This is a genomic window from Allobosea sp. GW821-FHT10B12, from assembly GCF_059415545.1.
In genome coordinates, this window is the sequence record NZ_JBWKNL010000008.1 from 108915 (window position 1) to 221835 (window position 112921).

The 112921-nt window shown below is 67.2% G+C and carries 101 protein-coding genes (2 of these 101 only partly in view); 53 read left to right on the forward strand and 48 right to left on the reverse strand.

Features of this window, described 5'->3' with window-relative positions; genetic code table 11:
- The 3 genes from AC07O0_RS24280 to AC07O0_RS24290 form a co-directional block, all read left to right on the forward strand.
- Positions 1-110, forward strand: the end of a protein-coding gene (locus AC07O0_RS24280; RefSeq protein ID WP_494626481.1) for a UxaA family hydrolase. Its footprint begins 1090 nt before the window's first position; 110 of the gene's 1200 nt are visible here — the last part of the coding sequence; the start codon falls outside the window, past its left edge; it ends in the stop codon at positions 108-110.
- Between the two features lie 83 nt (positions 111-193).
- The gene (locus AC07O0_RS24285) at positions 194-556 is read left to right on the forward strand and encodes a peptidoglycan-binding domain-containing protein (protein WP_494626482.1); all 363 of its coding nucleotides are present in this window, start codon (positions 194-196) and stop codon (positions 554-556) included.
- Between the two features lie 53 nt (positions 557-609).
- Positions 610-1536 carry a hypothetical protein gene (locus tag AC07O0_RS24290; protein ID WP_494626484.1) on the forward strand — a complete coding sequence of 309 codons (927 nt, stop codon included), beginning with the start codon at positions 610-612 and terminating at the stop codon, positions 1534-1536.
- A gap of 25 nt (positions 1537-1561) precedes the next feature.
- Here AC07O0_RS24290 and AC07O0_RS24295 read toward each other — a convergent pair whose 3' ends face one another.
- Positions 1562-3169, reverse strand: a complete 1608-nt coding sequence (locus AC07O0_RS24295) for an OpgD/OpgG family glucan biosynthesis protein (protein ID WP_494626486.1) — start codon at positions 3167-3169, stop codon at positions 1562-1564.
- A 371-nt stretch (positions 3170-3540) separates the two neighbouring features.
- On the opposite strand from AC07O0_RS24295, the gene AC07O0_RS24300 reads away from it, so the two are divergent.
- Both AC07O0_RS24300 and AC07O0_RS24305 read left to right on the forward strand, forming a co-directional pair.
- Entirely contained in the window at positions 3541-4527 is a 987-nt protein-coding gene (locus AC07O0_RS24300; protein ID WP_494626488.1) for a DUF2336 domain-containing protein, read from the forward strand.
- 89 nt (positions 4528-4616) lie between these two features.
- A complete protein-coding gene (locus AC07O0_RS24305) occupies positions 4617-5222 on the forward strand; it encodes an outer membrane protein (RefSeq protein WP_494626489.1) in 606 nt (201 codons plus the stop codon).
- A 108-nt stretch (positions 5223-5330) separates the two neighbouring features.
- Here the strand turns inward: AC07O0_RS24305 and AC07O0_RS24310 are convergent, their stop codons facing one another.
- Entirely contained in the window at positions 5331-5615 is a 285-nt protein-coding gene (locus AC07O0_RS24310; RefSeq protein WP_494626491.1) for a winged helix-turn-helix transcriptional regulator, read from the reverse strand.
- Positions 5616-5847: 232 nt separating this feature from the next.
- On the opposite strand from AC07O0_RS24310, the gene AC07O0_RS24315 reads away from it, so the two are divergent.
- Positions 5848-6249 carry a DoxX family protein gene (locus AC07O0_RS24315; protein WP_494626493.1) on the forward strand — a complete coding sequence of 134 codons (402 nt, stop codon included), beginning with the start codon at positions 5848-5850 and terminating at the stop codon, positions 6247-6249.
- A gap of 187 nt (positions 6250-6436) precedes the next feature.
- On the opposite strand, the gene parC is transcribed toward AC07O0_RS24315, so the two are convergent.
- The 3 genes from parC to AC07O0_RS24330 all read right to left on the reverse strand — a co-directional run bounded on the left by parC (position 6437) and on the right by AC07O0_RS24330 (position 10190).
- Positions 6437-8683, reverse strand: coding sequence for a DNA topoisomerase IV subunit A (parC, locus tag AC07O0_RS24320; protein WP_494626494.1), 2247 nt, complete (start codon positions 8681-8683; stop codon positions 6437-6439).
- 158 nt (positions 8684-8841) lie between these two features.
- On the reverse strand, positions 8842-9570 hold the full coding sequence (gene recO / locus AC07O0_RS24325; RefSeq protein WP_494626496.1) for a DNA repair protein RecO: 729 nt from the start codon (positions 9568-9570) through the stop codon (positions 8842-8844).
- A gap of 236 nt (positions 9571-9806) precedes the next feature.
- The gene (locus tag AC07O0_RS24330; protein ID WP_494626498.1) at positions 9807-10190 is read right to left on the reverse strand and encodes a tautomerase family protein; all 384 of its coding nucleotides are present in this window, start codon (positions 10188-10190) and stop codon (positions 9807-9809) included.
- Between the two features lie 118 nt (positions 10191-10308).
- On the opposite strand from AC07O0_RS24330, the gene AC07O0_RS24335 reads away from it, so the two are divergent.
- A complete protein-coding gene (locus tag AC07O0_RS24335; protein WP_494626500.1) occupies positions 10309-11151 on the forward strand; it encodes a LysR substrate-binding domain-containing protein in 843 nt (280 codons plus the stop codon).
- A gap of 116 nt (positions 11152-11267) precedes the next feature.
- Here the strand turns inward: AC07O0_RS24335 and AC07O0_RS24340 are convergent, their stop codons facing one another.
- The 3 genes from AC07O0_RS24340 to AC07O0_RS24350 all read right to left on the reverse strand — a co-directional run bounded on the left by AC07O0_RS24340 (position 11268) and on the right by AC07O0_RS24350 (position 15003).
- Positions 11268-13475, reverse strand: coding sequence for a RelA/SpoT family protein (locus AC07O0_RS24340; protein WP_454029670.1), 2208 nt, complete (start codon positions 13473-13475; stop codon positions 11268-11270).
- Between the two features lie 165 nt (positions 13476-13640).
- Positions 13641-14030, reverse strand: a complete 390-nt coding sequence (gene rpoZ / locus AC07O0_RS24345; protein WP_057192190.1) for a DNA-directed RNA polymerase subunit omega — start codon at positions 14028-14030, stop codon at positions 13641-13643.
- A gap of 112 nt (positions 14031-14142) precedes the next feature.
- Positions 14143-15003 carry a LysR substrate-binding domain-containing protein gene (locus tag AC07O0_RS24350; protein ID WP_494626502.1) on the reverse strand — a complete coding sequence of 287 codons (861 nt, stop codon included), beginning with the start codon at positions 15001-15003 and terminating at the stop codon, positions 14143-14145.
- Positions 15004-15148: 145 nt separating this feature from the next.
- Between AC07O0_RS24350 and AC07O0_RS24355 the strand changes: the two genes are divergently transcribed.
- Positions 15149-15856, forward strand: a complete 708-nt coding sequence (locus AC07O0_RS24355; RefSeq protein ID WP_494626504.1) for an FMN-dependent NADH-azoreductase — start codon at positions 15149-15151, stop codon at positions 15854-15856.
- Positions 15857-15910: 54 nt separating this feature from the next.
- Here AC07O0_RS24355 and AC07O0_RS24360 read toward each other — a convergent pair whose 3' ends face one another.
- A complete protein-coding gene (locus AC07O0_RS24360; RefSeq protein WP_494626506.1) occupies positions 15911-17614 on the reverse strand; it encodes an ATP-binding protein in 1704 nt (567 codons plus the stop codon).
- A gap of 206 nt (positions 17615-17820) precedes the next feature.
- Here AC07O0_RS24360 and AC07O0_RS24365 point away from each other — a divergent pair, with 206 nt between their 5' ends.
- Positions 17821-18573, forward strand: coding sequence for a pyridoxine 5'-phosphate synthase (locus tag AC07O0_RS24365; RefSeq protein ID WP_494626508.1), 753 nt, complete (start codon positions 17821-17823; stop codon positions 18571-18573).
- Between the two features lie 27 nt (positions 18574-18600).
- Here AC07O0_RS24365 and AC07O0_RS24370 read toward each other — a convergent pair whose 3' ends face one another.
- Positions 18601-19005: a GFA family protein gene (locus AC07O0_RS24370; RefSeq protein WP_494626510.1), complete on the reverse strand. Its 405-nt coding sequence runs from the start codon at positions 19003-19005 to the stop codon at positions 18601-18603.
- A 99-nt stretch (positions 19006-19104) separates the two neighbouring features.
- Here AC07O0_RS24370 and acpS point away from each other — a divergent pair, with 99 nt between their 5' ends.
- Complete coding sequence (gene acpS, locus AC07O0_RS24375) at positions 19105-19509, forward strand: holo-ACP synthase (RefSeq protein ID WP_494626512.1); 405 nt, start codon at positions 19105-19107, stop codon at positions 19507-19509.
- Between the two features lie 18 nt (positions 19510-19527).
- On the opposite strand, the gene aqpZ is transcribed toward acpS, so the two are convergent.
- Positions 19528-20259, reverse strand: coding sequence for an aquaporin Z (aqpZ, locus tag AC07O0_RS24380; protein ID WP_454029552.1), 732 nt, complete (start codon positions 20257-20259; stop codon positions 19528-19530).
- A gap of 362 nt (positions 20260-20621) precedes the next feature.
- Between aqpZ and lepB the strand changes: the two genes are divergently transcribed.
- The 6 genes from lepB (at position 20622) to AC07O0_RS24410 (ending at position 25100) form a co-directional block, all read left to right on the forward strand.
- Positions 20622-21386 carry a signal peptidase I gene (lepB, locus tag AC07O0_RS24385; protein ID WP_454029551.1) on the forward strand — a complete coding sequence of 255 codons (765 nt, stop codon included), beginning with the start codon at positions 20622-20624 and terminating at the stop codon, positions 21384-21386.
- Positions 21383-22114: a ribonuclease III gene (rnc, locus tag AC07O0_RS24390; RefSeq protein ID WP_494626514.1), complete on the forward strand. Its 732-nt coding sequence runs from the start codon at positions 21383-21385 to the stop codon at positions 22112-22114. The genes lepB and rnc overlap by 4 nt, the downstream gene beginning before the upstream one ends.
- Positions 22107-23018 (forward strand): GTPase Era, encoded by a 912-nt coding sequence (gene era, locus AC07O0_RS24395; protein WP_494626516.1) that lies wholly within the window; start codon positions 22107-22109, stop codon positions 23016-23018. Before rnc ends, era begins: the two co-directional genes overlap by 8 nt.
- Positions 23019-23195: 177 nt before the next feature.
- Entirely contained in the window at positions 23196-23810 is a 615-nt protein-coding gene (locus AC07O0_RS24400; protein ID WP_494626518.1) for a LabA-like NYN domain-containing protein, read from the forward strand.
- A gap of 119 nt (positions 23811-23929) precedes the next feature.
- Entirely contained in the window at positions 23930-24652 is a 723-nt protein-coding gene (locus tag AC07O0_RS24405) for a superoxide dismutase (RefSeq protein WP_494626520.1), read from the forward strand.
- Positions 24653-24713: 61 nt separating this feature from the next.
- Entirely contained in the window at positions 24714-25100 is a 387-nt protein-coding gene (locus tag AC07O0_RS24410) for a nuclear transport factor 2 family protein (protein ID WP_494626522.1), read from the forward strand.
- A gap of 17 nt (positions 25101-25117) precedes the next feature.
- Here the strand turns inward: AC07O0_RS24410 and smpB are convergent, their stop codons facing one another.
- On the reverse strand, positions 25118-25591 hold the full coding sequence (gene smpB, locus AC07O0_RS24415; protein ID WP_092158771.1) for an SsrA-binding protein SmpB: 474 nt from the start codon (positions 25589-25591) through the stop codon (positions 25118-25120).
- Positions 25592-25643: 52 nt separating this feature from the next.
- Positions 25644-26537, reverse strand: coding sequence for a 4-hydroxy-tetrahydrodipicolinate synthase (gene dapA / locus AC07O0_RS24420; RefSeq protein WP_494626524.1), 894 nt, complete (start codon positions 26535-26537; stop codon positions 25644-25646).
- A gap of 278 nt (positions 26538-26815) precedes the next feature.
- Between dapA and AC07O0_RS24425 the strand changes: the two genes are divergently transcribed.
- The 5 genes from AC07O0_RS24425 to AC07O0_RS24445 all read left to right on the forward strand — a co-directional run bounded on the left by AC07O0_RS24425 (position 26816) and on the right by AC07O0_RS24445 (position 32937).
- Positions 26816-28855 (forward strand): lytic transglycosylase domain-containing protein, encoded by a 2040-nt coding sequence (locus AC07O0_RS24425; RefSeq protein ID WP_494626525.1) that lies wholly within the window; start codon positions 26816-26818, stop codon positions 28853-28855.
- Between the two features lie 164 nt (positions 28856-29019).
- Positions 29020-30180 carry an amidohydrolase gene (locus AC07O0_RS24430; RefSeq protein ID WP_494626526.1) on the forward strand — a complete coding sequence of 387 codons (1161 nt, stop codon included), beginning with the start codon at positions 29020-29022 and terminating at the stop codon, positions 30178-30180.
- Positions 30177-31472: an MFS transporter gene (locus AC07O0_RS24435; protein WP_494626528.1), complete on the forward strand. Its 1296-nt coding sequence runs from the start codon at positions 30177-30179 to the stop codon at positions 31470-31472. Before AC07O0_RS24430 ends, AC07O0_RS24435 begins: the two co-directional genes overlap by 4 nt.
- 105 nt (positions 31473-31577) lie before the next feature.
- A complete protein-coding gene (locus AC07O0_RS24440; RefSeq protein ID WP_494626530.1) occupies positions 31578-31952 on the forward strand; it encodes a MarR family winged helix-turn-helix transcriptional regulator in 375 nt (124 codons plus the stop codon).
- 97 nt (positions 31953-32049) lie between these two features.
- Positions 32050-32937 carry an alpha/beta fold hydrolase gene (locus tag AC07O0_RS24445; protein WP_494626532.1) on the forward strand — a complete coding sequence of 296 codons (888 nt, stop codon included), beginning with the start codon at positions 32050-32052 and terminating at the stop codon, positions 32935-32937.
- Between the two features lie 25 nt (positions 32938-32962).
- Here the strand turns inward: AC07O0_RS24445 and AC07O0_RS24450 are convergent, their stop codons facing one another.
- From AC07O0_RS24450 to AC07O0_RS24480, 7 genes are all read right to left on the reverse strand, one after another.
- The gene (locus AC07O0_RS24450) at positions 32963-33688 is read right to left on the reverse strand and encodes a helix-hairpin-helix domain-containing protein (protein ID WP_494626533.1); all 726 of its coding nucleotides are present in this window, start codon (positions 33686-33688) and stop codon (positions 32963-32965) included.
- Between the two features lie 9 nt (positions 33689-33697).
- Positions 33698-35653, reverse strand: coding sequence for an OmpA family protein (locus AC07O0_RS24455; protein ID WP_494626535.1), 1956 nt, complete (start codon positions 35651-35653; stop codon positions 33698-33700).
- A gap of 207 nt (positions 35654-35860) precedes the next feature.
- Positions 35861-37234 carry a porin gene (locus AC07O0_RS24460; protein ID WP_494626537.1) on the reverse strand — a complete coding sequence of 458 codons (1374 nt, stop codon included), beginning with the start codon at positions 37232-37234 and terminating at the stop codon, positions 35861-35863.
- Between the two features lie 389 nt (positions 37235-37623).
- Positions 37624-41946 (reverse strand): translocation/assembly module TamB domain-containing protein, encoded by a 4323-nt coding sequence (locus tag AC07O0_RS24465; RefSeq protein WP_494626539.1) that lies wholly within the window; start codon positions 41944-41946, stop codon positions 37624-37626.
- Positions 41946-43916: an autotransporter assembly complex protein TamA gene (locus tag AC07O0_RS24470; RefSeq protein WP_494626541.1), complete on the reverse strand. Its 1971-nt coding sequence runs from the start codon at positions 43914-43916 to the stop codon at positions 41946-41948. Before AC07O0_RS24470 ends, AC07O0_RS24465 begins: the two co-directional genes overlap by 1 nt.
- 218 nt (positions 43917-44134) lie before the next feature.
- Positions 44135-44902 carry a fumarylacetoacetate hydrolase family protein gene (locus AC07O0_RS24475; RefSeq protein ID WP_494626543.1) on the reverse strand — a complete coding sequence of 256 codons (768 nt, stop codon included), beginning with the start codon at positions 44900-44902 and terminating at the stop codon, positions 44135-44137.
- Between the two features lie 122 nt (positions 44903-45024).
- Complete coding sequence (locus AC07O0_RS24480; protein WP_494626545.1) at positions 45025-45909, reverse strand: DMT family transporter; 885 nt, start codon at positions 45907-45909, stop codon at positions 45025-45027.
- 372 nt (positions 45910-46281) lie between these two features.
- Here AC07O0_RS24480 and AC07O0_RS24485 point away from each other — a divergent pair, with 372 nt between their 5' ends.
- Positions 46282-47139, forward strand: a complete 858-nt coding sequence (locus AC07O0_RS24485; RefSeq protein ID WP_494626546.1) for a YihY/virulence factor BrkB family protein — start codon at positions 46282-46284, stop codon at positions 47137-47139.
- Positions 47140-47293: 154 nt separating this feature from the next.
- Complete coding sequence (locus AC07O0_RS24490) at positions 47294-47560, forward strand: hypothetical protein (RefSeq protein WP_494626548.1); 267 nt, start codon at positions 47294-47296, stop codon at positions 47558-47560.
- Between the two features lie 58 nt (positions 47561-47618).
- Here AC07O0_RS24490 and AC07O0_RS24495 read toward each other — a convergent pair whose 3' ends face one another.
- Positions 47619-48515 carry a LytTR family DNA-binding domain-containing protein gene (locus AC07O0_RS24495; protein WP_494626550.1) on the reverse strand — a complete coding sequence of 299 codons (897 nt, stop codon included), beginning with the start codon at positions 48513-48515 and terminating at the stop codon, positions 47619-47621.
- 76 nt (positions 48516-48591) lie between these two features.
- Between AC07O0_RS24495 and AC07O0_RS24500 the strand changes: the two genes are divergently transcribed.
- On the forward strand, positions 48592-49827 hold the full coding sequence (locus AC07O0_RS24500) for an acyltransferase family protein (protein ID WP_494626552.1): 1236 nt from the start codon (positions 48592-48594) through the stop codon (positions 49825-49827).
- On the opposite strand, the gene ccrA is transcribed toward AC07O0_RS24500, so the two are convergent.
- Together ccrA and ubiG are read right to left on the reverse strand one after the other, a co-directional pair.
- On the reverse strand, positions 49794-51068 hold the full coding sequence (gene ccrA, locus AC07O0_RS24505; RefSeq protein ID WP_427361534.1) for a crotonyl-CoA carboxylase/reductase: 1275 nt from the start codon (positions 51066-51068) through the stop codon (positions 49794-49796). The two genes, AC07O0_RS24500 and ccrA, sit on opposite strands and share 34 nt — an antisense overlap.
- A gap of 144 nt (positions 51069-51212) precedes the next feature.
- A complete protein-coding gene (ubiG, locus tag AC07O0_RS24510) occupies positions 51213-51965 on the reverse strand; it encodes a bifunctional 2-polyprenyl-6-hydroxyphenol methylase/3-demethylubiquinol 3-O-methyltransferase UbiG (RefSeq protein ID WP_494626554.1) in 753 nt (250 codons plus the stop codon).
- 149 nt (positions 51966-52114) lie between these two features.
- Between ubiG and AC07O0_RS24515 the strand changes: the two genes are divergently transcribed.
- Together AC07O0_RS24515 and AC07O0_RS24520 are read left to right on the forward strand one after the other, a co-directional pair.
- A complete protein-coding gene (locus AC07O0_RS24515; RefSeq protein WP_126112725.1) occupies positions 52115-53353 on the forward strand; it encodes an aspartate kinase in 1239 nt (412 codons plus the stop codon).
- 134 nt (positions 53354-53487) lie between these two features.
- Positions 53488-53862 carry a hypothetical protein gene (locus AC07O0_RS24520; RefSeq protein ID WP_494626556.1) on the forward strand — a complete coding sequence of 125 codons (375 nt, stop codon included), beginning with the start codon at positions 53488-53490 and terminating at the stop codon, positions 53860-53862.
- Positions 53863-53941: 79 nt separating this feature from the next.
- Here the strand turns inward: AC07O0_RS24520 and AC07O0_RS24525 are convergent, their stop codons facing one another.
- On the reverse strand, positions 53942-55528 hold the full coding sequence (locus AC07O0_RS24525; protein WP_494626698.1) for a CYTH and CHAD domain-containing protein: 1587 nt from the start codon (positions 55526-55528) through the stop codon (positions 53942-53944).
- A 117-nt stretch (positions 55529-55645) separates the two neighbouring features.
- The gene (locus tag AC07O0_RS24530) at positions 55646-56440 is read right to left on the reverse strand and encodes a phytanoyl-CoA dioxygenase family protein (protein WP_494626558.1); all 795 of its coding nucleotides are present in this window, start codon (positions 56438-56440) and stop codon (positions 55646-55648) included.
- Between the two features lie 309 nt (positions 56441-56749).
- Here AC07O0_RS24530 and AC07O0_RS24535 point away from each other — a divergent pair, with 309 nt between their 5' ends.
- Genes AC07O0_RS24535 through AC07O0_RS24550 form a run of 4 tightly spaced genes read left to right on the forward strand, consistent with a single transcriptional unit; the run spans position 56750 to position 61274 of the window.
- Positions 56750-57490: a metallophosphoesterase family protein gene (locus AC07O0_RS24535; protein WP_494626560.1), complete on the forward strand. Its 741-nt coding sequence runs from the start codon at positions 56750-56752 to the stop codon at positions 57488-57490.
- Positions 57491-57499: 9 nt separating this feature from the next.
- Positions 57500-58900, forward strand: coding sequence for a protein kinase domain-containing protein (locus AC07O0_RS24540; RefSeq protein WP_494626562.1), 1401 nt, complete (start codon positions 57500-57502; stop codon positions 58898-58900).
- Between the two features lie 47 nt (positions 58901-58947).
- Positions 58948-59991, forward strand: a complete 1044-nt coding sequence (locus AC07O0_RS24545) for a phosphotransferase family protein (protein ID WP_494626564.1) — start codon at positions 58948-58950, stop codon at positions 59989-59991.
- An 11-nt stretch (positions 59992-60002) separates the two neighbouring features.
- Positions 60003-61274: an acyl-CoA dehydrogenase family protein gene (locus tag AC07O0_RS24550; protein ID WP_494626566.1), complete on the forward strand. Its 1272-nt coding sequence runs from the start codon at positions 60003-60005 to the stop codon at positions 61272-61274.
- A 3-nt stretch (positions 61275-61277) separates the two neighbouring features.
- Here AC07O0_RS24550 and AC07O0_RS24555 read toward each other — a convergent pair whose 3' ends face one another.
- On the reverse strand, positions 61278-62183 hold the full coding sequence (locus tag AC07O0_RS24555) for a DUF3108 domain-containing protein (RefSeq protein ID WP_494626568.1): 906 nt from the start codon (positions 62181-62183) through the stop codon (positions 61278-61280).
- A 278-nt stretch (positions 62184-62461) separates the two neighbouring features.
- On the opposite strand from AC07O0_RS24555, the gene AC07O0_RS24560 reads away from it, so the two are divergent.
- Both AC07O0_RS24560 and tcmP read left to right on the forward strand, forming a co-directional pair.
- Positions 62462-63208, forward strand: coding sequence for a DUF5131 family protein (locus tag AC07O0_RS24560; protein ID WP_494626570.1), 747 nt, complete (start codon positions 62462-62464; stop codon positions 63206-63208).
- Positions 63209-63211: 3 nt separating this feature from the next.
- Entirely contained in the window at positions 63212-64369 is a 1158-nt protein-coding gene (gene tcmP / locus AC07O0_RS24565) for a three-Cys-motif partner protein TcmP (RefSeq protein WP_494626572.1), read from the forward strand.
- 142 nt (positions 64370-64511) lie between these two features.
- On the opposite strand, the gene AC07O0_RS24570 is transcribed toward tcmP, so the two are convergent.
- From AC07O0_RS24570 to AC07O0_RS24580, 3 genes are all read right to left on the reverse strand, one after another.
- Complete coding sequence (locus AC07O0_RS24570; RefSeq protein WP_494626574.1) at positions 64512-67694, reverse strand: efflux RND transporter permease subunit; 3183 nt, start codon at positions 67692-67694, stop codon at positions 64512-64514.
- Between the two features lie 233 nt (positions 67695-67927).
- Positions 67928-69145 carry an efflux RND transporter periplasmic adaptor subunit gene (locus tag AC07O0_RS24575; RefSeq protein WP_494626576.1) on the reverse strand — a complete coding sequence of 406 codons (1218 nt, stop codon included), beginning with the start codon at positions 69143-69145 and terminating at the stop codon, positions 67928-67930.
- 50 nt (positions 69146-69195) lie between these two features.
- On the reverse strand, positions 69196-70032 hold the full coding sequence (locus AC07O0_RS24580) for an alpha/beta hydrolase fold domain-containing protein (RefSeq protein WP_494626578.1): 837 nt from the start codon (positions 70030-70032) through the stop codon (positions 69196-69198).
- 131 nt (positions 70033-70163) lie between these two features.
- Between AC07O0_RS24580 and AC07O0_RS24585 the strand changes: the two genes are divergently transcribed.
- The 4 genes from AC07O0_RS24585 (at position 70164) to AC07O0_RS24600 (ending at position 74372) form a co-directional block, all read left to right on the forward strand.
- Positions 70164-71150, forward strand: a complete 987-nt coding sequence (locus AC07O0_RS24585; RefSeq protein ID WP_494626580.1) for a LysR family transcriptional regulator — start codon at positions 70164-70166, stop codon at positions 71148-71150.
- A gap of 108 nt (positions 71151-71258) precedes the next feature.
- Complete coding sequence (locus AC07O0_RS24590; RefSeq protein ID WP_494626581.1) at positions 71259-72545, forward strand: amidase; 1287 nt, start codon at positions 71259-71261, stop codon at positions 72543-72545.
- A gap of 408 nt (positions 72546-72953) precedes the next feature.
- Positions 72954-73823 (forward strand): PAAR domain-containing protein, encoded by an 870-nt coding sequence (locus tag AC07O0_RS24595; RefSeq protein WP_494626700.1) that lies wholly within the window; start codon positions 72954-72956, stop codon positions 73821-73823.
- A gap of 15 nt (positions 73824-73838) precedes the next feature.
- A complete protein-coding gene (locus tag AC07O0_RS24600) occupies positions 73839-74372 on the forward strand; it encodes a hypothetical protein (RefSeq protein ID WP_494626583.1) in 534 nt (177 codons plus the stop codon).
- 25 nt (positions 74373-74397) lie between these two features.
- On the opposite strand, the gene pyrC is transcribed toward AC07O0_RS24600, so the two are convergent.
- On the reverse strand, positions 74398-75495 hold the full coding sequence (gene pyrC / locus AC07O0_RS24605) for a dihydroorotase (protein ID WP_494626584.1): 1098 nt from the start codon (positions 75493-75495) through the stop codon (positions 74398-74400).
- Between the two features lie 238 nt (positions 75496-75733).
- Here pyrC and AC07O0_RS24610 point away from each other — a divergent pair, with 238 nt between their 5' ends.
- A complete protein-coding gene (locus AC07O0_RS24610) occupies positions 75734-76444 on the forward strand; it encodes an orotate phosphoribosyltransferase (protein WP_494626586.1) in 711 nt (236 codons plus the stop codon).
- Positions 76445-76488: 44 nt separating this feature from the next.
- On the opposite strand, the gene AC07O0_RS24615 is transcribed toward AC07O0_RS24610, so the two are convergent.
- The 10 genes from AC07O0_RS24615 to AC07O0_RS24660 all read right to left on the reverse strand — a co-directional run bounded on the left by AC07O0_RS24615 (position 76489) and on the right by AC07O0_RS24660 (position 87908).
- The gene (locus tag AC07O0_RS24615) at positions 76489-77565 is read right to left on the reverse strand and encodes an ABC transporter substrate-binding protein (protein ID WP_494626588.1); all 1077 of its coding nucleotides are present in this window, start codon (positions 77563-77565) and stop codon (positions 76489-76491) included.
- Positions 77566-77658: 93 nt separating this feature from the next.
- Positions 77659-78447 carry an enoyl-CoA hydratase/isomerase family protein gene (locus tag AC07O0_RS24620; RefSeq protein WP_494626589.1) on the reverse strand — a complete coding sequence of 263 codons (789 nt, stop codon included), beginning with the start codon at positions 78445-78447 and terminating at the stop codon, positions 77659-77661.
- A gap of 34 nt (positions 78448-78481) precedes the next feature.
- A complete protein-coding gene (locus AC07O0_RS24625; protein ID WP_494626590.1) occupies positions 78482-79714 on the reverse strand; it encodes a phenylacetate--CoA ligase family protein in 1233 nt (410 codons plus the stop codon).
- A 9-nt stretch (positions 79715-79723) separates the two neighbouring features.
- Complete coding sequence (locus AC07O0_RS24630; protein ID WP_494626592.1) at positions 79724-80515, reverse strand: ABC transporter ATP-binding protein; 792 nt, start codon at positions 80513-80515, stop codon at positions 79724-79726.
- A 52-nt stretch (positions 80516-80567) separates the two neighbouring features.
- A complete protein-coding gene (locus tag AC07O0_RS24635) occupies positions 80568-81830 on the reverse strand; it encodes an ABC transporter substrate-binding protein (RefSeq protein WP_494626593.1) in 1263 nt (420 codons plus the stop codon).
- Between the two features lie 37 nt (positions 81831-81867).
- Positions 81868-82941 carry a branched-chain amino acid ABC transporter permease gene (locus AC07O0_RS24640; protein WP_494626595.1) on the reverse strand — a complete coding sequence of 358 codons (1074 nt, stop codon included), beginning with the start codon at positions 82939-82941 and terminating at the stop codon, positions 81868-81870.
- Between the two features lie 4 nt (positions 82942-82945).
- Positions 82946-83833 carry a branched-chain amino acid ABC transporter permease gene (locus tag AC07O0_RS24645; protein ID WP_494626597.1) on the reverse strand — a complete coding sequence of 296 codons (888 nt, stop codon included), beginning with the start codon at positions 83831-83833 and terminating at the stop codon, positions 82946-82948.
- Complete coding sequence (locus AC07O0_RS24650) at positions 83833-85785, reverse strand: AMP-dependent synthetase/ligase (protein ID WP_494626599.1); 1953 nt, start codon at positions 85783-85785, stop codon at positions 83833-83835. Before AC07O0_RS24650 ends, AC07O0_RS24645 begins: the two co-directional genes overlap by 1 nt.
- On the reverse strand, positions 85782-86621 hold the full coding sequence (locus AC07O0_RS24655) for an ABC transporter ATP-binding protein (RefSeq protein WP_494626601.1): 840 nt from the start codon (positions 86619-86621) through the stop codon (positions 85782-85784). Before AC07O0_RS24655 ends, AC07O0_RS24650 begins: the two co-directional genes overlap by 4 nt.
- A 324-nt stretch (positions 86622-86945) precedes the next feature.
- Positions 86946-87908, reverse strand: coding sequence for an NAD(P)H-dependent flavin oxidoreductase (locus tag AC07O0_RS24660; protein ID WP_494626602.1), 963 nt, complete (start codon positions 87906-87908; stop codon positions 86946-86948).
- 160 nt (positions 87909-88068) lie between these two features.
- Between AC07O0_RS24660 and AC07O0_RS24665 the strand changes: the two genes are divergently transcribed.
- The gene (locus AC07O0_RS24665; RefSeq protein ID WP_494626604.1) at positions 88069-88803 is read left to right on the forward strand and encodes a TetR/AcrR family transcriptional regulator; all 735 of its coding nucleotides are present in this window, start codon (positions 88069-88071) and stop codon (positions 88801-88803) included.
- Positions 88804-88812: 9 nt separating this feature from the next.
- Here the strand turns inward: AC07O0_RS24665 and AC07O0_RS24670 are convergent, their stop codons facing one another.
- Complete coding sequence (locus AC07O0_RS24670) at positions 88813-89694, reverse strand: SDR family oxidoreductase (protein WP_494626606.1); 882 nt, start codon at positions 89692-89694, stop codon at positions 88813-88815.
- Positions 89687-90898 carry an acyl-CoA dehydrogenase family protein gene (locus tag AC07O0_RS24675; protein ID WP_494626608.1) on the reverse strand — a complete coding sequence of 404 codons (1212 nt, stop codon included), beginning with the start codon at positions 90896-90898 and terminating at the stop codon, positions 89687-89689. Before AC07O0_RS24675 ends, AC07O0_RS24670 begins: the two co-directional genes overlap by 8 nt.
- Positions 90899-91148: 250 nt before the next feature.
- On the opposite strand from AC07O0_RS24675, the gene AC07O0_RS24680 reads away from it, so the two are divergent.
- From AC07O0_RS24680 to AC07O0_RS24735, 12 genes are all read left to right on the forward strand, one after another.
- Positions 91149-91931, forward strand: coding sequence for an enoyl-CoA hydratase-related protein (locus AC07O0_RS24680; protein ID WP_494626610.1), 783 nt, complete (start codon positions 91149-91151; stop codon positions 91929-91931).
- A gap of 5 nt (positions 91932-91936) precedes the next feature.
- The gene (locus AC07O0_RS24685; RefSeq protein ID WP_494626612.1) at positions 91937-93766 is read left to right on the forward strand and encodes an acyclic terpene utilization AtuA family protein; all 1830 of its coding nucleotides are present in this window, start codon (positions 91937-91939) and stop codon (positions 93764-93766) included.
- Positions 93763-95259 carry an acetyl-CoA carboxylase biotin carboxylase subunit gene (locus AC07O0_RS24690; RefSeq protein ID WP_494626613.1) on the forward strand — a complete coding sequence of 499 codons (1497 nt, stop codon included), beginning with the start codon at positions 93763-93765 and terminating at the stop codon, positions 95257-95259. Before AC07O0_RS24685 ends, AC07O0_RS24690 begins: the two co-directional genes overlap by 4 nt.
- A 2-nt stretch (positions 95260-95261) precedes the next feature.
- Positions 95262-95759 (forward strand): biotin/lipoyl-containing protein, encoded by a 498-nt coding sequence (locus AC07O0_RS24695; protein ID WP_494626614.1) that lies wholly within the window; start codon positions 95262-95264, stop codon positions 95757-95759.
- 4 nt (positions 95760-95763) lie between these two features.
- On the forward strand, positions 95764-97371 hold the full coding sequence (locus AC07O0_RS24700) for an acyl-CoA carboxylase subunit beta (protein ID WP_494626616.1): 1608 nt from the start codon (positions 95764-95766) through the stop codon (positions 97369-97371).
- A 5-nt stretch (positions 97372-97376) separates the two neighbouring features.
- Positions 97377-97985, forward strand: coding sequence for a 2-hydroxychromene-2-carboxylate isomerase (locus AC07O0_RS24705; protein ID WP_494626618.1), 609 nt, complete (start codon positions 97377-97379; stop codon positions 97983-97985).
- 12 nt (positions 97986-97997) lie between these two features.
- Complete coding sequence (locus AC07O0_RS24710) at positions 97998-98681, forward strand: transglutaminase-like domain-containing protein (RefSeq protein WP_494626619.1); 684 nt, start codon at positions 97998-98000, stop codon at positions 98679-98681.
- Between the two features lie 417 nt (positions 98682-99098).
- Positions 99099-100817 (forward strand): Na/Pi cotransporter family protein, encoded by a 1719-nt coding sequence (locus AC07O0_RS24715; RefSeq protein ID WP_494626621.1) that lies wholly within the window; start codon positions 99099-99101, stop codon positions 100815-100817.
- A 78-nt stretch (positions 100818-100895) separates the two neighbouring features.
- Entirely contained in the window at positions 100896-101831 is a 936-nt protein-coding gene (locus tag AC07O0_RS24720) for a LysR family transcriptional regulator (protein WP_494626623.1), read from the forward strand.
- Positions 101832-101980: 149 nt separating this feature from the next.
- Positions 101981-102691: an SDR family NAD(P)-dependent oxidoreductase gene (locus tag AC07O0_RS24725; protein ID WP_494626625.1), complete on the forward strand. Its 711-nt coding sequence runs from the start codon at positions 101981-101983 to the stop codon at positions 102689-102691.
- A 29-nt stretch (positions 102692-102720) separates the two neighbouring features.
- Complete coding sequence (locus AC07O0_RS24730) at positions 102721-102951, forward strand: tautomerase family protein (RefSeq protein WP_494626627.1); 231 nt, start codon at positions 102721-102723, stop codon at positions 102949-102951.
- Positions 102952-103054: 103 nt separating this feature from the next.
- Entirely contained in the window at positions 103055-104110 is a 1056-nt protein-coding gene (locus AC07O0_RS24735) for an NAD(P)H-dependent flavin oxidoreductase (protein WP_494626629.1), read from the forward strand.
- Between the two features lie 36 nt (positions 104111-104146).
- On the opposite strand, the gene AC07O0_RS24740 is transcribed toward AC07O0_RS24735, so the two are convergent.
- The 6 genes from AC07O0_RS24740 to AC07O0_RS24765 form a co-directional block, all read right to left on the reverse strand.
- Positions 104147-105586 carry a TRAP transporter large permease gene (locus tag AC07O0_RS24740; RefSeq protein WP_494626631.1) on the reverse strand — a complete coding sequence of 480 codons (1440 nt, stop codon included), beginning with the start codon at positions 105584-105586 and terminating at the stop codon, positions 104147-104149.
- The gene (locus AC07O0_RS24745) at positions 105583-106155 is read right to left on the reverse strand and encodes a TRAP transporter small permease subunit (RefSeq protein WP_494626702.1); all 573 of its coding nucleotides are present in this window, start codon (positions 106153-106155) and stop codon (positions 105583-105585) included. Before AC07O0_RS24745 ends, AC07O0_RS24740 begins: the two co-directional genes overlap by 4 nt.
- Positions 106156-106213: 58 nt before the next feature.
- On the reverse strand, positions 106214-106765 hold the full coding sequence (locus tag AC07O0_RS24750) for a hypothetical protein (RefSeq protein WP_494626633.1): 552 nt from the start codon (positions 106763-106765) through the stop codon (positions 106214-106216).
- 86 nt (positions 106766-106851) lie between these two features.
- Positions 106852-107595 carry a response regulator gene (locus AC07O0_RS24755; protein WP_494626634.1) on the reverse strand — a complete coding sequence of 248 codons (744 nt, stop codon included), beginning with the start codon at positions 107593-107595 and terminating at the stop codon, positions 106852-106854.
- On the reverse strand, positions 107588-109147 hold the full coding sequence (locus AC07O0_RS24760; RefSeq protein WP_494626636.1) for an ATP-binding protein: 1560 nt from the start codon (positions 109145-109147) through the stop codon (positions 107588-107590). Before AC07O0_RS24760 ends, AC07O0_RS24755 begins: the two co-directional genes overlap by 8 nt.
- Before the next feature lie 82 nt (positions 109148-109229).
- Positions 109230-109985 carry an IclR family transcriptional regulator gene (locus AC07O0_RS24765; protein ID WP_494626637.1) on the reverse strand — a complete coding sequence of 252 codons (756 nt, stop codon included), beginning with the start codon at positions 109983-109985 and terminating at the stop codon, positions 109230-109232.
- A 105-nt stretch (positions 109986-110090) separates the two neighbouring features.
- Between AC07O0_RS24765 and AC07O0_RS24770 the strand changes: the two genes are divergently transcribed.
- The 3 genes from AC07O0_RS24770 to AC07O0_RS24780 all read left to right on the forward strand — a co-directional run.
- The gene (locus AC07O0_RS24770) at positions 110091-111791 is read left to right on the forward strand and encodes a thiamine pyrophosphate-binding protein (protein ID WP_494626639.1); all 1701 of its coding nucleotides are present in this window, start codon (positions 110091-110093) and stop codon (positions 111789-111791) included.
- A 59-nt stretch (positions 111792-111850) separates the two neighbouring features.
- Complete coding sequence (locus AC07O0_RS24775; RefSeq protein ID WP_494626641.1) at positions 111851-112663, forward strand: transporter substrate-binding domain-containing protein; 813 nt, start codon at positions 111851-111853, stop codon at positions 112661-112663.
- Between the two features lie 66 nt (positions 112664-112729).
- Positions 112730-112921 carry the beginning of an amino acid ABC transporter permease gene (locus AC07O0_RS24780; RefSeq protein WP_454029477.1) on the forward strand. Its footprint extends 477 nt past the window's final position, so 192 of the gene's 669 nt are visible here — the first part of the coding sequence; the start codon lies at positions 112730-112732; its stop codon lies beyond the right edge, outside the window.

The window sequence follows — 112921 nt, forward strand, 5'->3', positions numbered from 1 at the left end:
CGCTGGCCCAGGGCGGGCGGACGAAGTCGGAAGAGCTCGGCCATCAGGAGTTCATCCTGACCTATAAGAGCTTCGAGCCGCTCGGCCCGGCCTGCCTGCCGGCGGCTTAGGCCTGACGATCTCGCGCGATCCTTGACCCCTACCCGGAGCCCGAACTAACCTTGGGTCATCGGGGACGGGCAGGATCAAGACCATGCCGCTCAGCTCGCCGCGCTTTTCGAACAGTGACCGGCTCAGGAAGGCTGCCGAGAACGCGCCGCCGCTGAAGCAGGGCGAGCGCGGCCAGGCCGTCGCCATCATCCAGCTCGCCCTGATCGATCTCGGCCTGGCGATGCCGAACTCGACCGGCCAGGGTCGCACCCTGCCCGACGGCATCTTCGGCCCGGAAACGGCGAGCCGGGTGCGCAGCTTCCAGACCACCAACGGACTCGTCGCCGACGCGATCGTCGGGCCGCTGACCATGGCGGCGCTGGAGCGCGCCATCATCGCGGTGAACGCCCTCAATCGCCGCGCCGAAGCCGCCAAGGCGCGCACGCACAGCGCAGCGGTTCGCTAAGATCGACGCCCCACCCGAAAACATCAGACAGTCGGATAACCGCAGGAGAAGCCATGGTTGTCGCGATCTCTCCCGGCACCGCCACAATCACCGCCAACAAGGGTGGCTCGCGTACCGACATCCATGTCGGCACCGAGCACGCTTTGCTGCACTGCACGACCAACGCCCGCCGCGCAGCCGCTGACGATCCGGCTGGGCATCCCGGCCATACAGGCCCGATGATCACCTGCACCGGCAGCGTGCTGATGTCGGGCGATCCGGCCAACCGGCAGGACAAGATCGACCTGACGACCAATTGGGAGTTCGGGATGATCCTGGTCGCCGACATCGTGGTCTACGAGGCGCATTATGCCGGGCGGATGGCCAATGAAGGCAGCATCGTCGTCAACCTCAAATCGGCCTTCGGCACCAATCCATCGCTGGACGGCGACGGCGACCTGCCGACCGTCGACGAGATGATCTTCGACCCGAGCAATCAGGTCATCACCGACCAGACCACCGGCACCAAGGGCTTCCTGGTGACCTACAAGCTCGGCGACCACCCCAACAACCCGTTTCCCCTGCGCCAGACCAACAGCAAGGTGCCTGCGCCGAACTTCCTGCACACCGCCCGGCGCGACGAAGGCTTCATCGCCTATTTCGTCGCGAGGGAGCGCGGCTCGACGGTTCACCATCTGGCGCGGATCGGCTGGCACATCATCTGGCATGGCACGCTGGGCTGGACCTCCCCCACCGCCAAGCCGACCGTCGCGATGGTGACCTCACGCATCGACATCGGCCAGCCGACCACCGACGCGGTCGACAACACCGCCTTCCCGAAATCAGCCGCCATCGCCAAGAACCCGCAGCGGCCGACCTGCAACGAGCAGGACGGCACCGCCTTCGACCGGGGCTACGGGTCGGGGGCGCGTGAGCCGGTGCGGGTCGAGTCGACCGCGCGTCCCAGCAACCTGCCGAGCAACTTCTTCCCGGCGCCGTAGCCCGCCGGCGCGGTCGATCCGTCGCTCAGCGTCCCGAGGCCGGAGCGGCAGCATCCACCACAGGAGCGGCGGGCACAGCCGGCGCGCTCCAGGAGCTCGTCCAGGTCTCGCTCAGCGTCTGCTTCGCCGTACGCAGGAACATGCGCAGATCGGTGCTCTCGCCCGGCCGGAGTGTGACGTCGACAATGGCGCGGAAGCCCTTCGCCGCGAAGTTCGGATCGATGGTCGCACGGGCGACGGTGCCGGCCGAGACCGTCGCGACCACTACGACACGCTTGGGATCGGACAGATAGTATTCGAGATCGCCGGCGTTGAAGTCGACGATGAAACGTCGCTTTGCCAATCCTGCCGCCGCGTCGAGCTCCTCGCGGGCGGCGATGCTGCTCTGGACCTGCGCCATCTTATGCAGCGTCTCGGTCGTCGACACCGTGGTGATGCGGTAGTTCAGCTCGGTCGGCTGGCCGCTCGGCAATGGCGTCTTGGGTGTCCAGCAACAGACGATGTTGTCGAATTCCTCGCCTTGGGTCGGGATTTCGATCAGGTCGACCCGGCCCTCGCCCCATTCGCCCGACGGTTCGACCCAGTAGCCGGGACGGGCATGATAATGCGCCTCCAGGTCCTGGTAGTGGCCGAATTCACGATCGCGCTGGATCAGGCCGAAGCCGCGCGGATTGCGATCATGGAAGGAGGAGATCGTCAGCGCCTGCGGATTGCGGATCGGCCGCCAGATCCATTCGCCGGCGCCGGTCTTCAGCATCAGCCCATCGGAATCGTGGACCTCGGGACGGAAATCGGTACGCTGCTCGCGGTCGCCCTCGCCGGCGAGAAACATCGAGGTCAGCGGAGCGATGCCGATGCGCTCGATCGTCCGGCGCGGCACGATCGTGGCCGTGACGGCGACGCTGGTCTGCTGGCCGGGCGTGACGACATAACGGAAAGCACCGCTGACCGAGGGTGAATCAAGCAGGGCGTAGATGACGAGATCGACGCTGTCGGGCTTCGGCTTCTCCAGCCAGAGCGCGCGAAAGAACGGAAACTCCTCGGCCTGCTCGCCGCCGACATCGAGGGCGAGCGCGCGCGCCGAGAGACCGTAGCGATGACCGCGCCCGAGGAAGCGGAAATAGCTGGCGCCGAGGAACGAAATCACCTCGTCCTGCACCTTCAGATCGTTCAGTGTCGTGGTGACGGCGAAGCCGGCGAAACCAAGCGAGAGTGGCAGCTTCTGCGGAATCTGGGCCTTGCCGTACTCGAACAGCGCCATGTTGAACGGCAGCGGGATCGCGATGCCCTCGCTGATCACATGGATCGGCACCGGCTTGTCGTGCAGGAAGCCGAGATGGAACAAGTGCAGGCGGTAGTCGGAACCGCCGTCCTGCCAGAGCGCCTTGTCCCTACGGAATCTGATCTCGCGATAGCTGTCATAGCTCAACGATTTCAGTGCTTCCGGGATGGCGGGTGCGCTCGTGTCGAACGGGCGGGCTGCGAGCTCGCGGGCCTGACGGACGACATCCTCGTAGCCGAAATTGCCGCGCCCTGGCTCAGCGGACGTGGTGTTCGGGGCAGCAGCCGGCGGACGGCCGTCCTGGGCGTGGGCGGATGGGACGAGCCCGATCGCAGCCAGGGCGACCAGCATCGCGCGGCGCGACGGTTCGGCCGCGGCTTGTCGCGAATAGTCTCCAAAGGGGGAGCTCTGCGTTCCCGACCGGCTTGTCATCACACTCCGCATTGTCGCTGGCTCGATAGGCCGCGCATGGGCGGCGATCTGCCAACGTCAGGCGGACGGCGTTGTTCCATCGGCAAGATACCCGATACGCCATTCAGGTTGCGTGGAAATCATCAACACAACCAATGATATGCACAATTGTACTGAAAGTAATGCCAATTCTTCGGTCGGCTTAAGACTAAATCAAATGGAGCGCCGTAACGTCCGGCCATTGCCGCAAACGTGATACTTCGTCGGAATCCGCGCCAATGCTCCAGAACCTCACCCGGATGCCGGCGGAGATGTCCTCCGAATCCCGACGCAAGCTCCTCAACGCCGTCACTGACCTGTTCCTGCTCGACACCGACCCGAGCGAGGAATCGAAGGAGCATTACGGCGACATCGCGCTGCGCTCGTTGCCGCATCTTGATACGCAGGGGCGCCGTGATTACGCCGATTCCGTCGCCGAGACGGAAACCTTGCCGCGCCAGGTCGCGGTATCGCTGGCGAACGATACCGACAGCGAAGTCGCGCGGCTCGTCCTCAAGCTCTCGCCGGTTCTGACCGACACCGATCTCGCCGCCATCGCCATCAGCCAGACGCAGGAGCATCTCGCGGCGATCGCCGAGCGCGCCCGCCTGTCGGAAGGCGTCACCGATATCCTGGTCGAGCGCGGCGACCAGACCGTGCTCCGCACCGTCTCCGGCAATGAAGGAGCGCAGTTCTCCGATCATGGCTTCGACCGGTTGCTGCTGCGCGGCGGCGACGATGCAGTGGTTGGCGAAGCGCTGGCGCGCCGCTCCGACCTGTCCCCCCAACGCGCCGAGCGCGTGCTGCGTATCGTCGAGCAGATGTCCGATCCCGCCGCCGAAACGAGTTCGCGCCAGACCGCAATGATGGCGCGCCAGGCGCGGCAGCAACGGCGCGAAGTCCGGCTGCTGATCGCTGACCTGCAAGCAGGAGAACGCAGCCTCGACGAGGTCGTGACCATGCTGGCGGAGGAGGATCGCGCCTTCCATCTCGCGCAGGTGATCGCGATCCGCGCCGACGTCACCAACGAGCAGGCCCTGCGCGTGCTGATGCAGCGCGATGTCAGCGGCATCGCCGTGCTGGCGCGCACGCTCGAACTCCGCAAGGACACCTTCCATGCAGTCCTGCAACTGCGCGGGCGCCGGCTCTATTTCAAGGCCAAGGACATCGAGGACGACCTCAACGACTACGCCCAACTCGACCTCGCCACCGCCGAGCGGACGATGCGCTTCCTGCGCCTGAAGACCAAGGTGGCCTGAGTCGACAGAGCATTGCGCCACAAAAGCGCGACAATCCCGCCCTCACCTGCTAAGCCATGAGCATGATCCTGGCCGCGGGCACAGCACGCATGAAGCTTCTTTCGGCCGGCGCCGCCCTGGCCGCGCTGATCGCGATCGGCACCCCGGCGCGAGCGCAGGCCTTCCTGCCGCTCTCGGGCTTCGGCATCCTGCCTTCCTTCGCCTGGTCGCAGCCGACCCTGTCGCCCGGCGGCGTCAAATGGGAAGGCTCCTATGCCCGCATCTCCAGCGGCTTCCAGGTCACCAGCTCGAAGCATTTCGGGACATCGGCCGGACCGGTGATCGGGCTCGAAGCCGGCAAGATGTGGCGCGACGGCGATTTCATCTACGGCATCTCCGGCGCGCTTGAATTCTCGCCGTCCTTCGGCGGCTATGCCAATCCGGGCTTCAACCAGGCGAGCTATACCCGCGACATCGCCGGCATCTTCCAGCTCAAGGCCGGTGTGTTCGCGACGCCCGACGTGCTGCTCTACACCACGGTCGGCCTGGCCGCGGCCAACGAGACCTTCCGCTATGGCGCAACCTCGTTCTCGGCGCCGTTCTCGCGCTCCGACATCGCCGTCAGGCCGGAGGCACGCGCCGGCATCGAATGGGCCGTGACCAACAACATCACGCTCGGACTCGAAGTCGGCGTGGTCGGATCCGCGATCCGCTGAGGAAGCGATTCAAGGCGCTGCGGGCTTGATTCAAGTTGCTGGCGGATCGATTCAGCAGATTTGCATAAGTCCTTGATCAGACGCTGGATCGCGCCGCGACCCGCGCTTTCAAGCTGTCAGATTGAGCGAGGCTGCGTGCCTGTCGGACCAGGCCCTGATCTCGCGAAAGACCGTGCCAAGATCGCGCGCTGACGGCGTCAGCTCATATTCGACGCGCGGGGGCACCTCCGGATAGATCGTGCGCTTGACGAGACCGTGCGCCTCCAGGTCGCGCAGCTGGGTCGTCAGCATGTGCTGGGTGATGCCGGGGATCGAGCGGCGCAGCTCGCCGAAGCGCAGCGTCCCTTGCCCGAGCCGCCAGAGGATTTCACCCTTCCACTTGCCGGTCAGCATGCGCATCGCCGCATGAAATTGCCCGACCGCGGCGGAACTCGGGCAAGCATCTGATTCCGCGAGGATTTCCGTATCGCCACCTGGATGGGATGGCTCAATAGTCTTGTTTTTCATACTATACCACAAATTTCATCCTACTTGTGTTTTCGATCTTACTCTCGATTTTCTCACGACGAAAGCAGTGGGCCGCCCCGCTGCAGCCCTCGGGCATTCCTCGGAGACATCGATGTCAATGACTGAAGTTCCAGAGGCGCCGCGTTGGCGCCGGTTCGGGCTATGGGGCGTCAAGGCGCTGCTCGCCGCCGTCTTCGCCACTGCAGGTGGAGCCAAGCTCGCCGGCGTGCAGCCGATGATCGATGTCTTCGACGCGATCGGTGTCGGGCAATGGTTCCGCTATCTGACCGGTGCGATCGAGTTCGCTGGCGCTGCCGCGCTGCTCCTGCCCGCGCTCGCCGGTTTTGCCGCCCTGCTGCTGGCGGCCACCATGGTCGGCGCCACCCTGGCGCATCTCACGATCCTGCCCGGCTCACCGCTCCCCGCCATGATCCTGCTCGGGCTGTGCCTGCTGGTCGCCAGCGCACATCGGAGCACGATCAAGGCCGCGGTCAGGTCCGCGCTTCTTGGGCAAGACTGAGCCCGCCTGGCTCGCACTATCCCCGCACGATCACCCGGAGCAATTCATGTCGCGCCTGATCACCATCGCACTGCTGGCATTTGCCCTGTCGGCCTGCCATACGACCGATCTCGGCCGCTCCGTCGGCTGGCCCACGCCGCAGCGCACCGTCAGATAGCGTGTCGCAACTGGTCGCCTTTCGCCCGGCTCACCCCCCGAACTTGTTGTTCTTCGGGAAGCCCTTGGGCGGCAGGCGGCCGGCCTCGGCGCGGTGGCCGAGCCATTCGATCAGCTCGGCCTGCGCCACCGTCCAGGTCCGGCCGGAGGTGTCGAGCCAGGTCAACCCGTCCTCCAGCTTGAACACCTTGGCGTCCGAGAGACCGCCATCCTTGTAGCGCTGCAGCTTGACGCCCTTGCCGCGGCTCATCTCCGCCACTTCCGAGATCGGGAAGCAGAGCAGCTTGCGGTTCTGGCCGATGATCGCGACATGGTCGCCCTCGGCCGGCACGACCAGCATCGCCTCGACCGGTGCGTCGACATTGAGCACCTGCTTGCCCTTGCGGGTATTGGCGATGACGTCGTCGGTGCCGACGACGAAGCCACGCCCCTCGGTTGTAGCGGCAAGGAGCTTCAGGCCGGCCCTGTAGGGGAAGGCCGCGACGATCTCGGCGCTCTCCTCCAGCTCGATCATCAGCCGGATCGGATCGCCGAAGCCGCGCCCGCCCGGCAGCTTCGAGGCCTCCAGTGTGAAGACCTTGCCGTTGGTCGCCACAACGAGGATCTTCGCGGTGGTCTCGCTGAAGAAGGCGGTGCGCAGGCCGTCATCGCCCTTGAAGGACAGGGTCGAGAGGTCCTGGACATGGCCCTTCAGCGCCCGGATCCAACCCTTCTTCGAGATCACCACCGTCACCGGCTCGCGCTCGACCATGGCCTGGGTCAGGTCGATATCGGCGGTGTCTGGCATGTCGGCGAAGCTGGTGCGGCGCTTGCCGATCGCCGTCTCCGGGCCGAACAGCTTCTTCACCTCACGGATGTCCCAGGAGATGGTCTTCCACTGCTGCGCCTCGGAGGCGAGGAGGCCCTCGATCTGGCCCTTCTCCTGGGTCAGTTCGTCGAATTCGGTCTTGAGCTGCATCTCCTCCAGCTTGCGCAAGGCGCGCAGGCGGGTGTCGAGGATGGCATTGGCCTGGACCTCGTTGAGCGCGAAGACCTTCATCAGCTCGAGCTTGGGCTCGTCCTCCTCGCGGATGATTTTGATCACCCGGTCGAGGTCGAGATAGACGATCAACAGGCCGGCGAGGATTTCGAGGCGCTTCTCGATCTGGCCGAGGCGGAAGCGCGAGCGCCGCTGCAAGACTTCGCGGCGATGGTCGAGCCAGGCCCGCAGCGCTTCAGCCAGGCTGAGCACGCGCGGCACCACGCCGCCGGTCAGCACGTTCATGTTCATCGGAATGCGCGCTTCCAGCTCGGAGAGCTTGAACAGCGATTCCATCATCAGGTTGGCGTCGACATTGCGAGCGCGCGGCTCGATGACGACGCGGATGTCTTCCGCGGATTCGTCGCGCAGGTCGGCGACCAATGGCAGCTTCCGCTCGTTGAGCAGCTCGGCGATCTTCTCGATCAGCCGACCCTTCGAAACCCCGTAAGGAATCTCGGTGACGACGACGAACCAGGTGCCGCGGCCCTGGTCCTCGACATGCCAGCGCGCCCTTGTGCGGAAGGCGCCGCGGCCGGTCCGGTAGGTCTCGACCATCGAGGAGCGCGACTCGACGATGATGCCGCCGGTCGGGAAGTCGGGTCCCGGCACGAAGGTCATCAACTGCTCTGACGTCGTCTCCGGGTGCTGGATCAGATAGAGCGCCGCGTCGCAGAGCTCGGCAGCGTTGTGCGGCGGGATCGAGGTCGCCATGCCGACGGCGATGCCCTGCGAGCCGTTGGCGAGCAGGTTCGGGAAGGCGGCCGGGAGCACCATCGGCTCCTCGTCCTCGCCATTATAGGTTTCGCGGAAATCGACCGCATCCTCCTCGATCCCGTCGAGCAGGAGGCGCGCGACCTCGGTCATGCGCGCTTCGGTGTAGCGGTAGGCGGCGGCGTTATCGCCATCGATATTGCCGAAATTGCCCTGGCCGTCGACGAGCGGATAGCGCTGGGCGAAGTCCTGCGCGAGACGCACCAGCGCATCATAGACCGACTGGTCGCCATGCGGGTGGAACTTACCGATGACGTCGCCGACGATGCGGGCGCATTTCTTGTGGACCTGGCCGGGATCGAGCCGGAGCAGGCGCATGGCGTGCAGGATGCGGCGATGGACGGGCTTCAAACCGTCGCGCGCATCCGGCAGGGCGCGATGCATGATCGTCGAGAGCGCATAGGCGAGATAGCGCTCCTCGAGAGCGCTCTTCAGATCGACGCGTTCGGCTTCCTCCTCCGGAGGCGGCTCGACGGGCTTGCCCATGCTTCTCTACCAACCTAGTTCGACACGCGGCCCATGCTTTAGGCCGACACGGGTCCAGACCTCACGAGACGAGGGAATAAGGGCCCGAATCACTTGATGCAACGATGCAACCGCGATGCAAGCGACGCAAAGCGCCAGCGCCGGAAAATCCGCGGAAATCAGTGGATTCTCGCTGCCAGTTCCAGCAGGCGCGCCCGCTCGGGCGGCTCCAGCAGGCCGCGCGGCTCGTAGAGGTCGCGGCGCAGGAAGAAGCCGGTGAGCGCAAAGCCCGCGGCGATCTCCGCCGGAGCCGGCTGGCGCGCGCCCTGCCCCTCGCTGAGGAAGGGCGGCAGGTTGAGGAGCCGGTCGAGATAGGGCTCGGCGGCCTTGCGGCTCACCGCCTTGCCCGATTTCGGCGAGACATGGGTGAGGTCTTCGCGCAAGCCCGAGACGGCGCAGCGTTCGAGCGAGAGCCCGTAGCCGAGTTCGGAGAGCATGGCGAGCTCGAAGCGCACCATCAGCGCCGGGGCGATCGCGATCTCGTCGAGATGGGCGAGCAGCACCGAAAGGCCTTCATAGAGGCCGGGATGCGGATCGCGCTCCGGCAGCAAGCGCAGCAGGCCCGCGACATTGGCGAGCCCGTAGAGCGCGACCGGCTGGGCCATCAAACGCGCCGCGTGCGAGGTCAGGAGCTCGACCTTGTACTCGCCGAGATGCTCGTCGAGGCGGGCCCGCCAGGTCAGCGCGACAAGATTGCCGGGCTGCAGCACCGGCTGCTGCTTGCTGGAGCGGCCGCCACGGACGAGGCCGAGATGGCGGCCATGGTCACGCGTCATCGCCTCCAGGATCACGGCGTTCTCGCCATGACGCCTGACGCCGATGATCGTGCCCTCGTCGCTCCATTCCATCAGGGAGAGTTATGGGCATCCGGGGTGGTGTTTCCAGTGCCTGCGCGCACAACGTTGTCAGCAGAAGCGCGGGATCCCCTCTCCTGGAAGGAGAGGGGTAGGGGTGAGGTGTTCGGGAGGGTGATCGTGAGCCTGAACCCGACCGCGCGATCAGCGCTCGCGCCACTGGTCCAATCCCCTACACCTCACCCTGCCCTCTCCTTCCAGGAGAGGGTTCCCCGCGCCCTCTCCCCGGCTCACGCCACGTATTGCGCGATCCCTCCCCCAAACGACCAGTCCTCGCGCTTGACCTCGACGAGGTTGATGAAGATGTCGTCGGGCTTCAGCCCCGGCTCCTTCTGCAGGTTCTCGGCGATGGCGGCATAGAGCGCCTTCTTCTGGCTGACGCCGCGGGTGTTGGCGACGGTAAGCTGGATGATCACCAGCGCGTCGCTGCGGTTGAAGCCGAAATAGTTGTTGTCGAAGATGAACTCCTCGGCCTCATGCTGATGCACGACGGCGAAGAGGTCGTTCTCCGGCACCTCGAAGGTGGCGCGCAGGGCACGATAGACACCGTCGACGATTGCGGCGGGATGCGAAGCCGGGCGGCCGCGACGCATCGAAATCCGGATCAGAGGCATGATGGGCTCCATGAAGCGAGGGGCGGTCTCTGCCGCCGACACCCTGAAACTAGGCTTGAAACCACAATCTGAAAACCGTATCTTTGATGATATCAATGATCTCAAATTGCGATCTCAGATGAGCAACACCCTCGATCTCGACGGCGTCAGCGCCTTCCTGCATGCGGCCGAACTCTCCAGCTTCACCCGCGCCGCCGAGGCGCTCGGCACGGCGCAGTCGCTGGTCAGCACGCGGGTCAAGAAGCTGGAAGAGGCGCTCGGCCAGCTGCTGCTGCAGCGGCATCCGCGGCTCGTCCGATTGACCGCCGAAGGCGAGCGCTTCCTGCCGGCAGCGCGCGAACTGATGGCGGCGCATGAGCGGGCGCTCACCTCCTTCCGGCAGGTCCAGGAGCGCATCACCATCGGCATCAGCGAGCAGGCGGTCGGAGCCGACGCCCCTGCTCTGCTGGCGCGGCTCGCCAGGCACGATCCCTCGCTGGTGATCGGCCTGCGGATCGAGCCCTCGGCAGCGCTCGACACGGCCTTCGAGCGCGGCGAGCTCGACGTCGCAGTGATCCGTCGGCTCGGGCCGGGGCGCACCGGCGAAGTACTGCGCCGCGACGCTTTCGGCTGGTTCGGCGCCCCCTCGCTGGCGAAGCCGGACGGGCCGGTGCCGCTGGTCAGCCTGATGCCGGAATGCCGCCTGCGCCGCCACGCCATGGATGCGCTCGACCGCGCCGGCCTGCCCTGGCGCGAGGCCTTCATCGGCGGCGGCATGGCGGCAGTGCTGGCGGCGGTCGAGGGCGGGCTCGGCGTCTCGCCGCTCGCCGCACGGATCGCGCCGCGCGGGGCGGTCGATCTCGGTCCGGACTGGGGATTGCCGGCGCTCGACACGTTCGAGGTCGTGCTGCGCAGCAATGTCGCGACGCCGCGCGCCAATGCCTTCGTCAGGGAGTTGGCAGCGGCATTCCGGGCGGGATGAAGGCCGTGTCCCGAGCCGTCATGCTCGCCCTTGTGGCGAGCATCCATGTCTTGAACATCGGCCTGCCCAAACAAAGACGTGGATGGTCGGGACAAGCCCGACCATGACGAGAGTGCTTACGCCACCACCCGCTCGACCCGGCTGATCACCCGCTTCTCGCGCAGCTCGCTGATGATCGCGCTGAGGTGCTTCAGGTCCCAGACCGTCAGGTCGATGGTGACGTCGGTGAAGTCCGGCGTCGGACGGACCATCGAGACGGCGTCGATATTGCCGTCATGCTCGGCGATGGTGGTGGTGATCTGGGCGAGCGAGCCGGGCTCGTTGATCGAGTTGAGCGCGATGCGCGCCGGGAAGCGCTGCGGGCGCTTGTCGTCGAGGTCCCAGCGCACGTCGAGCCAGCGCTCCGGCTCGTTGTCGAAGGCCGCAAGCGAGGGCGACTGGATCGGATAGATCGTCACCGCCTCCCCCGGCGTCAGGATGCCGACGATGCGGTCGCCCGGCACGGCGCCGCCGCCTGGCGCAAAGCGCACCGGCAGGTCGCCGCCGAGGCCGCGGATCGGGATCGCGTCGCTGCCCGGCGTCTCGTTCGGCAGCTTGAACTTCAGGTTCTCGCCCTGACGCAATTCGAACCAGCCCTTGCCGGGTGGCGGCGCCTTGGCCTCGCCGGTCGCACGCTTCTCCGGCTCGAGATCGGGATAGACCGCCCGGACGACATCGCCGGAGAACATCTCGCCGCGCCCGACGGCTGCGAGCACGTCGTCGACAGCCGTGCGGGCGAGCCGCTTCAGCGCTGCCTTCAGCTTGTCGTCGGTGAAGGGCCGCTCGGCCCGCATGAAGGCGCGCTCGAGGATCTGGCGGCCGAGCCCGGCATATTGCCGGCGCACGGCGACGCGGGTGGCGCGGCGGATGGCGGCCCTCGCCTTGCCGGTCACCACCAGCGACTCCCAGGCGGCCGGCGGCGCCTGCCCTTCGGCGCGGGTGATTTCGACCTCGTCGCCGTTCTGGAGCTCGGTCAATAGCGGCGCGATCCGGCCATTGATCTTGGCGCCGACCGCGGTGTTGCCGACATCGGTATGGACCGCATAGGCGAAATCGATCGGCGTCGCGCCGCGCGGCAAGGCGATCAGGCGGCCCTTGGGGGTGAAGCAGAAGACCTGGTCATGGAAGAGCTCGAGCTTGGTATGCTCGAGGAACTCCTCGGGATTGTCTCCTTCGGCCAGCAGGTCGACGGTGCGGCGCAGCCATTGATAGGCGCGGCTCTCATCGGCCGCCGCGACGACGCCGGCCGTCCGGCCGTCCTTGTAGCGGGCATGGGCGGCAATGCCGAATTCGGCGACGCGGTCCATGCCGTCAGTGCGGATCTGCAGTTCGACGCGCTGGCGGCCGGGACCGACCACAGTGGTATGCAGCGAGCGGTAGTCGTTCTGCTTCGGCGTCGAGATGTAGTCCTTGTAGCGGCCGGGAACCATCGGCCAGGTCATATGGACGATGCCGAGCACGCGGTAGCAGTCCTCCGGCTTGTCGACGATGACGCGGAAGCCGAAAATATCGGAGAGCTGCTCGAAGGAGACGGATTTACGCTCCATCTTCTTCCAGATCGAATAGGGACGCTTGCGCCGGCCATAGACCTGCGCCTCGATACCGCGCTCGGCGAGCTTGGTCTTGAGATCGCTCTCGATCTCGCCGATGACCTTGCCTTCGCGCTGGGTCACCTCTTCCAGACGCTTGGTGATGGTCTCGTGCGCCTGCGGCTTGATGTGGCGGAAGGCGAGCTCCTCCAGCTCCTCGCGCAGCTCCTGCATGCCCATGCGGCCGGCGAGCGGCGCATAGATCTCGATCGTCTCCTCGGCGACGCGCAGGCGCTTCTCGGGCGGCACATAGTGCAGCGTGCGCATGTTGTGCAGCCGGTCGGCGAGCTTGACCAGCAGCACGCGGATGTCGTCGACGATGGCGAGCAGGAGCTTGCGGAAGTTCTCGCCCTGCGCCGCCTTCTTCGAGACGAGGTCGAGCTTCTTGATCTTGGTGAGGCCATCGACGAGGCGGCGGATATCGGGCCCGAACAGGGTCTCGATCTCCTCCAGCGTCGCCTCGGTGTCCTCGACGGTGTCATGCAGGACGGCGGCGACGATGGTGGCGTCGTCGAGCTTGAGCTCGGTCAGGATCGCCGCGACTTCGAGCGGATGGGCGAAGAACGGGTCGCCGGAGGCGCGCTTCTGCGTGCCATGGGCACGCATGGCATAGACATAGGCGCGGTTGAGCAGCTCCTCGTCGGTGTTCGGGTTATAGCGCTTGACCCGGTCGACAAGCTCATATTGCCGCATCATGCCCATGCGGGCGCAACTCCCCACTCAGCTCGGTTGGATTCGCTTCAATATCGACGATGCTACCAGCGCCCGGCAAGGCGAATCCACGCGTGCCGGCCATGAAAAAAGCCCGGCGGAGCCGGGCTTTAGCAGATATCGTCAACGCTTTCCGACAGCGGAACGCATTCAGTCTTCGTCGTCGGCGCTCTCGGTCGGCGGCACGAGGCCGTCGAGGCCGCGCAGCAGGTCGTCCTCGCTCATCCGGTCGAACTGAACCTCCGAATCGGGAGTGGCGACATGCGACTGCGAGGTCAGCAGCGGCACGGTGTCGGCCTCCGGCTCGTCGACCTCGACATGCTTCTGCAGCGAGTGGATCAGGTCTTCCTTGAGATCCTCGGGGGTAAGCTTCTCGTCGGCGATCTCGCGCAGGGCGACGACCGGGTTCTTGTCGTTGTCGCGCTGGACGAGAATCGAGGAGCCCGAAGCGATCATGCGGGCGCGATGGCTCGCGAGCAGAACCAGCTCGAAGCGGTTCTCGACCTTGTCGATGCAATCCTCAACGGTGACGCGAGCCATTCGCGGCTCCTTCTGATCTTGCGCGATGCGATGGAAAGGTTGAACGGCGCTCATACAGGTTGAGCGCCGGAGATGCAAGGTTTTGAACCGGCTGCCGGTGCGCACGCACGCATCATGGCGATGCGACTGCCTTCAGCCACTGCCGGACAGCCTGGACGTCGGCGCTGGCCATGTTCTCCTCGGTGGCGACCAGGTGATACTGGTGCCCTTCGATAACCGGGCCGAACGGGTGGACGAGCACGCCGCGCGCCAGTTCGTCCTCGACGAGCAACAGGCTGGTGATGACCACGCCTTGCCCGGCAACCGCCGCCTGGATGGCATGGCTTTCGTCGGTGATGTGCAGGCCGGCATCGACATTCAGCCCGGGCACCTGCGCCAAGGCCTGCCAGCGCCGCCAATCGGGCTGCAGGTCCCGGCGCCGCCACTCCGAATGGATCAGCGTCGCCGCGGTAAGATCGGCAGGCTCGCGCAGGCCGAGCGCGGGGCTGCAGACGACGCCGAAACGGTCCTGGCACAGCACCTCGGACACCAATCCGGCGAATGGCCCTGCGCCATAGCGCACGGCGATGTCGGCGTCACCGCTCGCCAGATCGACGGCATCGTCCGAGGCATGCAGCCGCAAGGCGAGTTGCGGCCATTGCGCCTGAAACGAGCCTAGTGCCGGAATCAGGCGGCGGGCGGTGAAGAGCGTGGTCGCGCTGATCGTCACCGCGCTACGCCGCGGCTGGGGGGAAAGCTCGGCGATGGTGCGCGCGAAACTGTCCAGCCCCTCCCGGAGCACAGGATAAAGCTGCGCGCCGGCCTGCGTCAGCGAGACGCGCCGGACATGCCGCTCGAACAGCGGCAGGCGGAGCGTCGCCTCCAGCAGCCGCAATTGATGGCTGATTGCAGTGGGCGTCACCGCCAGCTCGTCAGCGGCCTTCTGGAAGCTCAGATACCGGGCCGCCGCCTCGAAGGCACGGAGCGACGCCAATGGCGGAAGCTTGCGAGGGCTCGTCACAGATGAAAATACCTCATCCATCAGCTGAGGGATTCGCTTTTGTCACCCCGGTGAATAGCGACCTATCTGATGGAAAGCGAGAGCTTCGCATGAGCTACTTGGTTTCATGGAGATCGTTATGCAGCCCCTCCACATCCTCCAGATCGACGCTAGCGCCCGTCCCGGTGTGTCCGGTGTCGATCCGCATGGTTCGCATACACGCCGCCTGACCCGTCGCTTCGTCGAGCGCTGGCAGGCGGAGCGGCCACAGGACGGCATCACCTATCGCGATGTCGGGCAGCAGCCACCCTCGCCCGTCAGCGGAAACTGGATCGCGGCGGCCTTCACTCGGCCCGAACGCCGCGACGAGGCGGCGCGAGCCCAGCTCGCCGAAAGCGATGTCCTGATCGAGGAGATCCTCCGAGCCGACCTCATCGTGATCGGCGCCCCAATGTACAATTTCGGCCTTCCGGCCCAGCTCAAGGCCTGGGTGGACAATGTCGTGCGGGTCGGCGTCACCTTCGGCTTCGACCGCAGCCGGCAGGGCGAGCCTTATTGGCCGATGCTGCCGCCCGGCAAGCGCCTCGTCATCCTCTCCTCGCGCGGCGATTACGGCTATGGCGCCGGTGGACGCCTCGAGGCCATCAATCTCGTCGAACGTGGCCTGAGCGTGCCGATGGCCTATCTCGGCCTGACCGAAACGCATTCGGTCGCCATCGAGTACGACGAGTTCGCCGATGAGCGTCTGCGGGCGTCGATCTCGGCGGCCGAAGCCGCCGTCGACGAACTGGTCGGACAACTCGCGCAGGACGTCGCCGCGGCGAGGCCGAATCTCGCCGTAGCCTGACGCGCCGGAGCCCCATCGCACCGGGGCGGGTCGCCCCGGCGGCGAACTGGATCGTCAGCCCCCGCGCATGCGGGCGACCAGCTCGTCGACCGGCGGCTCGCGGCGTTCCGTATCGGAGAGAACATAGCCGGCCATGGCCGGCAACTCCTCCGGCCGCTGCTCCAGAAAGCGCATGCGCATCGTCGTGGCCACCGCTTCTCCGAAGGCGATAGCCTCGCGATTCCCGATCGAGGAGAGGAAGGCGATGGTGCTGGCCGAGGCTCCGGCAATCGCGGCGCGGATGATCTGCTGGTCGCGTTCGTTGGCGAGGCGCATGGCGAAGACGGTCGAGCATTGCGAGAGGATCGTCGCGTCGACCTCGCTGGGCCGCTGCGTGACGACACCGAGATAGGCGCCGTATTTGCGCCCTTCCTTGGCGATGCGGGCGATCGCCTGTCGCGTCGGCGCGAAACCCAGCGCCGGGTCTTGCGGTGCGTAGCGATGCGCCTCCTCGCAGAGCAGCAGGATCTCGTAGCTGCCACGGCTCGCCATGGCGAGATCGAAGGCGACCCTCGCCAGGCCGGACGCCACGGCGTTCACGACTTCCGAGGGCAGGCCGGCGAGCTGGAACACGGTGATCGGCCGGCCCCGATGCGGCACGCGGAAGATCTGGCTGACCACCGGCGCGATCGTCTCCATGCTGTTGGCATGGGCGAACAGAAAGCCGTAGCGCGGATCATTGTGCAGGGCTTCCAGCCGCACCCGCAGCGAGCGCAGGGCCGAGCGCGGATAGCGCAGCTCGTGCAGCCCGATCAGCTCGTCGATCGCGGCGAAAAGATCGGCGATCCGGTAGGGTGTCGCCAGGCCCGTACCGCCGCCGGAATCCGGCGCCCGGCGCGTGCCGAGATCGAGCGGACGCTTCAGCACGCTGCTGCCGAGATCGCGCGCCATGTCCTGGGCCGAGACGTTGCGATAGCGGGCCCGCGCGACGGCGACGGTCTCGCGCAGGATCTCGGCCTCGTCCTCGAGCGGCGGACGACCGCGGAAGACGATGTCGGCGAACTCCTCGAAACGGAAGATCCAGAACGGCAGGTCGAGCGTGCTCGCATCGATCCGCGCCGAATTGTCGGGGAAGGCGTGGGCGTACTCGTTGTGCGGATCGAGGATCAGGACCCGCAGATTCGGCTTTGCCGCGACCGCCTTGCGCAGGATCAAGGCGACGGCACTCGACTTGCCGACACCGGTGGTGCCCAGCACTGCGAAATGGCGCGCCAGCAGACGCTCGATGTCGACGCTCGCGGCGACGGCCGCATCCTGAGTCAGGGAGCCGAGGACGACGCCCTTGCGGTGGCCGAGATCATGGACGTGTTCCAGGTCGCGCGAGCGGATGCGATGCGCCAGCGCGCCGATCGGCGGATAGGTCGTGATGCCGCTGTCGAAATGCGCCGTGCCGTTCTCGCCATCGACGACTTCGCCGAGGAGCTCGACCTCCACCGCGACTGTATTGGGTCCCGCCTCGTCCCAGTTCGGTTGCAGCGCGCGCATCTCGTAGACCAGCCCGACGACACGGCTTTTCCCGAGATTGATCGAGAGCAGACGACCGATGGCGCAACCATCATGCGTGTTTGGCGCAGCCTCGGATGCGCTGGTCGCAATGGTTGCGCGCGAACCTGAACAGGCGATCACGCGCCCGAGCGCACGGTCGCTCGGTTGATTCGTGTCGCGCCGGTCGGGCGTGGTCTCGCTTTCGAACTGCCGATGGTTCGCTGGAAGCTGCATGATAGCGCTGAAAACATCTCCGGAAGCTCGCCGAGGCTAATTTCCGAGGCTTAACAATAGGCACGCCGCATTTTTCGCGACTCTTGCTAATAATACACGCATTACGCGCGCTCATCGATCAAAAAAGCTGACCGGGTCGATCACATCCCTTGCCTTGAACCTGCGCGAGGCGGGGCGTAGAGGCGAAGGACGAGGGGACGACCATCATGCAGAACCGCTTGCGCCTGGGCGTGAACATCGATCATGTCGCGACCGTACGGAACGCGCGCGGCGGCGCCCTGCCCGATCCGGTGCGCGCCGCCCTTCTCGCGGTGGCGGCCGGCGCCGACGGCATCACCGCTCATCTGCGCGAGGACCGGCGCCATATCCGCGACGCCGACATGCAGAGGCTCGCAAGCGAGCTCAGCAAGCCGCTGAATTTCGAGATGGCCGCGACGCCGGAGATGATCGGCCTCGCCGAGAAGTTCAGGCCGCATGCCGCCTGCCTGGTGCCGGAGAAGCGCGAGGAGCGTACCACCGAGGGCGGGCTCGACGTCGTCGGCCAGGCAAATGCGCTCGCCGCTCCGATCGCCCGGCTGAAGGCCGCCGGCTGCCGCGTCTCGCTGTTCATCGAGGCGGACGAGGCGCCGATCGCGATGGCGGTGAAGCTCGGCGCTCCCGTGGTCGAGCTCCACACCGGCACCTGGTGCCACGCGGTCGCCGACGGCCATGCCGACAAGGCGGAGGCCGAATTCCAGCGCCTCACCAACGGGGCGGCCTTTGCGGCCTCGCTCGGGCTCGAAGTCCATGCCGGCCACGGGCTCGACTACGACACGGCCCGCAAGCTCGCCGGCGTTCCCGCCTTCGTCGAGTTCAACATCGGCCATTTCCTGGTCGGCGAAGCGATCTTCGTCGGCTTTGAGACTGCTATCGCCGTGATGCGGCGGGCGATGGACGAGGGACGCGCCACCGGCGGATGAGCCGGCGGCAGCAGCGCGTCACCATGCTCAATCGGACGAGTAGCCCTCCCGGTGCTGCCTGCCCAGGTCACCGATCTCATCCCATGCCGCCTTCGAGCCAACCCAGATGTGGCGGGCGACCCGCAAAGCACTACCGCCCTCGTCAATGAGGCCGGCTGGAATGAACATCCGCCGGTCGTCATTGGGACCAGGCACTGGAGAACCACAGGTTCGACAGAAGCAGGCTTGCCAATCGGCGCCGGGCTTTTTCCAGATCTTGATCTGATCCTGGCCACGCAGCCAGCGAAACACCTGGTTATCGACGACCACGACCGCGATGCCGTTGCCGCCAGTGAATCGCCGGCAGATCGAGCAGTGACACACGAAAACGTCGGATAGCGGCGCATCGACCTCGAATGCGACCGCGCCGCAATTGCACTGCCCCCGTGCCATGTTGCTACCTCCCCTTCGCTGCGCTCGACCGTGTTGCCGGTGTCACGACGAGCCCCCGGGTCAATGGACGAGGGCCGCGCCGCCGGTTAAACCCTCGCCATGATCCTCGGCATCGGCTCCGATCTCTGCGACATCCGCCGCATCGAGAATTCGCTCGCCCGCTTCGGCGAGCGCTTCACGCAGCGCATCTTCACAGCTGGCGAGCAGGCCAAGTCCGATCGACGCGCCACGCGCGCGGCATCCTATGCCCGCCGCTTCGCCGCCAAGGAGGCCTGCTCGAAGGCACTCGGCACCGGCATCAGGTCCGGCGTGTTCTGGCGCGACATGGAAGTGGTGAACCTGCCGAGCGGGCGGCCGACCATGCGGCTCACCGGCGGTGCCGCAGCGCGCCTCGCCGAAATGGTACCGCCCGGCCATGAGGCGGTCGTGCATGTCTCGCTGACCGACGATCCGCCGCTGGCACAGGCCTTCGTGGTGATCGAGGCCAGGCCCGTACGGGCCTGACCCCGGAAGCGCTTCTTCTTACTCGGCCGGAGCCGGGGTGACGCCGGTGACCTGAGCCTCGGGCTCATCGCTCAGCCAGCGATAGATCACGCCGCCGAGCGCACCGCCGATGATCGGCGCCAGCCAGAACAGCCAGAGCTGCTGGAGCGCCCAGCCACCGACGAAGAGCGCCGGCCCGGTCGAGCGCGCCGGGTTGACCGAGGTGTTGGTCACCGGGATGCTGACGAGGTGGATCAGGCAGAGCCCGAGCCCGATCGCGAGCGGAGCGAAGCCGGCCGGCGCCTTGCCGTGGGTCGCGCCCATGATGATGAACAGGAACATCATGGTCATCACGACTTCGGTCAGGAAGGCCGAGGCCAAGCCGTATTTGCCGGGCGAATGCTCACCGAAGCCGTTGGACGCAAAGCCCTTGGCGAGGTCGAAGCCCGGCGCCCCGACCGCGATGAAATAGAGCACGGTCGCGGCGATGATCGCGCCGACGACCTGCGCGACGATGTAGGGGACGACCTGCCCCGCCGGGAAACGGCCGCCCGCCGCGAGGCCGACGGTGACTGCGGGGTTGAGATGGCAGCCGGAGATGTGGCCGATCGCATAGGCCATGGTGACGACGGTCAGGCCGAACGCGAGAGAAACACCAAGCAACCCGATTCCGACTTGTGGAAAGCCCGCCGCGATGACGGCGCTGCCACAGCCGGCGAAGGTCAGCCAGAAGGTACCGATGGCCTCCGCGACATATTTCTTCGTGCTCATGTCGATTCGCCCTTTGGTTGCGGTCACAGGACTGTGATCGCGGGGCAACCCAGCGTCAATCTGGCGCAGATGCGGGGCTGATCAGCACTGGCGGAACGCGGCGAGGCCGTCTGCGCTGGCCCGTGCGAGCACGGGCTCGCCATCGGCCGGGCCACGGTCCGGCCCCGCCCCGGCATCGCCCGCAGGTTCGCCTTGCGCCGCAGGCACCGCCGGAGGCTTTTCGCCGCCGGCTCGAAGGAGTATCGGCACGACGCTTCGGCCGGTGCAACGGCCTTCCGCCCCTCCCATATCGCGATTGCGTTGTCCGGAGCCCGATAGTCGGCTAGACCGCGCACTCGAACCGTAGCCAGCAGGAGGCCCGTGTGGCCAACGACGCCGAGATCAAGAGCAAGACCAAGGACGAAGGCGGCATCCTCGAGACGATCAAGGTCGTCGTCCAGGCGCTGCTGATCGCCCTGGTGATCCGGACCCTGCTGTTCCAGCCCTTCAACATCCCGTCCGGTTCCCTGATCCCGACGCTGCTGATCGGCGACTACCTGTTCGTCTCGAAATACACCTACGGCTATTCCAAGCACTCGATGCCGTTCAGCCCGCCGCTGTTCCAGGGCCGGGTCTGGGCCGCCGAGCCGAAGCGCGGCGACATCGCCGTGTTCAAGCTGCCGAGCGACAACTCGACCGACTATATCAAGCGCGTCATCGGCCTGCCCGGCGACCGCATCCAGATGATCGACGGCGTGCTGCACATCAACAACCAGCCGGTGAAGCGCGAGCGCATCGCCGACTTCGTCACCACCGACGCCTGGGGCCGCGCCGCGAACGCGATCCAGTATCGCGAGACCCTGCCGAACGGGGTCAGCCACAACATCATCGAGCGCGAGGGCGATACCGGCACCTTCGACAACACCCCGGTCTTCCGCGTGCCCGACGGCCATTTCTTCATGATGGGCGACAATCGCGACAACTCGCTCGACTCGCGCGACCGCAGCGTCGGCTATGTGCCGTTCGAGAATTTCGTCGGCCGCGCCGAGATCATCTTCTTCTCGATCGATGAAGGCGCGTCGGCCTGGCGCATCTGGGAATGGCCCTGGACGGTGCGCTGGAACCGCATGTTCTCGACGATCAAGTGAGCAAGACCACCGATAGCGGCCGCAAGCTGCCCGAGCTCTCGCGGCTCGAGGACAGGCTCGGCCACCGCTTCCGCGACCGCAGCCTGCTGGAGACGGCGCTCACACATATGAGCGCCGATGCGCGCCGGATCGCGAGCTATCAGCGGCTCGAATTTTTGGGCGACCGCGTGCTCGGCCTCTCGGTCGCCGACATGCTGTTCACCACCTATCCGCAGGCCGAGGAAGGCGACATGTCGCGCCGCCTCGCCGACCTCGTGCGCAAGGAGACCTGCGCCGCGGTCGCGGGCGCCTGGGATGTCGGGCCGCACTTACGTCTCGGCGAGGGCGAGATCCTCTCGGGCGCACGCAAGAACAAGGCGATCCTGGCCGATGCCTGCGAGGCGATCATCGGCGCGGTCTTCATCGACGGCGGCTATGATGCCGCGCGCAAGCTGGTCGAAGCCGGCTTCGGCGAACGGCTGCTGAAGCCGGTGACGCCGCTGCGCGACGCCAAGACCGCGCTGCAGGAATGGGCGCAAGGTCAGGGTCACCCGACGCCGACCTATGCCGAGCGCGGCCGTTCCGGTCCGGATCATGCGCCGATCTTCCGCATCGCCGTGCGGATCGGCTCATTGGTGGAGGCGGAAGCCGAGGGCCGCTCGAAGCGACTGGCCGAGCAGGCGGCGGCCGAAGCCTTCCTGCGCCGGCAGGGATTGTGGAACGAAGGAGCGGAGGCGGACCATGGCTGAGAGCAACCAGCAGACCCGCTGCGGCTTCGTCGCGCTGATCGGCGCGCCCAATGCCGGCAAGTCGACGCTGCTCAACCAGCTCGTCGGCGCCAAGATCTCGATCGTCTCGCGCAAGGTGCAGACGACGCGCACCCAGGTGCGCGGCATCGCCCTGTCCGGCCCGACGCAGATCATCTTCGTCGACACGCCCGGCATCTTCGCGCCCAAGCGCCGGCTCGACCGCGCCATGGTGACGAGCGCCTGGGGCGGCGCGACCGATGCCGACCTGATCGGCGTGCTGATCGATGTCGGCCGTTTCGACCATGAGGAGAACACCGCGCTGCTGGAAAGACTCGCCCAGCTGAAGCAGCCCAAGTTCCTGATCCTCAACAAGATCGACACGATCCCGAAGGAGAAGCTGCTCGCCATCACCGCGGCGATGAACGAGCAGGCCAAGTTCGAGACGACCTTCATGGTCGCGGCGCTGACCGGCTACGGCGTCAAGGACATCCTCACCTGGCTGGAGACCCGGCTGAAGCCCGGCCCGTGGCTCTATCCCGAAGACCAGATCTCGGATGCGCCGCTGCGCTTCCTCGCCGCCGAAATCACCCGCGAGAAGATCTTCGAGCGCCTGCACGACGAACTGCCCTACCGCTCGACCGTCGAGACCGAGAGCTGGCAGCAGCGGCCGGACGGCTCGGTCCGGATCGAGCAGACGATCTATGTCGAGCGCGAAGGCCAGCGGAAGATCGTGCTCGGCGAAGGCGGGCAGACGATCAAGGCGATCGGCCAGAAGGCCCGCATCGAGATCGCCGAGGCGGCCGAGGCGAAGGTCCACCTCTTCCTGTTCGTCAAGGTCCGCGAGAACTGGAGCGACGATCCAGAGCGCTATCGCGAGATGGGGCTCGATTTTCCAAAAAGCTGAATACATGCGACATCGCACGCGGAACTGGTAAAATTCGACTGCAATCTTGCGCGGTACGCCGCATTCACCACATAAACGCCGAAGGACCGCTCGATTTGGAGCGTAAGCCTGACATTATTCAACCTTGATCCGTGCCGATTCTTATTGATCGACCGTATTTAAGCCAGGAGCCATTACATGGCAGGTGAACCGCGCATCGCGCTCTTCATCGACGGAGCTAACCTCTATGCAACGTCGAAGCAGCTCGGCTTCGACATGGATTACCGTCGTCTACTCAAGGAATTCCAGGGCCGCGGCAATCTGATCCGGGCCTTCTACTTCACGACACTCGTGGAAAGCGAAGAATACACCTCGATCCGCCCGCTGGTCGATTGGCTCGACTATAACGGCTACCGGGTCATCACCAAGGCGGCGAAAGAGTTCACCGACGCGACCGGCCGCCGGCGCGTCAAGGGCAACATGGATATCGAGCTCGCCATCGAGATGCTCGAGCTCGCGCCCCATCTCGACCACATCTACCTGTTCTCCGGCGATGGCGATTTCCGCCCGCTGGTCGAGGCGGTGCAGCGCAAGGGCGTCAAGGTCTCGGTGGTCTCGACCATCAACACCAACCCGCCCATGGTCGCCGACGATCTGCGCCGGCAATGCGACGAGTTCGTCGAGCTCTCCAGCCTGATGCAGAAGGTCGGGCGCGACCCGGCCGAGCGCGCCGCCCGCGCCCCGGCACAGGGCAACCCAGGGCTGGAGCGCCGCTACGGCATCCGCCAGGGCGACGAGCCGCCCGAGGGCTGAACCAGCCCTTCCCTCATGCGTTGTCGACGAATGGACGGGCGGCTTGGCGTCGACGGCACTTGACCGTGACCGCGGCGCGCGCAAGCTCTGTTTCCGCAACGACACCCGGAGGGCACGCCTTGGAACGCCGCAGCTTTCTCACCGGCCTCGCCGCCGGCTCCGCCTTCGTGATCGCCCGCCCGGCGCTGGTGCTGGCGCAGACCGCGCCGGCTCCGGCCGCTCCGCCAGCAGTCTTCACGCTGCCGAAGCTGCCTTACGCCTATGAGGCGCTGGAGCCGACCATCGATGCGCAGACCATGCGCATCCACCATTCGCTTCACCACCAGGCCTATGTGAACGGCGCCAATGCCGCCGCCGGCCAATGGGAGGCGTTGAAGACCACGCCGATCGAGACCGTGCTCGCCGATCTCAGCGCTGCCCCGGACGCTGTCCGCACCGCCGTGCGCAACAATGTCGGCGGCCACTGGAACCACAGCTTCTTCTGGGAGCTGATGACGCCGGGCGGCGCGCAGCAGCCAGGCGCAGAGCTGAAGAGCGCGATCGATGGCGCCTTCGGCTCGATCGACGAGCTGACGAAGCGGGTCAACCAGGCCGGTGCGACGCGCTTCGGCTCGGGCTGGGCCTGGCTCGTTGTCGGCAAGGACAAGAAGCTCGCGGTCATCTCGACGGCGAACCAAGACACGCCGCTCGAGCTCGGCGCCAAGGCCGTGCTCGGCGTCGATGTCTGGGAGCATGCCTATTACCTGAAGTACCAGAATCGCCGGCCGGAATATCTCGGTGCCTGGTGGAAGACGGTGAACTGGGACAAGGCGAACGAGAACTTCAAGAAGGCGATGGGGTAGCCGGCGGAACCTGCCCCTCCCTTTCCCGTTACGGTTGTAATGGGGATATGAGGGGCAGCTTATGCCGAACGACGCCAGCGCTATCGCGCGTGCCTGCTACCAGGCCTATGTCGACAAGGACCGGGCAGCGCTCGAAGCGCTCATCGCCGAGGATTTTCATTTCACCAGCCCGCTCGACAATCGGCTCGATCGCGCGACCTATTTCGAGCGTTGCTGGCCGAACAGCGAGCGCATCCGCGCCTGCCGGTTCAGGCACGTTCTGCCGATCGGCGAGACGGTCTTCGTCACCTATGAAGTCGACGGAATCGACGGCAAAGGGTTCCGCAATACCGAGATCCTGACGATCCGGGACGGCAAGATCGTCGAGGCGGAGGTCTATTTCGGCTGGTCTCTGCCACATCCGGCATCGGATGGGAGCTTCGTCGAGCCGCACGAGATCACCGAATAGCTGCAGCTTTCGGCGCCCTACCCACCCGTCTTCAGGATCCGCGCCTTGTCGCGGTTCCAGTCGCGGGTCTTCTCGGTCTCGCGCTTGTCGTGCAGCTTCTTGCCCTTGCCGAGGCCGAGCTCGACCTTCGCCCGGCCCTTGTCGTTGAAATAGACCTTGAGCGGGATGACTGTGTAGCCCTCGCGCTGGATCGCACCCATCAGCTTGTTGATCTGGCGGCGGTGCAGCAGCAGCTTCCGCGGCCGGCGGACATCGTGGTTGAAGCGGTTGGCTTCGAGATATTCGGGAATATGGGCGTTGAACAGGAAGAGCTCGTTGCCCATCGGGCCGGCATAGCTCTCGCCGATCGTCGCTTTGCCGCCGCGCAGGGACTTGATCTCGGTGCCCTGCAGGGCGATGCCGGCCTCAAGTGTCTCGGTGATGGCATAGCTGTAGCGCGCCTTGCGGTTGTCGGCCGCAAGCTTGTAGCGCTCTGGATCTGGCTTGCTCATCGAAACACTCCGGCAACCGGCGCTCGCAAAGTGGCGACGCCGGTCACCTCACTTAAGCATTCAGCAGGCCGGCGTGAACCATGGCGCTGCGAATGACTTCGCCGGTCGCCGGCGTCACCGGCATCAACGGCAGGCGGACCTCTTCCTCGATGCGGCCGAGGCGCTTCAGCCCATGCTTGGCGCCGGCAAGGCCCGGCTCCTTGAAGATGGCGTCGTGCAGCGGCACCAGCCGGTCCTGGATCTTCAGGGCGCCTGCATAGTCGCCCTTGAGCGCGCAGCTCATCAGGTCGGCGCAGAGCTTCGGCGCGACATTGGCGACGACCGAGATGCAGCCATGGCCGCCGGCGGCCATATAGGCCAAAGCCGTCATGTCCTCGCCCGAGAGCTGGATGAAGTCGGGGCCGAGTACATGGCGCTGCTGCGAGACGCGAGCGAGATTGGCGGTGGCGTCCTTCACCCCGGCGATGTTCTTCAGCTCATAGAGCCGCGCCATGGTCTCGACCGACATGTCGACCACCGAACGCGGCGGGATGTTGTAGATGATGATCGGGATGCCGATCGCGTCGTTCACCGCCTTGAAGTGCTGGTACATGCCTTCTTGCGTCGGCTTGTTGTAGTAGGGCGTGACCACGAGTACGGCCTGGGCGCCCGCCTTCTCGGCGTGCTTCGCCAGCGAGATCGCCTCGGTGGTGTTGTTTGAGCCAGCACCGGCGATGACCGGCACCCGGCCCTTCGCCTGATCCAGAACGATCTCGGTGACGCGGCCATGTTCCTCATGGCTGAGCGTCGGGCTCTCGCCCGTGGTGCCGACCGGAACCAGCGCGGTCGAGCCGTTCTCGATCTGCCAGTCGACGAGGGCGCGCAGCGTCGCTTCATCGATCTTGCCGCCCTTGAACGGCGTCACCAGCGCGGGCATCGAACCGGTGAGTGGCGCATGCTTGGTCATGGACGGTCCTGAAAACGACAAAGTTCAGCGTGAAACGGGCGACAGACATAGCCTTTCAGCTGCAGTCCGCAAAGCCGGCAACCCATCAAAAATCGTGGCGGCATGGTTAGGACTTCCTAAAGCTCCTTCCGGGAGCATGGTCTACTGCTACGATCCGGCTTGCTTGGGGGGACCCCTTGATGGCGCTATCGCCGGGCCGACGGTTCTTCGGAACTGGCCTGACGCTTATCCTTGTTGCTGTTGGACCCTGCTCAGCGGGCCCTGACGGCTCGCATCCGTTGCAGGAAGAGCGCCTGGCCAGCGTCAACACGAGCGTCGATACCAGCAATACGAATGTCGATGTCGGTGTCACCGCCTCGCTCGCGCCGCAGACCGAGCCGCCCGCATCCCCAGTGTCGCCAGCCGAGATCGCCCGGCCGGAAGAGCGCATCGACCTCGAACCGCTGAAGAAGGTGGTCGCAGCCTATCGCGCCGGCAAGCTCGAGGAGGGCGATGCCATCGCCCGCCGTATCGACGACAAGGCGGTGCGCGGCATGCTGGAATGGGTGGCGCTGCGCAGCCTCTCCAATGTCGTCAGCTTCGAGCGCATCGCCGAATTCCTCGACGAGTTCCCGAACTATCCCGGCACCACCCCGTTCCGCCGGCGCGCCGAGGCGGCACTGGTCAACGACCGGCGCAGCCCGGACACCGTCCGTGCCTTCTTCCATGGCCGCGAGCCGATCAGCCCGGCCGGGCGCATCGCGCTCGCCCGCGCTCTCGCAGCCGAGGGCAAGAAGGACGAGGCGCTGGCACTCGCGCGCCGGACCTGGCTGAAGGATCATCTCGGCGCCGGGCTCGAAAAGATCGTGCTCGACAATTTCGGCGACAAGCTCACCGCCGCCGACCATCGCCTGCGCACCGAACGCTATCTCTTCGCCGGAAAGAGCGAAGAGGCGCTGCGCAACGCCGCCCGCGTCTCGCAGGACTATGTCGCCCTGGCGAAAGTCCGGCTCGCCAGCGCCAAGGCCAAGGGACCGATCGCGCAGAAGCAGATCGACGCCGTGCCGGCGCCCCTCAAGAAGGATATCTCCTTCGCCTTCCTGCAGGCGCAGCAGGCGCGCCGCTCCGGCAAGCCGGCCGATGCCGCCAAGGCGATCGCCGAGGTGCCGCGCGACCCCGCTTTGCTCGGCGATGGCGATGGCTGGTGGGAAGAGCGCCGGCTGATCGCGCGCAAGCTGCTCGACGACGGCGACGCCAAGGGCGCCTATGCGGTCGCCTCCGGCCATGGCGCCGAGGACACGGCCGAGCGTATCGACGCCGAATGGCATGCCGGCTGGATCGCGCTGCGCTTCGAGAAGGACGCCGAGCGGGCGGCGAAGCATTTCGCCGAGGCCGCCAAGATCGCGGAGACGCCGATCTCGGTGGCGCGCGCCACCTATTGGCAGGGCCGCGCCGCCGACGCGCTCGGCAAGACCGACGAGGCGAAGACCTTCTACAGCCGCGCCGCCGAGCACCCGGTCGCCTATTACGGCCAGCTCGCCCGCGCCCGGCTCGGCCTCACCGAACTGCCGGTGCGGCGCACCATCGCAGCGCCGCTGGCGCATCTGCCCGGCTTCAAGGCGGCCAAGCTGCTCTATGCGATCGAGGCGCCCGATCTCGCCGGGCAATTGCTGATCGACCTGTCGCAGCGCCTGCACGACGCCGCCGCGCTCGAGGCGATCGCCGACATCGCCCGCCAGCGCGGCGACGCCAAGACGCTGCTGACCATCGGCAAGATCGCGCTGCAGCGCGGCTTTCCGCTCGACGAGGCCGCCTTCCCCACCTTCGGCGTGCCGGACTTCCCGTCGGTGGGCGACCCGATGGAGCGCGCCATCGTCCACGCCATCGCCCGGCAGGAAAGCGCCTTCGACCCGGCCGCGGTCTCGCATGCCGGTGCACTCGGCCTGATGCAGATGATGCCGGCGACGGCACGCGAGACGGCGCGGCGGGCGCAATTCCCCTTCGAGCTCGACCGGCTGACCAAGGACCCGCTCTATTCGGCGAAGATGGGCGCGGCCCATCTCAACGACCTGCTCGGCGACTGGCGCGGCTCCTATATCCTGACCTTCGCCGCCTATAATGCCGGCTCCGGCAATGTGAAGAAATGGATCGCGGCCTATGGCGACCCGCGTCTGCCCGAGGTCGACGCCGTCGACTGGGTCGAGCGCATCTCCTTCACCGAGACGCGCAACTATGTGCAGCGAGTGATGGAAAACCTGCAGGTCTATCGCCAGCGCCTCAACCAGCGCACCGCCTATATGATCGACTACGATCTGAAGCGGGGCGGCAAGCGGGATTGAGCGCCCCTCTCTCCTTCTGAAGCCTCGTCTGCCCGGCGCGTCGTGACGATCGCGGCGCAAACCTATCCACATGCCCGGTGGGGCTCTCTCGCAATGATTATTCCTGCTATTTGCAATATTTGAAACTTTCAATTACCTGACTCCCATAATCGGGAGGACAACAGATGCTGCCGGATATCGCCGCGCATGCGCCGACTTTGCAGGCCTGGCGCCGCGACCTTCACGCCCATCCCGAAACCGCCTTCGAGGAAGTCCGGACCTCAGCCTTCGTCGCTGAGACGCTGGCCTCGTTCGGCGTCACCGTGCATCGCGGCCTCGGCGGCACCGGGCTTGTCGGCGTGATCGAAGGCCCAGCGCCCGGCCCGACCATCGGCCTGCGCGCCGACATGGACGCCCTGCCGATGACCGAGGAGACCGGGGCCGACTACCGCTCGACCGTGCCCGGCCGCTTCCATGGCTGCGGCCATGACGGCCACACGGTGATGCTGCTCGGCGCGGCCCGGCACCTCGCGGCCAATCCGCCCAAGCGCGGCAAGGTCCACCTGATCTTCCAGCCGGCCGAGGAGATCGGCCTCGGCGCCAAACGCATGATCGAGGACGGGCTGTTCGAGCGCTTCCCCTGCTCGGAGGTCTACGCCCTCCACACCATCCCGCTCTATGCCGAGGGCACGGCGGCGGTTCGCACGGGCCCGACGCTCAGCGGCACCACCGTCTTCGAGATCAAGATCGACGGTGTCGGCGGCCATGGCGCGGCCCCGCACACCACGATCGATCCGCTGCAGGTCGCTGCGAGGCTCGCAACCGAGATCTCCTCGATCGTCGGCCGGCATGTCGACCCGCTCGAGCCGGCGGTGATCAGCCTCGGACGCCTCACGGCCGGCACCGCATCGAACATCATCCCGGCCTCGGCCGAGCTCAGCGGCACGATCCGCACCTATGATCCAGCGGTCGAGGCGCTGATCCTGAAGAAGCTCGACGCGATCTGTCAGGGCTTCGCGGCGATGTCGGGCTGCACCATCGCCTGCACGCTGACGGCAAGTTGCCTGCCCTGCGTCAACGATCCGCGTGCCACTGCTGCCGCGGCAGCTGCGGCTGGAGAAGTGCTCGGCGTGGGCAATGTCCGCACCGACATGAAGCCCCTGCCCTTCTCCGACGATTTCGCGCTGATGCTCGACCAGTGGCCGGGCGCCTACATCTTCCTCGGCCAGCCCGGGGCGATGTGCCACCACCCGACCTTCGATTTCGACGACCGTCTGCTGCCCATCGGCGCCAGCATCCTGTCCCGCATCGTTGCACGCCAGACCATGGAAGGGGCGAAGGCATGACCGCCGCCACGATTGAATCCGCCCAGCCGCGCTCGGCCTCGATGGTCCGCCGCGCCGTCATCTCCTCGGTGATCGGCAACGGGCTCGAATGGTACGACTTCCTGGTCTACGGCTTCTTCTCGACGATCATCGCGCAGGTCTTCTTCCCGAGCTCGGACCCGCTGGTCTCGGCGCTGCTGACCGCGGCGACCTTCGCGATCTCCTTCCTGGTCCGGCCGGTCGGCGGCGTCCTGCTCTCGACCTATGCCGACCGTTTCGGCCGCAAGCCGATCCTGACGGTGATGATCCTGATCATGGGCTTCTCGACCGTGCTGATCGGGCTGACGCCGAGCTATCAGACGGTCGGCATGCTGGCGCCGATCCTCGTCATCATCGCGCGCATCCTGCAGGGCATCTCGGTCGGCGCCGAGTTCGCCAGCGCGACGGCGATGCTGGTCGAATACGCGCCGCCGCGGAAGAAGATGCTCTATGGCAGCTTCCAGATGTGCTCGCAGGCGCTGGCGCTCGCGCTCGCGGCCTTCTCCGGCTACGCACTCTCGACGCTGATGACGCCGGAGAGCCTGCAGGACTGGGGCTGGCGCGTGCCCTTCCTGCTGGGCTCGCTGATCACGCCGCTCGGCTTCTATATCCGCCGCTTCGTCGATGAATCGCCGGAATACGAGAAGGACAGCGGCCCGAAGGTCAAGCAGACGCCGTTCCGCACCGTGCTGGCCGAGCATCGCAACGCCCTGCTGCGCAGCTGCGCCATCATGATCCCCGGTACCGCCTCGAACTATGTCTGGTTCATCTTCCTGCCGGGCTATGTCGTGCGGCAATTGAAGCTGCCCTTCACCAGCGCCATGCTGAGCTCGCTGATCGGCGGCATCCTGCTCTTCCTCTTCGTGCCGATCATGGGCCAGCTCGCCGATCGCTGGAATCCGCGCCGCGTCTGGCTCTGCGGCATGCTCGCCTTCGCGCTGCTGTCCTATCCGCTGCTGTCCTATGTCGTGACGGTGCCGAGCTTCGAGCGGCTGCTGATCGTGCAGGCGATCTGCGCCCTGCCGATCGCCGCGATCTGGGCGCCGACACCGGGGCTGCTGGCCGGGATGTTCCCGACCACGGTCCGCTCGACCGGCATGTCGATCGCCTACAACATGGTGGTGCTGCTGTTCGGCGGACTCGCGCCCTTCACCCTGACCTGGCTGGTGGCGAAGACCGGCTCCGACCTGGTGCCGTCCTATTACCTCATCGCCTGCACGGCACTGGCGCTGCTTGCGCTCTGGCAGGCCGATCGCGGCGAGGTCCGGCGTTGAGCCGAGGCCGCAAAGTCGGGTAGGACGGTTCTCGGCGCAAGAAGGAGGCTCGACCTGCCCGAACCGTTCCTGACCTTCCGGATCGATCAGGTCAACCAGGCCGCGATGGCGAAAGCCTCGCAGGTCTACAAGGCGAAGCTCGGCCTGAACATTCGCGAATTGCGCGTGATCAGGACGATCGGCGATCAGCCCGGCCTGTCGTCCAAGGCGCTGTCGGAGGCCAGCTTCATCGAGCAGACGCTGGTCTCCAAGCATCTGCGCAAGCTCATCGCCGAGGGCTATATCCGCCGCGACCTCGAACATGCCGATGCGCGGCGCGTCGCACTGCGCCTGACGACGAAGGGCGAGAGCGTCAGGCAGGAGGCCGACCGGCTCGGCGAAGTCATGGAGCGCGATTTCGTTTCTGCTCTCACGCAGGAGGAACTCGCAGTCTTCAACCGCTGCATCGCCAAGCTGAAGAGTTGGGGCACCACGTCATAGCGCCTTGCGACCGGGTCGGAGCAGAGCCCGACTTTCGCCTCCGGCACCGCCATGGTTAGGTGCGAACAGCCTGCCGAGCCCCCTGAGTCTCCCCTGCATGAATTCCGATACCGGTTTCCGCCCCCTCTTCATCACTGCCCGTGACGGGCTGAAGCTGCACGTTCGCGAATACGGGCCGCAGGCGGCGTCCGCTCTACCGATCGTCTGTCTGGCGGGGCTGGCGCGCACCTCCGCCGATTTCCACGAGCTCGCTCTGGCCCTCGCGGAGGACGGACCGCGGCGCGTCCTGGCGCTCGATTATCGCGGCCGCGGCCGTTCCGATTATGCCAAGGACTGGCACGACTACGACATCCGCGTCGAACTCGACGACCTCATGCAGGTCCTGGCGGCGACCGGTGTCGAGGAGGCCGTCTTCGTCGGCACCTCGCGCGGCGGGCTCCTGACCATGGCGCTGGCGGCGGCACGCCCTGGAGCGGTCCGGGGCGCCGTCCTGAACGATGTCGGCCCGGTGATCGACGCGCGCGGCCTGCTGCGCATCCGCGGCTATGTCGGCAAATTGCCGACGCCGCGCAGCTTCGCCGAGGGCGCCGAGATCCTGAAGCGGCTGTCGGACCAGCAATTCCCGCTCTTCGGCGAAGCCGAATGGGAGATGATGGCACGCCGGACCTGGACCGAGCGCAATGGTGCGCTGGTGCCGGACTACGACCCGCGCCTGCTCAAGACGCTGGAGGAGCTCGATCTCGAGGCGCCACTGCCCGAGCTCTGGCCCTATTTCGCGGCGCTGAATCATGTCCCGATCCTGGCGATCCGCGGCGAGAACTCCGATCTCCTGGCCGAGAAGACGCTGGAGGAGATGGGGCAGCGCCATCCGCATTGCGAGACCTTCACCGCGCCTGGACAGGGCCATGCTCCCCTGCTCGGCAGCAAGGACATGGTCCGCCGCATCGGCAAGCTGATCGCGAAAGCGGAAAAGCAGGCGGCCTGAGGCGAGGCGCGCCGGATCGCCCGGCTCAGCGCTTCTTACGGCTGCGCTTGGCCTTCACGCTGCGCGAATGAGTGGTCTCGCCACCCTTGGCCAGGATTTCGGCTTCCGTTCTCCAGCCTTCCGCCGTGCCGCTCTCCGGGAGGCCGAGATGATCTGCCACGAAACGCAATTCGTCCGGGCCGAGCGCCGCGATCTGGTCGAAATGCCAGAGGCCGAGCGCATTCAGCTTTGCGGCCGTCGCCAGGTCTATCCCCGCGATCAGGCGCAGATTGTCCGGCTTGCCGCCGCGCGCACCCGGTAGGAGATTGCCCGGTCGCTTGCCGGCGCCAGCGCGCTCATCCGCCACCTCGGGAACAACGTCCGCAGCCGGCTCCTGCGTCGCGGAAACCTCGGCCGGAGCGGACGGCGCCGGGAGGGATGGAGCAGGCTGCGGCAAGGCAAGACGTGGGGCCGGTGGCGCGAGCGCCGGAAGAGCCTCGCTGCCGCCCGCGCCGAAGACGCTGCCGACCAGGCAGCCGGCTGCGTAGGCCAGGAGGTGGAGCAAGGCCGTCTCGATCCAGAACGCCGCCTGGTCGTTGACGAGGCGGAACCAGACCAGCCCCGCCAGAGCGCCCCAGAGGACGACGAAGCCGGCGATCGGCCCGGTTGCGACCTCGCTTCGGCCGCGGCCGAGCGTCAGCCAACCGAAAGCGAGCCCGATCGCGAAGGCAGCGAGGAGGAACCAGGAAAACTGGACCGCGAGATAGAGCATCGCCGCCTCCTACTTCGCGACCGTGAACTGGACACGGCGATTCTTGATCTTCGCCTCCGGATCTGTCGGAGCAGCCAGTGGCCGATCGGTTCCATAGGCCTTGGTCTCGAGCTGGGCCGAAGGGACGCCTCGGCGGATCAACTCCTCCCGGACGCGCAGCGCCCGCCTGTTCGCCAGGTCGAGATTGTTGAAGCCGCTACGCTCGCCGTCGAGATTGGTATGGCCCTCCACCGTCACGCGCGCAGCCGGGCACTGCTTCAGGATCGAGGCGGCCTCGGTCATCGCCCGCTCGGTCACCGGATCGAGGGTCGTGACGCCGGTGCCCAGCGCGAAGATGACGTAGTAGCGCTGCGTCAGCGCATCGAGTTCGTTCTGGCAGGTGCTCGCCGGGTCGATGACGCAACCCGTCTGGCGCATGCCGATCTCGGCCTTGCCGGAAAAGCCTTGCGGCAATCCAGTGGCCAGATTGGTCTCGACCTCGTCGCGGATCAACGCCCGGCAGGTCAGCCCGCGCACATTGATCTCCCGGTCAACCACGCTCGCCGAGCCGAGGTCGAGCCGCAACAGATCCTGGACGGCCCCCCGCGCCGCAACGCCGAAACCGGTCGGCGCTGCCGGCAGGATCTCGGTCTCGTCATTGATGCGTCCACGCAATGGCGAAGCCTCGATCAGCGCGGCGATCGCCTCCTTGGCGGCAGCATCGGGCAGATAGCCCGTCAGATAGCCGCCCGATCTGTCGATCGAAGCCGCGAAGCCGTAATTCCGGGCCGCCGGCGCCGGCCGGGTGGGGAGCGTGCCGGGAGCAGCCTGCTGCGCACCACTGGGCGGTTCAGTCACGCCCGTTGCCGAACTCGGCGCGGCAGGAGCAGGATCCGTCGCGGGCGCGGCCGGCTGCGGCACCGGCGACGTCGGCACAGGATCGCTCTTCGGCGCCGGCGCCGGGCAAATGATGCTGGCGAGTGCGACCGAATCGGGGCCGTCACCTTGCGCGATGTTCAGCCGCAGGGCCTCGCAGGCTTCGCGGTTCTCCGGCCCCAGACCTGAAATCCGATAGGCATCACCCTCGATCTCGACCTTGCCGCTGCGCAGACGGGCAAGATCGGCAACGGCACGCGCCACCCTGACCGCATAGGCGGGCGGCTCGCCAAGCGCCGGAACCGTGCGGTCCGTGACAGTCGCGGGGCCCGGAAAGGCGCGCGCGAGCATGGTGGCGATCTCGCGCCGGGCCTGTTCGCCAGGGACGTAGCCCGCGACGGAGACGGCACCGGCAGCGTCCTTCTCGGCGCTCCAGCGATAAGGCGACAGCCTTGGCGGGGTGAGCATGCAATCGACGCGCGTGAACCCCGGGGAAACGGAGGATGCGGCACTGTCGCGCAAGGCGAGGAAGCCCTCCGGGGTCGCAGCCGTCCCCTCGACACAGAAGCGGGCGTCGTCGAGCGCTACCTTGCCAGCCGACAGCCGGCCGAAATCACGCATCAGCGCAGCAACGACATCGGCGAAGCCGGACGGCGCGCCAAAGGCGATTTTCTGCTGGTCGTCGATCCGTATTCCCGGACCGAGGGCCCGTGCCGCCGACAACACCGCGGTTGCACTCGCCTCATCGGGGACGAAGCCGGAAAGGGTCACGAGGTCGCCTTGCCGGGCCGCGGACCAGCTATAGGGCTTCTGCGCGATGACCTGCGTCAGCCCGCCAAGGACGCGCCTGACACCGAATTCGGATTGAAGCTGTGCCAGGGCCTTGTTGGCGCCATCGGCGGTGACGGCCTCGCCGTCGAGATAGACATCCCGCCCGCTGATCCGGACGGAGATACCGCGTGCCCCGGCGGCAGTTCCCGCAGCCGCCCCGGCTGCGAGCGCCCGAGCCTCGATGTCCCGCCGCACCGGTTCGATCTTCAGAGCATTCGCCGTGACCCAGAGCGCAGCGAGCGGAGCAAGCCCCCAGAGCCAACCGGCGTGCCGCGCCATGCCGAAATCCTCGCTCGTCGAGGGATCGCTGGCGCCGAATCCGGACGCCCGCGGCCCTTTGCAAATCACGCCCTATCCCAGCCCCGAGTCAAGCAAGGCGCCGCCCTGCCCTTGCGAGCGACAGACAGGGTTTCCAGCGGCGGCATGGACAAAACGAAAAAGGCCCCGGGTTTCCCCGGGGCCTCTCTTGAACGATCAGATGATCGATCAGAAGTCGCGCTGGATGCGCAGGCGGCCAGCCCAAGCGTCGTCCGACTTGACGCCGATCAGACCGTTGCGGGCGACGCCGAAGCCATTGACGGCAGCGCCGACCTGGTCGCGCAGCTCGACGCGGGTGTAGAGGACTTCCACACCGATATCGAGGCCCGAGACCGGCGACCAGATCAGGTTACCGGCGACGATGAGCTCCTTGGGATCAAGCGAGCGACCGACCGCACCGACGGCATAAGCGCCACCGTTGAGATAGCCGAGCTTGATTTCCGAGTACGAGCCGTAGAGCTCCGAACGCAGCTGCGGGGTCCAGAAGTGACGCAGACCAGCGACGACCGACCAGCCGGTCGAGGTCTTGGTGCGGCCAGTGACCGGATCGTAGCCGATGTCGCCGAGCAGCAGACCACCGGTGCGGCCGACGCCGTAAGCGCCCGACCAGCCGAGGTAGCCGAGAGCGCCGTCAGCATAGGCAGCCTGCAAGAACAGGTGATCGCCAGCCGCAAGCATCGGCAGGTTGATCTTCACGCCGCCCTGGATGGCCCAGCCGAACTCGTCCTGGCTCGAACCGAGCGCAGCACCAGCCAGGGAGAGACCCGAGACCTTACGCTGGGTGAGAGCACCCGACAGCTGAGCGGAGCCCCAGCCCTGATCGACGCGCAGCGAGGCGACGAGATCCGGGAAGTCCTGACCATCATACAGGACGCTGGCGCCACCGAACTGGGTGATCGCGAGGTTTTCGCGGTTACCCGTGCCCGAGGTACGGTCTTCCACCGAGATCGTGGCCGAGAAGCCCGAGCCGAAGGTGGCGGTGTAGGCCAACAGGTTCAGACGCGAGTCAGCCGTGCGAACCGTCGAGAAGCCGAAGTCGTTCGCGTAGAAGTCGAAGAACGACTGAGCGCGACCGGCGGTGATCGGACCGAACTGGATGAAGGCGAGATCGAGGACCGTCGAGGTCGCCGAAGCCGTCGAGTGGATGTTACCCGGGAACGTGATGCCCTGGTTACCAGCCGGGGTGGTGTTCTGATACATCCCCGAGTTGTTGGTGATCTCGTAACGGAAGAACGTACGCAGCGTGCCGAAGGCAGTCGCGGTGCGGGCGTCAACGTTCAGACGACCACGAGCGCGCATGCCGTAGGCGTCCTGCAGATCGCCGTAACGGGTGCCGACAGTGTACTCGGCGCGAACACGACCACCAACGCGAAGGCAGGTGTCGGTGCCCGGGATGTAGAAGAAGCCCGCGCCATAAGCGGAGCAAACGCGAACGTACTCGACCGGAGCGGCCTTCCGCGAAGGAAGGTCGGCGGCCTGAGCCCCGGCAACCGCGGCGATGCCGGCGGCGGAACCGAGGAGGAGGCTCTTGACGAGCTTCATTTGATTACCTCCAAAAGAGTTTCGAGACCCTCGGGCTTCGGCGCGTTCCTTAACCGGCAGCCCCAGGAGACCTATCCGGCGAACTCGCTTATTCCCGGTCTTTCGCCCGCGTCCCCGAACCGTTCGGAGGCGAAGACGAAAAACAGCGACCGGGAACGTCCCGCCGCACAGTCACCATTACGAATGCCCGGCCTCCGATCAACCACGATCACGCCACAGTCCCCACCCTGGACCCGCTTTGCCCCCCGGTGTTGCAGCCGAGCCACGCTTTGACCGCCGAACTTAAGAGAGCGTTAACCGCATAGGGTGGTTTGCGGGCTTCCGGAGCCGCCTGTCCGCCCTCCCGGAGCGCGAATCTGCGGCGTCACCCCGGCGATTGAGTCGGACCGTCAGTATTCCCACTCGGCTCCGACGCCGACCGCGGCACTGCCGTCGGCATTGGTCTCGGCCTGGAGCTTCAGGCGGCGGGTCACGTCGATGCCGACCGAAACGCCGCTGTCCTCCGGCTTGGCGCCGGCCTTCACCCCGAGGGTGATATTGTCCGAGATCGCGCGGGAGACACCGACCGTCGGCCCGCCCGGCCCCATCTGGATATCGAGGTTGTCGACACCGAGCGAGCGGCGGATGCGCTCGAAGACATCGTCGCCGCCGGCCCCGGAGAACTGCGCCGCGGTCTGGGCGAGCTGCAGCGCCTGGAAGGGCGAGAGCGAGCCCGAGGCGCGGGCGAAGAGCAGGCGCGACAGCACTTCGTCCGGCGGCAGCTCCGGCGAGGAGGTGAAGGTGAATTCGGGCGCCGAGGCCTCGCCGGAGACGATGATCCGCGCGGTGACGTCGGCGGCGCGGGTCTCGGCGACGAAATCGAGCGTCGGCATCACGTCGCCGGAGAAGGTGACGCGTCCACGGCTGAAATCGAGGCGCTGGCTGGCGAGGCTGAGGCGCCCGCGCCTGAGGTCGAAGCCGCCGGTCAGCGCCGGCGCCCCGGAGGTGCCGCCGACGCGCAGATCGCCGCCGAGCTCGGCATCGATGCCGCGGCCGCGGATGAAGACGCGCCCCGGCGCCGAGACGGTGATGTCGAGCACGGCATCGAAAGCAGGAGCGCGGCCGCCTTTGCGGCTCGCCACCGCGCGGGCCCTGCGCTCGGCAGCGAGGCGGGCGGCCGCCTGCCCCTTGGCGTTGACGTGGCGGATGCCGTCGATCGGCCGCGAGCTGGACGGCAGGCGGTCGGGGACCGAAACCTCGATTGTCACGACGTCGATGCGGCCGGCGATGCGCGGCCGCTGCGCCAGCGGGCCGGCAAGATCGAGATTGAGATCGGTGACCGCGCGGACCAGCCCGCTGTCGACGAGCTGGGCTCGCTTGCCCTCGATGCGAATCGTGCCGGGAAAACCGGCCTGCGGGTCGAGCTTGACGTTGCCGCGGGCCGAGAGCGTCCCGTTGCCCGGCGTCTGCGCCGCGAAGCGCTCAATGACGAGCTCGGGCCCGTTGGCCGTCACCCTCGCCTCGAGCCCGGTCAGCTTCACGCCCTGGAGCGCGTCGCTGAAGCTGCCGCCGGACAGCGTCGCGCCACCGGAGAGGCGCGGCGCCGAAAGCGTGCCGCCGGCGCGCAGGTCGAGAACGAGCTGGCCGGTCAAGCGCCGGCCGTCGGCGGCGAGCTGGGTGTTGGCGAGCGCCGCATCGGCGCGGCCCTGAACCGAGAGATCGAGCGCGCCGTCGCCGCCGAGCGGCGCCCTGCCCTTGGCGGTCAGGCTGACGAAGCGGCCGGCGTTGAGGCTGGCATCGAGGCTGGTGTGACGGCCATCGAGCGCGCCCTGCCCAGCGATCTCGATTGGCGGCAGGCCGGCGGAGCGGGTCTGTGGCGCGACGAGGCGGGCGATGCGCAAGCGCCACGGGCCCGTCGGCGCCTCGGGCGTACCCTTGATCGTCGCCTCGGCGTCGAGCGTGCCGGAGAGGTCGAGCGTCGGCGATGCCAGGCGCGCGGCCGAGAGCGGCACGTTCTGCGCGGCGAAGCGCAGGTCGAGCGCCTTGCCGGCCTCGCCGTCGAGCGTGATCCGGCCGCCGTCGAGCGCGATGGCGAGGTCGCGGATCGCGACGCCGCCATCGATCGCAGTGAAGCTTGCCGGCTTGGCCAGCGCGATCTTTCGGCCATCGCGTGTCGCGGTGAAACTGGCGAGATCGAAGCGCAGCGGCTCGGCGACCGAGAGCCGGCCCTTCGACGCCAGAGAGAAGCCGCGCGCCGCGGCGTCGAGGCTGATGTCGCTGGCGTCGGCAGCGCCGGTCGAGACCAGGCGGATCGCGCTCACCGGCTCGCCGGCGATCACCGCCCGGTCTATCTGGATAGTGCCATTGATCAGCGGCTTGCGCAGTGCATCGACGATGGCGACATCGGCATTTAGCCGATCAAGCGAAACGCCAGGCGCGACAAGCTTCTGCGCGCTGGCCTTGAGATCGAGATTCTGGCCGCCGGTCGGCCGAGCCAGCCTGACATCGGCCTCGATCCGGCCGCCGAGCTTGGCGAGCGCCAGCGCCGAGAGATCGTCGAGATTGCGCGCCGCGAGCTTGAGATTGCCCTCGGCCAGATTGGAAGCGTCGAGATCGAGCGCGCCGTTCAGCGTGACCGAACCGATGGCGATGTCGAGCTGCGGCAGCGCCCAGCCGCCGGGATCGCGCTTGGCGAATCGCAAAGCCCCGGTCGCCGGGCGGCCGTCGACCTCGCCGGAAAGCCTGGCGTCGCCGGAAAGCGCACCCTGCAGATCACGCAAGGTCGCATCGAGCGCGAGACGCGGCACCGGCCGGCCGAGCGCGGTGGCATTGGTGATGCCCGCCTTCAGCGTCGCACCCAGCTTGTCGAGCGGCCCGGTCAGCGTCGCGTCGAAAGCGCCCTGCCCCGACAGTTTCGGATCGGCCCGGCGCAGATCGGGAATCGCGATATTGGCCTTCAGGCTCGAACCCTGTGCGCCGAGTGCGCCGTCGGCCGTCGCCGCGACGTGGGTCCCGGCGATGCGCAGCCCGTTGACGACGAGGCCGCCGCTGCCGGGCACCCTGATCTCGCCGCCGAGCGAGAGCTTGCCGGCGAGCAGGCGGTCGAGCGCCTCCTGGCCGACGCCAAGCGCCTCGGCGCCGCCGTCGAGCTTGACGGCATAGAGTCGCTTCTTGGGCTCGGCATCGACATCGGCGGTGACGGCGGCAGCTCCCTTGAGCGGTCGGCCGGCGAGCGTGCTGAGCCGCGCCAGGTCCGGCAGGCGCGCCTGCACCTTGCCGAGGATGCGAGCCGGGTCGAGCCGGCCGGCATAGCCGAGCTCAGCTCCGCCGAAGCTGAGCTTCAGTGTCTCGAACTCGCCGCCCCCGCCTTCGGAGGCCGTGCCGCGCAAGGTGAAACGCAAGCGATCGCCGATGAAGCGCGCCAGACCGGGATCGGCGAGCGCGACGCCGGAGGCCTCGCCGTCGGAGACCAGCACGGTCCGCGTCGCCGGATCATTCAGTGCGCCGGTCGGCGTCGCCGTGAAGCTGAAATCGAGCTTGCCGAGCTTGCCGGCCGGAACGCTCGCCCCCTCCGCCTGCAGACTGGCGTTGATGCGCGGCCCGGCAGCCGGCCCACGGATCGTCGCGTCGAAGGCGAGCTTGGCGATCTCGGCGCCGGAGGCGACCGTCCGCCCCTCCGCATTCGGCCGCGCCGCGGCGGTGATCTTGAAATCGAGAGTCTTGTCGACGCCGTAGAGCCCGTTCACGTCGAGCCGCGCCAACGCCGAGACCAGCGCCATCTGATCGACCGAAACCGCGCCGCTATCGGCCAGTCCCACGGTGCCGTCGAGCCGGGTCGAGCCTTCGAACACCGGCGCGACCGGCGGCGGCATCAGGCCGGCGATACGGGAGTCGAGCGCGAGCAGGAGCCGCCTTCCCGCGCCCTGGCGGCTGAGATCGGCGGTGCCGTTGGCGCCGATCGTCGGGCCGGCCACGAAGGCGAGGGTCGCCCGGAAGCGGTCGAGCGGGCCGTCGCCGGAGAGGTCGAGCTTGACCGGCGGCCGGTCGGGCAGATCGGCGATGGTCGAGATCAGGCCGCCCGCCGGCTCGTCGAGCTTGAGCGCGAGCTGGAGCTGCGTCGACTGCGGCACGAAGCGCAAGGTAACGTCGAGCGTGCCGCCCATGTCGAGCCGGCGCCCGGCGAGGCGGAAATCGAGGCCCTCATTCGGCGGGCCGAGGCGGGCCGCGCCGGTCGCCGAGAGCCTGGCCGGCGCCCCGATCACGGTTGGCCCCAGCGCCAGCTCGCCGAGCTGGAAGGCCTCGATGATCACCTTGAGCGGCAGTTCGGGCAGGATCGGCGAATTGTCGGCCGGCGGCGGCGCGCCCGGGTCCGGCAACGGCTTGCGCAGAATCTCGAGCTTGCCGATCTCGAGCCGGTTGACCTCGAGCCGGCGCAGCAGCAGCGCCGAGCGCGTCCAGATCAGCCGGGCCCGGTCGAGCCGGAGCCAGGGTCCGTCGCGGTCGGAGATGACGATGTCGCGGATGGTCGCGTCGGAGGAGAGCGCGCCGTCGACGGCGCCGATCGAGACCTGGCTGCCATCGGTCGAAAGCGCCTTGGAGATCAGGTCGGCGATAACGCCGCGATCGCCGGCATTCTGTGCGAAGCCGCCGAGGCCGGTGACGAGGACCAGCGCGGCGGCGATGACCAGCGCCGCGAGGCCAGCGATCCATCGCGAGATGCGGAGCGCGCCCATCAGAAGGCCTGCCCGATGCTGATATAGAGAGCGACGGGCTTGTCGCCCTTGCGCGGGTTGAGCGGGGCGGCGACGTCGACCCGGATCGGCCCGATCGGCGTATAGTAACGCAGCCCGAGGCCGGCGGCGTACTGCATCTTCTCTTTGAAGTTGGGGAATTGCGAGGCGAAAGCCATGCCGGCGTCGAAGAAGGGCACGATGCCGATCGTGTTGGTGATCTTGATGCGTGCCTCGACCGAGGCCTCGAACAGGCTGCGCCCGCCGGTCAGGTGATTGAGCGGGCCGAGCGGCGAGAGCGTGCGATAGGCATAGCCACGCACCGAGCCGCCGCCGCCGGCATAGAAGCGCCGCGTCGCCGGCACCTCGTCGAGATCGGCGCCGGCGATCGAGCCCAGCGCGACCCGGCCGGCCAGGACATAGCGGGCATCGTCATCGAGTGCGTAATAGCCGGAAACCGAGAACTTGCTCTGGACGAAGGGCGCATCGGTGTCACCGAAGGCGGCATAGGGCGTGACCGAGGCGGCGATCCTGACGCCGCGGGTCGGGTCGAGCTGGCTATCGGTCGAATCGTAGCGCAGCGAGAGCGGCACACCGACGATCATGTAGTTGACCTGGCCGAGCACGTCGCTGGTCTGGCCGCGCTCGGCCTCGATACCAGCCTGGATCGAGAAGACGTCGCTGAAGCGATGGCGGATCGCGGCCGTGATATTGGCGTAGCGCGCGGTGTAGCCGCCATAGCGGTTGGTGCCAACGCGCTCGCGCACGCCGCTGGCGTCGATCAGCAAGTCGTTGCGGCTGCCGCCGAGCGCCGGCTTCAGGAAGCTCGCCGTGAAGCGCGCACCGAGATCGGTCGGCTCGAAATCGCCGAAGCGCTGGACCTTGGTGCCGTCGATGCGCGGCGCGAAGAAGACGGAGGCCTCGAGCCGCAGGCGCTCGGCACCGCCGAACAGGTTGCGATGCTCCCAATAGGTCTTCACCGCCGGGCCATCGATGGTCGAATAGCGGGCGGAGAAGCCGAGCAGGTGCTTTGGCCGCTCGTTGACCTCGACGAAGATCGGCAGATTGCCGGTCTGGTCGAGCCTCGTGCCTTCGCGAATGCGCACCGAGCCGACCGCGGGGATGGTCGCAATCGACTTGCGGGTATCGGCGAGCGCCTTGGGCGAATAAGGCTCGCCCGGTTCCAGATAGATGAAGGAGCGGATCACCTCCGGTGGGATGTCGCCGGTCTCGGTCACCGAGACATCGCCGAAGCCGGCGACGGGACCAGGATCGACGACGAGTGCGACATCCATGGTCTTGGCGGCATGGTCGACGACCGGACGGACCTCGACGATCCGGGCGAGCGGGCGGGACTTGCTGCGCCAGTAGTCGACCAGCGCGCTCTGCGCTGCCCTGATCGAGGAGGAGGTGGCGGGCGCACCCGGAACGAGGCCGGAAACCTTGCCGGGATCGGGAATGACCGCGGCGGCATCGCGGCGGCTGCCCGGCACGATCTCGACATTGCGCAGCGAGAACAGCGGGCCCGGATCGACCGTGACCACCACCGGCGCCGGCGCGCGGTTGCGATAACGCTCGGCCGTGCGCGCGAGCCCCGGCGGCGGCTCGCCGGCCTGCGTCACCGCGACGCCGTCGACGGCGATCGCAACCTGGGCGTTGAAATAGCCTTGGGCCCAGAGCGCATCGATCAGCGGGTTGATGTCGGCGGCGGCGCGGCGAGCAAGGGTCTCGCCGTCGGGCGGCGCATCCTCGCGCAGGCGATAGAGCAGAGAAGCATCCTGCAGGCTGCGCTTCAGCGCGCTCGCATCGGGCACATCGCCGAGCTCGAACTTCAATTCATAGGGCAGCGTCGTCTCGCTGACCGGCGGCGGCTTGTCCTTGCTGCCGAAGAGGTTGAAGACATCGAGCGATGACAGGTCGAAGGCGCGCGCCGGCGAAATCTCACCGGCAAGCATCGCTGCGAAAGCAAACAAGCCTCCGCCGGCAATGCCGATCCTGCCCCTTCGCCATGACCGCATCAAACCTCCAACGCAACCCAACTAGAACGCAGCGAATGCGTTGATTTTGTGATCGCGCCTCCAGTTGATCACAATTCGACGCTCGAAATGAGCGCACGATCAACCGAAAATCTGAACGAATCGTTGGCCGCCCGGACTGTGCCGAACGGCCACGATCAGGTCGCAGTCGTGCCTCAGTCGCCCTGGTCGGCCAGCGCGAAGGAGATCGCCGTGACCGGGTCGAGCCTTGCGATCACCGGTCCGACCGTCGGCGCGAGCACGCCGCCGCAGAGGCTGCCGGTGGTGATGATCTGGCCGGCCTTGAGCGGGCCGAGAGGCCCCTCGATCGAGCGGTTCGCCCAGCCCAGCGCCGTGACCAGCGGATCGCCATTGGCGTGCAGCGCCTGGCGCTCATAGAGCACGTCGCCGTCAAGCTCGACCGTGCAGGTCAGGGCCGGAACGTCGTCGAAGATGCTGAAGGGCACTTCGGGACCGATCAGGTAGCCGCCATGGCCCATCGCGTCGGCGAGCCAGAGCGGGAACGGCACATTGGTCCAGTCGGCGATGCGGCTCTCGACGATCTCGATGCCGACGAGGGCGGCGTCGCAATGGTCGATCAGCTCGGCGCGCGTATAGGGCTGGCCGGGCCGCAGCGGCATGTCGCGGCCGAGCCGGACGGCGAGCTCGATCTCGACGCGCAGTTCGGCGCCGTGGACACCGCGATAGGTGTCGCCCGACTTCAGATAGGGCCCGGGCATCAGCCCGGCCATCGGCCGGCCGCCCTCGCCGAGCGAGACCTTCCAGCCGGCGAGCGGATAGCCCATGGCCTTGTTGATCTCGGCCTGCGCGGCGAAACCGGCATCGACATCGGCGGGGACCGGCAGGGTCGCGATGTCGACCAGCTTGTGGCCGCGGCGAGCGCCGATGAAAGCGCCCGCAAGAGTCTCGGTCGTCACAGCCATGGTCGTCTCGTCCCTGTCGCCAGCGCGGCGATATCTCGCCGCCTCCTGCTCTCTGGCTACAGCATCGACCGGCCTGCGGGAACCCGGAGATCACGCCGGCGGCGCATATCTGCGCAGCAGATCTATTTTCTGCTGGCGAGCACGACGCCGAACACCGCGACGGCCATGCCGACGAGCTGGATCGGCGACAGCGTTTCGCCGAAGAGAATCCAGGCCTCGACCGCGACCGCCGGCGGCACGAGATAGAGGAAGGTCGCCAGGCGCGAGACCTGGCCGCGGCGGATCAGCACGAGATAGAGCCCGATGCCGCCGAGCGAGAGCGCCAGCACCGACCAGGCCAGCACCAGGCCCATGGTCAGGTTCCACTCGATCCGCATCGGCTCGAGCAAATAGGCGAAGGGCAGCGTGAACAGGAAGGCGGCGATGTACTGCACCGCCGTCACCGTGCGCAGGTCGCCCTCGACGATGCGCGCCTTCTGCCAGAACGAGCCGAAGGTGACGGCGAACATGCCGACGACGTTGACGATGATCGGCAGCGCGATGGCGGACAGCGCCTCGGGGGCGACGCCGACCAGCTTCGGCTCCAGCACCAGCGCGATGCCGACGAAACCGAAGACGATGCCAAGCCAGCGGATGGCCGAGATACGCTCGCGCACGATCAGGGGGGCGAACAGTGCGGTGAGCACCGGCTGCAGACCGGCGATCAGGCCGGAGACGCCGGCCGGCAGGCCATGGCGCACCGCCCACCAGACACCGCCGAGATAGATCGCGTGCAGCAGGATGCCGGCGATGGCGCAGTCGATGATGGCGCGGCGGCTTTTCGGCCACTGCGCTCCTAGAGCGATGGCGAGCACGGAAAGGGCAAGCCCGGCGCAGGCGAAGCGAACCGAGAGGAAGGTCAGCGCGTCGGAATAGCGGGCCGAATAGCCGGCGACGATCCAGCCGCTCGACCAGAGGAGGACGAAGAGCGCCGGCGACAGACGCAGGAAGAGCGGGGAATCGAACATTGGCGGAGCTTTCTAGGCGCCTGATAGGCCGGATAGCGGCAGTTGTCGCCGCATGCGGACGCTGTGGCGGCATGTTTGGCGTGCGTCCTTCCCCTCTCCCCACCAATCTCGGGCCTGCCCGAGTTTGGAACTTTCAAGTGCGCATGTCGGAAACATCCGACATGCGGCGGGAGAAGGTGGCAGCGCGAAGCGCTGACGGATGAGGGAAGGACGCACCCAACCTGCCTTCGTCTCACCCCGTCGTACCGCCCTCATCCGTCTGCTTCGCAGACACCTTCCCCCCAAGGGGAGAAGGGAGATACCGCGCCCTTCCCGTCTTGCCAGCCGCCCTGAACCAGCGACAATCACCGCCCTGCCCCGTCCGAGACCTGCATGTCACCGCGCTCAGTCCCCGCCCTCGCCTTCGAGCGCTTCATCGCCCATGACGGCTGGGCGATCGCCAGCCACATCGCGCTCTCGGTGCTGATGTCGCTGTTTCCGTTCCTGATCCTCGTCACCGCGCTCGGCGGCTTCTTCGGCTCGCAGGCGGCGGCCGACGAAGCCGCGCAATTGCTGCTCGAAGCCTGGCCGCGCGAGGTGGCCGAGCCGATCGCGCGCGAGGTCCGCTCGGTGCTGACCGCGGTGCGCAAGGACGCGCTGACGCTCGGCGCGATGCTGGCGCTGTACTTTTCCTCTTCCGGGGTCGAGGCCGTCAGGATCGGGCTCAATCGCGCCTATGAGGCCTACGAATGGCGCAGCTGGTGGCGCACGCGGCTGGAATCGATCGCCTATGTGGTCGGCGGCGCGGTCTTCATGCTCGCCTTCTCGCTGCTCGTCGTGCTCGGCCCGCTGATCTGGCGCGGCATCGTCGGCTTTGCGCCTGCCCTTGCGCCGCTCGGCTTCCTGCTCGCCTTTCTGCGCATTGCCGGCGCGACGGTGCTGATCGTGCTGGCGCTCGCGGTCGCGCACAAGCTGCTGCCGGCCCGCGCGCCGCATATCGGGGCGATGTGGCCGGGCATTTTGATGACGCTGGTGGTCTGGCTGATCGGCGGCATCGTTTTCGGCTGGTATCTCGATTCCTTCGCCGGCGCTTACATCACCACCTATGCCGGCCTCGCCACCGCGATGATCGCGCTGGTCTTCCTCTATTGGCTGGCGGCGATCTTCCTCTATGGCGCCGAGCTCAACGCCGCGATCGCATTGCGCCGGGCGCCGGAAAAGTCGCCCGGCGAAGTGCTGGGCGAGTTGTGAACCATCGTCTACCGCTGCGCCTGCCAAGCGGCTGGAAGCGGTGCGAGAGGCCCTGTTGTGAACTGCCGTTCAAGCCGGCCGGTTGACGGCTCCAGCCCGCGCGCAACCTATCGCGGCGCCGCCGGACGAGGCGGTCACCGATGAGGTTTTCACCATGACATTCAAGCTTTCGGCGCTGCTCCTGGCGGGCAGCGTGCTGGCCAGCGCGGCCGCCTTGGCGCAGAGCGCCGACGACAAGAAATGGGTCAACCAGTGCCTGAGCGACAACAAGGACGCGAAGGTCGCAGCCAGCGTCGTCAGCACCTACTGCACCTGCATGAACGGCAAGATGAGCGACAACGAGACCCGCTCGATCACGCAGTGGGAGAAGGCCAATCCGAACGCCCGCAAGGCCTGCGAGCAGGAAGCCGGCTGGAACTGAGCCAGCGTGAAGGCAGAGGCGGCCGCAAAACTTGCGGCCGCCATCGCAACGAAAACGATCAAGGCGCGAGCGCAGCGAGGCCCTCGCGATAGCGGCGGCTGCCGGCGAAGACCTCGCCGGTATCCATCTCGACCTCGAAATCGCCTGAGGGCCGGCCGGCGATGCGCCGGATGCGGGCGGCATTGACCAGCCTCGTGCGGTGGATGCGGGAAAAGCCGAGCGGGCGCAGGCGCTCTTCCTCGGTCTGCAGCGTGGCACGGATCAGGTGGCGCTTTCCGCTCGCCAGACAGTATTCGACATAGTTGCCGGCCGAGACCACGGCGACGATCTCGGCCGGATCGAGCCGCAGATTGATCGTGCCGTCGCGCAGCCAGAATCCCGAAATTGCAGGGACGACGGCAGCGGGAGCCTGCGGCTGCGGGCGCCGCCGCCAGAGCTCGGCCAGCCAGAACAGGGCGGCGAGCAGCAGGTAGACGAGGACGTCCTTGCGCAATTCGTAGAACAGGTTGCCGCGGGAGAAGCCGAAGCTGTACTCGCCTGCACCGGCGGCCCAGTAGCCGAGCTTGCGCAGCAGGACCATGCCGGCGACGTGCAGCGCCGAGAAGGCGAGGATCGCACCGGCATGCAGCATCGCGAGCTGCCATGGCCGGCTCGTCCATGCCAGCGAAGCGAGCACCAGCCGGCGGACCAGCGGCGCCAGCGCCAGGATGACGACGCCGCTCGACGCCTCCCAGAGCAAGGGCTGCCAGAGCGGCACGGCGCGGCCGACACGAGCGAGATCGTGCAAGGTCGAGAAGGCGTTGACGAGGCAGGTTAAGGCCGTGCCGAGCGCGACCGCCAGATAGGGCGCCAGATCCGGCAAACGACCGGCGCCGCGGCGGGGCGAAGCCCCGCCGCCATTCGTCACGGCAGCGCCCCCGCTCGTCCCGGCCCTCTGGCTTTCGTCACGCAGCATCGGCTGCTCGTCCCGCACCGTCTCGACCTCAGGCCCACCATGCCGGCCTGCTCAGGGCGAGCAAGGGATAGCCGCCATGACCGCGCAAACCAATCATTCGCCGCCACAGACCGCCGAACGCCGGCTCGATCTCGACTGGATCAGGACCGGCGCCTTCGGCCTGCTGATCCTCTACCATGTCGGCATGCTCTACGTGTCATGGGGCTTCCATGTGAAGAGCGCCCACCTTCTGCGCGAGCTCGAGCCGCTGATGCTGCTGCTCAACCCCTGGCGGATGGCGCTGCTCTTCCTGGTCTCGGGCGCCGCGACGCGCTTCATGCTGGGCAAATACGAGGTTGGAGCCTTCGCGCGGCGCCGCTCCGCGCAACTGCTCATCCCCCTCGCCTTCGGCATGCTGGTGGTGATGCCGCCGCAATCCTGGGCCGAGGTCGTCGAGAAGCTCGGCTTCTCCGGCAGCTATCTGGACTTCTGGCTACGGCACTATCTCGCCTTCGACCAAGGCTTCTGCCGGATCGAGAACGGCCGGCAGAGCTGCCTGATCCTGCCGACCTGGAACCATCTCTGGTTCGTCGTCTACCTCTTTCTCTACTCCATGGCGCTCGCCGGGCTGATCGCGCTGGCGCCCGGTTTGGGCGCACGTGGCGAGCGAATGCTCGAACGCGCCCTGCCCGGCCTGCTCCTGCTGCTCGCGCCAGCGCTGCTGCTCGGGCTCAATCGTTTCCTAGTCTTCCCGACGTTTCCGCCAAACCACATCGTTGTCGGGGATTGGTACCAGCATGTCCTCTACGGCTTCTGCTTCCTGTTCGGCTTTCTCGCTGCGCGCTCGCAGGCGCTGGCCGAGCGGGCAGAGCGGCTGCGCTGGCTCGCGCTCGTCCTCGCCGCCGCGGCCTTTTTCGCCATGATCTGGTTGCGCACCCAGCCGCCCGGCGATCTGCGCCGGCTCGCCGGCCCGTTCGTCTACGGGCTCGACCAATGGTGCTGGATCGTCGCCATCCTCGGCTTCGCCCGCCGACATCTCGCCCGCAGCGACGGGCCGGCCCGGCGCTATCTCGTCGATGCCGTGTTCTGCTGGTACATCGTCCACCAGACCGCGATCATCCTCGCCGCGCACTGGCTGAAGCCGCTCGCGCTGCCGGCCGGGCAGGAAGCGTCGCTGGTCATCGCGATCACGGCGCTGAGCTGCGCCGCGAGCTATGAGATCGCCAGGCGCGTCGGCTGGCTCCGGCCGCTGTTCGGGATCGCAGCGGACAGGCGCGGGCGCCTGCCCGCCCCTGGCCTTCAGCCCTCCAGCGCCTCGACCACGTCCTCATAGGTGCGCAGGCCGGTGCGCGGAGCGTAGACCAGCACGGCCATGTTGCCCGGCGCGTGCTCGTTCTTCCACATCTTGTGATGGGCGAGCGGGATCTTGTCCCAGGGGAAGACCTCGGACATGCAGGGGTCGACGCGGCGGTCGATGACGAACTGGTTGGCGGCGCTCGCCTGCTTGAGATGGGCGAAATGCGAGCCCTGCACGCGCTTCTGCCGCATCCAGACATAGCGGGCGTCGAAGGTGATGTTGAAGCCGGAGGTACCGGCGCAGAACACCACCATGCCACCGCGCTTGGCGACGAGGCAGGAGACCGGGAAAGTCGCCTCGCCGGGATGCTCGAAGACGATGTCGACGTCCTTTTTGCCGGTGATGTCCCAGATCGCCTTGCCGAACTTGCGGGCTTCCTTGGTCCACTCGGCATATTCGGGCGAATTGACCGTGGGCATCTGGCCCCAGCAGTTGAAGTCCTTGCGGTTGATCACGCCCTTGGCGCCGAGGCCCAGGACATAGTCACGCTTGGTCTCGTCAGAGATGACGCCGATCGCATTGGCGCCAGAGGCGGCGCAGAGCTGCACGCCGAAGACGCCGAGGCCACCCGAGGCGCCCCAGATCAGGACATTGTCGCCCGGCTTGATCGTATGCGGGGCGTGGCCGAAGAGCATGCGGTAGGCGGTCGCCAGCGTCAGCGTGTAACAGGCCGATTCCTCCCAGGAGAGGTGCTTCGGCTTCAGCATCAACTGGCGCGACTGCACCCGGCAGAACTGGGCGAAGGAACCGTCCGGCGTCTCGTAGCCCCAGATGCGCTGGGAGGAGGAGAACATCGGGTCGCCGCCATTGCACTCCTCGTCGTCGCCGTCGTCCTGGTTGCAGTGGACGATGACCTCGTCGCCGACCTTCCAGCGCTTCACCTTGGAGCCGACGGCCCAGACGATGCCGGAGGCATCGGAGCCGGCGATGTGCAGCGAGCCCTTATGCACGTCGAAGGGCGAGATCGGCTGGCCGAGGCCGGCCCAGATGCCGTTGTAGTTGACGCCGCCGGCCATCACGAGGAGCAGCACCTCCTCCTCGCCGATCGACCAGGTCGGCACGACCTCGACCTTGAAGCTGTCCTGCGGCGGGCCGTGGCGCTCGCGGCGGATCGTCCAGGCGTACATGTTGGCCGGGACATGGCCGAGCGGCGGCAATTCGCCGAGCTCGTAGAGATCCTTCAACGCGGGCTTCGCGACGGGTTGCAGCTGTGCCATCGGCTTCGTCTCCCTTGTCGCCACGCCTCTGATCCGGTGGCGTTGCCGGCATCATGCAGACCAATGCTGCGCTGCGCCATACTCCTATCGAATTATGCCGCACCGCAAAAAACAAGTGGAAATGCGGAAGGTTCCAGCGGAACCTCAGCCGGTCCTCCCCGCTGCCAGCATGTAGTTGACGTCGAGATCGCGCGAGCGCGACCAGCGATCGGCCAGCGGATTGTAGGCGACGCCCTCGCGAGCGAAGACCGAGAGCCCTCCGGTCTCGATCGCGGCCTCGAGCTCGTCCGGGGTGACGAATTTCTCCCAGTCATGCGTGCCACGCGGCAGCCAGCGCAGGATGTATTCGGCGCCGACGATCGCGAGCGCATAAGATTTGAGCGTGCGGTTGAGCGTCGCCATGACGAGCAGGCCGCCCGGCTTCACCGCCGCACAGCAGGAAGCGACGAAGGCATCGACATCGGCAACATGCTCGACCACTTCCATGGCGAGCACGATATCGAAGCGTGCCCCGGACGCGACAACGGCCTCGATCGTCTCCTCGCGATAGTCGATCGCAATACCCGCCTTCCCAGCATGCGCCCGGGCGACGGCGATATTGGTCGTGGCCGGGTCGAGCCCTGTCACCTCAGCGCCCAGCCGCGCCAGCGGCTCGGACAGCACACCGCCGCCACAGCCGATGTCGACGAGGCTCAGCCCCTTCAGCGCCTGAAGCGATTTCGGATCGCGGCCGAAGCGCTCGCAGACGAGGTCGCGGATGAAGGCGAGCCTGACGGGATTGAACTTGTGCAGCACCGCCATCGGCCCTTTCGGGTCCCACCAGCTCTTGGCCAGCGCGTCAAAGCGCGCGACCTCGGCCGGGTCGATGGTGGAGCCTTCGCGTGCCGCTGCCGTCATCGCCTTTGATATCCCGTTTATGCTCGTGCAGGACGCGGCCGCATTGACACTTTCCGCGCTGCCCGTCATCTACACCCGCCCTTCGCTAGGCGCGAGGGGACGTTTCGTCCCGGCCTGGCCGGATGCAAGTTAGAGAGCCTTTAGACGTCATGGCCCGTCTGGTGATGAAGTTCGGCGGCACATCTGTCGCCACTGTCGAGCGCATCAAGAACGCAGCCCGCCACGTCAAACGCGAATTCGACGCCGGCAATCAGGTCGCGGTCGTGGTCTCGGCCATGTCGGGCAAGACCAATGAGCTCGTCGCCTGGTGCAAGGAAGCCTCGTCCGTCTACGATCAGGCCGAATACGACACCGTCGTCGCCTCGGGCGAACAGGTCACCTCCGGCCTGATGGCGATCGTACTGCAGGAGATGGGCCTGCCCGCCCGCTCCTGGCAGGGCTGGCAGGTCCCGCTCTACGGCTCGGACGCGCATGGCTCGGCCCGGATCGAGGGCGTCGACGGCGCCGGCATCCTCGCCGGCTTCGACCGCAATCGCGAGATCGCGGTCTGCTCCGGCTTCCAGGGCATCAACCCGCGCAGCCACCGCATCGTCACGCTCGGCCGCGGCGGCTCCGACACCAGCGCGGTCGCGCTCGCCGCGGGCTTGAAGGCTGATCGCTGCGACATCTACACCGATGTCGACGGCGTCTATACGACCGACCCGCGCATCGTCCCGAAGGCGAGGCGCATGGACAAGGTCTCGTTCGAAGAGATGCTGGAGATGGCCTCTCTCGGCTCCAAGGTGCTGCAGGTGCGCTCGGTCGAGATCGCCATGGTCCAGCGCGTGCCGACCTATGTCCGTTCCTCCTTCGACGACCCCGACAACCCCAATCCAGGCACCCTCATCTGCGACGAGGACGACATCGTGGAACAGCAGATCGTCACCGGCATCGCGTTCTCGCGCGACGAAGCCCAGATCACGCTCCGGCGCGTGGCCGACAAGCCGGGCGTCGCCGCGGCGATCTTCGGACCGCTTGCCGACGCCAACATCAATGTCGACATGATCATCCAGGTCGTCTCCGACGACCAGGCGACCACCGACATCACCTTCACCGTGCCGACCGCCGATTACGAGCGCGCCAAGGGCCTGCTCGAAGCCAAGCACGACAGCATCGCCTATCAGAGCCTGCAGGGCGCGACCGACGTGGTGAAGATCTCGGCGATCGGTGTCGGCATGAGGAGCCATGCCGGCGTCGCGGCGCGCGCCTTCCGGGCGCTGGCCGAGAAGGGCATCAACATCCGCGCCATCACCACTTCCGAGATCAAGTTCTCGGTGCTGATCGACGCCGCCTATACCGAGCTTGCGGTGCGCACCCTGCACTCGCTCTACGGGCTCGACGCGGCCTGAGATCAGGGCGAGATCTTGGCGGCGCTGCCCTGCTCGCGCCGCCATATGATCACGAAATGACCTGATCGCCTCCAGCCTCTGGTCCCATCTCTGGCGTCAACTCGTCCTTCGCCCAACCGATGGAAGGACACGCCATGCGTATGATCACGATCGCCGCCGCGAGCGCCGCGACTATCCTGGCCGGCATTGCCAATGCCCAGGCGCCGTCGACGGAGCGCCCTTCGGCCAAGCCGCCCGCCTCGTCGCAGGAAGCCCCCGCAACCGCGCCGACGATCACATCGGTCAAGGTCGTCGAGATCGACGAGCTGCCCGAGGCCAGCAAGGCCCAGGTCAATCAGCTGGTGGCGACCCGCACCGCCGACGAGCTCGAAAAGCTGCGTCAGGCGATCGAGAAGGCGCCGGCCGTGAAGTCCGCCGTCGAGGCCAAGGGTTTTTCGTCGCGCGACGTCGTGCTCGCCCAGGTGAACAACGAGGGCGAGCTGACGATCGTGACCAGGAAGGCCAGCTGATCGAAGCTGGAGACCATCCGACCCGTGGTGCAGCCAGCCGAGATGCGGACTGCAGCACGGGGCTGATGCGGGCGACCATCTACGCCCAGAAGGGTGTCGCCGCCTCGAACTTGCGCCAGCGCCGCTTGAGCTTGCGGCCGGCTTCGATGGTCTGGCGTGATTGCCAGCCATGCACGGCGCCGGCGGCGAAATGCAGCTCCGGCCCGGCCTTGCCGCTGCGCAGATCGGCGAGCAGCTCATGCGTCGTCGCCGCGTCGTTGGCGAGGCCGAGCGCTTCCTGCAGGCGTGACAGCCGGGCGAGATATCGGCGTGCCGGCGCGCCGTCATGCAGCGGCAGGAAGAACTCGGCGGTGTAGCGCAGCTTCTTCAATGCCAGCCGCAATTGGTGGCGCGCCTCGGGGTGCAGGCTGCCGAAACCGCGACCGCGTTTCAGAGCCTTGCGATGGGTCCGCGCCAGCACACGGCTGCCGAAATCGGCGGCTGGCTCGGCCAGCACAGCCATGGTTTCGCTGGCGAGGCCATTGCGCCAGCCGCGCCGCTCGATCAGGGCGCCGAAGGACAGAAGGAAGCGGCTGGTTTGCGGATTCGCCAGGCGCTTCAGCACCGCGGCATAGCTTTCGGCCTGATGCGGCTCGGCCGCCGTCCGGAGCACCGATAGTCCGGAGTCGCCCAGCCCGTCGGCCTCGATGTCCGGCACGGTCTGGGTGATGAAGACGTCCCAGTTGCGGGCCGGCCCCAGAACATGGCCGAGCCGCTTCGCCTCCTGCCCGATTGGCGCGAATGCGGGCGAAGCCACCTCGCGCTTCAGCACCGACAGTGCCGAGCGCAGGCGGCGCAGCGACACCCGCATCTGGTGGACGCCCTCGGGCCCGGAGCCGGCAGCGACGGGCGCGAGGTTGCCGAGGAGCTGCCTGTAGGTGTTGCCAAGGATCGCGGCGATGGCCGCATCGGCATTGTCATGCGCGCCGATCTCGATCGGCTTGGCCTTCACTGCCCGCGGCAGGCGCGAGAAGGCGAGCCCATAGCCACGCGCCGACTTGCTCTGCGTCTCGACCTGCAGCGCTGCGATGTCGAGCAGGGCCAGCCCGAGTTCGTAGAGCGCCGCCGCCTCGCCCTCCTTCAATTCCAGCTCGACCTCGTTCACCGGCAGGCTCTTCTCGCCGGCCTCGATCGTGCCGTCGTCGAAGGCGATCTCGATCAACGCGCCGGCATAGTCGAGCCGGCGGAGGCGGCGCCTGATGCGCGTCGTGAAGACCGGCGCGAGCTGGCCGGCCGACAAGCTCGCCAGCGGTTCGCCGATCTCGGCGAGCGGCAGCAGAGCGAGATCGAGCGCGCCGTCCGGCAGCGCGACCTCCCATTCATCGCGCGACAGAGGATCACCCGAGCCGGAGCGCTTCAGCGTCTGGACATGGCGCTTGCCGCTGCGGCGCACGCGCAATGACAGGCCGTTGCGATCGAGCAGGCGGTCGGGCGTGTCGTAATAGACCGCATCGAGCCGGCGGGTGACGCCCTGGTTGCGGGCATGGCGCGCGATCAGATCGGCACCGCGCAACGTCTCCAGAGCCTCGGGCGAAGCCGCCAGCTTCAACTCGATCTCGCGCGGCGGCTGCTTTTGCGGCGCAGGGACCGCGGCCTGATCAGGCTGCACCGCCTCGTTGTTCGGCACGGCGTCCAAGGTTTCTCTCCACTGGGCGTTGCGTGACGGAATGGTGACATGGGTGTCGCCGGCGGCAACTTGGCACCACTCCGCCCGGATGTGAACCCGGGCGAAGTGGTTAGAACGTCAGAACGCCTGAAGGATGGCCGTCTCGACCGGCGAGTAGGTTCCATCCTCCCGATCAAGGCTGAGCGGCTCGCGCGGCAGCAGAGGTGGCTGCGCCATGAAGCGCGGCTTCATGCCGCGATGCGGCTGCGCCGCATGCACCAGGAAGGGATGGCAGAGATAGACCGTCCCCGCCTTCCCGGTCGCCAGCACCTCATCGCAGCCGGCGCTGCCGGCGAAGCCGTCGGCAGCCAGCTCACGCAGGGAGAGCCCGGCCTCTCCAGCCGGCGCAAGCTGGCGCGCGATGTCCTGATGCGAGCCCGCCCGGATGCGCGTCGGCGCATCGTCCTCGCTGACATCCGAGAACAGGAAGAGCATCAGCAGCGCCCGGCCCTTCGAGGCGAGGTTGACGCGCCAGTTCATGAAATCCGGATCGTCGAAGCCAAAGCTGACATCGACATGCCAGCCGGCATCGCCCGGATCCTCCAGCGAAGGGAAGCGCACCGGAAAGGTGCCCATGGCGCGGCATGGCAGCCAGCGCCCGGGGCCGACAAGCTGGTCGAAGGCGTCATGCAGGACCGGCGTGTTAGCCGCCGCAACGAAAGGTGCATCGGTGTACATGCCGAGCCGAATCACCGGCTTCGTCCAGCTTGCGGGGTCATCGGGACTGCAGCCGAGATCGCGCCAGAGGATGGCGCGGGCCTCGTCGGCCAGCGCAGCTGGAAAGGCATTGTCGAGCCGGACGAAGCCGCGCTCGACGAAACGGGCGATCTGCGCGTCGTCGAGGACGCGCGTACCGAATTCAGGGTGGGCCATGATGGATGTCTCTCGATATCGGCCAGCCGAACGGCCCGCCACGCGGGCAGGCTGGCAAGGGACCTTCGGACGCGAGGCGCCCGTTTGCAGACCGGAGCGCGCTATGCGCCTCAGGCCTGCAGGAAGGTCAGGCGAGATCGAAAACGGCGAACATCATCATGGTGCGCGCAGTATCGCAGCCGTCTTCCGCACGATCAACCCCCGAGCGATCAACCCCCGAGCGATCACTTGCGCCGAAAGGCGCGCTGGCCAAGCCGGCGACAGCACTGCCACGATGCGCGCCTCCCCGGATTCGGGCCCGGATACTGAATGCGGATCGCCATCCTCTCCGACATCCATGCGAACCGCGAAGCATTCGAGGCGGTGCTGACGGCCGTGCGTCGCCTCGCGCCGGACCGGCTGGTGCTGCTCGGCGATCTCGTCGGCTACGGCCCCGAGCCCGGCTTCTGCGTCGATGCGGCGCGCGAGCTCGTCGCGGCCGGTGCGATCGCGATCCGCGGCAACCATGACGAGGCGGCCGTGCACGGCCCCTCCGGCATGACGCCGAATGCCCACGAGGCCGCGCTATGGACGAAGGCGCAGCTCAACGCCGAGCAGAGCGCCTTCCTCGGCAACTTGCCGCTGACGGCCGAGCTCGACGGCGTGCTCCTCGTCCATGCCAGCGCTCGCGATCCCGCCGACTGGCACTATGTCCGCGACCTCCGCGGCGCCGAGGCCTGCCTGGCGGCGACAGATGCGGCGACCGTGGTCTGCGGCCACACCCATCTGCCTACGATCTTCTATGCCAGGCCCGGGCGCGAACCGGTGGCGTTCATCCCGTTGCGCAATGTGCCGGCGCCGCTTTCGGCCGTGCACCGGCATGTCGTCGTGGTCGGCGCCGTCGGCCAGCCGCGCGACGGCGATCCGGCCGCCTGCTTTGCGCTGCTCAATACGCAGGCTCGGGAAGTCACCATGGTCCGCGTGCCCTATGACACGCAGGAAACCGCGCGGAAGATCAGGGCGGCTCGCCTGCCGGACTGGCTCGGCCTGCGCCTGCAGATCGGCAGATAGGAGGACGGGATGGAGCGGCCTCAGACCGGCTCGGTCATCGACGGCTTCACGCTCGGTGAGCGCTTGAAGGCCGGCGGCATGGCGAGCCTCTGGCACGCCACGCACCCGGATCATCCCGGCCCTCTCGTCGTGAAGATCCCGGTGCTCGATCCCGGCGCCGACGTCTCGGCCATCGTCGGCTACGAGACCGAGGTGCTGATCCACAAGCGCCTGTCCGGGCCGCATGTGCCGCGCTTCGTCGCGTCCGGCGATCTTTCCCGCATCCCCTTCATCGCCATGGGCTTCGTCGCCGGGACAAGCCTGGCCGAGCGGATCAGGCAGGCGCCCCTGCCCTTCGCCGATATCCAGCGCATCGGCATCGCGATCGCGACCGCGCTGGCCGATCTGCACCGGCAGAACGTCGTCCATCTCGATCTCAAGCCCGAGAACGTGATCCTGACCGACAAGGGCGCGGTGCTGCTCGATTTCGGCCTCGCCCGCCATGCCGAGCTGCCGGATCTGCTCGGCGAGGAGAGCTCCGAGCCGATGGGGACATCTGCCTATATCGCGCCCGAGCAGGTGCTGGGCGAGCGCTCCGACCCGGCAAGCGATCTCTTTGCGCTCGGCTGCCTGCTCTACCAGCTGGCCTCGGGCGAAGAACCGTTCGGGCGCCCCAGGACCGTGCCCGGCATGAAGCGGCGGCTCTATCATGCGCCCAAACCGCTGCGGGCCGTCAATGAGCAGGCGCCGGCCTGGCTCGAGGCGATCGTCTCCCGCTGCCTCGAGGTCGATCGTGGCCGGCGCTATGTCGATGCGACCAAACTCGCCTTCGACCTGCGCCATCCCGAACAGGTCACAGTCTCGCGCAAGCGCCGCACGGCAGAGGAGCCCAGCCTCGGCAAGCGGCTGGTCGACCTCTTCCAGAAGCGCGACGAGGCCGAGGTCACCGGTGCACCGACGGTGGCGCGGCGCAAGGCCGGGCCCTCGATCGTGCTGACCGCGGTCGATCTTGCCGAGGGGCCGGACGCGCTCGCGGCAGCGATCCTGGCCGAAACCAGCCGGCTGCTCGCCGCCCGCCCGGATTCCTCCCTCGCCTGCCTGACGGTGCTGCGGACCGAGATCATCGGGGAGACGAAGACCGTCGATGCCGAAGGCCGCTCGCTCTATATCGGCCGGCTGGTGGCGCTGAAGGACTGGGCGCGGCCGTTGCACCTGCCGGAGGACCGGGTCAGCTACCATGTCATCGAGGCGGTCAGCCCCGCCGACGCGATCCTGCGCTATGCCGAGCACAACGACATCGACCATATCGTGCTCGGCGCCCGCTCCTCCTCGCCGCTGCGCCGCCATCTCGGCAGCGTCTCGACCAAGGTCGTGGCGGAGGCGCACTGCTCGGTGTCTGTGGTTCGGGTGAAAGGAGGCGCGGCGGAGTGAGCGATGTCGCGTTGACCTCCCGGCTGCCGCCTCCGAAGATGCCGGCCATGCCGGCTGCTCCCGCCTCCGCCCCACCCGAATTCGATCCCGCCCGGCTGGACGCCTTCCTGCGCTCCGCCTTGCCGGGCCGGGCTGCGGGACGCATGGCGATCGAGCGGATCAGCGGCGGCCAGTCGAACCCGACCTTCTTCGTCTCCTACGCGGATGCCGGCACCCGGCTCGTGCTGCGCAAGAAGCCGCCCGGGCCGCTTCTGCCCTCGGCCCATGCGGTCGAGCGCGAATACCGCATCCTGAAAGCGCTCGCCGGCTCGGCCGTGCCGGTGCCGCCTGTCCTGCTCCTGCAGGAGGCCGACGATGTCGTCGGCACGCCGTTCTACCTGATGCAGCGGCTGGAGGGCCGCGTCTTCCACGATACCGGCCTGCCCGGCATCTCCCCCGACGAGCGCCGCACCATGTATTTCGCCATGGCCGAGGCGCTGGCGGCGCTGCACGGCTTCGACTGGCAGGGTGCCGGGCTCAGCGATTTCGGCAAGCCCGGCAATTACTACGCCCGCCAGCTCGCCCGCTGGGGCCGGCAATGGCGCGAGACCAGGACGCGCGACATCCCGGCAATCGACCGATTGATCGACTGGCTCGGCAACAATCTCGACGAGACGCCGGACACGACCATCGTCCATGGCGATTTCCGGATGGGCAACCTGATGTTCGCTCCATCAGAGCCGCGCATTGTCGCCGTGCTCGACTGGGAGCTCTCGACGCTCGGCCATCCGCTCTCCGACGTCGCCTTCTCCTGCCTGCCCTGGCATTCGACGCCATCCATGTATGCCGGCATCGTCGGGCTCGATCGCGAGGCGCTCGGTATCCCGACGCAGGACGAATACATCGCCCGCTATTGTGCCGCCGCTAAGCGTGCTGAAGGGCCGGGCCGCTTCCACCTCGCCTTCTCGCTGTTCCGCTTCGCTGTCATCCTCGACGGCATCGCGGCGCGGGCGAAGACGGGGAATGCCGCCGCCGAGAACGCCGTCGCGGTCGGCGCGATGGCGGAGAGCTTTGCGCAGCACGCGCAGGCGCTGATCGACCAGACGAACTGACGAGGGACGCCATGGATTTCGCCTATTCGGCCAGGGTCGAGGAGCTGCGCGCCAGCTTACAGGCCTTCATGGACGCCCATATCCAGCCGGCCGATGCCGCCTGGAAGCACGAGGTCGAGGCCGGGCGCTATCCGAGCGCGCTGATCGACGATCTCAAGGCCAAGGCGAAAGCCGAAGGCCTGTGGAACCTCTTCCTGCCGGCGCTCAAGGCCGACGAGCCCGGCACGCGGCTGAGCAATCTCGAATACGCCCCGCTCGCCGAGATCATGGGCCGGATCTACTGGTCCTCGGAGGTGTTCAACTGCAACGCCCCCGACACCGGCAACATGGAAATCCTGCACATGTTCGCGACGCAAGAGCAGCGCGAACGCTGGCTGAACCCGCTGCTCGCCGGCGAGATTCGCTCCTGCGTCGGGATCACCGAGCCGGGCGTCGCCTCCTCCGACCCGACCAACCTGCAGACCACCATCATCCGCGACGGCGACCATTACGTCGTCAACGGCCGCAAATGGTGGACGACCGGGGCGCTGCACCCCAACGTCAAGTTCTGCATCGTGATGGGCCTGTCCGATCCGCGGCCCGAGGCCGATCCGCACAAGCGCCACAGCATGATCATCGTGCCGATGGATTCGCCTGGCCTCACGGTGATACGCAACCTGCCACTGCTGAATCATTATTCGATCGAGGGTCACACCGAGACCGACTTCACGAACGTCCGCGTGCCCGCGGCGAACCTGCTCGGCGAGGAAGGCGCGGGCTTCGCGCTGGCGCAGGCGCGGCTTGGCCCGGGGCGCATCCACCATTGCATGCGCACCATCGGCCAATGCGAGGTCGCGCTCGAACTGATGGTCGAGCGCGCGCTGGAGCGCAAAGCCTTCGGCCGCAACCTCGCCGACTACGCCAATGTCCAGGACTGGATCGCCGAGGGGCGCATGGAGATCGACCAGGCCCGCCTGCTCTGCCTGCGCGCCGCCTGGATGATGGACAAGCATGGCAACAAGGCCGCGCGCACCGAGGTCTCGGCGATCAAGGTCGCGGCGACGCGCCTGCAGACCAAGATCGCCGACCGGGCGATGCAGGTTTTTGGCGCCGGCGGGCTCTCGAACGATACCCCGCTGGCCTTCATCTACAGCTGGGGCCGGGCGTTGCGCTTCATCGACGGGCCGGACGAGGTCCATTTGCGCACCATCGCGCGCGCCGAGATCAGGAAGCGCAAGGAGAGCAACCGCAGCACCTTCGCTGAGCAGGGGGTGGTGCGGCCATATGTGAAGGGGGCGAACTAGCGCTCAATCGGCCGCGACAGGCGGTCCGGCGAGCTGGACCGCGACCGTGCCGAACCAGCGCGTCTCGACCTCGAAGCGGACCGGCAGCGGAAACTCGCCGCCCTCGCGCAGCGCGATCAGGACCGAGCCCTTCAGGGGCCGCATCGCCGCCTCGCGATCATCGTCATGCCGAAAGCCGGCGATCGTCCGGACGGTGAAGCCGCAGCGCAGCGCGCGGCCGTTCAACGGGCCCTGGTCGCTCACCTGCAGCTTCGCCGAGGAGGTCATGACCGCGACCGAGCGGCGGCGGCCGTCATAGATCGCCGTGCTGCCATCGCAGCCTTCAGTCTCCGCCACCTTCCTGAGCATCCCGGCGACGCCGGAGAGCGAGTCGACCGTGCCCCGGATCAGCTCGGGTGGGACGGCCTCGCGATCCTCGTTCGACGGCTCCTGCCGCCGGACGACCGGCAAGCCGCGCTGATAGTGCAATTCGCTGACATAGGCCCGGCCGCGCCATGAGCCGTTCGCCTGATAGAGCCGCGGCTCGGGACCGCCGCGGCCCCAGCGGCCTTCCACCTTGCCGGATTGCTCGGCCGCCCCGACAAGCTGGGCCGCCCGGTAGGGGCGCGTGCGGATCTCGATGCGATAGCCGGCGCGATCCAGCATCGAGGTCACCTCGATCTCGCCCAGCGAAACCCCGCCCAGCACCGTGACATCGTAACGAAGGCGCAGCTCGCGCGCCGAGACGGCCGAAGGCGCGGCGCAAGCGAACGAGCCGGCGATCAGGGCGCCTGCCGCGATGGCCCTGGCCTGTCTCGATGCGATGCTGGCTGCCCTCTCGCCGCGCCCGGGCATCATCGCCGTCGCCGGAGAGGCTGCGCGGCCTCGCAGCCGCTGCGCGTCGTCGCTGTCGCATTCGCGCCCGAGCATCCGCATCATCCCGCACAGGACCGGCCGGTCCCCTTCTCTCTGCGTGACCGCCCGGTGTCATAGGGCCGAGGCGACGCGCCGTTGTAGCGTGATCGACGAGAGCCCCGCCATGCACGAAGGCGCGACGGGTTGCGGACGTGGATCGGCGATGCGGGGGCGCTAATCCCGAAAGCGATGTCGGTCGGACGCATTAACGAAAAAATCCTGCCAGTTTCGTTATGCTGGGGTCCCATAGCGTCGAGTTGCTATCGTTCACTTTTTGTTCTAGGCTGGTCGCAATGGCAGATGCTTCGTCAATTGAATGGACCGACGCGACGTGGAATCCGGTCTCGGGTTGCACGAAGGTCACTGCCGGCTGCGACTTTTGCTATGCAGAGCGCTTCGCTGAGCGTTTTCGCGGCGTGCCCGGACATCCATTCGAAAGTGGATTCGACCTATCGCTAAAGCCTGGGCGCCTACTGCAACCCTTCCAATGGCGGCGTCCACGACGCATCTTCGTGAATTCGATGAGCGATCTCTTTCACAAGGAGATACCGACCGCTTTCATCGACGCAGTGTTCGACACCATGGAGAAGGCGAACTGGCACACCTATCAAGTGCTGACAAAACGCAGTTCGCTACTCGTTCGCTATCTGCGTTATCGCTACGGGGCCGGGAAGGCCCCACCGCATATCTGGCTTGGTGTATCGATCGAGGATGCACAGAACACAGTGCGGCTAAAGCATCTCAAGGCCGCGCAAGCTAGCATCAAATTCGTATCGTTCGAGCCCTTGCTAGCATCAGTCGGCCTAGTGGACCTCACGGGGATTGATTGGGCAATCGTTGGCGGGGAAAGCGGGCCTAAGGCACGCCCCATGGACGAAAAATGGGCGCTTGAGATCCGCGACCAATGCCTTCGAGATGGAGTTGCGTTCTTCTTTAAGCAGTGGGGTGGCGTCCACTCGAAAGCCGGTGGGCGGCTACTTAAGGGGCGCGAGTGGAGCCAATACCCGAAGGTTCCACCGGTTATGCAGATCGAGGCCTGATCGATGACGGCGCCCGCGAATCCCTATCTCGACCGGGAGCAAACACGGGCCAAACACTTCATCTTGAGGCGTTATCTGCAAGCGCTTGCCCATAAAGTGCTGCACTTCTCCGACATCGCCTATATCGACGGCTTCTCCGGACCCTGGCAGTCGGAAACCGCAGACTTCTCCGACACATCTTTCATGATCGCTATCGATGTCCTCAAGGATGCCCAACGACGCGTCGAAGAGAGTAGCGGGCAGCGTAGAACGATCCGATGCTACTTTTCGGAGACGGATCGAGCAGCGTTCGCCAAGCTTCAGGCGGCTGTTGCGCCTCATCACAATCCTTCTCAGCGCTTTGAAGTTCGAACTTTCCACGGTCCGTTCGAAGACGCGGTGAGCGACATCCATGGTTTTATTGGGTCAGCTCTACCGCTGATATTCATCGACCCCACCGGATGGACAGGCTACCCTTTCAGCAAAATTGCCCCGCTTTTCGATCGCCGAAAGTGCGAGGTGGTCATCAATTTCATGTACAGCTTCGTGAGCCGCTTCATCGAACATCCCGATGAAAGGATCATAGCCTCTCTCGACCCGATCCTTGGCGGCCCTGGTTGGAAAGAGAGACTCGACCCGAACTTGCCCAAGGGTCTCGCCGTCGAAAAGCTGTTTCGTGAGACATTGCGCAAAGTTGGGTCGTTTGCCCATGTCGTTTCGACTTGCATAGATAAGAGCACGGAGGACCGGCCGCACTTCTTTCTGGCTTATGGGACCAAGGACCCCGCAGGCTTAAAAACGTTCCGCGAGACGGAATGGCAGGCATTGCGTGAACATGCTCGTAACCGCGCCGCCGCAAAGGATCGCAAACGTGAGCTGAAGACCGGTACGGCTAGTCTGTTTGGCGATCATGATGCGGATGTGAGCGAGGCTAGTGTCGAGGATCTGGTCGAGCAGCAAAAGCTCCGCGCTAGAGAACGGCTGCTCGAACTTCTCCGTGTCAAAGGATCCCAGCGGTTCGAGCAAATCCTCGGTGTGCTTCTCGAAGAGTTCATGATCCGCGAGACAGATCTGAAGAACCTCTGCGTGGATTTGGAAAAAGTCGGCGACATTGAGCGCACATGGGGCCCAGGCAATCGCAAGCCCGACGTGGGAACTGAAATCAGACTGAAGCGAGTGTGAGCATACCCCGATCCTGATCCTACCCGAGTACACCTCGCAGCCTGTTCGAAAAACAACCGCCCCGCCATGCACTTGGCATGACGGGGCCGTTGATAAAGCAGTGACTGGCAGGTCACGGAAAGTCGCCCCCTGCCTCCGATCACTAAGCCGCCTCGGCAAGCTCCCCCTTCCCCTCCACCCCATGCTGCCTGAGCGGCTTGTTCCCCGACAGCCTCCGCATCAGCACGTAGAAGACCGGCGTCAGGAAGATGCCGAAGGCGGTGACGCCGATCATGCCGGCGAAGACCGCGATGCCCATGGCCTGGCGCATCTCGGCGCCCGCCCCGGTCGAGAGCACCAGCGGCACCACGCCCATGACGAAGGCGAGCGAGGTCATCAGGATCGGCCGCAGGCGCAGGCGGCTGGCCTCGATCGCGGCCTCGACCGGCGTGCGGCCCTCGAATTCGAGCTCGCGCGCGAATTCAACGATCAGGATGGCGTTCTTGGCGGATAACCCGACCAGGACGACGAGGCCGATCTGGGTGAAGACGTTGTTGTCGCCGCCGCTCCACCAGACGCCGGCCATCGCCGCGAGCAGGCCCATCGGGATGATCAGCAGGATCGCGACCGGCAGGGTCAGGCTCTCATACTGTGCCGCCAGCACCAGGAAGACGAGCAGGATCGCGACCGGGAAGACCAGGATGGCGGAATTGCCGGCCAGGATCTCCTGATAGGTCAGCTCGGTCCATTCGAAGGCGAAGCCCTTGGGCAGGGTCTCGTTGGCGATGCGGGTGACGGCGTCCTGCGCCTGGCCCGAGGAGAAGCCGGGAGCCGGGCCGGCATTGATGTCGGCGCTGAGGAAGCCGTTATAGCGCATCGCGCGTTCTGGGCCGGAATCGGTGCGAACGTTGAGCACGGCCGAGAGCGGCACCATCTCGCCCGAATTGGAGCGGACCTTGAGCTTGCCGATGTCCTCCTGATAGGCGCGGTAGGGCGCGTCGGCCTGGACGCGCACGGTGTAGGTGCGGCCGAACTTGTTGAAGTCGTTCACATAGGACGAGCCGAGATAGATCTGCAGCGTCTCGAAGACATCGGTGACGGGCACGCCGAGCTGGCGCGCCTTGGTGCGGTCGATGTCGGCATAGAGCTGCGGCACGTTGACCTGGAAGCTCGAGAACATGCCGGCGAGCTCGGGCGCCGTCGCGGCCTTGGCCATGAAGGCCTTGGTCGCCTCGTCGAGCGCCTTGTAGCCGAGGCCGGCGCGGTCCTCGATCTGCAGCTTGAAGCCGCCGATGGTGCCCAGCCCCTGGACGGGCGGCGGCGGGAACATCGCGATGAACGCCTCCTTGACGCCGGCGAACTCCTTGTTGAGCTGCATGGCGATGGCGTTGCCCGAGAGCGAGGGGTCCTTGCGCTGGTCGAAGGGCTTCAGGCCGACGAAGACGATGCCGGCATTGGACGAGTTGGTGAAGCCATTGATCGACAGGCCCGGGAAGGAGATCGCGTTCTCGACGCCGGGATGCTTCAGGGCGATCGCGTCCATCTTGCGGATGACGTCCTCGGTGCGGTCGAGCGTCGCCGCGTCGGGCAGCTGGGCGAAGCCGACGAGGTACTGCTTGTCCTGGCCGGGCACGAAGCCCGACGGCACCTTCTGGAACAGCATGACGGTCAGGCCGACGAGGCCGGCATAGACCACGAGCATCACGGTCTTGCGGCCGAGGATGCGGGTGACGCCGCCGCCATAGGCCTCCGACGAGCGGTTGAAGAAGCGGTTGAAGCCGCGGAAGAACCAGCCGAACAGGAAGTCCATGCCGCGGGTCAGCGCGTCCTTGGGCGCGTCATGGCCGCGCAGCAGCAATGCGGCGAGCGCCGGCGACAGGGTCAGCGAGTTGATGGCCGAGATCACCGTCGAGATCGCGATGGTGAGCGCGAACTGGCGGTAGAACTGGCCGGTCAGGCCGCTGATGAAGGCGAGCGGCACGAAGACCGCGACGAGGACGAGCGCGATCGCGATGATCGGGCCGGAGACCTCGCGCATCGCCTTGTAGGTGGCCTCGCGCGGCGAGAGACCGTTCTCGATGTTGCGCTCGACATTCTCGACCACGACGATGGCATCGTCGACGACGATGCCGATCGCCAGCACCAGGCCGAACAGCGAGAGCGCGTTGATCGAGAAGCCGAAGAGATACATCACCGCGAAGGTGCCGACGACCGAGATCGGCACGGCGACCAGCGGGATGATCGAGGCACGCCAAGTCTGCAGGAAGACGATGACGACGAGCACGACCAGCGCGATCGCCTCGAGCAGCGTGGTGATCACCGCCTTGATCGAGGCGCGGACGAACTGGGTGGTGTCGTAGACGATCGAGTAGTCGACGCCCTCAGGCATGTTCTGCTTGATCTCGCGCATCGTCTCCTGGACGCGGTCGGCGATGGCGATGGCGTTCGAATTCGGAGCCTGGAACACCGGCACGGCGACGGCCGACTTGCCGTTGAGCAGCGAGCGCAGCGCGTATTCGGCGGCGCCGAGCTCGATGCGGGAGACGTCCTTGAGGCGGACGACCGCGCCTGAAGGAGCGGTCTTGACGATGATCTCGCCGAACTCCTCCTCGCTGGCGAGGCGGCCCTGCGCATTGACCGAGAGCTGCAGGTCGAGCCCCGGCCCGCTCGGCGAGGCGCCGATGACGCCGGCCGCGGCCTGGACGTTCTGGGCGCGGATCTCGCGGACGATGTCGGAGGGCGAGAGGCCGTGCTCGGCGACCTTCTGCGGGTCGAGCCAGACGCGCATCGAATAGTCGCCCGAGCCGAAGAGCTGGACCTGGCCGACGCCGTCGATGCGCGCCAGCCGGTCCTTGACGTTGAGGACGGCGTAATTGCGCAGATAGGTCATGTCGTAGCGGCCGTTCGGCGAGGTGATGTGCACCACCATCGTCAGGTCCGGCGAGCTCTTGATGGTGGTGACGCCAAGCCGGCGCACCTCCTCGGGCAGACGGGGTTCCGCCTGGCTGACCCGGTTCTGGACCAGCTGCTGGGCCTTGTCCGGGTCGGTGCCGAGCTTGAAGGTGACGTTCAGCGTCATCACGCCGTCGGTCGTCGCCTGGCTCGACATGTAGAGCATGCCCTCGACGCCGTTGATCTGCTCCTCGATCGGCGTCGCCACGGTCTCGGCGATGACCCGCGGATTGGCGCCGGGATATTGCGCGCGCACCACCACGGTCGGCGGCACGACCTCGGGATATTCCGAGATCGGCAGCGCGCGCAGAGCCAGCAGGCCGGCGAGGAAGATCAGGACAGAGAGGACGCCGGCGAAGATCGGCCGGTCGATGAAGAACTTCGAGAGGTTCATGGGGGTGCCCCTTCAAGGCGGCGGCCCCGCCGGTCCCGAAGCGGCCGGCGGGGCGGGAAATGGATGTGAGAAACCGCGCCGTCATTCCGGGGCTTCGCGGAGCGAAGAGCCCGGAACCCAGAACCGATGCGCCTGTTCACCGAGGCGCGGGATCGGGTCATTCAACCAGGACCGGCATCGGTTCTGGGTTCCGGGCTCAGGCCTTCGGCCTGCCCCGGAATGACGGCGGTGGTTCAGCGCTGCGCGAGCTCGGTCTTGGGCTTCTTCAATTCGGAGCGCTCGGCCATCGGCACCTGCTCAGGAGCGACGGTCGCGCCCGGGCGGATGCGCTGCAGGCCGTTGACGACGATCTGCTCGCCGGCTTCCAGCCCGCTGGTGACGATGCGGAGCCCTTCAGCAGCCGTGCCGAGCGTGACCTCGCGCCACTGCGCCTTGTGGTCCTTGCCGACGACGAAGACGAACTTCTTGTTCTGGTCGGTGCCGACGGCGCGCTCGTTGATGACCAGGGCCGGCTCGGACTTGGCCTGACCCATGCGCAGGCGCACGAACTGGCCGGGCATCAGCGCGCCATCCTTGTTGTCGAAGATCGCCCGGACGCGGACCGTGCCGGTCGCAGCGTCGATGCCGTTGTCGACGAAGTTGAGATGGCCGGAGATCGGCGCGGCCTCGTTCGTCGCCGTCGTCATCTGCACCGGGATGCGCTTCAGGTCGCGGGGCTTGCCAGCTTCAGCCGGCAAGGTCGCCAGCGCCTTGAGCAGCGAGCCTTCATCGGCGTTGAAGCCGGCATAGACCGGATCGACGGAGACCAGCGTGGTCAGCAGCGGCGCATTGGCGCCGGCGGCGACGAGGTTGCCGACGGTGACCTCGAGCCGGCCGATACGGCCGCCGATCGGGGCGCGGATCTGGGTGTAGTCGAGATTCAGCCGCGCCGACTGCAAAGCGGCGCGGGTGGCGCGCTCGTTGGCCTGCGCCTCGCGCAGGGCATTCAGCCTGGCGTCGAGGTCGCGCTGCGAGACGTTCTGGGTCGACATCAGCTTCTGGCCACGCTCATGCTCGTTCTGGGCGAGCGCGACGCGGGCCTCGGCCGCGAGCAACTGCGCCTGGGCGCGCTCGAACTCGGCCTGGTACGGCGCCTGGTCGATGCTGACCAGCAGGTCGCCCTGCCTGACCAGTGCGCCTTGCGAGAAGTGCACCTGCTCGACCACGCCGGAGACGCGCGAGCGGATCTCGACGCGCTCGATCGCCTCGAGCCGGCCGGAGAATTCGGCCCAGCTGACCAGCTCGCGCTGCTCGACCAGTGCGACGGAGACGGGGGTCGGCGCCGCGGCGGCGGGGGCGGTGTCGCCCTGCGCCTTGTCGGAACCGTGGACGGCAACGGCGAGCGCCGCGAGCGAGACGCCGGCGGTGAGAGCAACGCCCAACAGGGCATGACGGATCGTTCCCAGAATCATGGGTCTAGTCCTTCGTGGAGAGAGATTGAAAGAGCGGAGCGAGCGGCCCGCTAGGACGGCGCGGTCGCGGTGAAGAACTCGCTGATGTGATGACAGGCCGCGCACAGGCAGGTGCCGTCGCAGGGGCCCTCGGCGAAGGCGTCCGGCCAGCGGCTCGGGCCGCCGACGACGCGGATGGTGGTGTCGACGCCGGCCGCCTTCAGCCGGCCGGCATAATTGATGCTCTCATCGCGCAGGAGGTCGTCCTCGGCGGTGACGATCAGGGCCGGGGCGAGCCCCGTGAGCCTGATGGCATTGACCGGCGCCGCGTAAGGATGCGCCGCCTTCTCGGGCGAGCCGAGATAGGCATGCCAGCCATCGGCCCAGCGGCAGCCGACCGGCCCGGCCTCCGCCTCGCGGAAGGAATAGGTGCCGAGGCAGGAATCGAGCATCGGCGAGAACAGGATCTGGCCGGCGAGCGGCGGCCCGTGCCGGTCGCGCGCCATCATGGCGAGCGCCGCGGCGAGGTTGCCGCCGGCCTCCTCGCCCGCCACATAGAGCGGCGCGGTCTTGCCGACCCAGCGCGCCTTGTCGCGGGCGATCCTCTCCAGAGCCGCATAGCTCGCTTCGAGCGCCTGCGGAAACGGATTGGCTGGGGCGAGCGGGTAAGGCAGCGAGATCACGATCGCGCCAGCCTCGGCCAGCGTGGTCGCGACAGCTTCGCCAGAGGCAAGCGAGCCGCTGTCGAAGGTGCCGCCATGGAGGTGAACGACGAGGCCGGCCTCGTCGGGCACCGCCGCCGGCGCATAGAGCCGGCCGGCGAGCTTGTCGCGCCCGAGCTGGACGCTCTGCTCACGCCAGAACACGGCGCGGCGATAGCGGCTTTCGGGGATGGACGGGGCGAGCATGGCGTTGACAGCCGACGAATGTTGCGGTGCATCATGATTTAGGTGATGCTCCCTGCTTAATAAACCGCCGATCTGCTCCTACATTGTTTCTGTACGGAAATAATCGCCGGATCGTTCCTGGAGCTCTCGCGATGGATCAGCTCAACGCCATGCGCGCCTTCGTGCGCGTCGTCGAGGTCGGCACCTTCACCCGCGCGGCGGAGCTGCTCGACCTGCCCAAGCCGACCGTGACCAAGCTGATCCAGCAGCTCGAAGGGCACCTGCACGCGCAGTTGCTCAACCGCACGACGCGCCGCGTCACGGTGACGATGGATGGCGCCGCCTATTACGAGCGGGCGCTGCGTGTGCTCGGCGAGATCGACGAGCTCGACCAGAGCATGACCTCCTCGCAGGCCCGGCCGAGCGGACGGCTGCGCATCGATGTCAGCGTGCCGCTGGCGACCGACATCATCCTGCCGGCGCTGCCGGGCTTCCACGCGCGCTATCCCGAGATCCAGATCGACATGGGCCTGTCCGACCGGCCGGCCGATTTGATCGGCGAGAACCTCGACCTCGCCGTCCGCGCCGGCGCGATCGACGACCAGAGCCTGATCGCCCGCCGCATCGGCGAGATGATGCTGATCACCTGCGCGACGCCGGGCTATCTCGCCAAGCACGGCACGCCGCAACACCCGCGCGATCTGGAAGACGGCCATCTCGCCATCGGCTATCGCCGGGCCGGCACCAGCCGCATCCTGCCTTTCACCTTCGCCAGCGCGAAGGAAACCATCGAGATCCAGGGCGAGTATGTCGTCTCGCTGAACGAAGGCACCGGCTATGTCGCAGCCGGGCTGGCCGGGATGGGCGTCATGCAGGTGCCGACCTTCATGGCGATGGCACACATCGCCGCCGGCCGGCTCGTGCCGGTCCTGACCGACTGGTGCACCAAGCCGAAGCCGCTGCACATCATCTACCCGCCGAACCGACACCTCTCCAACAAGGTCCGCGTCTTCGTCGACTGGCTGGCCGAATTGTTCGCGCGGAACGAACTGCTCCAGGGCAAGCCGCTGCTGCCCTGCCCCGGCGGTGTGGCAGCGGTATCGCCAGCGCTCGCGCATCATCCCGAGCAGGCAGCCTGACGGCGCAAGGCCGGGATGACAGCGCCAGCGGTTCCATCGCGCCCCGATCTGGCCTAACCAAAGGCGCCGGCCGTCCGCCGCACGTCCTCCAGCAGCCAGGTCCGTCCGATGTCCCGCAGCGTCCGCGACAAGCTCGAAGCCAATCTCGCCCGCGTCGGCGACGGCGCCCCGGTCTTCACCAAGCTCCTCACCGACACGGCCCGCGCCGAGGCCGATGCCGCCGACCGAAGGCGCGAGGCCGGGCTGCAGCTGAGTGCGATCGACGGCACGATCGTCTCGGTCAAGGACCTGCTCGACGTGAAAGGCGTGACGACCTGGGCCGGCTCGAGCGCGCTGAAGGGCGCAGCTCCCGCGGCTCAGGACGCGCCTTCGGTGGCGCGGCTGCGCCGGGCCGGCGCGGTGATCATCGGCAAGACCAACATGACCGAGTTCGCCTTCTCCGGCATCGGCCTCAACGCCACCTTCGGCACGCCGGGCAGCGCGCTCGACAAGGCGCGCATCCCCGGCGGCTCCTCCTCCGGCGCGGCGGTCTCGGTGGCGGAAGGCTCCTCGGAGCTGACGGTCGGCACCGATACCGGCGGCTCCTGCCGCATCCCCGCCGCCTTCAACGGCATCACCGGGATGAAGCCGACGCACAAGACGGTTCCCGATGAAGGCTGCTTCCCGCTGGCGCCGAGCCTCGATGCGATCGGCCCGCTGGCCAAGGACGTCGCCGGCTGTGCGCGCCTGCTCTCGGTGCTGGCCGACCGGCCCTTCGATCTTGATGACGGCATTTCCGCCGGCCGCATCCGTCTCGGCGTGGCACGTGGTGGCTTCCTGGCCGAGGCCGATCCGTCTGTCGCCAAGGCCTATGAGGCGGCGATCGAGCGCGTGACGCGGCTCGGCATCGCGGTCGAGCCGATCGATCTCGACGGGTTCTACCAGGAGATGCTGGCGGTCGCCCCCGTGCCGCTCGTCACGGTCGAGGCTGCCGCGGTGCATCGCGACCTGATGGCCGCCAAGGCCGATGCCTACGACCGACGCGTCGCAGCTCGCATCGCCATCGGCGTACCCTGCAAGGCGGCCGACTACATCATCGCCATGGAGAAGCGCCGGGCGCTGATCGTTCGGCTCGCCGCCCAGCTCGACGGACTCGACGGCTTCCTGGCGCCGACCGTGCCGATCGAGGCGCCGACGATCGCCGCGGTCGAGGCCGGCGACGAGGCCTTCTTCACCGCCAACCGCCTGATCCTGCGCAACCCGGCCTTCGGCAATTTGTTCGACCTGTGCTCGATCTCGCTACCGATGCCGCTCGGCGACAAGCTCTCCGGCGGTTTGATGCTGAGCGCGGTTGCGGGACGAGACCAGCAGCTGCTCAACATCGCCAGGCTGATCGAGCCGGCGGCGGCGGGCTGAACCCGGCGACATCGTCCGCAAGGGCCGCGACATCGAGCGGCGCGCTGGTGCGGGCCGTGCGTTCCATCAGGAAGATCGTGTCCGGCTCAACGGCAAGAAGGCGGCCGTCTTCATGGATCAAGCGTGATCGCGGCACTTGCGCAGAATGCGGGTGCAACTCCCGCTGGTGCCTTCGTAAGGTCACAATGCCAAACATGATTGGCAGCGGGAATTGCCAACGGATGGCGCGGATCAATCTTGCCGGCAACAAGAAGCATCCGAGGCTATATTTATGGGACTATCTGCGATGAACTCCTGTAGTCGGCAATCGATCCGCGCATTTCACACATTCAGCAACTGATGCTCTATTCTAGCCGCCGCGCGGAGTAACCCATTCCGATGGGGAAGCCCGCCGCACGCGTCACGGACATGCATACCTGTCCGCTTGTTTCAGGCGTCGTCCCGCATGTTGGCGGGCCGATACTGCCGCCATGTTGCCCGACGGTCTTGATCGGCGGCTTGCCAGCAGCACGCGTGACCGATCTCGCGCTCTGCGCGGGGCCTGTCGATGCAATCGTCCAGGGCTCGCCAACCGTCTTCATCGGCGGCCTGATGGCAGCCCGCATCGGCGATTTGACGTCGCATGGCGGCATCATCGTTACCGGCCAGCCCAATGTCCTCATCGGCGATTTGGGGGTCGGAGGCGCCGGTGCCGCAGCAGCAGAGCCAGGTTCCGGGCCGACGAATCAGGCCGTCGCGAAGTCAAATCCCACCGGTGGAAGCACGGTGGTGACCGTCGACAAGGCGACCAAGACTATTTCCATCAAGACGAACATGGAATTCATGGGGCCTGGAGCAACGGAAGCCTACGCCCAAGCGGCCAAGAAGCAGATCGAAGAAACCTGGAGCGGAAAAATGCGCCATGACGGCGCGGAATATAATGTGAACGTCGCGATTACCACCAAGGTATCGCCGACGGGGAACCCGACGCCCGGATATGATACGATCCATGTCGACCCGGCAAATACCCGCATGTCGCAGCATTACTATGGCGCCAGGCCAGGCTATCAGACCCCCGCTGCCGCGACCGACACGGCAAGGCCGAGACGGATCGCGCACGAATATGGCCATACACTCGGCCTGCGGGACGGCTATCACGACAGCCCGCAGGGAGCGGTGAAGAATGATCCAACCAAGCTCAACGATATCATGTCGGAGACTTGGCCGGACCAGCACGGGACGCTTCCGCATCCGCACCAGGATCACTATGAAACCATCCTGAAAAACTACGGTTTCTAGAATTGAGACATCGTCATGAGTCTGCCCAGACTATTGATGAGCCTACTGATTGCAGGAGCGATCATGAATAACAGCGCTCCGGCCGCAGCGGAAAGCGAATTGAACCAGCTGATCGCGCGCTGTGAGCCGAATTGCCCATTGACGTTCCTGTGGTGGACACGGGGCGGAGAACCGGGGCCGGGCTATACGTCGGACCACCTGACGATCACGTTCGAAGAGCGCCGGATCGCCGGGACTTATATCAGGGCGCGTTTCGACCAGACCCGAGACCCACCGTTCAAGGCGCTGCAATACGATGGGGACCTACCCCCAGCAGCCAGGGCGGAACTGATGACCTTGCTGGTGAAGGAATTACCCTTCGACCAGCACCTGCCAAGCGAAGACCGAGACGATCTGGCCGATGCGATCAAGGACACCATACAGGTCGTTCTCGCAGGTCGGCAGTTCGAGAAGACGCTGTACCAAAGCGATGCCGCCGAGCTTGCCGGCCTGAAAGCCTTTCGCTCGAGGATTGCCCGCATGCTTCATGACGCAAAGGCCGGCCCGTGAGCATCGGCCCGGGCATCGCCCGTCCCTAAGCCTTTATCTCGCCGAGCGCCCAGGGCAGTTCCTCGCCGCCGCGGAAGACGACAACGTCCTCCTCGCCGACCGCAACGGTCGGCGAGACCCGGCAGGGCCGCTTCTCCAGCGTGATCGTGCCCTCGTTCAGCGGCAGGCCATAGAAGCGCACGCCGTTCTCCGAGGCGAAGGCCTCGAAATGGGCGAGCGCGCCCTCCTCATCGAAGACCTGGACATAGGTCTGCAGCGCGGTCGCGCCGCCGAAGACGCCGGCCGAGCAGCATTCGGCCTGCTTGGCGCTGCGCAGATGCGGGGCGGTGTCGGTGCCGATGAAGAAATTGCCGTCACCGGCAGTGACCGCCTTGCGTAGGGCAAGGCGGTGGCGCTCGCGCTTGGCGACCGGCAGGCAATAGAGATGCGGGCGCAACCCGCCCTGGAAGATCGAGGTGCGGTTGATGATCAGGTGATGCGGCGTGACCGTGCCTGCCGCCCGGCCGGCATGGGCGCGCACCAGCTCGACCGTCTCGGCGGTGGTGACGTGCTCGACCACGACCTTCAGGCCCTGATGCCGCTTCAGCAGCGGCAGCATCTCGGTCTCCATGAACACGGCCTCGCGGTCGAAGATGTCGACGGCCGGGTCAGTCGCCTCGCCATGGACGAGGACCGGCATGCCGATCCTCTCCATCCGCTCCAGCACCGGGGCGAGCTTGGCGATGTTGGTGACGCCGTGATGGGCATTGGTGGTGGCGCCGGCCGGGTAGAGCTTGGCGGCGGCCCAGACGCCTTCCTTGAAGCCGCGCTCGATCTCGTCCGGACTCGTTGAATCGGTCAGATAGCAGGTCATCAGCGGGGTGAAGTCGTGGCCCTCCGGTCGCGCCGCGAGGATGCGCTCGCGATAGGCGCTGGCGGCATCGACTGATGTCACCGGCGGCACCAAGTTCGGCATGATGATGCCGCGCCTGAACTGAGCGGCGGTGAAGGGCAGCACCGCCTTCAGCATCGCTCCGTCGCGCAGATGCACGTGCCAGTCGTCCGGCCGGCGGATCGTCAGCGTCTGCGACGGAGTGGTGACTGCCTTGGCTTCGCTGCTGCCGAAGAGTTCCGTGACGCTCATGCCCTGCCCCTGTGCTGATCTGCCCGCCAAACGAATCCGCCGGCGAGCTGGCTTTCCATAGCCGCCTTGGCGAGGCGGCGCGAGCACATCGAAACAATCACGCCGGGGACAGTGCGCAGTAGGGATTGACCTTCACCGGCAACCTGTCGAGAAGGGGCCGTTTGCGAATTTGATCCGAGCCGCGCCAACGCCTGCAAACGGCGAAGGATGGCGCGCGCTGGCCCTGGAGAACGAGACCATGTCGAATCTTTACATGCCGGTCGACCGGGAGACCATCGCGCTCGAAGCGGCCAAGATGCTGCTCGAGATCAAGGCGGTCCACTTCTACAGCGACAAGCCCTTCATCTTCACCTCGGGCTGGGCGAGCCCGGTCTATATCGACTGCCGCAAGATCATCTCCTTCCCGCGGTTGCGCTCCTCGCTGATCGACTTCGCCGCAACGACGATCGTGCGCGACATCGGCTATGAATCGATCGACATCGTCGCCGGTGGCGAGACGGCCGGCATTCCCTTCGCCGCCTGGATCTCCGACCGGCTCTCGCTGCCGATGCAGTATGTCCGCAAGAAGCCCAAGGGCTTCGGCCGCAATGCCCAGATCGAGGGCGAAGTGGTCGAGGGCGCCCGCACCCTGCTGGTCGAAGACCTCGCCACCGATGGCGGCAGCAAGGTCAATTTCTGCAAGGCCCTGCGCGACGCCGGCGCCAAGGTCGATCACTGCTTCGTGCTGTTCTACTACGACATCTTCCCGCAGGGACGCGCGATGATGCAGGAGATCGGCGTCGGCCTGCACTACCTCACGACGTGGTGGGACGTGCTCAAGGTCGCCAAGGCGAGCGGGCATTTCGAGCCGAAGGTGCTGGCCGAGGTCGAGAGCTTCCTCAACGAGCCGGCCAAGTGGTCGGCCGCGCATGGCGGAATCTCGGACTTCAACCAGGCCAAGACCGGCTGAGGAGCGATAAGCCTGCCTGCAGACGCGGCCTGCTTCGCGCGGGCTCAGCCAGCGTGCAGGACGCGAAAGCGATCAGGAGCCGCGGGGTCCCGGTCGACGACCTGGATCGGCGGCCAGGCCCATTGCCAGACGCTGATCCCCGGCACGCGCGAGAAGCGAATGGGCCCGCGCGTGCCCTCGACCGACACCTCCGACCAGGCTTGCGCCAAGTGCGCCCGTTCCGTGCCGTGAGAGCGCAGCATCGCGGCGAGGACGGCGATCGTGTCATAGCCCTCGAACGCGACGAAGGACGGCGCCTGCGCCAGCCGACCACGCAAAGCCACTTCAACGCGCGTGCCGAGCGGAGTGAGCCGTTCCGGCAAATAGCGCAGGAACGGGATCGCTGCCCCGTCCTCCCCTAGCAAAGCCAACCATTCGGGCAGCTCGGGCGGCCCGGCCGGCGCGCCGATCGTGATGCCCGCAAGGCGCGGATCATTGCGGACGGCCTTGACGATCGAGACCGCCGGCTCAGGATGGCCAACCAGGAGCAGCAGGGCCGTGGCGCCCTTGCCGGCGAGTTCGTCACAGAGCGCCGCGGGTGTGAGCGAGTTCATCTCGAACTCCATGACGCTGCCACCGCGCGGCGTGATGTAATCCTGCAAGATGCGTGTTCCCGAGGCCCAGTAGACGCTCGGCACGGTGGCGACGGCGATCCGCTGATGCCCCGCGCCGAGCAGGAAGTCGGCGTAGAGCCGCCAGCCGCGCGACTGCGCCGGGGCGATGCGCGCGACCCAATCCCTCGGCTGCTCGGTGAGCGCGTCGAGGACTGCCGAGGAGCAAAGGAACGGCAGCCCCAGGGCATCGGCCCTGGCCGCGGCGGCGCGGGCGACGACACTGTGATATTCCCCGGCCAGGGCAGCAACGCCCAGATCGGCGAATTCATCGACGGCGGCGATTGCCTTCTGCGGATCAGCCGCAGTGTCGCGCGCGATCAGTTCGAGCGGCTGTCCAGCGATCCCGCCGGCAGCATTGACGTCGGACACGGCCAATTCGAGCCCGGCGAGCAGATGCTGCCCGGCCTCGACCCAGCCCGGCCGCGACAGTGGCGCCAGAGCTCCGATCCGGATGGAGAGCGTATTCATGCGTCGGCATCTCCCGGGCGATCATTCGGTCGCACTATGCCGGGATCGCGCCGGTGAACGTCAGTAGCGCGAATGCAGCGCGGTCAACCGATTTCAGAAGGCCGGCGGCCGGCGCTCGAAGAAGGCGTTGATGCCCTCGCGGAAATCGGCCGTGCCGGCATTGGCGACGAAGGCCTTTTGCTCCAGATCGAGCTGTGCGTCGAAGGAGCCATGCGTTGCGGCCTGGACCAGCGCCTTGCTCGTCCCTTGCGCGCCGACGCTGCCGCGGGCGAGCTTTTCCGCCATGGCCCGCACGGTCTCCATCAGCTCGCCATTCGGCACGATCCGGTTGACGAGGCCGAGCTGGAGAGCGGTGTCGGCATTCGCCGCCTCGTTGAGCAGCACGAACTCCAGCGCCCGGCGCGGGCCAAGCAATTGCGTCAGCGTCCAGGTCGTGCCGCCATCGGGGCTGGTGCCGAGCTTGGTGTAGGCCGAGAGGAAACTGGCATCCTGCGCCGCCACCACGAGGTCGCAGGCGAGCGCGAGCCCGACGCCGCCACCCGCGACCGGCCCCTGCACGGCGGCGATCACAGGCTGCGGCATTGCTTTGATCAGGCGCATCAGCGTGTGGAAGCGGTCGATCAGCAGCGTCGCGGTCTGCGGCGCGCCGGCAAGATCGGCCTGGAAGCGGGCGAGATCGCCGCCCGCCATGAAGGAGCGCCCTGCCCCCGCCAGGATGACGGCGCGAATCGATGCGTCCGCCGCCAGCCCCGAGAAGGCCGCGACCAGCGCATCGGCCATCGCCTCGTCGAGCACATTGAGCACCTTGGGGCGATTCATGGTCACGGTGAGGATCGGCCCATGCCGCTCCGTGATCACCACCTCGCCTGCCGTATCGCTCATCGTCTCGTCCTCATCTTGTCTCGTGCCACCGGGCTCAGCCCGGCGCCCTCGTATCGTCGATGACCTTGCCATCGTTCGGCAATGTCCCCGGCGCGACCAGCTCGACCGTACCGCTCAGCTTGAAGACGTCGCGAACCGAGGCCTTCACTGCTTCGACTAGCCCTGAGCTCGGCACGGTGGCCTCGGCCTTGAAGCACATCGCATCCGCCTCGCCGGCGCGCGATACCACCAAACGGCAGCGACCGATCTCGGGATGTCGCGTCGCGACCGCCGCGACCTGCTCGGGCCGGACGAACATGCCCTTGACCTTGGCCGACTGGTCGGCCCGGCCGAGCCAGCCGCGGATGCGCTGATTGGTGCGCCCGCAGGGCGAGCGCCCCGGCAGCACCGCAGTGAGATCGCCGACGGCGAAGCGGATCAGCGGCTTTCTGGGATCGAGGATGGTCACAGTGATCTCGCCGACCTCGCCCTCCACCACCGGTTGGCCGGTGCCGGGCCGCAGGAGCTCGACAATGATGTCCTCGTTGAGGACGAGGCCTTCGCGGGCCGGCGTCTCATAGGCGATGATGCCGCATTCGGCGGTGGCGTAGCACTGATAGGCATCGATGCCGCGCTCACGAAACTCGGCCTGCAGCGAGGGCGGAAAGGCCGCGCCAGAGACCACCGCCCGCTTGAGCGAGGAGAGGTCGCGCCCGCGCGCCGCGCCGAGATCGAGCAGGATCTTCAGGAAATCCGGCACGCCGGCATAGAGCGTCGGGCGATAGGCCTCGATCAGGTCGAGCTGGGCATCGCTGTTGCCCGGCCCGGCCGGGATCACGGCACAGCCGAGCACGCGCGCGCCGGCATCGAAGCACCAGGCACCCGGGGTCAGATGGTAGGAGAAGGTGTTGAGCACGATGTCACGCCAGCCGGCGCCGCTCGCCGCGAGCGCGCGGGCGACACGCCAGGGATCGTCGTCATGGCCCTCGGGCTCGAAGATCGGCCCCGGTGACATCATCAAACGGCGATAGTCGCTCGGGCGGCCCGGGAGCAAACCGCCGAAGGGTGGCTTGCCGCGCTGGGTCGCTGGCAGATCGGATTTGCGCAGCACGGGCAGCTTGGCGAGTGCCGACCGGCCAATGATGGCCTGGGGATCGACGCCGCGCAGATGCTTCCGCCAAGCCGGCAGCCGCTGCGCCGCTGCGATCACCTGCGGCAACCGCTTGAACAGATCGGCCTCGCGTCGCGCCGGCGCGCGGGTTTCCAGCCGGTCGTAGTGCTTGGCCATCGCGTCGCCTCAGGCGAGCCAGCGCTTGCGGCGCCGGTAATGCTTGACCGCGTGATAGTCGACCTTCTGATGGCCGCCGAGATAGGCGTCGGCGACATCGGGATTGGCGCTCAGCACCGCGGCCTCGCCGCTCATCAGGATGCGGCCGTTCTCGATCAGGTAGCCGTATTGGGCGATCTCCAGCGCCGCCGTGGCATTCTGCTCGACCAGCAGCACGGCGACGCCGTCGCGCTCGTTCACCCGCCGGACGATGTCGAAGATCTCGTCGACGAGGAAGGGCGCGAGACCAAGGCTCGGCTCGTCGAGCATCAAGAGGCGCGGCTCGGTCATCAGGGCGCGGGCGATCGCCAGCATCTGCTGCTCGCCGCCGGAGAGATAGCCGGCCTCGGCCTTGGCCCGCTGCGCGAGCCGCGGGAAGGTCTCGAACATCCGGTCGATCAGCGCCGTGACATGGCCACGCTCGCGGTGCATGGTCGCGGCGGCGATCAGGTTCTCCTTCGGCGTCAGATGGCCGAAGACGCGCCGCCCTTCCAGCACATGGACGATGCCGCGGCGGACGCGCTCGGGCGGGTCGACCGCCAGGATCGAGCGGCCCTCGAAGCTGATCTCGCCGCGGGTGACGGCGCCGCGCTCGGGCTTGAGCAGGCCGGAGATCGACTTCAGCACCGTGCTCTTGCCGGCGCCATTTGCGCCGAGCACGGCGACGAGCCCCTTCTCGGGCACCTCGATCGAGACGCCGCGCACGGCGAGGAAGACCTGATCGTAGACGATCTCGATATTGTTCAGCGCCAGCAGCGTCATCGGCCCGATCCGAAAAGGGGCGACGCGGAGGGCCCGCGCCGCCCGGACCTCGTCATTTCCCGGTCTTCTTGAACTCGTCCGAGTTCTTGCGGATCTCTTCCCAGACCACATCCTGGTTGGCGGAGAACCAGTCGGTGATTGGCACGAACTTGGCGCCGTCCCAGCGCGCGATCCGGCCCATGCCGCCACCCTGGTGGTCGTCCTTGGTGATCGTGGTCGGCGGCAGCAGGCCGTCGGCGGTGAAGTTGGTGATGGAGCGCAGGCCCTCGTTGAGCCAGGGACCGGTGACCGGGCCGTTCGGCGCCTTCTCGGCCGCCTTGCGCACGCCCTCGACCATCAGCGTCGCCATCTGGACACCGTAATTATAGTAGGCCGTGCCGACCTTGTTCTCGGGGCCGGCGCCTTTGCCCTTGCCGACGACGTCGGCGAGGATGTCCTTGATCACCTTGGGCTCGCGCCCACCGACGCAGGGCTCGACCTTCATCACGCCCTTGGCCGCCTCGCGCCCGACCACGTCCATGTCGGATTCGGAGAGCCAGACGCTGCCGGAGACCCGGTCCATCGGCAGGCCGTTGCGGATCGCCTCGGTCAGCGCCACGGTCTGGCCGACGCCGGCGCCCCAGAAGATCACGAAGTCGGGCCGCGCGCGGCGCACCTGCGGCCAGATCGCCGACTGGTCGTTGCCCGGCGGCGTATAGGGGAAGGCGGTGAGCTCATAGCCTTCCTTCTTGGCGAGCACGTTGAGGATCGGCAGCGGCTCCTTGCCGAAGGGCGTGTCGATGTGGACGAAGACGATCTTCTTGCCCTTGAGGCTGCCCTTCTCGGTCTTCTTGAACTGCTCGATGATCAGGCCGGCCTGGGTCCAGTAGTTGATCGAGAGCGGCAGCACGTAAGGGAAGGCGCTGCCGTCGGCGGCGTCGCTGCGGCCGGAATAGGCGGTGATCATGTTGATCTTGTCTTCGAGCGCGCGGGGGACGAGCGCGCGCGCCACCGGCGTCGAGAGCGGGTCGATCAGCACCGCGCCCTCGCGCTTGCCGCGCTCATAGGCCTCGATGGCGCGCGGCAGGTCGTTGGCGTGGTCGGTGATGTCGGCGACGATCTTGTAGCCGCCGACGCCGCCGCGATCATTGACCAAAGTGAAGTAGTCGCGCTGGCCCTGGTTATATTCCGAGGTGACGAAGGTGTAGATGCGGGTGAAGTCCTGCGGCAGCGAGAAGCGGACGATCTTCTCCTGGGCGAAAACGCGGGCTGGCAGGGCAAACGGCGCGGCCAGCGCAGCCGAGCCGGCGATGAACGAACGGCGATCGAGCGACATCCTGTTTCCTCCAGCCCTGTCGTTGATTGAAGCACCGTCACCGCTGGGCATGGCGGAACGGCCAGACGAGCAAATAGTTGCGGAAATTGGCGTAGATCTTGGCGAGGCCGAGCGGCTCGTAGAGCAGGAAGCCGATCACCAGCGCGCCATAGGCCATCAGCGGCAGATGGGCGCGCAGGTCGATCGGCAGCGACAGCCCGAAGGTGCCTGCGGCAGCGCCGAGCAGGTTGTTGAGCACAATCGGCGCGAACAGGATCAGCGCCGTGCCGAAAAACGGCCCGAGCACGCTGCCGAGCCCGCCGACGATGATCATCGCCAGGATCTGGATCGAGAGCTCGATATGGAACTGGTCGGGCGAAATCGCCCTCAGATAGGTCACCGCCAGCAGCGAGCCGACGACGCCGCCGATGAAGGACGAGACCCAGAAGGCCAGCAGCTTGTAGCGGAAGGTCGAGATGCCGAGGATCTGCGCGGCGTAGTCCTTCTCGCGCAGCGCGGCCAGCGCCCGGCCGAAGCTGGTGCGCCGGACGTTCAGCATGAACAGCGTGATGACGAAGCAGACGCCGAAGGCGAGGTAATAGGTCGGCAGGTCGCCCTGCAGGGGGATGCCGAGGAAGCGCACCGGCGGCACCTGCAGCGTCGCGAGCGAGCCGCCGCTTATCACCGAGGAATGCGAGATGACGAAGTCGACGACGTACTGCATGGCCAGCGTCGCCATGGCGAGATAGATGCCCTTCATGCGCAGGGCGGCGCCGCCGAACATCGTACCGATGGTGGCGCTGAGCAGGCCGCCGGCGATCATCGCGATCTCAAGCGGCACGCCGAGGCGCACCAGATGCACCGAGCCATAGGCGCCGATGCCCATCACTGCGCCATAGCCGAGATGGATCTGGCCGGACCAGCCCATCAGCAAATTGAGGCCGAGCGCCGCCGAGGTCCAGATCAACCAAGGCAGCAAATAGCCGGAGACATAGAGCCGGTCGAAGATGAACGGCGCCGCCAGCAGGATGGCGATGACCGCGATGATCAGGCCGCGGTCGAAGCCGAGCGGAAAGAGCTGGCGCTCGTCCTGATAGCGCGTGTGGCGGATGCCGGCGCGACGATAGAACACGGCGTCAGACCCTCTCGATATGGTGGCGGCCGAACAGGCCGTGCGGCTTGAGCAGGAGCGTCACCAGGATGATCACGGCGGCGACGACATCGCGCGAGCCGCCGCCGACCAGCGGATCGAGCACGCCGGTGGCGAGGCTCTCGGCAACGCCGACGATGACGCCGGCGATCAGCACGCCCGGGATCGAGTCGAGCCCACCCAAGATCGCGATGGCGAGCGCCTTGATCAGCAGCAGTGAAAGCGACCAGTCGACACCCTGCGTGCTGCCCCAGAGCACGCCAGCGGCGGTGGCGGAGACGGCGGCGAGCCCCCAGGCGACGGCGATCGCACGCTCGACCCTGATGCCGACCGACCAGGAGGCGGTCTGATCGTCGGCGACGGCGCGCATCACCACGCCGAAGCGCGAGTTGAAGAAGAACAGCGAGAGCAGGATCAGCAGCAGCGAGATCGAGCCGCCGATCATCGTGGAGCGGTTGAGCAGGAGCTCGCCGACGAAGAGCGGCTGCTGCGGCAGGCCGATGTCGAGGCGCTTGACCGCGGCACCGAAGATTCCCGGCAGCAAGCCACGCAGCATGATCTCGACGCCGAGCGTCAGCATGATCGTCATGATCACCGGCTGGCCGATCATCCGGCGCAGCGCGATGCGTTCCATCAGCAGGCCGAAGCCGAACATGACGACGAGCGCAGTGGGGATCGCCAGCCAGATCGGCAGGCCGACCAGGGTGGCAAGCGCCCAGGTGACATAGCCGCCGGTCATGGCAACCGCGCCCTGGGCAAGGTTGGCGGTGCCGGAGGTCTTGTAGATCAGCACGATCCCAAGCGAGACCAGCGCGTACATCAGGCCGACGAAGACGCCGTTGGTCGAGAGTTCCGCGAGCAGGATCCAGTCCATCAGGCGACGACCTCACTGATCTTGAGCGTCCGCCGGATCACGCCGCGCTCCCCGTTCTCATAGGCGATGGTGGCGTCGAACACGGTCTCGTCGAGCCCGCCGTAAAGGGCGTCGATCAGCGAGGCGTAGGTCGTCTCGATGACGTTACGGCGCAGCTTGCGGGTGCGGGTGATCTCGCCGTCGTCGGCATCGAAATCCTTGTGCAGATTGGAAAAGCGCCGCACGCGCAGGCCCTCCGGCTGCGTGCCGTTGACGTGCCTGACCACCTGCCCGATCAGCCCCTGCACCTCCGGCTTCTGCGAGAGCTCGGCATAGGAGGTGTAGGAGATGCCGCGCTCCTCGGCCCAGTGGCCGACCGCGTCGAAGTCGATGCAGACGATCGCGGTGAGCTCTCCGCGCCCGGCGCCGATCACCGCGACATTGCGGATATAGGGGCTGAACTTCAGCCGGTTCTCGATGAAGTTCGGGATGTAGCGCTCACCGGATGCCGTGCGTACGACCTCGCTGACGCGGCCGAGCACAACAAGCTGACCGTCCTCGTCGATGCGCCCGGCATCGCCGGTGTGCAGCCAGCCATCGACCAGCGCCTTGGCGCTGCTCTCGGGGTCGTCATAGTAGCCGTCGACCACCGAGGAGGAGCGCACCAGGATCTCGCCGCTGTCGTCGATGCGGATCTCGCTGCCTTCCATCGGCTTGCCGACCGTGTGGAGCTTGACCTGCCCCTCCGTCTGCGCCGCCGTCAGCGCGCAAGTCTCGGTCTGGCCGTAGAACTGCTTCAGCCGGATGCCGAGCGCCCGGAAGAACAGGAAGGTGTCCTCGCCCAGCGCCTCGCCGCCGGTGAAGGCGCGCTCGGCCCGGCCGAGCCCGAGATGGTCGCGCAACGGCGCATAGACCAGCACGTTGCCGACTGCATCGAGCAGCTTCTCCGCCAGCGTCAGTGAACCACCGGACAGGCGCTTGCGCTCGAAGCCGACGGCGCGCTCCATCGTGGTCTCGAACAGCCAGCGCTTGAACGGCGTCGAGTTCTTCATGCCGACCTGGACACGGGTCAGCATCTGGTCCCAGGCGCGCGGCGCAGCGAGATAGAAGGTTGGCGAGACCTCGCGCAGGTCGCGCATCACCGTCTCCTGGCGCTCGGGGATATTGATCGTCGCCGCCATCATCATGCCGGCGCCCAAAGTGAAGACGAAGTCGCCGACCCAGGCTGTCGGGAGATAGGCGTAGAGCTCCTCGTGCTTGTGGAAATAGCCGCTCGCGCCGGCATTGAGCAGGCCGCCGGTGACGTTGCGATGGCGCAGCGGGATGCCCTTGGGCAGGCCGGTCGTGCCGGAGGAATGCAGCAGCACCGAGATGTCTTCGGCCCGCGGCTCGTCGACAAAGCGCCTGACGAGATCGGGCTCGCGCGCCAGCCGCTCGCGCCCTTTCGCCACCAGCGTATCGAGCGACATCAGCCCGGGCAGGTCGTAGCCGTCGAGGCCGCGCTCGTCGTCATAGAGGATGGTGGCGACGCGCCCGGTGGCGGCCCTGAGCTCGAGCAGCTTGTCGACCTGCTCCTGGTCCTCGGCGACGCCGACAGGTGGCGCGCCATGCCGGGTCGCGACGATCAGCTCTTCCAGCGGCACATCCGGAAAAACAGGTGACGGGAAGGCCCGCAGCATATTGGCGGCCAGCATGGCGTAATAGAGCCGCGGCCGGTTGTCGCCGATCACGGTCATCGCGGCGCCGGCGACCAGCCCGGCCTCCTCAAGCCCGGCGGCCATGGCGGCGATCTCGTCGAAGACCTCGCGCCAGTTCTGCTCCTGCCAGATGCCATAGCGCCGCTCGCGGAAGGCGACGCGGTCACCGAACTCGGCGGCATTGCGGGCGAGCGCGGCGATCAGCGTCGCCGGCTCGCCATTGGCGGCGACCGGCCAATGGGCGCCCTCCCCGATCTTGCCAAGCGCCGCCGTCATGCCGCGCTCCCGGCCTGGTGGCGCTTGGCGGCACGCTCGCCGAGATAGGCGCTGACCACGCTCGGATGCGAGATCGCCGCCTGCGGCTCGCCCTCCGAGATCACCTCGCCATAGCTCAGCACGACGACGCGGTCGCAGATCGAGGTGACGACGTCCATGTGGTGCTCGATGATCAGGATGGTGACGCCACGCGCCTCCTGCGCATCGAGGATGAAGCGGGCAATGTATTCCTTCTCCTCCTGGTTCATGCCGGCCATCGGCTCGTCCAGGATCAGCAGGCGTGGCTCGGCGACGAGGGCGCGCGCCAGCTCGACGCGCTTCTGCAGGCCGAGCGGGATGACCTCGACCGGCTCGTCGCGGATATCCTGCAGCTGCATGAACTCGATGATCTCTTCGACCACCCGCCGGTGCGCCAGCTCCTCGCGCTCCGCCCACCACCAGTAGAACAGCGCCCCGAGCGCGCTCGGCTTCATGTGGGTGTGGCGGCCGATCAGGATGTTGTCGAGGACACTCATGCCCTTGAACAGGGCAAGATTCTGGAAGGTGCGGGCGACGCCGCGCGCGGCGATGCGATGCGGCTTCAGCGCCGTGATGTCCTCGCCGAACAGGCTCACCTGCCCGGCATTGGGCGGGTAGAAGCCGGTGACCACGTTGACCATGGTGGTCTTGCCGGAACCATTCGGGCCGACCAGCCCCAGAATCTCGCCCTGGCGGACATCGAGCGAGACGCCCTTCAGCGCCCGCAGGCCGCCGAAGCTGCGCTCGATCCCGGTACAGGAGAGTGCCACGGGCGCGTCCGAAACGCTCGCGGCGGGACGGTATTGAACCTCATTCATCCGAGATATCCGGAACGGCTAGCCGGAAGGCTCCCGACCGCGACATCTGCGAGCACCCGGCGCGCATGCGGCGCCGCCGCGCGAACGGCGTTGACTCCCACGGCATCCTCCCCGGCTGCGCTGGCTTGTTGTCTTGGTAGGCGTCAGCTCGATGCAGCTAATGAACAGAATTCATCTTATGCTGTCAACTCTTTTACCCCTCGGATTCAATGCCGGTGGCGGCTGCGATTTTTCGCACGACGGCATCCCGAACAAGCCGCTTCACCCTCGACGCCGCACCTCCGGCCTGGGCATTGGAAGTACCCTGAATGAACCGGGCTCAGCTCATCTGAAGGCAGCCGCCCGACACGACAACCGCGACGCACCGGCCAGGGCGACCTCGTATTCATCGGCCAGCCGCCGGCAGAGCTCGCCTGCATCAGGCAAATCGCGGATCGCGCCGACGCCCTGCCCTGCCGCCCAGATGTCGCGCCAGGCCTTGGCCTCGGCGGTGCCGAAATCATAGCTCGCGGGCTTGCTGAGATCGTCGGGATCGCGGCCCGCCGCCAGGATGCTGGGGCGCAGGAAATTGCCGTGCACACCGCTGATCGCGGGCGTGTAGACGATGTCGGCCGCCGACGCGCCCAGCAGCATGTCGCGCAGCGCCTGCGGCGCCATGCTCTCCTGCGTCGCCATGAAGCGAGTGCCGAGATAGGCCATGTCGGCCCCCGCCATCCGGGCGGCAGCAACCTGCGCACCAGCGCTCAGGGCCCCGCCGAGCACGAGCGCGCCGTCGAAGATGCGGCGGACATCGGCCAGCGCTGCGAAGGGATTGAGCGGCCCGGCATGGCCGCCGGCGCCAGCCGAGACGGCGATCAGACCGTCAACACCGGCCTCGGCCGCCTTGGCGGCGAAGGCGAGCGTCGTCACGTCATGAAAGACGAGCCCGCCATAGCCCTGCACCGCCTTGATCAGGTCGCGGTTGAGGCCGAGCGAGGTGATGACCAGCGGCACCTTGCGCTCGACGACGATAGCGAGATCGGCGTCGAGCCGTGGGTTGCTGCGATGGACAACCAGATTGACGCCGAAGGGCGCGGCATCGGCCACATCACCCAGCCGTCCCGCGATCTCGTCGAGCCAATCGGCCAAGCCCGCCGTGCTGCGCTGGTTGAGCGCCGGAAAGCTGCCGACGACACCATTGCGGCAGCAGGAGACGACGAGGTCCGGCCCCGAGATCAGGAACATCGGCGCGGCGATGACGGGAACGCGCAGGCGTCCGGCAAAAGCGGCAGGCAACGGCAACGACACCTCCTCCAAGGAACCCGCGCAATCTGGCGCAGACAGCCCGAATGCCCGTCTGGTGCGCGCCGATGATGAATGCTATTTATTAGTGACGCTCCGCCCCAGCGCGCCGCCGCTCGGCCAGAGCAAAGAGCGGCCCGCCGCTTCGTCCCGACAAGGATCATCGATGCCGCCCCGCAGCGCCGTGAAACGCCAGGTCAACCGGCTCCCGCCCGAGCGGCGCATCTCCGACATCATGGCCGCCGCCAAGCAGGTCTTCGTCGAGAAGGGCTACAATGACGCGCTGATCACCGACATCGCGCTGCGCGCCGGCGTGGTCGAGGGCAGCATCTACCGCTTCTTCGCCAACAAGCGCGAATTGCTGGTCAAGGTCGTCGAGCACTGGTTCGAGCAGATGCTTCGGGACGATGCCGAGCAGTTTGCTGCCGTGCGCGGCAGCTGGAACCAGATCCGCTTCATCGTCTACACCCACCTGACCTCGATCCATCGCGACCCGGCGCTGTCGCGCCTGATGTTCCAGGAGATCCGGCCGGCGCCCGACTATCGCGGCTCGCATCTGTTCGAACTCAACCGCGCCTACACGAATCGCCTGGTCGACGTGGTCAAATCCGGCATCGCTGCCGGCGAGCTGCGGCCCGAGAGCTCGCCAAACCTGGTGCGCGACCTCGTCTTCGGCTGCATCGAGCATCGCACCTGGGCCTTCCTGCGTGGCGAAGGCGATTTCGATCCGGCCGAAATGGCGGACGCGATCACCAATCTGGTCCATCACGGACTGGCGCTCGGCGGCGAGCCAGCCTCGCCGATGGAGAGCGTGATCGCCCGGCTGGAGACGGCGACGGCGCGGCTCGAGGCTGCGGCCGGGATCTCCCCGGCGAATCCTGCTTCCGCTCGGCCGCGCTGAGGTCATCGCCTACTCGCCGCCGCTGCTGCCCGGCCCGTCGAAGAAGGCTGGGCGCGGGATCGTCCAGGTCTCGCCCCAGAGCTGCGCGCCACCGGCGACGTTGAGCACCTCGCCAGTGACATAGGCAGCCGCCGGGCCGCAGAGATAGGCGCAGGCCTCCGCGACCTCCCAAGTCGTCGCAGTACGCATCATCGGGTTGGAGCGCGGATAGGCCTTGACCACCTGCGGATCGTAAACCCGCCAGCCCGGCGTCTCGATCGCGCCCGGCGCGATGCAGTTCACCCTGATGCCGAGCGGCGCCCATTCGACCGCCAGCGCCTGGGTCAGGCCGACCACGCCGGCGCGTGCCGCGATGGTATGGGCGACGCCATGCAGGCCCTGGCGCGTCACCACCACGATCGAGACGATGCTGCCCGGCCGCTTCGCGTCGCGCCAGCGGCGCGCGGCCTCCTGCATCATGTACCAGGTGCCGTTGAGATTGGTGTCGACGACGGCATTCCAGCCCTTCGTCGAAAAGTCGATCGCCGCCTGCGGGAACTGGCCGCCGGCGCTGTTGACGAGAATGTCGATGCCGCCGAATTCGCTGGCGATCCAGTCGTGCAGCGCCGTGATCGTGGCGGGATCGCGGACATTCACCGTCCTTGCAGCCGCCTTGAGCCCGGCGGCGCGCATCGCCCCGGCCGCAGCCTCCAGCCTGCCCTCGTCGCGCCCGGCGATGATCACCTGCGCGCCGAGCCGGCCGAGCAGCCAGGCGGTGGCGCGGCCGATGCCGCCAGCGCCACCGGAGATCAGGACGGTTTTGCCGGCGAAGGCCTCCGGCCCATAGACCGTCGGCAGCACGGCGAGATCGGCATCGTCCAGACCGAGCTCGCTGGGATCGGCCTCAGCCATGGCGCTCCATCCCCTTCAGCAATTCGTCGGCGATGATCATCTTGCGGACCTCGGTGGTGCCGGCGCCGATCTCGAGCAGCTTGGTGCTGCGGAACAGCCGGTTGATCTCGGACTCCCAGATATAACCGGCGCCGCCATGGACCTGCACGGCCTTGTCGAGGACATCGTGGCAGGCCTGCGCCGCATACATCACCGAGGCCGCGGTCAGGCGATGGATGTCGCCGCGTCCACCGCCGCCGACTTCGAGGGGAGCCGCCTCCGCCAGGGTGCGGTAGGTGAAGCTGCGCATGGTCTCGACCAGCACATACATCTCGGCCAGCATCGACTGGACCATCTGGAAGGCGCCGATCGGCTTGCCGAACTGCTTGCGCGTCCTGGCGTAGTCGATCGAGAGCTCAAGCGCCCGCTCGGCGACCCCCAAGCAGAGCGGCGAGATCATCGCCCGCTCCAGATCGAGCCCGCTCATCACGATGGCGACGCCCTGGTTCTCGGTGCCGACAAGATTGGTGGCCGGGACGCGGCAATCCTCGAACAGCAGTTCCGCCGTCTGGCTGCCGCGATAGCCCATCTTCACGAGCTTCTGCGCCACCTTGAAGCCGGGGAAATCCTTCTCGACGATGAAGGCTGAGATGCCGTGGGCGCCGCGCTCCTTGTCGGTCTTGGCATAGACCAGGAGCACATCGGCGACCGGGCCGTTGGTGATGAAGATCTTGCTGCCGTTGAGGACATAGTGGTCGCCCTCGCGGCGCGCGGTGGTGCGCATCGAGCCGAGCGCATCCGACCCCGCCCCCGGCTCGGTCAGGCCGAGCGCGCCGATGGTCTTGCCCCCGCAGAGATGAGGCAGATAGCGGCGCCGCTGCTCCTCATTGCCGTTGCGGTAGATATTGTTGGCGCAGAGATTGTCATGGGCGACGACCGAGAGCGCCATGGCGTGGTTCCAGCGGCTGAAACCCTGCAGGACCAGCCCGGCCTGGAGCAGATCGAGCCCGGCCCCGCCATATTGCTCGGGGATCGTCGCACCGAGGAAGCCATTGGCGCCGATCTGGCGGAAGGCTTCGTCCGGCCACCACTCCTCGTCGTCCATACGCTGCGACAGAGGATAGAGCTCGGCGCGGGCATAGCGGTCGGCCCCGTCGAGGATCGCGTTCTGCTCCTCGTCGAGGCCGAAGGCGTGGGCGTGGTTGCTGCCGGTCACGGCGTTCACGTCGATCTCCTCCCTCACCCCGTCACGCAGCGGTGCGGGCAGTGAGCCATTCGGCTCCTTGAATGTTATTGAGCTCATTTCATCAGTGACGCGAGCAGCTGTCAACGCAAGTGAGGCGCTGCAAAATCGAACAATCCATTTATGCGCCATTTCGCCAGCTCTGGCCACGAAACCGCTATTGACACATCAAATGAATTGAAATCATTTATTTCGCGAAGGCTCCCTCAGCGAGCCACGCAGGGATGGAATCGTGAGCGAAGAGGTCATCACCCGACGCGAAGGCGCGGCGCTGGTCGTCACGATCAATCGCGAGAGCCGTCGCAACGCCCTGAACGAGGCGGTGGCGGAGGGCATCGTCGCCGCGCTCGACGCTGCCGAGGCCGATACCGAGGTACGCGCGGTCATCCTCACCGGCGCCGGCGACAAGGCCTTCTGTGCCGGCGGCGACCTCAAGCCCAATGCCGACGGAACGCCCTTCACCATCAAGGCGGCCGACCCCCGCCACTATGTCGCCGGCCTGCTGCGCCGGATGGATGCCTGCCGGCTGCCGCTGGTGGCGCGGGTCAATGGCCACGCGCTGGCCGGCGGCTTCGGCCTGATCTGCGCCTGCGACCTCGTGGTGGCGCGCGACGACATCCTGCTCGGAGTGACCGAGGTCAAGGTCGGGCTCTTCCCGATGATGATCCTGCCCTATCTGATGCGAGTGCTGCCCTATCGCCGATTGATGGAGCTCTGCCTCACCGGCGAGACCATCAAGGCGGGCGATCGGGAAGCCGGCGCCATCGTCAACTACGCCGTGCCGGCTGGTGAGCTCGACGCGAAGACGAACTGGCTGGTCGGCCGCCTCGTCGACAAGTCGCCGACCGGCATTCGCCTGGGCAAGCAGAGCCTTGCCAAGATCAGGGAGATGTCGACCGACGCGGCGCTCGAATACGCCCAGTTCATGCTGGCCAACATGGCCCGCACCGAGGATGCGCGCGAGGGCTTCGCCGCCTTCGCCGAAAAGCGTCCACCGGCCTGGACCGGGCGGTGAACGCCATGCGCGAGAGCATCCGCATCGGCTGTGGTGCCGGCTTCTGGGGCGACAGCCCGGAAGGGCCGCGCCAGCTCGTCCGGCAGGGCGGCATCGACTATCTCGTGCTCGACTATCTGGCCGAGATCACCATGTCGATCCTCGCCCGGATGAAGGCGAAGAACCCGGCGCTCGGCTACGCGACCGACTTCGTCTCGCTGGTGATGAAGCCGCTCGCCCGCGAGATCGCGAACAAGCGCATCCGCGTCGTCACCAATGCCGGCGGGGTCAATCCGGAAGCCTGCCGCGACGCCCTGCTCGCCGCCTTCAAGGAGGTCGGTGTCGAGCTGAAGGTCGCGATCGTCACCGGCGACGACCTCTCGGGCGAGGCCGAGCGCCTGCGCGCCCAAGGCGTCAGCGAGATGTTCTCCGGCGCGCCCTTCCCCGAGCGGACCGCCAGCATCAACGCCTATCTCGGCGCCTTCCCGATCGCGGCGGCGCTCGCCGCAGGCGCCGATGTCGTGGTGACCGGGCGCTGCGTCGACTCGGCCGTGGTGCTCGGCCCGCTGATCCATGAATTCGGCTGGACGCCGGAGGATTACGACCGGCTTTCGGCCGGGAGCCTCGCCGGCCACATCCTCGAATGCGGCGCGCAGGCGACCGGCGGCATCGTCACCGACTGGCGCGCGGTCGCCGACGACTGGGCCGATATGGGCTTCCCCGTCGCCGATTGCCGCGCCGATGGCAGCTTCGAGATCGGCAAGCCCGAGGGCACCGGCGGGCGCGTCAGCCCGGCGACGATCGCCGAGCAGATCGTCTACGAGGTCGGCGACCCCGCCGCCTATATGCTGCCGGACGTCTGCTGCGACTGGTCGCAGGTGAAGCTGGAGACGACCGGTTCCGACCGCGTCCGGGTTTCCGGCGCGCGCGGACGGGCGCCCCCGGGCAGCTACAAGGTCAGCGCCACCTATGCCGATGGCTATCGCTGCACGGCGACGATGATGATCGTCGGTGACGAGGCGACCGCGCGGGCCGAAGCGGTCGCCAGGGCCATCCTCGCCCGCTGCGGCCGGCTGATCCGCGAGGCCGGCCTTCCCGATTTCGCCGAGACCTCGGTCGAGACGCTCGGCGCCGAGGCGAGCTATGGCGCGCAGAGCCGGGCGCGGGCGACGCGCGAGGTCGTGCTCAAGATCGGCGTGCGCCACCCTTCCAAGGAGGCGCTGCAGATCTTCGCCCGCGAGATCTATCCGGCGGCGACCGCAATGGCGCAGAGCCTGACCGGCTTCGCCGGCGGCCGGCCCGAGCCGCAGCCGGTGATCCGGCTGTTCTCCTTCCTGATCGACAAGGCCGAGCTGAACCCAACCGTCAGCTTCGGCGAGGCGCGCTTGCCGGTGCCGGCGCATATCCCAAGTGCAACGGTTGACGCGCCCTCGCCCGCCGCAACCAGCGCGGATACGCCGGACACACCGCCCGGCGAGATGGCCAACGCGCCGCTCGTCGCTCTCGCCTTCGGCCGCAGCGGCGACAAGGGCGACATCGCCAATATCGGCGTGATCGCGCGCGATGCCGCCTTCCTGCCCTGGCTGCGGCGGGCGCTGACGCCGGAGGCCGTCGGCCGGCACTTCGCCCACCATGTCCAGGGCAAGGTCGAGCGCTTCGACTGGCCGGGCCTTGGTGGCTTCAACCTCGTTATGCACCGGGCACTCGGCGGCGGCGGCATCGCCTCGCTACGCCACGACCCGCAGGGCAAGGCGATGGCGCAGGTGCTGATGAGCCTGCCGGTGCCGGTGCCCGTCGCCTGGCTCTTGCCCGACGGCCCCCTCCACGGCCTCAAGACCACGGACGATGCAAGATGACGGCTCCGGACGACACCCCGCCGTTCCGCAAGGTGCTGATCGCCAATCGCGGCGAGATCGCCTGCCGGGTGATCCGGACCCTGCGCGAGATGGGCATCGCCTCGGTCGCGATCCACCATCCGGTCGAGGCCCGCGCCCGGCATGTGCGCGAGGCGGATCAGGTGGTCGAGATCTCCGGCGAGACGCCAGTCGCGGCCCATCTCGACATCGCCCAGATCGTCGAGGCCGCCTGCGCGGTCGGGGCCGACGCGATCCACCCCGGCTATGGCTTCCTCTCCGAGAATGCCCGCTTTGCCCGCGCCGTCGCCGAGGCCGGGCTGATCTTCATCGGACCGGACGCCGATACCATCGCGCTGATGGGTGACAAGATCTCCGCGCGCCAATTCGCCGCCGATCATGGGGTCCCGGTCGCGCCCTCGGTGATGCCGACGCAGGATCTCGCCGAATTCACCCGCCAGGCCACCGAGATCGGCTTCCCGCTGCTGATCAAGGCGGCGGCAGGCGGCGGCGGCAAGGGCATGAGCATCGTGCGCAGCGCCGAGGAGCTGGAAGGTGCCGCCCGCCACGCCGCCAGCGAGGCGCAGCGCTATTTCGGCGACGGGCGTGTCTATGCCGAGCTCTTCGTCGAGAGGCCCCGCCATATCGAGGTGCAGGTCTTCGGCGATGGCAAGGGCGGCGCCATCCACCTGTTCGAGCGCGAATGCTCGGTGCAGCGCCGCTTCCAGAAGATCATCGAGGAGGCCCCCGCCCCCAACCTGCCGACGGACCTGCGCGACGAAATCTGCGCTTCGGCGGTCAAGCTCGCGGCGGCCTCGAACTACCGCAATGCCGGCACGGTCGAGTACATCCTCGGGGCCGATGGGCGCTTCTTCTTCCTGGAGATGAACACCCGCCTGCAGGTCGAGCATCCCGTCACAGAAATGATCACCGGGCTCGACCTCGTGCGCTTGCAGATCGAGATCGCCGCCGGGCGCGACCTGCCCTTCGCGCAGGATGAAGTCAGCACCAACGGCCACGCCATTGAATGCCGGATCTGCGCCGAGGATCCCGAGCGCGATTTTCTGCCCGAGACCGGCACGATCCTGCATCTCGACGCGCCGCAGGCCGCCTATCTGCGCTTCGAGAACGCTCTGGATCGCGGCCAGCGCGTCACCGCCGATTTCGACCCGATGCTGGCCAAGCTCGTCGCGCATGGGCCGGATCGGGCCGGTGCGACGCGACGGACCATCGCGGCGCTGCACGATCTCGCCTTGCTCGGGGTCAAGACCAATATCGACTATCTCGCCCGCGTGCTCGGCCACCCCGCCTTCGCCGCCGGCGAGTTGCACACCGGCTTCGTCGCCCAGCACAAGGCGGCACTCGCCGCCGGCGAGCCGGATGCGGCGATGCGCGACAAGGTCCTGATCGCCGCGGCGCTCGGCTTGCGCGATTTCCGCGATCTCGTCCTCGACGTGCCCGAGCCGCACGCCTCGATCGGGCGCTGGAGGAACTGAGCATGGTCCTCAAGCTCGATCTCGACGGCACCGTCCACCACGTCACCATCCTGGCGCGCCGGCCGCATCTCGTGCTCTCGATCGATGGCCGCCGGCATGTCGTCGAGAACCTCGACGAAGCCGGCGACGGCAGCCGCCGGCTGACTGTGGACGGACGGCCGGCCACCTTCGCCCGCGCCGGCAGCGCAGACGGTGTCATCGTCCGGCTGGACGGGCGCAGCTTCGCATTGCGCCGGCGCGACGCCGCGGAAGCCTCCGCGGCCGGCGGCGGCGCCAATGTCGTGCGCGCGCCGATGCCGGGCACGGTCGTCGTGGTCCACAAGCGCGTCGGTGACAAGGTCGCGCGCGGTGAGACCATCGTCACCATCGAAAGCATGAAGCTGCAGATGAAACTCGATGCGCCGCGCGACGGCGAGATCGCCGAGATCGCGGCGCGTGAGGGCGAAGGCTTCGACAAGGACGCCGTGCTCGCCCGTCTCGCGGCTCCGGCGGAAGGCTGACCCGATGTCCAGACTGCAATCGTCGATCAACACCGCCTCCGCCGACTTCCGCCGCAACGAGGCGCATAACCGGCGGCTCGTCGCCGAATTCAAGGCGAAGCAGGAGGCGGCGCGCCATGCACGGCCGCAGCGCGACCTCGACCGGCTCGCGCGCCAGCAGAAGATGCCGCAGCGCAAGCGCATCGAGATGTTGCTCGACCCCGGCACGCCCTTCCTGGAGCTGTCCTCGCTCGCCGCCAACATGGCCTATGGCGGGGAATCGCCATCGGCCAGCTCGATCGTCGGCATCGGCATGGTCTCCGGCCGCGAGGTGATGATCCGCGCCGACGACCCGACGGTGAAGGGCGGCGCCTGGTATCCCCTCACGGTCAAGAAGATCGTCCGCGCCCTCGACATCGCCATGGAGAACCGGCTGCCGGTCGTCCATCTCTGCGATTCCGCCGGCGGTTTCCTGCAACTGCAGTCGGAGCTGTTTCCGGACCGCTATATGGGCGGGCGGATCTTCCGCAATCAGTCGATGCTGTCGAAGATGGGCGTAAAGCAGCTCGCCCTCGTCTTCGGCCATTGCACCGCCGGCGGCGCCTATATCCCGGGGCTTTCCGACTACAGCGTCATCGTGCGCGGCACCGGCGCGGTCTTCCTGGGCGGCCCGCCGCTGGTGAAGGCGGCGACGGGCGAGGACGTCACGGTCGAGGAGCTCGGCGGTGCCGAGATGCACACCAGCGTATCGGGTACCTGCGACTATCCCGCCGACAGCGAGGAGCACGCCATCGAGATCGGCCGCGACATCGTCTCGCAATGGGACCGGCTGCCGCGCTGGGAGGCGCAGCGCGAGGCGCCGGAAGAGCCGTTCTACGATCCCGCCGAGATCTACGGGATCGTGCCCGACGACATCAAGAAGGCCTTCGACATGCGCGAGATCATTGCCCGCATCGTCGATGGCAGCCGCTTCCACGAATACAAGCCGAACTACGGCACGACGCTAGTCTGCGGCTTTGCCAATATCTGGGGCTTCAAGGTCGGAATCCTCGCCAACAATGGCGTGCTCTTCAACGATTCCTCGATCAAGGGCGCCCATTTCATCGAGCTCTGCAACCAGAACAACACGCCGCTGGTCTTCCTGCAGAACATCACCGGCTACATGGTCGGGCGCGAATACGAGCGGCGCGGCATCACCAAGGACGGCGCCAAGATGATCATGGCGCAGAGCTGCTCGCGGGTGCCGAAGTTCACGGTGATGTGCAACGGCTCGTTCGGCGCCGGCAATTACGGCATGTGCGGGCGCGCCTTCGACGGGCGCTTCCTGTTCTCCTGGCCGAACCACCAGATCGGCGTGATGGGCGGCGACCAGGCGGCGAACACGCTGGCCGAGGTCAAGGCCAACCAGATGAAGCGCAATGGCGGAACGGTCGACAAAAGCGAGATCGACCAGCTCTGGGACGAGACGCGAAAAGCCTATCAGGAGCAGCTCTCGGCCTATTACTCGACCTCGGAACTCTGGGACGACGGCATCATCGACCCGCTCGACACGCGCAATGCGCTCGGCGTGGCGATTTCGGCCTCGCTCAACGCGCCGCTCGGCCCGCCCGGCTACGGCGTCTTCCGGTTCTGAACGCCATGCCGGGAGCGCTGCGCCTCTATCTCGATTTCGCCTCGCCCTACTCTTATTTCGCGCTTCGTCCGCTGGCGCGAATGGCGCAGGAGCACGGCCGGGCGCTGGAGCTGCGGCCGATCCTGCTCTGGGCGGTGTTCAAGCAGCAGGGCGTCGTCAACCCGCTGGAGAAGCCGGCGCGGCGGCGCTATTTCCTCGAGGACGTGACCCGCTCGGCCGAATTCTTCGGCCTGCCGTTCCGTATCCCCGAGCCGCTGCAGATCTCGGCCCATCTCGCCGGCCGGCTCTACCATGGCTGGACCGCGACACGGCCGCAGGATGGTTTGCGCCTGGCGAGCGAGATCTTCGAGACCTTCTTCGCAAGAGGCGAAGACATTACCAACCCGATCGTGCTCGCCACCCTGCCCTGTCTGGCAGGCGAGACTCCCGAGGCGATCCGCGCCATGATCGACGATGCGGAGGGCCGCCAGCGCCTTGGCGAAGCCGTGGACGAGGCCTGCGCTGCTGGTGTCACCGGCGTGCCCTTCGTGACGCTCGACGGCGAAAGCTTCTTCGGCGCCGACCGCCTGCCGCAGATCGCCTGGCGGCTGCAGCATCCGCGCGGCGGAGCCTAGATGGAGGGTACGATGAGCGACGACAGGCTCGCCGGGGCGCTGAAGGCGACGCCCTTCATCGACTCCAATGCGCTGGCGGTCCGCACCTTCGTCGAAGACCATGCCGGCACCGGTCCCGACCGCTATCGCGCGGTGCGGCTTTACTACGCCGTCCGCGACGCGATCCCCTACGACCTCCGCTATTTCGGCATCGAGCGCGACATCTTCGTCGCCTCGCGCTGCCTGGAGGCGAAAGGCTCGTTCTGCGTGCCCAAGGCAGTGACGCTCGCCGCGGTTTGCCGCGCTGCCGGCATCCCGGCACGCGTCGGCTTCGCCGATGTGCGCAACCACCTGGCCTCGCCGCGCATCCTCGAACTGATGGGCAGTGATGTCTTCCGCTGGCACGCCTATACGCTGCTCTTCATCGAGGGCCGCTGGGTCAAGGCGACGCCGGCCTTCGACCTTGCTTTCTGCGCCCGCTTCGGCGTCGAACCGCTCGATTTCGACGGCAGCACGGATTCGATCTTCCAGCCCTTCGACGCGGAGGGGCGTCAGCACATGGACTATGTGCTCGACCGCGGCGACCATGACGACATGCCCTACGAGGCCTTCCGCGAGGCGATGCAAGACGCCTATCCTCGCCTGATCACGGCGATGGCGGCCGAACGCGCGGCGCTGGCGAGCAAGGCTCATCCGAAGCCTGCTCCGGCCGCTTAGCGCATTCGGATTCTGCTCGGAACCACGCCGTCATCCTGGACAAGCGCCGAAGGCGCGCAGCTCCGGGATCCATCGTAAGGCTCCACGGCTCTACGATGGATCCCGGGCCGAGCTTCGCTCGCCCAGGATGACGAGCGTGGTTCCGAGGAAAGTCAGCGCGCGCCAGTCATCGGCGCAGGCCGTGACCGCAATTCTTCCACACTGACCGGCTAGGAAGAAGGCTTGCCAGCGTTGTCGTGGATCGCCACGGCCGCTGGCTGTTGCGCTTTTGAGCGTGCGACGACCGTCCTCCATCTCACAGAGCAGCGAGAGAAGTAGACCATTCCCGCCGGTGATTTTATAAGACGGCTAACAAATTTGGCGGCATAATCCGCCGCCTGACCTCTCCGATTCCGCCGAAGGAGCGCCCTCCCCACGATGAACGCCGCCGAGAGCACCACCGCCATCCTGATCCATCTCGCCGGTTCGGTGGCGCTGCTGATCTGGGCGGTCAGGCTGGTACGGACGGGCGCGACGCGCGCATTCGGCGCTTCGCTGCGGCAGGGCCTGGCGCGCTTCGCCGGAAACCGGTTCTCGGCGATGGCGAGCGGGGCAGTCGTCACGCTGATCCTGCAGAGCTCGACGGCGACGACGCTGCTGCTCTCCTCCTTCGCCGGCCAGGCCCTGATCGGCCTGCCCATGGCTTTTGCCGTTCTGCTCGGAGCCAATATCGGCACGGCGCTCGCCGCCTTCCTGGTCTCGTTCGAGCTCGGCTGGATCTGGGGGGCGTGCCTCGCCGTCGGCGTGACGCTCTACCTTGCCAACGAGGCGATGAACCGGGCCCGCAATATCGGCCGCCTGATCGTCGGCATCGGGCTGATCCTGCTCTCGCTCGCCGAGCTCAAGACCGCTTCGGCGCCGCTGGCGCAGTCGCCGATCTTCCGCATGGCGTTCGAGGCTCTGGCCAGCGAACCCCTGCTCGCCGTCGCGATCACGGTCGCGGCGACCTGGCTGACCCATTCGAGCCTCGCCATCGTCCTCTTGATCGCCTCGTTCTGGGCGGGCGGGCTGTTCCCGGCCCCGACCGCGCTGATCCTGATCGTCGGCGCCAATCTCGGCAATGCGCTGGTGCCGGTGATCGACCAGCTCGGTGCGCCGGTCGCCCAACGCCGCGTCGCGCTCGCCAACCTGCTGACGCGCATCATCATCGCGCTCGTCGTCATCCCCTTCGCCAAGCCGCTGGCGGGGTGGTTCTCGCAGCTCTCGCAGAACCCCGCGCGTCTGGCGGTCGAGATCCATCTGGCGCTGAACATCGTCGGCGCCCTCGTCTTCCTGCCCTTCACCGGCCCGATCGCGGCGCTGGTCACGCGCCTGACCCCGGCCGCACCCGAAGCGGAGACGCGCACGCGGCCGCTCTATCTCGACCCCAGCCTGCTCGACAGCCCATCCGAAGCGCTCGCCAGCGCCCAGCGCGAGACGCTGCATCTCGGGGACCGCGTCGGCGCCATGCTGAAGGACCTGCTGATCCTGCTGGAGCAGGACAAGCTCGCACTCTCGCGCGAGATCGCCGCGGCCGATGATGGCGTCGACACCATCCACGAGGCGATCAAGCTCTATCTCGTCCAGCTTTCGCGCCGCCCGCTCTGCGAGGAGGACAGCCGGCGCCTGTTCGAGATCATCACCGCGACCACCAATCTCGAGCATATCGGCGACATCATCGACAAGAACCTGCGGGAACTGGCGGAGAAGAAGATCCGCAAGCGCTACCGCTTCTCGGAGGAAGGCCTCGCCGAGATCCGCGATTTCCACGCCCGGGTCAGCCACAGCCTGCAGCTTTCGCTCAACGTGCTCGCCTCGCGCGACATCACCCTCGCCCGCCAGCTCTTCGACGAGAAGAGCGCGATGCGCGTCGCCGAGCGCATGGCGACCGAGAAGCATTACGAGCGCCTGCGCAGCGGAGTGACGGAGTCGCTCGAAACCTCGTCGATCCATCTCGACGTGCTGCGCGACCTGAAGCGCATCCACGGCCACATCACCTCGATCGCCTATCCGATCCTGGAGGCGGCCGACGAGCTCAGCGACACCAGGCTGCGCAAGGCCGAGGAGCAGCCTGCCGACGAGAGCTACGGCCTCGCTCTGCCGCACAAGCCGGCCTGAGGCGGAGAGGTCTCGGCTGACGCCGCCTTGACAGCCCGCGGGATTGACCGAGCTTAGGGCCCGAGGCTCGGGAGCATCATGGATCGCATCGACGCGATGAAGGTCTTCATCGCCGCGCTGGACGAGGGCAGCCTCGCCGGGGCGGGGCGCCTGCTCGGCCGCTCTCCGGCCGCCGTCAGCCGGGCTGTCGCCTTTCTCGAACAGCAAGCCGGCGCGCCGCTTTTGCATCGGACGACCCGCTCGATCCGGCTGAGCGAGATCGGCGAGCGCTATGCCATCGCCTGCCGCCGTGTCCTCGCCGACCTGCACGAGCTCGATGCGGTCGGTGCCGGCGAGCAAGCCGCCCCGCGCGGCACCTTGACCATTACGGCGCCACCGATCAGCGGCGAGGAGATCCTGCGTCCGATCATCGACGCCTTCGTCGAGGCCTACCCGGCCGTCACCGTCAATCTCGTCCTGCTCGTGCGCCTCGCCAATCTGGTCGAGGAGGGCATCGACATCGCCCTGCGCATCGCCGAACTGCCGGATTCGGCGATGACGGCGGTCCATATCGGCGGCGGTGTCAAACCCGTCATCGTCGCCTCGCCGCGTTACCTCGCCCAGCATCCGCGCATCGACGAGCCCAGCGATCTCCTCAAGCACACCATCATCGCCTGCACCGATTTCGGGCGCGATTCCTGGGTGTTTCCGCCGGCGAAAGGCGGTTCCGTGCCCCGCTCGGTCCAGTTCAAGCCCCGCCTGATCGTCAACAGCGTGCGCGCCGCCCGCGGGGCCGCCGTCGACGGCCTCGGCGTCACACGCCTGTTCAGCTACCATGTCGGCGAGCGGATCCAGGACGGCTCGCTCCGCCTCCTCCTGCGCGATGCCGAGCCACCGGCGCGGCCGGTCACGCTGCTGATGCCGCAAGGGCGAAACGCTGTCCCGAAGGTCCGCGCCTTCCTGGATTTCGCGGTTCCGCCGCTGCGCGCCGCCTTCGCCCGGCTATCGGCCGAAGCGGTCGCCATGGACGCCTGATGTCCTGAGTTATTCTTCCGCTATAGGGAAGAATGACCGCCGAACAGTAGGCATTCAATCGAGCAGCGAGATACTCCAGATTTCCCTCACCAGGCCGGACAGGGCCATCAGCGGCAATCCTGCTCGCTGACGAGACAGTGAGGATCATCATGAGCAACGAACGGAAGGTCGCCATCATCACCGGTGCTTCGCAGGGCATCGGCGCCGCGCTGGTCAAGGGGTTCCGCGACCGCAATTACCGGGTCGTCGCGACATCACGCTCGATCAAGCAGGGCAGCGACCCGGACATTCTCGCCGTGCCCGGCGACATCGCCGACCCGGTCACCGCCGAAGCGGTCGTCGGCGAGGCGATCGCCCGCTTCGGGCGCGTCGACACGCTGGTCAACAATGCCGGCATCTTCATCGCCAAGCCCTTCACCGACTACACGGCACAGGACTTCCAGGCGAAGATCGCGACCAATCTCGCCGGCTTCTTCCACATCAGCCAGCAGGCGGCGGCCGCGATGCTGAAGCAGGGCTCGGGCCACATCGTCAGCATCACCACGAGCCTGACCGATCATGCGATCGCCGGTGTCCCGGCCGCGCTGGCCAATCTCACCAAGGGCGGCATCAACTCGGCGACCAAGGCGCTGGCGGTCGAATACGCCACCCAGGGCATCCGCGTGAACGCGGTCTCGCCCGGCATCATCAAGACGCCGATGCATGCGCCGCAGACGCATGAGTTCCTGGCGGGCCTGCATCCGGTCAAGCGGATGGGCGAGATCAAGGACATCGTCGACGCCGTCCTCTTCCTGGAGAGCGCTCCGTTCGTCACCGGCGAGATCCTGCACGTCGACGGCGGCCAGAGCGCCGGCCACTGACCGATCACGCCAAGCGATAGGAGGCTTCCATGCCGATCGTCACCATCCAGGTCACGCGCGAGGGCTCCGGCCCGGGCCGCTCCTCGGTCACCGCCGAGGAGAAGGCCAGGCTCATCGCCGGCGCCAGCCAGCTCCTGCTCGAGGTGCTGAACAAGCCGCTCGAGGCGACCTTCGTCGTGATCGAGGAGGTCGAGCTCGACAACTGGGGCTGGGGCGGCCTGCCCGCCGCGGAATACCGCAAGCGGCGCGCGGCGAGCTAGTCTCGCCCAATCCTGCACTGCGGATGGGCTGAGCTTCGCCTTTGAAATCGACGGGTTGCGGCGGACACTGGCCGCTGCCCGTCCAGCCTCGCGAGGAACGATCATGACCAGCACCGCCCAAGCGCGACTGCTCGACCTATTCGGCATCGAACTGCCGATCATTCAGGGACCGATGGCCCTGGCCTCGACGCCGGAGATGGTCATCGCCGTCAGCGAAGCCGGCGGCCTCGGCTCGCTGGCCGGCGCGCAATACAACGAGGCGGGCTTGAGGGCCGCCTTGGACAAGGTACGGGCTGCTACCCGCCGGCCGATCAACGTCAACTTCTTCTGCCACACGCCCCCGGCCGACGACCCGGCCCGGCAGGCGGCCTGGCTGAAGCGCCTCGACGGCTATTATGCCGAGGCCGGGCTCGATCCGGACATGCCGAAGACGCCGAGCGGACGCACGCCCTTCGACGCCTCCCTTGCGACGGTCCTCGAGGAGTACCGGCCCGAGGTCGTCAGCTTCCATTTCGGCCTGCCGGCGCCTGAGCTGTTCGAGCGGGTCAAGCGCACCGGCGCCAAGGTGATCGCATCCGCCACGACCGTGCCCGAGGCACGCTGGCTGGCCGAGCGCGGTGTCGACGCCGTCATCGCGATGGGCGCCGAGGCCGGCGGCCATCGCGGCATCTTCCTGAACGACCGGATCTCCGAGCAGCTCGGCACCTTCGCGCTGGTGCCGCAGGTCGTCGATGCCGTTTCCGTCCCGGTCATCGCCGCCGGCGGCGTCACCGACCGTCGCGGGGTGGAAGCCGCCTTCGCGCTGGGGGCAGCTGCTGTCCAGGTCGGCACCGCCTATCTGTTCACACCCGAAGCCAGCATCTCGCCGATCTACCGCAAGGCGCTCGGCATGAGCGAGCGGCCGACCGCGATCACCAACCTGTTCACTGGGCGGCCGGCACGCGGCATCGTCAATCGGGCGATGGCGGAGCTCGGCCCACTCTCTGACCTCGCCCCGGCCTTCCCGACCGCCGGCACAGCATTGGGGCCGCTGCGCAGCGCCGCCGAGGCGGCGGGCCGCGACGACTTCACCTTGCTCTGGGCCGGACAGGCCTTCCCGCTCGCCCGGCCGATGTCCTCGGCCGAACTGACGCGCAAGCTCGCGGGGCTCGACGCGTGAATGCGGCGGCGAATGGCGGGCTGAGCCCGCCGTCGCTCAGGGCTTGGGCGGGCTCAGCCCGTCGAGATTGAGGCCCGGCATGTTGCCGAGGCCCGGCATGCTGTTGAGCTGCCGCTCCAGTGCGGCGGGGTCGACCGCCACGGGCTTGTCGAGCCAGTAGGTGACCATCTCCGGGAAGGCGATCATCAGCGCGACCAGGATGAGCTGCAGCACGATCCAGGGGATCGAGCCGAGATAGATGTCGCGGCTCTTCACCGTCGGCGGCGCGATGCCGCGCAGATAGAACAGCGCGAAGCCGAAGGGCGGATGCATGAACGAGGTCTGGATGTTGGCGCAGATCAGCAGGCCGAACCAGATCAGGTTGATGTCGAGCTTCGCCGCCGCCGGCGTCAGCAGCGGGATAATGATGAAGGCGATCTCGAAGAAATCGAGGAAGAAGGCGATGAAAAAGACGAACACCATGGTGAAGGCCAGGAAGCCGACCTGACCGCCGGGCAACCCCGTCAGCATGTGCTCGATCCACAAGCCGCCGCCGACGCCCTGGAAGACCAGGCTGAAGACGCGCGCGCCGATCAGGATCATCGTCACCATGGCGGTGATGCGCATGGTCGAGGACATCGCCTGATAGGTCAGCTTCCAGGTCAGCGTGCCGTAGAGCGCCGCCAGCCCGAGCGCGCCGACCGCGCCCATCGCGCCGGCTTCCGTCGGGGTGGCGAGGCCCATGAAGATCGTGCCGAGTACCAGGAAGATCAGCGCCGCCGAGGGCACGATGCCGCGGATGCATTTGATCGCGAGCGCCCAGCCCTTGAGCGTGCGCGCCTCCGGCGGCAGCGCCGGGATATGCGCCGGCTTGAGGATGCCGAGGATCGCGACCCAGATGCAGAACAGCACGACCTGGACGATGCTGGGGCCGATCGCGCCGGCATACATGTCGCCGACCGACTTGCCCATCACGTCGGCGAGCACGACGAGGACGAGCGAGGGCGGGATCAGCTGGGTGATCGTGCCGGACGCGGCGATGACGCCGGTCGCATGCTGCATGTTGTAGCCGTAGCGCATCATCACCGGCAGCGAGATCACGCCCATGGCGATGACCGAGGCCGCGACCGTGCCGGTGATGGCGCCCAGGATCGCGCCGACGAAGATGACGGCATAGGACAGGCCGCCGCGGACGCTGCCGAAGAGCTGGCCGATCGAATCGAGCAGGTCCTCGGCGAGGCCGCAGCGCTCGAGTACCGCGCCCATGAAGGTGAAGAAGGGGATCGAGAGCAGCAGGTCGTTCGAGATGATCGCGTAGAGCTGGAAGGTGAGATTGCCCATGTACTGGGGCGCGATCACCCCCATCTCGATCGCGATGAAGCTGAAGAACAGCCCGACCGCCGCCAGCGAGAAGGCAGCGGGATAGCCGATCAGCAGGAAGACGATCAGCCCCCCGAACATCATGGGGCCGAGATTGGCGCGGATGGCGTCGATCATTGCAGCGGCTTCTCGTAAGCGTATTCGTGCTGGTGGAAGCCGCGCAGCGCTGCGGCGCGCTTGATCATCTCCGAGAGGCCCTGCAGCAGGATCAGGGTGAAGCCGACCGGCAGGAGCAGGATGACCGGCCAGCGGATCAGGCCGCCGGCATTGTTGGAGGCCTCGTTCAGCGTCCAGGATTGGACGAACCAGGGCCAGGTGAACCAGATCATCACCAGGCACATCGGCAGCAGGAACACCGCGCCGCCGACGAGGTCGATCCAGTGCCGGGCCCGGTCGGAGACGATGCCGTAGAACAGGTCGACACGGACGTGCTCGTTGACCCGCAGCGTATAGGCCGAGCCGAGCAGCACCATCCCTGCGAACATGTACCATTGCAGCTCCAGCCAGGCGTTGGAGCTGGAGGAGAAGAGATAGCGGATCGTGGCGTTGCCGGCGCTGATCAGGCAGGCGAGCAGGACGAGCCAGCTCGCGATGACACCGAGCGAGCCGCCGAGCTTGTCGATCGCCCGGGCCAGCGGCATGAGCTGGCGGCAGAACGTCCAGGCCAGCCAGACGGTCGCAGCCATGCCGCCTAGCGTGGCCAGAGCAAGCCACAGTTTGAACATGCGTCAGGTCTCCGCGAGGCTACTGGCTGGAAGCGCGCATCTGCGCCAAGGCTTTTGCAGCACGCGCAGCCGGCGTGCGCCGAGGCCGGTCGCCCGCGCCGCTGGCGGCGGCCCGAAGCAAGGCAGCGCAAAGCGCAAGCGCAACCTGCCGCGCGCAGCCCGAAAAGCCGCTTACCTCAGCGTGAAAGCGCCGCTCTGCGTCGGCCGGATCGTGGAAGACGCCCCAAGGCGCATCGGGAAACAATCGCTCGACGATCTCGGCCGTCTTGCCCAGATCGCCCGTGATATCGGCAATCGCCCGCCACGCCTCCCCCTGCCGGAAAATGCCGCCTGGGCGGGCGTTTCCGCGACCAAGAGGAGCAGGTTTACGCCTGATTTCGAAGCCCAGCAGTTCGTAGATGTCAGCGTCGAGGCTACGGTCGGCGCCTGGGCTGGCTTCGCAGCAGGCGGCGAGCTGCTCGTAACGTTCACGGCCGTCGGCAGCGATGAAGGGCGGCTTGTCCCGGAGCGAACTGCTTCCAGCCGCTTGGCTGGGCGCGATGTCTGCCGTCTTGGCGCGCGCGCAGTGCATGGCGACTTTGCCCCGGTTGCAGCGGTCTTACCGCATACAGACCCGGTAGCAGCTACGCACTTAGCCGTTCCATGTCGGCAACCGGCCTAGCGCATAGCCTGCGCATAGCCGACGGCATCGAGCTGCTCCTGCGTGCGCAGCCGGTAGCCGATGGCAAGCTCGGTCACGAGATAGGCGGGGCGCGCCGGATCGGGCTCGATCTTGTCGCGCAGCTTCTTCATCAGGATGCGCAGATACTGCACGTCCTCGTCGGGGTCCTGCGGCCAGAGTTCCTTCATCAGCTGGCGGTGCGTCAGGACCTTGCCATGATGCGTCGCCAGCACCCGCAGCAGCGCGAACTGCTTCGGCGACAGCACCACCGGGGCGCCGTCGAGGCTGACCAGGCGCCCGACGAGATCAATCGTCAACCCGCCGACCCGCAGCACCGGCTCGGCGCCGCCGGGCTGGGCAATGCGCCGCAGCACGACCCGGGCGCGAGCCAGGAGTTCGGCCATGCCGAAGGGCTTCACCACATAATCGTCGGCGCCCTTCTCCAGCAGCGCGACCTTCTCCTCCTCCGAGCTGCGCACAGAGAGGACGATGACCGCGCCCTGGAACCAGCCGCGCAGCGCCTCCAGCACGCTCGCGCCGTCGGCATCGGGCAGGCCGAGATCGAGCACGACCAGGTCCGGCCGGCGCATCACGGCGAGCTCCAGCGCCTGTTTCGCCGTCTCGGCCTCGGCGATGCGGAAGCCCTGCATCTCGAAGCCGGTCTTGAGGAAGCGCCGGATCTGCGGCTCGTCGTCGACCACGAGGACGAGCGGGCCAGCCTGCTGCCGGGGTTCAGTCATCACCGCTTTCCCTCACGCGCCGCGCTGCGAGCGGCAGCCATATCCGCATCGTCGTGCCCTTGCCCGGGCCTTCGCTCAGCGGCTCGATGGCGCCGCCATTCGCCTCGATGAAGGTCTTGGCGATGGTCAGCCCAAGGCCACTGCCGCCGGCAATATCGGCATGACGCTCGCCGCGATGGAAGCGTTCAAATATCTGCTCGGCCTCGTGCCGGTCGAGCCCCGGCCCTTCATCGCGGACCTCCACGATCAGCCTGCCGTCGCGTTCGCTGGCGCCGATCGCGATCGGCGCCGAGTCCGGCGCGAACTTGGCGGCATTCTCCAGGATATTGACCAGCGCCTGCTCGACCAGCACCGGATCGACCCGGACGAAAGGCAGGTCCCGCGCCAGATCGAGCACGACCTTGCGGCCAGCCAATCGCTCCGCGGCGCTGTCCAATGCGGCGTTGACGATGTCGGCTAGGTCGAGCTCGTCGAAGCGCGGCTGCAGGGCGCCGGCGCGGATACGGGTGACGTCGAGCAGATTCTGGATGCGGCGGTCGAGGCGAGCGGCTTCGCTGGCGATGGCTTTCGACAGATCGGACAGGCGCCGCTCGGAGGCGACGGGCGGCGCGGCCGACAGCACGCTCGCCGAACCCAGTATACCGGCGACGGGTGTGCGCAGTTCATGCGAGACCGCCTCGATCAGGATGTCGCGCAAGGCATCGCTGCGCTGCCGCAGCTGCCGCTCCTCCAGCGCACGGGTCAGGCCGAGCCGCTCGAGCGATTTTTCGCCTTCGGCGAGGATCGAGCGGGCCTGGGCGACGACCGTGTCGGTCGCGCCGATATCATCGCCGCCGAGCGGGACAGCGAGGACCGCCCTCGGCCGGTCCGGACCGCTGAGATTGCAGAGCAGCCAATGCGCCTCGGGTCCGAGAGCCAGCACCTCGGCCTCCGCCCCTCCGGCGTCGCCGGTCCGGGTGGTGAAGCTTTCGACCGCGCGCCCGAGCGCTTCGACGGGCGCTCCCGCCGCCGGGGCGCGGATCACGCGCCAGGAACGGCCATCGGCAGCAGCGAAGAGCGCCACCTCGCGCCCGAACAGGTCGGCCATATGGGCGGCGACGATGTCATAGATCGCGGCGACGTCGACGGCACCGGCGATCTCGCTGCTCAGGCGGTAGAGCTGGCGGGTACGGCGCTCCTCCTCGCGGACCTTGACCATTTCGGTGCGCAGATGGCCGGCGAGCCAGCCCAGGGTCAGCGCCACCGCCAGCGAGGTGACGAGGTCGATGATCTGCGCCGGCCGGAACACCAGCACGCTGAACAGCGGCGGGTAGAACAGCGAGGTCATCACCGCGCCGAGCAGGGCGGCAGCGATAGCCGGGCCGGTGCCGTAGCGGATCGCTGCGACCAGCACCGGCAGCATATAGATCGCCGAGACGCTCTCCAGCGGCGCGAACCAGACGATCAGCCCGGCCAGGGCGGTGGCGCAGAGAACGAGGACGAGCATGCCGGCATAGCCCGCATCGCCCGTGCCGAGCGCCAGTTTCAGAAGGTGCCTCTGCTCCCCTGCCACGATCCGCCGCGTCGCGCGCCCCTGCCCCTGCCTTGCATCACCGCTTACAGAACGGCGCCGATCCGCGCCAGCGAGGCAGCGTTCAGCGCGTCCAGCGGGCATCGCCGATGCGGGCGCCGAAATGGCGCCCGAAGGCGAGCAGGGCTTCGATGATCGGGCGATCGTCGCCGCCGGTGAGGGCAAACAGCGGATAGGAGACGCTGACCGCGATCGAAGTCCCTTTGTGCCGTTCCGTCAGCGCGATCGAGACCGCCTTCACCCCGTCGAAGAGCTCCTGGTCTGAGACCGCATAGCCACGCAGGCGCGTCAGCGCGAGCTCGCGCAAGAGATCGTCGACCGAGTGCAGCGTCCGCCCGGTGGTGGAAGCCAGCGCCCCTTCGAACAGGCCGCGAATCTCCTGGTCTTGCTTGAGCGAGAGCAGCGCCTTGCCCATCGCCGCGGCATGGGCCGGCAGCCTGTGACCGGGCTCGACCGCGAACTGGATCGGCTGCGAGCCACGCACCGTCTTGAGCACGACGACCTCCGCGCCGGAGAGCACCCCCAACCAGACCGTGTGCTGCGTCTCGCGGGCGAGCCCCTCCATGTCCTTCTGCGCCTGCTCGACCAGGTCGAACTTGCGATGGAAGCCAGCGGCGAGCTGGACGGCGAGGATTCCCGCGCCATAGCGCTGGGTTAGCGGGTCTTGCTCGATCAGGCCGCCGCCCGCCAGCGAGGCCAGCAGGCGGGAGGCGGTGCTGCGATTGACCTTGAGGTGGCGGCTGACATCGCCGACCCGCAGCTCGCCACCCGATTCGACCATGAGCTGCAGGGCGCTGACCGCCTTCTCGATCGACTTCATCGGGCCTCGCATTGCGGCTTGACGCGGCGGCAAAGCGCCGCCACGATGAATAAACAACATGTTGCATAATACGCAACACAGTCAAGACGTCAACGGGAGACGACGATGCGAGGAACCGGCGGCGCGCTGCTCTACGCGACCCTGAAGAGCCATGGGGTGACGTGCCTGTTCGGCATGGAGGACCCGATCCACGTCTTCCACGCGGTCGACCGCTCCTTCACCCGCATCGTCACGGTGCGCGACGAGAAGCACGCGGCGATCATGGCGCATGGCTATGCCCAGGTGACGGGCCGCCCCGGCGTCTGCGCGGCGACCTTCGGCCCCGGCGCGACCAACCTGATCACCGGCCTGCTCGAGGCCCAGCGCTCCTCCGTGCCGGTGATCGCGCTGGTGCAGGACCATGCGCTGCGGCTGAAGAACAAGCATGCCAGCAGCGCGCTCGACCACGCCGTGGCGCTCGCCCCTTACGTCAAGGAGGTCATCCGCATCGACACGCCGGAGCAGGCAGGCGACGCGGTGCGCAAGGCCTTCCGGATCGCAACGACGGGGCGCCCCGGCCCGGTCGTGCTGCTCTGCCCCGGCGACGTGATGGCGGCGGAGGCCGAAGCCGAGACCTGGGCAGACCAGACCTACACCCATTTCCCCGCCAACCGGGTCCGCGCGAGCCGCGAATCCATCGCCGGCGCCGCGCAATTGCTGGCTTCGGCGCGCCGACCGCTGCTGATCGCTGGCGGCGGCTCTATCATCTCCGGCGCCGAGGAGGAGGTCCGCATCCTGGCCGAGCTGTTCGACATGCCGGTCGCGACGACGATGACCGGGCGCGGCGCCATCCCCGATGCCCATCCCCTCGCCGCCGGCCCGCTCGGCTCGACCACCGGTGGGCGCTATGGCCGCGGCCGGATCTCGAACACGCTGTTCGCCGAGGCGGACGTCGTCTTCGTGCTCGGCTCGCGCACCGGACAGCTCTGCTACAGCGACTGGACCCTGCCCAAGCCCGGCACCAGGCTGATCCATCTCGACATCGACCCGGCCGAGATCGGCCGCAATTTTTCGACCGACGTCGCCATGGTCGGCGATATCCGCGACACGCTGCGTGACCTCCTGGCCCATTGCGCCGAGCATGGGCTGGCGCGCACCGACGCGGCGGGCCGCGAGCGCCTGGATGGCCTGACGCGCGACTGGCGCGAGGAATTCAGGCCCGTCGCCACCTCCGGCCAGGTGCCGATCCGACCCGAGCGGCTGCTCGCGGAGATCTCGGCCCGTGCCGACGGGAAGACCCTGATCGTCACCGATGCGAGCTATGTCACCGGCTGGGCGATGAGCCATATCGACGTGCCGAAGGCCGGCCGCTTCATCCTCTCGCCGCGCGGTACCGGCGGCATCGGCTGGAGCCTGCCCGCGGCGATCGGCGCCAAGTTGGCCGATCCCTCGCTCAACGTCGTCTGCGTCACCGGCGACGGCGCCTTCGGCTACGTCTTCAACGAGCTCGAGACGGCGGCCCGCTACGGCGTCGAGGTCCAGGTCGTGGTCTTCAACAACGGGACGCTCGGCTTCCAGCGCCACTGGGAGCAGAAGGTGATGGGCCGCTATCTCGAATGCGACTTCCTCGACATCGACTTCGCCGAGCTCGGCCGCGCGCTGAAATGCGGGGGCGAGCGCATCAGCGATCCGGCGAACATCGCCGCCGGCCTCGCCCGCGGACAGGCGGCGAAGGGGCCTTACGTGCTCGACGTCGTGATCGATCCCGACGCCACCGCGCCGATCGTCGGCTTCGAGAGCCTCCTCGCCGCCGACGCCGTCCACTGAGTTTCGGTCGCAATCGAGGGGCTGCCGCAGGGACGGCCCGCAACAGGGAGGGGAAGATCATGTTGAGACACATCGCAGCCATGACGATGGCGGTCGCCATCACCGCGATCGCCGCGCTGTCGGCCTCGGCGGCCAAGGCCGGGCCGACGCTGGACCGGATCATCAAGGACAAGAAGATGGTCGTGGGCGTTGCGCCCTGGAACCGCTTCGTCCTGCTCAATCCGAAGAGCGGCGAATACGAAGGCTTCATCGCCGACGACATCCGCAATTTCGAGCAGATGACCGGGATCAAGGTCCAGCTGGTCAACACGACCTGGAGCGGGCTGGTCGCAGGGCTCCAGGCCGGGCAATGGGACGTGGTGATGAGCGGCCTCGGCGCCACGCCCGAGCGCGCCACCGCCGTCGCCTTCACCGACCCGATCGGCTATCTGTCCTCCACCGCGATGGTGCGCGCCGACAGCCCGGTGCAGGGCTTCGAGGACCTCGACAAGGCGGGCAACACCGTCTCGGTGGTCAGCGGCACGGCCGCCCAGCAATTCGCCCAGCGCACCTTCAAGAACGCCAAGGTGACCCCGCTCTCCGACACTGCCGCAGCGGTGCTGGAGGTGATGCAGGGCCGCTCGACGGCCTATATCGGCGATTCCGTCTCGAACGCGATGCGCGCCGAGGAGCGGCCGACCGAGCTGCGCAACATCCGCTTCGCCGCCGACAAGACCGAGTGGACGAGCATGAACCACGCCGTCCGCTATTCCGATCTCGACCTGGTGGTGTTCCTCAACACCTATGTCCGGGCGATGCAGCTGCGCGGCTGGTACCGCACCCTCGCCGAGAAATGGAAGCTACCGCCCGAGCTCGCCACCGGGCCGCGCTGATCTCACCCGGGACGCGCCGCGCACCAGCGCGTCCTGCCTCGCCTGCAGTCCCGATCGGGTCAGGACATGAACTACACCTTCCAGTTCGGCGTTCTCAGCGATTACGGGCCGTATCTCGCCGGCGGCCTCTGGCATGCCTGGTGGACGAGCTTCCCGGCCATCCTGTTCTCGACCCTGATCGGCGTCGTGCTCGCTGCGATGAGCATGTCGAGGCGCCGGCTGGTGCGCGGCGTCTCCGTCGTCTTCGTCGACCTGTTC

What these genes read in the sequence shown, in the direction of transcription:
- AC07O0_RS24285 (WP_494626482.1), top strand. Translation starts at nt 194, where the DNA reads ATGCCGCTCAGCTCGCCGCGCTTTTCGAACAGTGACCGGCTCAGGAAG.
- AC07O0_RS24290 (WP_494626484.1), top strand. Translation starts at nt 610, where the DNA reads ATGGTTGTCGCGATCTCTCCCGGCACCGCCACAATCACCGCCAACAAG.
- AC07O0_RS24295 (WP_494626486.1), bottom strand. Translation starts at nt 3,169, where the DNA reads ATGCTGGTCGCCCTGGCTGCGATCGGGCTCGTCCCATCCGCCCACGCC.
- AC07O0_RS24300 (WP_494626488.1), top strand. Translation starts at nt 3,541, where the DNA reads ATGTCCTCCGAATCCCGACGCAAGCTCCTCAACGCCGTCACTGACCTG.
- AC07O0_RS24305 (WP_494626489.1), top strand. Translation starts at nt 4,617, where the DNA reads ATGAAGCTTCTTTCGGCCGGCGCCGCCCTGGCCGCGCTGATCGCGATC.
- AC07O0_RS24310 (WP_494626491.1), bottom strand. Translation starts at nt 5,615, where the DNA reads ATGCTGACCGGCAAGTGGAAGGGTGAAATCCTCTGGCGGCTCGGGCAA.
- AC07O0_RS24315 (WP_494626493.1), top strand. Translation starts at nt 5,848, where the DNA reads ATGACTGAAGTTCCAGAGGCGCCGCGTTGGCGCCGGTTCGGGCTATGG.
- parC (WP_494626494.1), bottom strand. Translation starts at nt 8,683, where the DNA reads ATGGGCAAGCCCGTCGAGCCGCCTCCGGAGGAGGAAGCCGAACGCGTC.
- recO (WP_494626496.1), bottom strand. Translation starts at nt 9,570, where the DNA reads ATGGAATGGAGCGACGAGGGCACGATCATCGGCGTCAGGCGTCATGGC.
- AC07O0_RS24330 (WP_494626498.1), bottom strand. Translation starts at nt 10,190, where the DNA reads ATGCCTCTGATCCGGATTTCGATGCGTCGCGGCCGCCCGGCTTCGCAT.
- AC07O0_RS24335 (WP_494626500.1), top strand. Translation starts at nt 10,309, where the DNA reads ATGAGCAACACCCTCGATCTCGACGGCGTCAGCGCCTTCCTGCATGCG.
- AC07O0_RS24340 (WP_454029670.1), bottom strand. Translation starts at nt 13,475, where the DNA reads ATGATGCGGCAATATGAGCTTGTCGACCGGGTCAAGCGCTATAACCCG.
- rpoZ (WP_057192190.1), bottom strand. Translation starts at nt 14,030, where the DNA reads ATGGCTCGCGTCACCGTTGAGGATTGCATCGACAAGGTCGAGAACCGC.
- AC07O0_RS24355 (WP_494626504.1), top strand. Translation starts at nt 15,149, where the DNA reads ATGCAGCCCCTCCACATCCTCCAGATCGACGCTAGCGCCCGTCCCGGT.
- AC07O0_RS24360 (WP_494626506.1), bottom strand. Translation starts at nt 17,614, where the DNA reads ATGCAGCTTCCAGCGAACCATCGGCAGTTCGAAAGCGAGACCACGCCC.
- AC07O0_RS24365 (WP_494626508.1), top strand. Translation starts at nt 17,821, where the DNA reads ATGCAGAACCGCTTGCGCCTGGGCGTGAACATCGATCATGTCGCGACC.
- AC07O0_RS24370 (WP_494626510.1), bottom strand. Translation starts at nt 19,005, where the DNA reads ATGGCACGGGGGCAGTGCAATTGCGGCGCGGTCGCATTCGAGGTCGAT.
- acpS (WP_494626512.1), top strand. Translation starts at nt 19,105, where the DNA reads ATGATCCTCGGCATCGGCTCCGATCTCTGCGACATCCGCCGCATCGAG.
- aqpZ (WP_454029552.1), bottom strand. Translation starts at nt 20,259, where the DNA reads ATGAGCACGAAGAAATATGTCGCGGAGGCCATCGGTACCTTCTGGCTG.
- era (WP_494626516.1), top strand. Translation starts at nt 22,107, where the DNA reads ATGGCTGAGAGCAACCAGCAGACCCGCTGCGGCTTCGTCGCGCTGATC.
- AC07O0_RS24400 (WP_494626518.1), top strand. Translation starts at nt 23,196, where the DNA reads ATGGCAGGTGAACCGCGCATCGCGCTCTTCATCGACGGAGCTAACCTC.
- AC07O0_RS24410 (WP_494626522.1), top strand. Translation starts at nt 24,714, where the DNA reads ATGCCGAACGACGCCAGCGCTATCGCGCGTGCCTGCTACCAGGCCTAT.
- smpB (WP_092158771.1), bottom strand. Translation starts at nt 25,591, where the DNA reads ATGAGCAAGCCAGATCCAGAGCGCTACAAGCTTGCGGCCGACAACCGC.
- dapA (WP_494626524.1), bottom strand. Translation starts at nt 26,537, where the DNA reads ATGACCAAGCATGCGCCACTCACCGGTTCGATGCCCGCGCTGGTGACG.
- AC07O0_RS24430 (WP_494626526.1), top strand. Translation starts at nt 29,020, where the DNA reads ATGCTGCCGGATATCGCCGCGCATGCGCCGACTTTGCAGGCCTGGCGC.
- AC07O0_RS24435 (WP_494626528.1), top strand. Translation starts at nt 30,177, where the DNA reads ATGACCGCCGCCACGATTGAATCCGCCCAGCCGCGCTCGGCCTCGATG.
- AC07O0_RS24440 (WP_494626530.1), top strand. Translation starts at nt 31,578, where the DNA reads ATGGCGAAAGCCTCGCAGGTCTACAAGGCGAAGCTCGGCCTGAACATT.
- AC07O0_RS24445 (WP_494626532.1), top strand. Translation starts at nt 32,050, where the DNA reads ATGAATTCCGATACCGGTTTCCGCCCCCTCTTCATCACTGCCCGTGAC.
- AC07O0_RS24450 (WP_494626533.1), bottom strand. Translation starts at nt 33,688, where the DNA reads ATGCTCTATCTCGCGGTCCAGTTTTCCTGGTTCCTCCTCGCTGCCTTC.
- AC07O0_RS24455 (WP_494626535.1), bottom strand. Translation starts at nt 35,653, where the DNA reads ATGGCGCGGCACGCCGGTTGGCTCTGGGGGCTTGCTCCGCTCGCTGCG.
- AC07O0_RS24460 (WP_494626537.1), bottom strand. Translation starts at nt 37,234, where the DNA reads ATGAAGCTCGTCAAGAGCCTCCTCCTCGGTTCCGCCGCCGGCATCGCC.
- AC07O0_RS24465 (WP_494626539.1), bottom strand. Translation starts at nt 41,946, where the DNA reads ATGGGCGCGCTCCGCATCTCGCGATGGATCGCTGGCCTCGCGGCGCTG.
- AC07O0_RS24475 (WP_494626543.1), bottom strand. Translation starts at nt 44,902, where the DNA reads ATGGCTGTGACGACCGAGACTCTTGCGGGCGCTTTCATCGGCGCTCGC.
- AC07O0_RS24480 (WP_494626545.1), bottom strand. Translation starts at nt 45,909, where the DNA reads ATGTTCGATTCCCCGCTCTTCCTGCGTCTGTCGCCGGCGCTCTTCGTC.
- AC07O0_RS24485 (WP_494626546.1), top strand. Translation starts at nt 46,282, where the DNA reads ATGTCACCGCGCTCAGTCCCCGCCCTCGCCTTCGAGCGCTTCATCGCC.
- AC07O0_RS24490 (WP_494626548.1), top strand. Translation starts at nt 47,294, where the DNA reads ATGACATTCAAGCTTTCGGCGCTGCTCCTGGCGGGCAGCGTGCTGGCC.
- AC07O0_RS24495 (WP_494626550.1), bottom strand. Translation starts at nt 48,515, where the DNA reads ATGCTGCGTGACGAAAGCCAGAGGGCCGGGACGAGCGGGGGCGCTGCC.
- AC07O0_RS24500 (WP_494626552.1), top strand. Translation starts at nt 48,592, where the DNA reads ATGACCGCGCAAACCAATCATTCGCCGCCACAGACCGCCGAACGCCGG.
- ccrA (WP_427361534.1), bottom strand. Translation starts at nt 51,068, where the DNA reads ATGGCACAGCTGCAACCCGTCGCGAAGCCCGCGTTGAAGGATCTCTAC.
- ubiG (WP_494626554.1), bottom strand. Translation starts at nt 51,965, where the DNA reads ATGACGGCAGCGGCACGCGAAGGCTCCACCATCGACCCGGCCGAGGTC.
- AC07O0_RS24515 (WP_126112725.1), top strand. Translation starts at nt 52,115, where the DNA reads ATGGCCCGTCTGGTGATGAAGTTCGGCGGCACATCTGTCGCCACTGTC.
- AC07O0_RS24520 (WP_494626556.1), top strand. Translation starts at nt 53,488, where the DNA reads ATGCGTATGATCACGATCGCCGCCGCGAGCGCCGCGACTATCCTGGCC.
- AC07O0_RS24530 (WP_494626558.1), bottom strand. Translation starts at nt 56,440, where the DNA reads ATGGCCCACCCTGAATTCGGTACGCGCGTCCTCGACGACGCGCAGATC.
- AC07O0_RS24535 (WP_494626560.1), top strand. Translation starts at nt 56,750, where the DNA reads ATGCGGATCGCCATCCTCTCCGACATCCATGCGAACCGCGAAGCATTC.
- AC07O0_RS24540 (WP_494626562.1), top strand. Translation starts at nt 57,500, where the DNA reads ATGGAGCGGCCTCAGACCGGCTCGGTCATCGACGGCTTCACGCTCGGT.
- AC07O0_RS24545 (WP_494626564.1), top strand. Translation starts at nt 58,948, where the DNA reads ATGCCGGCTGCTCCCGCCTCCGCCCCACCCGAATTCGATCCCGCCCGG.
- AC07O0_RS24550 (WP_494626566.1), top strand. Translation starts at nt 60,003, where the DNA reads ATGGATTTCGCCTATTCGGCCAGGGTCGAGGAGCTGCGCGCCAGCTTA.
- AC07O0_RS24555 (WP_494626568.1), bottom strand. Translation starts at nt 62,183, where the DNA reads ATGCTCGGGCGCGAATGCGACAGCGACGACGCGCAGCGGCTGCGAGGC.
- AC07O0_RS24560 (WP_494626570.1), top strand. Translation starts at nt 62,462, where the DNA reads ATGGCAGATGCTTCGTCAATTGAATGGACCGACGCGACGTGGAATCCG.
- tcmP (WP_494626572.1), top strand. Translation starts at nt 63,212, where the DNA reads ATGACGGCGCCCGCGAATCCCTATCTCGACCGGGAGCAAACACGGGCC.
- AC07O0_RS24570 (WP_494626574.1), bottom strand. Translation starts at nt 67,694, where the DNA reads ATGAACCTCTCGAAGTTCTTCATCGACCGGCCGATCTTCGCCGGCGTC.
- AC07O0_RS24575 (WP_494626576.1), bottom strand. Translation starts at nt 69,145, where the DNA reads ATGATTCTGGGAACGATCCGTCATGCCCTGTTGGGCGTTGCTCTCACC.
- AC07O0_RS24580 (WP_494626578.1), bottom strand. Translation starts at nt 70,032, where the DNA reads ATGCTCGCCCCGTCCATCCCCGAAAGCCGCTATCGCCGCGCCGTGTTC.
- AC07O0_RS24585 (WP_494626580.1), top strand. Translation starts at nt 70,164, where the DNA reads ATGGATCAGCTCAACGCCATGCGCGCCTTCGTGCGCGTCGTCGAGGTC.
- AC07O0_RS24590 (WP_494626581.1), top strand. Translation starts at nt 71,259, where the DNA reads ATGTCCCGCAGCGTCCGCGACAAGCTCGAAGCCAATCTCGCCCGCGTC.
- AC07O0_RS24595 (WP_494626700.1), top strand. Translation starts at nt 72,954, where the DNA reads ATGCATACCTGTCCGCTTGTTTCAGGCGTCGTCCCGCATGTTGGCGGG.
- AC07O0_RS24600 (WP_494626583.1), top strand. Translation starts at nt 73,839, where the DNA reads ATGAGTCTGCCCAGACTATTGATGAGCCTACTGATTGCAGGAGCGATC.
- pyrC (WP_494626584.1), bottom strand. Translation starts at nt 75,495, where the DNA reads ATGAGCGTCACGGAACTCTTCGGCAGCAGCGAAGCCAAGGCAGTCACC.
- AC07O0_RS24610 (WP_494626586.1), top strand. Translation starts at nt 75,734, where the DNA reads ATGTCGAATCTTTACATGCCGGTCGACCGGGAGACCATCGCGCTCGAA.
- AC07O0_RS24615 (WP_494626588.1), bottom strand. Translation starts at nt 77,565, where the DNA reads ATGAATACGCTCTCCATCCGGATCGGAGCTCTGGCGCCACTGTCGCGG.
- AC07O0_RS24620 (WP_494626589.1), bottom strand. Translation starts at nt 78,447, where the DNA reads ATGAGCGATACGGCAGGCGAGGTGGTGATCACGGAGCGGCATGGGCCG.
- AC07O0_RS24625 (WP_494626590.1), bottom strand. Translation starts at nt 79,714, where the DNA reads ATGGCCAAGCACTACGACCGGCTGGAAACCCGCGCGCCGGCGCGACGC.
- AC07O0_RS24630 (WP_494626592.1), bottom strand. Translation starts at nt 80,515, where the DNA reads ATGACGCTGCTGGCGCTGAACAATATCGAGATCGTCTACGATCAGGTC.
- AC07O0_RS24635 (WP_494626593.1), bottom strand. Translation starts at nt 81,830, where the DNA reads ATGTCGCTCGATCGCCGTTCGTTCATCGCCGGCTCGGCTGCGCTGGCC.
- AC07O0_RS24645 (WP_494626597.1), bottom strand. Translation starts at nt 83,833, where the DNA reads ATGGACTGGATCCTGCTCGCGGAACTCTCGACCAACGGCGTCTTCGTC.
- AC07O0_RS24650 (WP_494626599.1), bottom strand. Translation starts at nt 85,785, where the DNA reads ATGACGGCGGCGCTTGGCAAGATCGGGGAGGGCGCCCATTGGCCGGTC.
- AC07O0_RS24655 (WP_494626601.1), bottom strand. Translation starts at nt 86,621, where the DNA reads ATGAATGAGGTTCAATACCGTCCCGCCGCGAGCGTTTCGGACGCGCCC.
- AC07O0_RS24665 (WP_494626604.1), top strand. Translation starts at nt 88,069, where the DNA reads ATGCCGCCCCGCAGCGCCGTGAAACGCCAGGTCAACCGGCTCCCGCCC.
- AC07O0_RS24670 (WP_494626606.1), bottom strand. Translation starts at nt 89,694, where the DNA reads ATGGCTGAGGCCGATCCCAGCGAGCTCGGTCTGGACGATGCCGATCTC.
- AC07O0_RS24685 (WP_494626612.1), top strand. Translation starts at nt 91,937, where the DNA reads ATGCGCGAGAGCATCCGCATCGGCTGTGGTGCCGGCTTCTGGGGCGAC.
- AC07O0_RS24690 (WP_494626613.1), top strand. Translation starts at nt 93,763, where the DNA reads ATGACGGCTCCGGACGACACCCCGCCGTTCCGCAAGGTGCTGATCGCC.
- AC07O0_RS24695 (WP_494626614.1), top strand. Translation starts at nt 95,262, where the DNA reads ATGGTCCTCAAGCTCGATCTCGACGGCACCGTCCACCACGTCACCATC.
- AC07O0_RS24700 (WP_494626616.1), top strand. Translation starts at nt 95,764, where the DNA reads ATGTCCAGACTGCAATCGTCGATCAACACCGCCTCCGCCGACTTCCGC.
- AC07O0_RS24705 (WP_494626618.1), top strand. Translation starts at nt 97,377, where the DNA reads ATGCCGGGAGCGCTGCGCCTCTATCTCGATTTCGCCTCGCCCTACTCT.
- AC07O0_RS24710 (WP_494626619.1), top strand. Translation starts at nt 97,998, where the DNA reads ATGAGCGACGACAGGCTCGCCGGGGCGCTGAAGGCGACGCCCTTCATC.
- AC07O0_RS24715 (WP_494626621.1), top strand. Translation starts at nt 99,099, where the DNA reads ATGAACGCCGCCGAGAGCACCACCGCCATCCTGATCCATCTCGCCGGT.
- AC07O0_RS24720 (WP_494626623.1), top strand. Translation starts at nt 100,896, where the DNA reads ATGGATCGCATCGACGCGATGAAGGTCTTCATCGCCGCGCTGGACGAG.
- AC07O0_RS24725 (WP_494626625.1), top strand. Translation starts at nt 101,981, where the DNA reads ATGAGCAACGAACGGAAGGTCGCCATCATCACCGGTGCTTCGCAGGGC.
- AC07O0_RS24730 (WP_494626627.1), top strand. Translation starts at nt 102,721, where the DNA reads ATGCCGATCGTCACCATCCAGGTCACGCGCGAGGGCTCCGGCCCGGGC.
- AC07O0_RS24735 (WP_494626629.1), top strand. Translation starts at nt 103,055, where the DNA reads ATGACCAGCACCGCCCAAGCGCGACTGCTCGACCTATTCGGCATCGAA.
- AC07O0_RS24740 (WP_494626631.1), bottom strand. Translation starts at nt 105,586, where the DNA reads ATGATCGACGCCATCCGCGCCAATCTCGGCCCCATGATGTTCGGGGGG.
- AC07O0_RS24745 (WP_494626702.1), bottom strand. Translation starts at nt 106,155, where the DNA reads ATGGCTGCGACCGTCTGGCTGGCCTGGACGTTCTGCCGCCAGCTCATG.
- AC07O0_RS24750 (WP_494626633.1), bottom strand. Translation starts at nt 106,765, where the DNA reads ATGCACTGCGCGCGCGCCAAGACGGCAGACATCGCGCCCAGCCAAGCG.
- AC07O0_RS24755 (WP_494626634.1), bottom strand. Translation starts at nt 107,595, where the DNA reads ATGACTGAACCCCGGCAGCAGGCTGGCCCGCTCGTCCTCGTGGTCGAC.
- AC07O0_RS24765 (WP_494626637.1), bottom strand. Translation starts at nt 109,985, where the DNA reads ATGAAGTCGATCGAGAAGGCGGTCAGCGCCCTGCAGCTCATGGTCGAA.
- AC07O0_RS24770 (WP_494626639.1), top strand. Translation starts at nt 110,091, where the DNA reads ATGCGAGGAACCGGCGGCGCGCTGCTCTACGCGACCCTGAAGAGCCAT.
- AC07O0_RS24775 (WP_494626641.1), top strand. Translation starts at nt 111,851, where the DNA reads ATGTTGAGACACATCGCAGCCATGACGATGGCGGTCGCCATCACCGCG.